Below are 115343 nucleotides of genomic sequence, written 5' to 3' on the forward strand. Positions count from 1 at the left end.
AGTTGCGCCAGCTTGTTATAAGCGCCGCGAATCTTGAACGAGAACACCGGCTGCAAGTCTTCGCGCTTGAGCAGCACCTGATTGCCGAGCCGTTCGGAGAGCTGACGCGCGCCATGCAGCGGCGTCTCGATGGCGACGTCGTAGACGCGGGAAGTGAGGATTTTGCGGGCGTAGTGATTGAGCAGATCGGGCTGGCCATGACTCATCGCGTCGTGTCCTTGCAGGTCGTTGTTTCGCAGGAGGCGTTGCAGGAAGAGGCAACGATCGAGTGCGCGGTTGCAATGAGGGCGATAGAGCGATGGATAGCGATCATGTCTGACTCCTGTTGAGCATTAGTGGCTCTGGAGGCAGAAAAAAACCCGCCTCCAGGGCGGGTTTTTTGCAAACGTCGGCTAACCCGCCATGACTGGAATGACGGTAATAATAATCTGGCCGAGGTTTTGCTGGATGAGGTTCATGTGGCCGAGGGTAGGGCGGCCGGGGCAATGAAGTCAAGGCTTGATTGCCAACATCCCGAGACGTCCGGCTTCTGAAGATCCTGTCAGGCTTTTTCGTTTATTGATGAGTATCAACATTTTTATTTCACATTGGCACTTTAATGTTGATCCAACGGTCAGTTATTCCAGCTTTACTGACCGTCGTAACTGACCTTGGTAAAACCACTGCATGACTCAATCAGCCGGAGGGCGAAGAAATGGATGAATATCAGGAAGAACTGCTCGAATATCGCGCATCGGAGCTGGACCCGGTAGAACCGGCCGATGACGCTACCGAACTGTGAAGGGCTTCAGGCACTTCGACGCTGGCTGCGGCGGAACTCCCCCGGAGTCTGTCCGTTCCAGCGTTTGAAGGCGCGTTGAAAGGCTTCGGCCGACGCAAAACCCAGCAGATAGGCAATCTCCCCGAACGCCAGTTCGGTGTCGCGAATATACGTCATCGCCAGATCACGTCGCGTGTCATTCAGGATCGCGCGAAAACGGGTGCCTTCTTCGGTCAGCTTGCGGCGCAGTGTCCAGGTCGGCAACTTAAGCCGCGCAGCCACTTCCTCCAGGTCCGGTTCCCTGCCTCCGCTCAATAAAGGTCCCAGCAACTGAGTGATGCGTTCACGCAGACTGCGTGTGCGGGTCAATTGATCCAGTTCCCTCTCGCACAACAGCAGCAGATGCCGCCAGGTGCTCGGACAGTGGTCGGGGTTTTTCAGCGCCAGGCTGTCCAGGTCCAGCCGAAGCTGGTTGGTGGTCGCACCGAACGCAATAGGGTTGTCGCTCAAGTGTGCGTATTGCGCGGCGTACTCAGGTGCTTCGAACTCGATTTCGACCCGTTGAGCGCGCAGTTGGCGACCGGCCAGCGCTGATAGTTGCGCGACCCAGCCGCTCAGGATCGAGTCCACGACAAAGCGGTTGTAACTGTTATAGGGGCTGATGGAATAGAAGCGTATCCACGCCCCGCCAGCCTCTTCATGAAAGCTCGACTGGCCTCGATAGTTTGCGCCGTACAGAGGCTCGAAGCGGATCATGGTGCGGGCTGCCTCGCGTACATTCGGTGCCTGGGCTGCGGTGACACCGGCAAGCCCCGCCTGACCGAGCCTGCTCAGCGCCCCCATGCGCAACCCCAGACCCGGTTGGTTGGTAAGCCGGATGGCGGCGTGGCCCAGTCGCATGTAGCGTGGAATCGACAGCCGTGCGCCGGCTTCGCTCAGGCGTCCTGCATCCAGACCGTATTGTTCGAGCAGCAGGTCGGGGTCGTGCCCGAAACTGCGTACCGCGTCGGTCAGGCTCTGTACGAAACCCACCGAGAGATCGCCCAAGCGCAGGGTCAGGTTCGGCATGTTCAGAGCCAGACGTTGATCAGGCGGGCACCACCGTCAGCAGCATTGTCCAACGGCTGCTCGGCGATGGTCTGACCGCTGCGGCTGACAAAGCTCTGCCCGGAAGTGCCGTGATTCCAGAATTGCCCGTGCATGAACACGCTGATACCGGCCCTGGCGGTGCTCTGTGGTTCGCGTGCGATGAGGGTCAGGCGGTGCCAGGCTTCGCGTTCGCTCAGGCTGCCGGGCTCAAGGTCCAGTGTCGGCGTGTCGTGCGTGCGGGTGCCATGCCACGCACCCGACCAGCTGTTTTTCCCGTTTACAAAGGCAGGTACGACGATCAACTCGACGTTTTGCTGATTCATCCGTGCGTAATTATCGGGGTACCAGCTGTCGGTGCCGATGAGGATCCCCAACCGGCCGGCCGGCGTGTTGATCACATTGATCCGGGAGTCGCCTGCCGCTTTGACGTAACGCTTATGGTAGCGGCTGGTAAACAGCTGGCGTTGGGGCTGGCCCAGCGGCTTGCCGTCACTGCCGAAGGTCACGCTGCTGTTGTACAAGGCGCCGCTGCCGACCTGCAACTGCCCGTCTTCCACGCGTGGGTCAGGCAGTACGATGGAGCCTGCCACCAGCGTTACCTCGAATTCCTTGGCCAGCCCGCCGAAAACGTTCTGATAATCGCGCACCATGGAGCGCGCCTTCATCCGCAGACGCGCATCGTCCACACGTTTTTCGCCCTCGGCAGTCATCATCGCCGTGACGAATTTCAGCGGATTGCTCCAGGCCAGCCAGTCCATGGACTCGTCCACGGTGGCAGCCTGATAGAACTGGTTCTTCTCACCACTGGCATACAACCAGGTGCCGATGTGCTCAGGCAGTACGACGATAGTCCGGGCATTGAGCAGTCCCTGGTCGCGCGCTTGCTGCAGGTAGGCTGCCAGTTTGCGATGCAGATGCGACAGGTCCTGATAATCGGTGGGAAACAGCTCGGGCTCGATGCCCAGCAGGTTGCCCCGTTCGCCGGGCTGCCCTTCATTGATGGCCAGGCGGATGCGCAGATCCGACAGGTAATGCCCCATCGGGCGCTGCTCGGTCCAGAGTGCGTAACTGACAAGGCTGGCCAGGCTCACCAGAATGAGGCACGTGGCAAAGAATTTACGCATAAGAGGGGCGCACGGCTGCCTGAGTGAAATAGTCGACTAGGGTAGGACTACACCCGGCGCTTGCCAAGGGGTGATGCGCGTTTGGATCAATAACTTGTCACTTTCGGTCATTGAGTGTGATCGGGCGGCTCTTTACTGTTGCGCCATAAAGGGTCTACAGGATCCTGATGAAGAGGGCACGCAGAGGTCCTCATCTACCCGTGATTGAAACGATGGAGCTCCGCCATGACTGCTGCTCATTACCCGCATCTGCTGTCCCCGCTGGATCTGGGCTTCACCACGCTGCGCAACCGCAGCCTGATGGGCTCGATGCACACCGGGCTTGAAGAGAAGCCAGGCGGTTTCGAGCGCATGGCGGCGTACTTTGCCGAGCGTGCACAGGGTGGTGTGGGCCTGATGGTGACGGGTGGCATCGCGCCGAACGAAGAGGGCGGCGTCTACGATGGTGCAGCCAAGCTCACGACCCCGGAAGAAGCCTTGCAGCATCGCGTCGTGACCCAGGCGGTTCACGAGGCAGGCGGCAAGATCTGTCTGCAGATCCTGCATGCCGGGCGCTATGCGTACAGCCGCAAGCAGGTCGCGCCCAGTGCGATTCAGGCACCGATCAACCCGTTCAAGCCGCGTGAACTGGACGAAGAGGGCATCGAAAAGCAGATCAGCGATTTTGTGACCTGCTCGACCCTCGCTCAGAGCGCAGGCTATGACGGCGTGGAGATCATGGGGTCGGAGGGTTACTTCATCAATCAGTTCCTGGCCGCGCATACCAACCACCGTACCGACCGCTGGGGCGGCAGTTACGAAAACCGTATGCGTCTGGCGGTAGAGATCGTGACGCGTGTGCGTGAGGCCGTTGGCCCGAATTTCATCATCATCTTCCGCTTGTCGATGCTGGATCTGGTCGAAGGCGGCAGCACCTGGCAGGAAATCGTGCAACTGGCAAAGGCCGTCGAGCAGGCGGGCGCGACGATCATCAACACCGGTATCGGCTGGCACGAAGCGCGGATTCCGACCATCGCCACCAAGGTCCCACGCGCCGCGTTCAGCAAGGTCACGGCCAAGCTGCGTGGTTCGGTGAACATTCCGTTGATCACCACCAACCGGATCAACACCCCGGAAGTCGCTGAACGGATTCTCAGTGAAGGCGATGCGGACATGGTCTCCATGGCGCGGCCTTTCCTGGCTGATCCGGAATTCGTCAACAAGGCTGCGGCCGGGCAGGCAGAACTGATCAACACCTGCATCGGCTGCAATCAGGCGTGTCTGGACCATACCTTCGGCGGCAAGCTGACCAGTTGTCTGGTCAACCCGCGCGCCTGTCACGAAACCGAACTGAATTATCTGCCCACCCGACAGATCAAGAAGATCGCCGTTGTTGGCGCAGGTCCTGCCGGGCTGGCGGCGGCCACCGTGGCTGCCGAGCGCGGACATCAGGTGACCCTGTTCGATTCCGCCAGCGAAATCGGCGGTCAGTTCAACATCGCCAAGCGCATTCCGGGCAAGGAGGAGTTTTCCGAAACCCTGCGCTATTTCACTCACAAGGTGCAGGACACCGGTATCGACCTGCGTCTGAATACCCGCGTGACTGCGCAGGATCTGTTGGGCGCGGGCTTTGACGACGTCATCCTGGCCACCGGCATCGCTCCGCGTACACCGGCCATTCCCGGTATCGACAACCCGAAGGTGCTCAGCTATCTGGACGTGATTCTGCAGCGCAAGCCGGTAGGGCGCAGCGTGGCGGTGATCGGCGCGGGTGGTATCGGTTTCGACGTGTCGGAGTATCTGGTCCATCAGGGTATCGCCACCAGTCTGGATCGTGAGGCGTTCTGGAAAGAGTGGGGCATCGACACCACGTTGGAAGCGCGCGGTGGCGTGGCGGGGATCAAGCCGGAAGTTCATGCGCCGGCGCGTCAGGTTTTCCTGTTGCAGCGCAAAAGCTCCAAGGTCGGCGACGGTCTGGGCAAGACCACCGGCTGGATTCATCGCACGGGCTTGAAGAACAAGCAGGTGCAGATGCTCAACAGCGTTCAGTACCTGAAAATCGACGATGCCGGTTTGCACATCCGCATCGGCGAAGAGGGTGAGGAAAAGCTGTTGCCGGTGGACAATATCGTGATCTGCGCCGGGCAGGACCCGTTGCGTGAACTGTATGACGATCTGGTCGCGGCGAAGCAGAGCGTGCATCTGATCGGTGGCGCGGACGTCGCAGCCGAACTGGACGCCAAGCGGGCGATCGATCAGGGCTCGCGGCTGGCCGCCGGGCTGTGACATCGCTCGCGGGCAGGTAAACTGCGGCTCGTTTCATAACCGGCCTTCACCATGATCCGCGATGCCCTCGACTGGCAACCCGTTGCAGCGCTTGAACCCCTCGACTTCGACTGGCTGCAACAGGCCGGGGTCGAGGTCAAGGTTTTGCGTCTGGACCTCATCGACCCGCTGATCAGCGGCAACAAATGGTTCAAGTTGATCGGGCACCTGACTCAGGCTGTCCGCGTCGGGGCAACGGGAGCGATCAGCCTGGGCGGTGCCCACTCCAACCATCTCCACGCGCTGGCCGCAGCGGGCAAGCGCTTTGGCTTCCCTACTGTCGGTCTGTTGCGCGGTCATCCGCAGGAAACCCCAACCGTGCTAGACCTACAAGCCTTCGGCATGCAGTTGCACTGGCTCGGTTACGCCGGTTATCGCGAGCGTCATGCGGCTGATTTCTGGCTTCCCTGGCAGGCGAGCCATCCGGCGTTCTACCCGATCCCTGAGGGTGGTGGCGGTTTGCCGGGCACCGTGGGCTGCGCCCGGCTGTTGTCGTTGGTTCGCAGCCAGCTTGGGCAATCGGGGTGGGACGATTATCACGGCTGGTGGCTGGCCGCAGGGACCGGCACGACGCTGGCGGGGCTGGTCATCGCCGAGCAGGGTCGCCATCCGGTGTATGGCGCGATGGCGGTGCCGGATGATCATGGCGTCGCGCAGAACGTTGTGACATTGGCCGGTGATGACAAGCCCGGCTGGCAGTTGCTCGATGCCAGCCGAGGCGCGTTCGCCAGAACCGACCCCCTGTTGCTGGAATTCATGACCCAATGTGAAACGCACAGTGGCGTGCCGCTTGAGCCGATCTATACGGGCAAAGCCTTGCTGGCACTGCATGACGAGGTGCTGGCTGGCCGCTTCAAGCCTGGCACCCGTCTGGTTTTTGTCCATACCGGTGGGTTGCAGGGCCGACGTGCGATGGGGCTAAAGCCCGCGCCAGAGCCATTGGCATGAAACCTGTACCGAATGCGCCGAGGCGTCGGCCCTGACTATGCGGATGACTGTTCTGGACTGAGGTGTCCGGGTCGCTGTCTCGATAATCGATCCATTCCAGATCAATACGCCGAGGTCAGCATGACAACTACCGCCGCAGAACACGTGGATCCTGCCACGCTGAGAAAAGTCATCGTGGCCGCTGCCATTGGCAACTTTGTCGAATGGTTCGACTTTGCCGTCTATGGCTTTCTGGCCACCACCATCGCCTTGCAGTTCTTCCCCAGCGGCGACACCAGCGCCGCGCTATTGAAAACCTTCGCCGTGTTTGCCGTGGCGTTTGCGTTCAGGCCGTTGGGCGGCATCTTTTTCGGCATGCTGGGTGACCGAATCGGCCGCAAGCGGACGTTGGCCATGACCATTCTGCTGATGGCGGCGGCAACAACACTGATCGGTTTGCTGCCCACGTACGCCGCCATCGGTGTGACCGCGCCGATTCTTCTGACCATCATCCGCTGTGCCCAGGGCTTTTCGGCCGGTGGTGAATACGCCGGTGCCTGCGCCTACCTGATGGAGCATGCTCCGCGCACGCAACGCGCCTGGTACGGCAGTTTCGTGCCGGTCTCGACGTTTTCCGCCTTCGCGGCGGCGGCCGTGGTGGCTTACGCGCTTGAGGCTTCGTTGTCCGCTGAAGCCATGGGCAGTTGGGGCTGGCGTCTGCCGTTCCTGATCGCCGCGCCGCTGGGGCTGGTAGGTTTGTACCTGCGCTGGAAACTGGACGAAACCCCGGCGTTCCAGGCGGTAACCAAGGAGCACGCGGTCGCTCATTCACCGCTCAAGGAAACGCTGCGTAACCACGCAGGCGCTATCTGTTGCCTGGGCGCGTTCGTGTCGCTGACGGCGTTGTCGTTCTATATGTTCACCACCTATTTTGCGACCTATCTGCAGGTGGCGGGCGGCTTGAGTCGGGCGTCGGCGTTGCTGGTGTCGTTGATTGCCCTTGCGTTTGCCGCCGCGATCTGCCCGCTGGCCGGGGCGTATTCTGACCGGGTAGGGCGTCGCGTCACCATGGCCACGGCTTGCATACTGTTGATGCTGGTGGTGTTCCCGTCGTTTTTGATGGCCAGTTCCGGCTCGTTCGCAGCGTCCGTGATCGGCGTGATGCTGCTGGCGGTCGGCGCGGTGCTGTGTGGTGTGGTTACGGCAGCGCTGCTGTCGGAGACGTTTCCGACCCGTACGCGGTACACCGCGTCGGCCATCACCTACAACATGGCTTACACGCTGTTTGGCGGCACGGCACCCTTGATGGCGACCTGGCTGATCAGCACGACCGGCAGCAACCTGTCCCCGGCGTTCTACCTGATTGCCGTGGCGGTGATGGCGATGGTGGGCGGTCTGGCCCTGCCCGAGACTTCCAGGGTTTCGTTGCATGATGTGGCGGTTGCGGATAACGGGGCTGCAGTGGGTTCGGCTCAGACGCATGCGTAACGTCTGCTAACGGATGTGACGCGGAGCGTCACGGGAGGCATGTCCACGCGGAGCGATGGGCACGATAAGCCAAGTCACTGATCACCGATCGTTACCACGCTCCGCGTGGTAATGCATCTCAGGACGCTCCGCGTCCCGGCGTGCACGCAGATATACCCCAGTGATCAGACTCTTTGGGACGCAGAGCGTCCCGAGCGGCATGCCAACGCAGAGCATTGGCACGATCACTGTCAAATACCTTGTGCTTGCCAGTGGCTGAACCGGTTTACAAAAACGCAACAAAACGTGGCACACCTGCTCCAAAAAATGGCACATTGGCGCGCCCTGGTACGCGTGACACATCTTGTAATCATCCGTCCGGGGACACCCGAAAATCTTTTATGGATGAATCCCATGGCGACCAGTGCTCAGCCAGGTGCGGCGACGGCCACGACAACCCCACAATCCAGCCCGCTGGTGATGCGCATCATCGGTGCGGTTGCCCTCGCGCACCTGATCAATGACTTGATCCAGGCGATCCTGCCGTCGATCTACCCGATGCTCAAGGCCAGTTATGACCTGAGCTTCACCCAGATCGGCCTGATCACCCTGACGTTTCAGATCACGGCGTCGCTGTTGCAGCCCTGGGTCGGCTATTACACGGATCGCCATCCCAACCCGCTGGTATTGCCAGTGGGTTCGATCTGCACCCTGATCGGCATCGTGATGATGTCGATGGTCGGCACATTTCCGCTGATTCTGCTCGCCGCCGCGCTCATCGGCATCGGTTCGTCCACCTTTCACCCGGAAGCCTCGCGTATCGCGAGACTGGCCTCGGGCGGGCGTTACGGGCTTGCGCAGTCGACGTTCCAAGTGGGTGGCAACACCGGCTCGGCGTTCGGCCCGTTGCTGGCGGCTGCGATCATCATCCCGTTCGGGCAGGGTAATGTGGCCTGGATCGGCCTGTTCGCGTTGTTTTCCCTGGGCCTGCTCTACGCGATCAGCCGCTGGTACCGCGCGCACCTGAACCTGTTCAAGCTCAAGGCCGGGCAGGCCGCCACGCACGGCCTGTCGAGAAAGCGGGTGATCGCCTCGTTGGCCGTGCTGGCGTTTCTGGTGTTCTCCAAGTTCTTCTACATGACCAGCCTGACCAGCTACTTCACGTTCTACCTGATCGAGAAGTTCGACCTGTCCGTAGCCAGTTCGCAGTTGCACCTGTTCCTGTTTCTGGGCGCGGTGGCGGCGGGTACGTTCTTCGGCGGTCCGATTGGCGACAGGATCGGCCGTAAGGCGGTCATCTGGTTCTCGATCCTCGGCGCCGCACCTTTCACCCTGGCGCTGCCTTACGCAGACCTGTTCTGGACCAGCGTGCTGAGTGTGATCATCGGTTTCGTGCTGGCGTCGGCGTTTTCCGCCATCGTGGTCTACGCCCAGGAACTGGTACCCGGCAATGTCGGCATGATCGCCGGGCTTTTCTTCGGTCTGATGTTCGGCTTCGGCGGTATCGGCGCAGCCTTGCTCGGCAGTCTGGCCGACAGCCACGGCATTCTCTTCGTTTACAACCTGTGTTCGTACCTGCCGCTGCTTGGCATTCTCGCGATCTTCCTGCCCCGGACTAAATGATGCTAATAGCAACGCTGATCTTCCTGTTCACCATCACGCTCGTCATCTGGCAGCCCAAAGGGCTCAGTGTCGGATGGAGCGCAGTGCTCGGGGCGGGTCTGGCGTTGCTGACCGGCGTGGTTCATCTCAGCGATATTGCAGTGGTATGGGGTATCATCTGGAATGCCACTGCCACTTTCATTTCGCTGATCATCATCACGTTGCTGCTGGATGAGGCGGGTTTCTTTTCCTGGGCGGCGCTGCACGTGGCGCGGTGGGGCAATGGCAAGGGGCGGCGTCTGTTCGCATTCTTCGTATTGTTCGGCGCACTGGTGTCGGCGCTGTTCGCCAACGATGGCGCGGTGTTGATCCTGACGCCGATCGTGATCGCGATGATGCTGGCGCTACGCTTTTCCCCGGCCTCGACCCTGGCGTTCGTCATGGCCGCCGGGTTCATTTCCGACACCGCGAGCCTGCCGCTGGTGGTGTCGAATCTGGTGAACATTGTCTCGGCGGACTATTTCAAGATCGGCTTCAACCGCTATGCGGCGGTGATGGTGCCCGTCAACCTGGTCAGCGTTGCGGCCACCCTGGCGGTATTGATGCTGTATTTCCGTCGTGACATCCCGCGTGACTTCGACCCCGAGCAGCTTGAGAAGCCGGAAACGACCATCAAGGACCGGGCAACCTTCATGGCCGGCTGGTGGGTGCTGTTGATCCTGCTGGTGGGTTGTTTCGCACTTGAACCGCTGGGGATTCCGATCAGCGCGATCTCGGCGACCTGCGCGGTGCTGTTGCTGGGCATCGCCGCCAAGGGCCATACGATTTCCACGCGCAAGGTCGTCAAGGAAGCACCGTGGCATATCGTGGTGTTCTCGCTGGGCATGTATCTGGTGGTCTACGGCCTGCGCAACGCCGGACTGACCGGTTATCTGGCCAGTCTGCTGGACTGGTTCGCCGGTTACGGTATCTGGGGCGCGGCGATGGGCACGGGCGTGATGACCGCATTCCTGTCGTCGATCATGAACAACATGCCGACAGTCCTGATCGGTCTGTTGTCCATCGAAGGCAGTCATGCGACCGGTGCCATTCAGGAAGCGATGATTTACGCCAACGTGATCGGCAGCGACCTGGGACCGAAAATCACCCCGATCGGCAGTCTGGCAACCCTGCTGTGGCTGCACGTGTTGCAACGCAAGGGCATCACCATCGGCTGGGGTTATTACTTCAAGGTCGGCATCGTGCTGACCTTGCCGGTGTTGCTGATCACACTGGCGGCGCTGGCAGTGCGATTGGGTTGAACGGATGGCTGGTGTCGGCCAGGTTCGGCCACAGGTCCGACACCAGAAACAATCGCTCGGCTTCTTCCCACTCGCCGTCGGCATTCTCGGTCAGGCGCACCAGCAGCTGCGCCGGTGCCAGCGGGTCGAGTTGGGTCAGCCAGTCCTGTAACTGTTCACTGCTCCACGCCTGTCGATAGTGCGCGGGTGCCAGCCAGGCGTGGCGGGGCAGCGGTTGCCAGCGACCTGTTTCGCTCTGGCTCATGAACCGCTCCCAGTCGCGCTGATGCAGCCAGCGGCCTTTCAAATGCTGATGATGCGCTCCCACAGGTGGATCGGCAGATCCGGGCCAAGGGTAGAGCAGATACCCACCCAGCCACAGCTCGGCGCTGAATGTCTCGATGCCCAGAGCTGCCAGGGTCGAGCGACTTTCCGGTCGTGAAGAAATCGGCAGTTGATGCTGGCTCAGGTGCGCCAGCTTGCGATCCAGCCGGTCGTGACAGCCAGGGCCCAGCCATTGCGTCGGGTCGCTGCCGTCGCCGTCCTGCGGGCCGAGATACAGCTTTATCGCCAGCTCTACGTGATGCACGCCGTCACGGTCGCGCAGCAGCATATCCAGTTCGCCCAGTGTCTGACCGTCCAGGCGGATCGGCAGGTTGGCGGCGATGATCTCCACGCCCGGCGCGTGCTGCACTGCGAATTGCCAGAGTCTTTCGTAATAACGCCCCAGACGGCGCGTGGAGGCCTGCGCGATCCAGTGCTCCAGCTCCCGGCTGTCCTGATCCAGTTCACGGAGGAAATCGGCCAGTCGTTGTGGCGCCTCGACCCAGTCGCTCCCGGCCAGTGGATGGCGTTGCGGCCAGGGCGTGGCATCGAGCATGGGCGGCGCCAGAATGACCCACGCAAGGTCGCGCACCTCAGGGTGTCGCAACTGACGCGGCAGGTCGATCAGATCGGGGAATAAAGTCATGTATCGAGAATAGCTTGAGTCGGGTATGGCAGGTCGAGTGTTTTATCAGACGCCAGGTCGATATTGTTCACATCACAGGCGATCAATCCACTATCACGCTGTCAGGCCTGCCAAAGCGATCATTGCCTCGTAACAATTGCTTCGTAGCAATTCCTTCGTAGCAATTCCTTCGCAGCAATTGATTCGTAACAATGACAGGCATATCTTGATGCTGGCATTTTAATGTGAGCTTGTGTTCAGGCATTGAATGACAGCGGGTTTTTAAACCTTTCGTTGTTGACAGTGTGGTACAGCGAACGGGGCAATATTTGTCGTGATCAGGGTTTGGAAGGCCTGGAGTTTTCAATGAATGCTGAAATGCAGGCCCGGATAAAGAATCTTCTCTCACCTGCCGTTGCACTTGCGCAATGCCTGGCGATCCTGTGCTGGGTCATTGTTCTGCTGGTGACACCGGGCGTCCAGTACGGCGTTCTGGAAATCGCGCTTACCCTGGGGCTTCTTTCTATCTGTGTGGTGCAATGCCGAGCAAGGAATTTCAAGGTCTGGCGGCTGGCGGGCGTTCTCTTCGTGATCATGGTCGCCTGCTGTTTTGCCAGAGCCAGTCAGTTGAACAGCGCCATGGGCATCAATTGGGCATTGCCCATTGCCGTAATGATTATTCTGGGGTCGACATTGTTGATGGTTTATACCCGGGATTATGTCGTCGTGACGATGCTCTCCTGGATCATTCTCTCTCCCGCGCGTGGTATTGAACCCGGCGCGGTGGCTTATATATTCATCGCGTTGCTGTTTATTGCATCGACCAGCCTCGGCATTCTTCTCAATCACACCTACACCCGGACGATTAGAAATGTACTGTCGCTGGAAAGCCGCTTTCGCGAACTGTCGTTGACTGATCACCTGACGGATATATTGAATCGTCGCGCCCTGATGGAGTCGCTTGAATATCATCTGGATGCCCGAAGTGCCGGTTATTTTCTGATGCTGGATATTGATGACTTCAAGCGGATCAATGACGAGTCCGGCCATGACGTCGGTGATGACGTGCTGCGATACATGGCCTCGTGCCTCAAACGAACGGATGGCAGCCTCGCGTATGGCCGTCTGGGTGGTGAGGAATTCGGTGTGATCCTGCCGGTCTGCGGCGAGCACCAGGCGCTGGACTATGTGAGCCGCCTGCTGGACACCATCAGGCAATCAGCGACCGGTTACCCCTTCACCTGCAGCGCCGGGCTGGCTGAAATCGACGCCGAATCGACCGCTTTTCAGGTGCTCAAGACGGCGGACGTCAACCTGTATCAGGCCAAGGGGGCAGGCAAGGACATGGCCTTCTGGAAAAATTCGCCGCTGGCTGACTCGACAGCAGGGCGCTTGTACCCCGAGCGTGATCAGGTGCAGGGGCTGGTGCCGTCTCCCGGCCTGGAGCCCTGAAACGGCGCCTGCTGCTGCACGTCCGTTTGCCGCTGCGCGGTGCTTTCGCCCATAATCCCTTTTTCCAAGCCGTCTCGAACCCGCAGCAGGAGTCTCATGGAGCAATTTCGCAATATCGGCATCATCGGCCGCCTGGGCAGTGTTCAGGTGCTCGATACCGTGCGCCGACTCAAGAAATTCCTGTTGGACCGGCATCTTCACGTCATCCTTGAAGAGACCATCGCCGAAGTGCTGCCGGGTCACGGCCTGCAGACCTCGTCGCGCAAGATGCTCGGTGAAGTCTGCGACATGGTGATCGTGGTCGGCGGTGACGGCAGTCTGCTGGGTGCTGCCCGGGCGTTGGCCAGGCACAACGTGCCGGTTCTGGGTATTAACCGGGGCAGCCTGGGGTTCCTGACTGACATCCGTCCCGACGAGCTGGAGGTCAAGTGCGCCGAAGTGCTGGACGGGCATTATCTGGTCGAGAACCGTTTTCTGCTGCAGGCCGAGGTTCGCCGTCATGGCGAGGCGATCGGGCAGGGCGATGCGCTTAACGACGTGGTGCTGCACCCCGGCAAATCCACCCGGATGATCGAGTTCGAGATCTACATCGACGGCCAGTTTGTGTGCAGCCAGAAGGCTGACGGCCTGATCGTTGCCACCCCGACCGGTTCGACAGCCTATGCGTTGTCGGCGGGCGGCCCGATCATGCACCCCAAGCTCGACGCTATCGTTATCGTGCCGATGTACCCGCACACCTTGTCCGGCCGGCCCATCGTGGTCGATGGCAACAGCGAGCTGAAAATCGTGGTCGCCAAGGACATGACGATCTATCCGCAAGTCTCCTGTGACGGGCAGAACCACTTCACCTGCGCGCCCGGTGACACCATCACGGTCAGCAAGAAACCGCAGAAGCTGCGTCTGATTCATCCTCTGGACCATAACTACTACGAAGTCTGCCGCACCAAGCTCGGCTGGGGCAGCCGGCTTGGTGCTGGAGGCGACTGATGATCGATCCGGCGCGTGGCTACGATCTGATCGGTGACGTGCATGGGTGTGCTCATACCCTGGAGCATCTGCTGGAGCTTCTCGGTTACCGCCTCCAGGCTGGCGTGTGGCGCCACCCTGAACGCATCGCGATCTTTCTCGGTGACATCATTGACCGCGGGCCTCGCATCCGTGAGTCGCTGCATATCGTTCATGACATGGTCCAGGCCGGTCAGGCGTACTGCATCATGGGCAACCATGAATTCAACGCACTGGGCTGGGTTACGCCGGCGTTGCCGGAAAGCGGCCACCGTTTCGTGCGTGAGCACACGCCGCGTCACGCCAAGCTGATCGGCGAGACGCTGGCGCAGTTCGAACAGCATCCCGATGAGTGGAAAGCCTTCGTCGAATGGTTCTATGAGCTGCCGCTGTATCTGGATGCAGGGCGCTTCAGGGTAGTGCATGCCTGTTGGGATGCGACCCTGATCGACCCGTTGCGCGGTCTGCACGGCACCGGTTGCATCGATAAACACTTCGTCCAGGCCTCGGCCGTGCCCGGCAGTTTTGCCAGCAATGTGTTCAATCGCCTGCTGCGCGGTACCGACATGCGCCTGCCGCACGGTCTGACCCTGACCGGTGGCGACGGCCTCACCCGTGCCTTCTTCCGCACCAAGTTCTGGGAAGACGATCCGCAGACCTACGGCGATATCGTGTTCCAGCCCGACGCGCTGCCCGAGGGCGTGGCCAAGACGCCGTTGTCCACTTCCGAAAAGAATGCGCTGCTGCGTTACGGCAGTGACGAGCCGATGCTGTTCGTCGGTCATTACTGGCGCAGTGGTATTCCTGCACCCATCCGGCCAAACCTGGCCTGTCTGGATTACAGTGCCGTGCTCTACGGCAAACTGGTCGCTTACCGACTGGATCAGGAAACACACATCGATCCGGACAAATTTGTCTGGGTCGACGTACAGCGTCCCGAGGTTTCACGATGAACCCTGTTGCAGCCCTGCGTCTGCCGTTGAACGCTGACCTGAGCGGTTTCGTGACCCTGTTGCAGCGTCTGCAGATTCCGCATCGGGTCAGTGAAGAAGTGGGCGAACAGGTACTGTGGGTGCCGGATGCGGGAGAGTTGGTGCAAGACGTCCGAGAGCTGTACGAGCGCTTCCCCCAAGGTGACGAAGCCTTTCAATTGCCCGGCAGCACTCAGGCTCCGGTCACCGGTGGTCCCGGTGTGATGCATCAGTTGCGACGTTGCCCGGTGACCGCGCTGGTGCTGCTGGTCACGTTGCTCGTCGCCGGTCTGACCTTGCTGGGCGACAATCTGGAAGCCATTCGCTGGCTGACGTTTCTGGACTTCCGTGTTCAGGGTGATTACGCCACCTTCCTGCCACTGGATGACATGCTTGCCAGTGGTCAGTGGTGGCGGATCGTATCGCCCATGCTGATTCACTTTGGCATCCTGCATCTGGCCATGAACGGCATGTGGTACTGGGAGCTGGGTCGGCGGATCGAGATTCGTCAGGGCAGCTGGCAGTTGCTGGGTCTGACGCTGCTGTTCTCGGCAGTGTCCAACTATGTTCAGTACCTGTCGTCCGGTCCAAGTCTGTTCGGTGGGCTGTCCGGTGTGCTTTATGGTCTGCTCGGCCACTGCTGGATTTTCCAGATGCTGGCGCCCAATCCTGTCTATCGCCTGCCGCGCGGCGTGCTGGCGATGATGCTGATCTGGCTGGTGCTGTGCCTGTCAGGTCTGGTGAGCATGCTCGGCTTTGGCGAAATCGCCAACGGTGCCCACGTCGGCGGCCTGATCATTGGTTGTATTACCGGCCTGCTGGGTGGTGCGCTCGCGCGCCGCAAGGCCTAAAATTGCCCGCTATTTTCTGGAGTGCGCCATGTCGTCTTTTGTAGAAATGATTGAAAACATCACCCCGGATATCTACGAGAGCCTGAAACTGGCCGTGGAAATCGGCAAATGGTCCGACGGTCGCAAGCTGACGCAGGAGCAGCGCGAGCTGTCGCTGCAGGCATTGATCGCCTGGGAAGCGCAGAATCTGCCTGAAGACCAGCGCACCGGTTACATGGGCCCGCAGGAATGTTCGTCCAAGTCGGCACCGGTGCCCAATATTCTGTTCAAGTCGGATGCCATCCATTGATCGAGATTGGACGCGGCGCCGTAAATAAGATGTCCGTGCGCCAGGACGACGATTCATCGCTGGTGCAGTACGCTTTTCGCCTGGGCGACACTGAAATCGCCGTCAACCCGCTGATCGGCAAGACGGTCCGTCTGGAATTTCTGGGCGCCATTCATTGCAGCCACTGCGGTCGCAAGACCAAGTCCAGCTACAGCCAGGGTTATTGCTACCCGTGCATGCTCAAGCTGGCGCAGTGCGACGTGTGCATCATGAGCCCGGAAAAATGCCATCACGACCAGGGCACCTGCCGTGATCCGTCGTGGGGCGAGCAGTTCTGCATGACTGACCACATTGTCTACCTGGCCAATTCGTCGGGCGTGAAGGTGGGCATCACGCGTTCCACCCAGCTGCCGACCCGCTGGCTGGACCAGGGCGCCAGCCAGGCGCTGCCGATTCTGCGTGTCGCTACGCGTCAGCAGTCGGGCTTTGTCGAAGACCTGTTGCGCAGTCAGGTGGCCGACCGTACCAACTGGCGCGCCTTGCTCAAGGGTGATGCCCAGCCGGTTGACCTCAAGGCCATCCGTCAGGAGCTGTTCGACACCTGCGGCGCGGGCCTGCTGGGATTGCAAGAACGATTCGGTCTGCAAGCCATCCAATTACTTCATGACGCCGAGCCCGTCGAGTTTCGCTATCCGGTCGAGGCTTATCCGACCAAGATCGTAAGCTTCAACCTGGACAAGAACCCGATTGCCGAGGGCACGCTGCTGGGGATCAAAGGCCAATACCTGATCTTCGATACAGGCGTGATCAATATTCGCAAATACACGGCCTACCAGCTGGCCGTGCATCAGTAAAAGGATTCCAGCATGCGCACCGAACAACCGACCATGATCTACCTGAAGGATTATCAGGCACCCGAGTACCTCATCGACGAGACGAACCTGACGTTCGAGCTGTTCGACGACCACTCGCTGGTCCACGCGCAACTGGTCATGCGCCGTAACCCCGCGCGTGGTGCCGGTCTGCCGCCGCTGGTGCTGGACGGTCAGCATCTGGAGCTGCTGTCGGTAAATCTGGACGACGTCGAGCTGACGGCGGCCGATTATCAACTGACCGAAGACCACCTGACCCTGCACCCCAAGGCAGAGCGCTTCACGGTCGACAGTACCGTGCGCATCCACCCGGAAACCAACACCGCACTGGAAGGGCTGTACAAGTCCAGCGGCATGTTCTGCACCCAGTGCGAAGCCGAAGGTTTTCGCAAGATCACCTATTACCTTGACCGCCCCGACGTGATGAGCAAGTTCACCACGACGGTCAGCGCCGAGAAACACAGCTTCCCGATCCTGCTGTCCAACGGCAACCCGATGGCCAGCGGCGAGGAAGAGGACGGTCGTCACTGGGCGACCTGGGAAGACCCGTTCATGAAACCGGCCTACCTGTTCGCGCTGGTAGCGGGCGATCTGTGGTGTGTCGAAGACACCTTCACCACCATGAGCCAACGGGTCGTGACCCTGCGCATCTATGTCGAGCCGGAAAACATCGACAAGTGCCAGCACGCCATGAACAGCCTCAAGAAGTCCATGCGCTGGGACGAGGAGACCTATGGTCGTGAGTACGACCTGGACATCTTCATGATCGTCGCCGTCAACGATTTCAACATGGGCGCGATGGAGAACAAGGGTCTCAACATCTTCAACTCCAGCGCCGTGCTGGCCCGTGCCGAGACCGCCACCGACGCCGCTCACCAGCGCGTCGAGGCCATCGTGGCCCACGAATACTTCCACAACTGGTCGGGCAACCGCGTGACCTGCCGTGACTGGTTCCAGCTGTCGCTCAAGGAAGGCTTCACGGTCTACCGCGACGCGGGCTTCTCCGCCGACATGAACTCGGCCACGGTCAAGCGCATCCAGGATGTCGCGTTCCTGCGCACTCACCAGTTCGCCGAAGATGCAGGTCCGATGGCCCATGCCGTGCGTCCTGACAGCTTCATCGAGATTTCCAACTTCTACACCCTGACCGTGTACGAGAAGGGCTCCGAAGTGGTCGGCATGCTGCATACCCTGCTGGGCGCCGACGGCTTCCGCAAGGGCAGCGATCTGTACTTCGAGCGGCATGACGGCCAGGCCGTGACCTGCGATGACTTCATCAAGGCGATGGAAGATGCCAACGGCGTCGACCTGACCCAGTTCAAGCGCTGGTACAGCCAGGCCGGTACGCCACGTCTGGCGGTCAGCGAGTCTTATGACAGCGCTGCGGGCACCTACAGCCTGACCTTCCGCCAGAGCTGCCCGACCACACCAGGTCAACCGGGCGATCAGAAGCAGCCGTTTGTGATTCCGGTCGAACTGGGCCTGCTGGACAGTCAGGGCAAAGATATTGCGCTGCGCCTGTCGGGCGAGGCGACAGCCACTGGCACCACGCGCGTGCTGTCGGTGACCGAGGCCGAGCAGACGTTCACGTTCGTCGACGTCACTGAAAAGCCGCTGCCTTCTCTATTGCGCGGCTTCTCGGCACCGGTGAAGCTGAGCTTCCCCTACGACCGCGACCAACTGATGTTCCTGATGCAGCACGACAGCGATGGCTTCAACCGCTGGGATGCCGGCCAGCAACTGTCGGTGCAGGTTCTGCAGGAAATGATTGCTCAACATCAACAAGGTCAGGCACTGGTCATGGATCAGCGTCTGGTGACAGCGCTGGGCACCGTGCTGGCTGACGAGCAGTTGGATCAGGCAATGGTCGCGGAAATGCTGTCGCTGCCGGGCGAGGCGTATCTGACTGAAATCAGCGAAGTGGCGGACGTCGAAGCCATTCATGCGGCGCGCGAATTCGCCCGTCAGCAATTGGCGGACAGCCTGTTCGACGGTTTGTGGGCGCGTTATCAAGCCAATCGTGACATCTCCAAAGTCACACCTTACGTCGCCGAGGCCGAGCATTTCGCCCGCCGTGCGTTGCAGAACATCGCGCTGTCGTACCTCATGCTCAGCGGCAAGCCGCAGGTGTTGACCGCGACCATCGACCAGTTCGATACCAGCGACAACATGACCGAGCGCCTGACTGCGCTGGCCGTACTGGTCAACTCGCCGTTCACCGAAGAGCGTGACAAGGCGCTGGCCGTGTTCGCCGAGAACTTCAAGGACAACGCGCTGGTCATGGATCAGTGGTTCAGCGTCCAGGCTGGCAGCACCCAGCCGGGTGGTCTGGAGCGGGTCAAAGAGCTGATGCAGCATCCTGCGTTCAACCTCAAGAACCCCAACAAGGTCCGCGCCCTGATTGGTGCCTTTGCCGCGCAGAACCTGATCAACTTCCATGCTGCGGACGGCTCTGGCTATCGCTTCCTGGCGGACCTGGTCATCGAGCTGAACGGCTTCAACCCTCAGATCGCCTCCCGCCAGTTGGCTCCACTGACTCGCTGGCGCAAATACGACAGCGCCCGTCAGGTCCTGATGAAAGCCGAGCTGGAGCGCATCCTTGCTTCCGGCAAGTTGTCGCCGGATGTGTATGAAGTGGTGAGCAAGAGCCTGGCCGAATAAGGGCTGATGTAATGAAGGGTGTGATGTCGGCACTCTGAACAGAAGGGCTGTCCGCTGCGGGGGACGGCCCTTTTTTATGCAGTGAGTGACCGGGCGTTTCAGACACCACAGATTGCGCGCGCAATGATCGCGTGAACATCGAGACAAATCCTACGAAAAATCTCACATGTGATATATATCCAGCCGTGAAAACTTCTGATACGTTGCTCATCAGTTTCATGGCCATACACAAGGGGAAGCGCCAATGCCTCGTAAAACCAAGGGCGATAACGCAACTGACCCGGCCAAGGCATCGAAGAGCTCCACCGACTACATGCGTGAAATGCGTCTGCGACTCAAGGACGCCGGGCTGGTCAAGCGGGAGTTCTGGATACGGCCCGAGAACGTCGATGCCCTGCGGGGGATCGAGAAAGCGTTAAGACAGCCCTTTCTGGGTGACAGGATCAAACTGGAGGATTTCATGACCGAGAACACCAACTGGACGATCAGCTCTCTGCAAAAGGCCCTTTCCGAACTGGATCTGGTCACTGAGGGCAGGATCGAGATGGGCGTTATCGAAGGCGACGCGGCAGGCATCAAGCTGACCATGGCCGACTTCGGTGATCTGCCTATCTACATCGCGGTCGAGGGCGATCAGATTCTGGCCGACGCCACGCTGATCGAAGTGAACAAGATCAAGGATGTCGCCGCCTTCAATGGCGAAGTGTTGCGCAGTCGCGACCTGTTTCCGCTGTCTTCGGTCGGTATCGAAAGTCTGGCTGATGGCCAGGAAGTCTATTGCCTGTTTGGCGCGCTGAGCGCTGCGTCTTCGCTCACAGTGATTGTTCAGGAAATTCTGACCCTCGCGGACAACGTGATCCGTGCGGCCGAAGCCTTCGAAGATCACTTCATTTACTGAACATCCCTGTCAGGAGCAAAGCATTCATGACAACAAGCATCTGGAAAAAACTGGTTACCGCTGTCCGTGGTGGTGCTTCCGAAGTGGGCGAGTCGATCGCCGACGCCAACGCGATCCGTATTCTGGATCAGGAAATCCGTGACGCAGACAGCGCGCTGGTCCGGGCGCGCGACGGCCTGATCACCATCAAGGCCAAGCACAAGCTTTCGGCGCAGCGTCTTGAAGAGCACGCCACCAGTATCGCCAACTGGGAAGGTCGCGCCATGCAGGCCCTGAACAAGGGTGAAGAAGCGCTGGCTGTGGAATGCGCCACCAAGATCGCCGAGATCGAAGCCCTGCGTGATCAGGAAAAGGAACTGGCTGATCAGTTCGGCAAGCAGGTCGGTCTGCTGCAGGAACAGGTCGTTAAAGCCGAGTCGCGCATCAAGAGCCTCAAGCAGCAGGTCGAAATGGCCAAGGCGCGCGAGACCGTACAGAAAGCCCGCGTTGCAACAGCCACTGCCACCGGTGGCGCGAGCGGCGCGGTCGAAACGGCCGTCGGTTCGCTGGCTCGCCTCAAGCAGCGTCAGGACGAACAGGACGCCAAGCTGGAAGCCGCTGAAGAGCTGGCGGGTCAGTCCAACGGCAGCGATCTGGAGCGTCGTCTTCAGGAAGCGGGTATTGGTGCCAAAAGCGGCGGCGCAAATGATGTGCTGGCGCGCCTGAAAGCCAAAAGCCAGACGCCTGCACAGTAATCGTTCATTGAAGGCAGGCGAGGCGACCGGATGAGCTTTTCGGCACGATTGAAGGTCATCCTCGCACTGTCGCTGGTGTTGGTCGCCGTGCAGTTCGTCAATGTGTTCTCCTCCGGCAATCTGGTCACGTACGGCATCATTCCGCGTACGGTTTCCGGTTTGCAGGGCATCGTTTTTGCACCTTTCATCCATGGCTCGTTCCGGCATCTGCTGGGTAATCTGCTCCCATTCATGGTGCTGAGCTGGCTGGTGGCGACCGAAGGTGTGAAACGTTATGCCTGGGTCGCAGGGCTGATCTGTCTACTGGGCGGCATTCTGGTATGGCTGTTTGGCCGTTCCAGCATTCATGTCGGTGCAAGCGGCTTGATATTCGGCCTGTGGACCTATTTACTGGCGCGGGCGTGGTATCAGCGCAGTCTGGTCAGCCTGCTGCTGGCGATGATCGCGCTGGCCGGTTACAGCGGACTGATCTATGGATTCGTTCCCATGCCGGGTATTTCATTCGAGTCGCACCTGGCCGGCGCGCTTGCGGGTGTCGTCGTCGCCCGGCTGATGCATTCGAAAACGTTACAGAGTGAAACCACCCGAGTGGTTTGAAGGGCATGCTGTGGATTGCGGGTCGTCGTTGCCGACCCGTCTGGAAGGGAACCTGAATCATGGATTTGCACGCATGACCCTGTTGCTGTTACTTCGGCGTCACGCCTCGGTGTTCTTCGAACGATTCGGCTGGGCCGGTATTGGCGTCCTGCTGCTGACGCACTACATCGTCTCCTGGCTGTTGCTGACGCTGGCGGGCGAGGAACACCTGGTTCAGGGTGTCGATTTCACCTACTTCTACCTCACGACGGCGACCACGGTCGGGTACGGCGATCTGTCGCCCAAGTCAGAGTGGGGAAAGCTCATTACCACCACCTGGATCATGCTGGGCGGTATCGCCTTGCTGACGACCGTCATTGGCAAGGCGTCGACTTCGGTCGGTGACATCTGGAGAAGAAACATGAAAGGACAGGGCGACTGCTCGGCTCTCACTGGCCACACCTTACTCGTCGGCTGGGACGGTGAAACCAGCGAACGCATCGTCGAGCTGCTCGGCCAGGACACGTCCACCAGCCGCACAGGACTGGTGATCTGTGACTCGATCATCACCGAAAACCCGATGCCGGGTCGTGCCTCGTTCATCAAGGGCGACTCGCTGGACTCGCCGGCCGTTCTGCTGCGTGCCGGAGCCATAGGCGCGCAACGGATTCTGGTGCACACCCAGTCCGACAGCCTGACCCTGGCAATCGTGCTGACCCTCAAGAGCCTCGGGCCGACCGGGCATGTCGTGGCGCATTTCAACAATTCCGAACGGGCGGCGCTGGCCAGAACCTACGCCCCTGAACTTGAGTGCACCTCGAACATGGCCATCGAAATGCTGGTGCGTTCGTCTCAGGATCCGGGCTCGAGTTCGGTGATCACCGAGTTGCTGTGCATCGGCGAGGGTGCCACGCAGTTCCGCCATGTGCTGCCAGACCATTACACCTCATCCTGCGGCGACCTTTACATGCGCCTGCGTCAGGATTTCAACGCCACGCTGATCGGCTATCGAGCCTCCGCCGTGGCGCAGTTTCAGATCAATCCCGCCAATGATGTACCTGTGCACGGTGGGGAAATTTTCTACATTGCCTCCAGTCGGCTTCAAGGAGATGCGCTATGAGTTGGTTCAAACGTGCCATGGGGCTGGAAGCGCCGAAGACGTCGGCCAGTGCCAACGGAACGACGGGTTTTTCCAGTCCGCTGGGCCTGGCCTCCGGGCGCATGCTGTGTCTGGATACATCCCTGAAAATGCTGCTCAACGGGCATTCCTATGTGGTCATTCCCGGCGACGAAAAGGTCTGGTCGGTCGGTCGTATCGACCTCGGTCAGTCCATGGCGCTTCAGCGTTTCTATCTGGATAACGAAGACTACTTTCTGCAGGTGGTCACCAATGGCCCGGCGCCTGAAGATATTCAGGACATCATCCTGTTCGGCTATTACAGTGCCTCGCCAATCACCAGCAAGGACGAGTTGCTGCGCCTGACCGGACCTGCGTCGAAGATCGGGCTGCCGACCTACGAGCACGAAGGCGAGGTATTCGAAAGGCAATGGGGAACCGAACCCGGACAGACCGAGCTGACGCCGCTGGACGAAGACGTCGTCAGCCCTGACGGCGCCTATCGCGTCAAACACCTGAGCATGCTGTACGCCCGTGAGACAGGCCTGATCAATCGTCGGGAGTTCCTGTTGTTCTCGGTCGAGGAAGACGAGGAGGGTGAAATCACCCTCACCACCGCAGTTGGCGTGACGCTGCAATCCACTGATATCAACGTTCTATGACAAGGAAATCCTCATGATCGACGCGCTTCGTATGTCGCTCAACGCCACTGCGGTGTTCGGTTTTGTGATGTACATCCTGGTGGCGGCCATCCTGTTCGCCCTGTTCCAGTTCATCTACAGCCGCATCACGCCGCACAAGGAATTCGCGCTGATCCGCGAGAACAACAGCGCCGCCGCACTGGCGCTGGGTGGTTCGCTGATCGGTTTCGCGCTGCCAGCCAGCAACATCATCACGTACAGCATCAGCATTCTGGACGTGATCGTCTGGGTGGTGATCGCAGCAGTGGTGCAACTGGCGGCATTCGGCGTGACCAGCGTGGTGCTCAAAGGGCTGTCGACGCGCATTGCCAAGGGCGAAACAGCAGCAGCCATCTACTCGGCCAGCGTCGCGATCAGCGTCGGTCTCCTCAACGCAGCCTGCATGACCCCCTCGGTCTGACAGCAGCGACGGTCAAGGAGACTATCGATGAGACGCAGTTCAGTAAAATGGGTGCTTGTCAGCACGCTGCCTCTGGCCATTTCAGGCTGTGGCGCTGCAGACGAGGAGCCCAACTTCACGGCGCGGGCCAGCTTCAAGTCGGTTCAGGAATGCACCGAATCCAAGGTTCCGGTCGATGTGTGCTCGGACGCATTCATGAAGGCTATGTCGGATCACCGGGCCATCGCTCCGGTCTACGATGACAAGGCTTCGTGTGATGCCGATTTCATCCCGGACTACTGCCAGGTCACGTCCGACGGCAAGTACATGCCCAAAATGGGCGGGTTCGAGCTGGGGTTTGAAGGCAATGTGCCCAAGGATGCTCTGGAACGGGCCCAGCAGGAAGTTGCACAGACTGCAGCACCCGGCATGAGCGGCACCACCGGACTGTTGACCGGCCTGCTGATCGGCAACCTGATGAGCAATGGCTTTGGTGGTGGCAGCCGCTACTACTCGCAGCCTATCTACCAGACTCGCGACGACCGCAGCTCGGGCTCGTTCGGTTATTACGGTTCGTCGTTGCCGAGCCAGATGGAGCGTGGCAAGACTTTCGGCAGTTCGACCCAGGCACGCTCAGGCTCCGGCAGCTATGACAGGAATACGCTGGGTCGAAGTCTCGGCAGTTCCGGCTCAGGTTCAGGTTCGGGGTCCAGCTTCGGGTCACGCTCCAGTTCCGGGTCATCGGTGTCTTCGACGGTTTCGCGCGGTGGCTTCGGCAGCCAGGCATCGGCGCGCAGCGGCTGGGGTGGCAAGAGCAGCAGTAGCAGTAGCAGTTTCGGAGGCTGACGGATCCGGCCCATGAAAAAGATCAGCATCGAAGAACGACCTGACTGGCAAGCCACCGTCGAGCGTGAGGGGTTCAACTTCCACACCATCGACGGCGAACGCTACTGGGATGAACGCGGGTATTACCTGTTCACCGAACAGCAGATCACCCGCGATCTGGAAGCGCCGACCCAGGAACTGCATCAGATGTGCATGGATGCCGTGGGACGGATCGTGGACAGCGAAGAGCTGCTGCGCCAGCTCGCCATTCCGGAAGCGTTCTTCGAACTGATCCGCACCTCATGGAAGCAGGGTCACCCGCACCTCTATGCACGTTTTGACTTCGCCTACGATGGCAGCGGTCCGGCGAAGATGTACGAAATCAATGCCGATACCCCGACCAGCCTGATGGAGGCCGGGGCGGTGCAACTGCTGTGGCTGGAAGAGCAGATGGCGCGCGGTGTTCTGCCTGCTCATGCCACCCAGTTCAACTCCATCGCCGAAGACCTTGTGCGAGCGTTCGCCGAGTTTCCCCGTCAGGGACCGTTTCATTTTTCGGCGATGTCGGGTTCAGTCGAGGATCGCGGCACCACTGATTTTCTGCGGCGGATGGCGGCTCATGTCGGCATCGACGCCCGACACATCGACATCGAAGACATCGGTCTGACCGCCGACGGACGCTTTGTCGACCTGGACGCACAGCCCATCGAACGTCTGTTCAAGCTGCATGCCTGGGAGCACATCTTTCACGAGTCGTTCGGCGAGTATGTCGCGGCCAGCGGCACACAGTTCGTCGAGCCGGCCTGGAAGGCCATTCTCAGCAACAAAGGCATTCTGCCGCTGCTGTGGCAATTCAACGAAGGCCATCCCAACCTGCTGGAGTCCCACGTGGATCGTGATCCCCGGCAGGCTGTGCCCAGAGGCTGGGTACGCAAGCCGTACTTCTCCCGCGAAGGCGCCAACATCGAGATGCGCACACCGGGTGATCAGGTCATTGCTGTCGATGGGCCGTATACCGATGCGCCTTACATCATGCAGGCGTACTCGCCACTGCCGCGATTCGACGACAGCTATACACTGATCGGTTCCTGGGTGATCGGTGATCTGGCCTCGGGTATCGGCATCCGGGAAGACGACAGCCTGATCACCAAGGACTCCAGCCGTTTCCTGCCTCACGTCGTCATCGACTGACTGCGATCGACACGTTCTGTATCAGGCTGGCTGATAGCGCATCAATCACAGTCAATGCGCTTAACAAAAGATAACGACATGTCGATTGTCAGCCATTTGCAAAACTGCCTAGGATGGCGAGGCTTGCAAAAGGTACGGCCAGAGCGCTCGCGAGCGTTTGACCCGTGCGAGCGGGCCGGTGTCAGAGCCTAATAACAATAAGAGGGGAACGTCCATGAGTGAGCCTGTCTATCGGCGCACCCGGTTACGCGCGGGCATGTCCCTGGCAATCCTGATGGCGTGCACGGTGTCTGCACCGCTCATGGCCGCGACCGATCCGGCGCCAGCCGCGACCACCAGCACGACCGGCATTTATGCCATTGAATCAGCGAAAGCCGCTCGCGGCCTGCTGCTGGACATCGCCCACGCAGGGGCTCGACTGGTCGCAGTCGGCGATCACGGCCATATTCTTTATTCCGATGATCAGGGCAAGAGCTGGGTCCAGGCCCGCGTGCCGACTCGCCAGTTGCTGACCGCCGTCTATTTTGTCGACGAACAGCACGGCTGGGCGGTGGGACACGACGCACAGATCCTCGCCAGCAGCGATGGCGGCAAGAGCTGGAACAAACAGTTCGAAGACCTTGCACGCGAGGCGCCGTTGCTGGATGTCTGGTTCAAGGACCTGCAGAACGGTCTGGCCGTCGGGGCCTACGGTGCCTTGTTGACCACCACTGACGGCGGACAGCACTGGGAAGATGTCAGTGATCGTCTGGACAACGAAGATCAATACCACCTCAACGGCATCACCCAGGTCAAGGACGCCGGGCTGTTTATCGTCGGCGAGGCTGGCAGCATGTTTCGCTCCCGTGACGAAGGGCAGACCTGGGAAAAGCTTGACGGTCCCTATCAGGGCTCGCTGTTCGGGGTGATCGGCACCGCCAGCCCGTCGACGCTGCTGGCCTATGGTTTGCGCGGCAATCTGTTCCGCTCCACTGACTTTGGTGACACTTGGCAGCCCATTGAGCTGCAGGGCGCACGCGGCCCGCTGGAATTCGGTCTGGCCAGCGCTTCGCTGCTGGCTGATGGCTCGCTGGTGCTGGTCGGCAATGGCGGCAGTGTGATGCGCAGCAGCGACGACGGCGAAACCTTTCAGGTCTTCAACCGCCCCGACCGGATCTCGCTGGCGGGTGTGACCTCCAATCTTCAAGGCAATCTGATTCTGGTAGGTCAAGGAGGCGTTCGCATCGCCTCGCCAACGGGCGCCGAGACGACCCAACAATAAGACCTTTCAGGGCGGGGACATTCAGGCATGACCAATCTTCAACACACCCAGCATTCCGGCGGAAAAGAGACCTTTCTCGAACGCCTGATCTTCAACAACCGCCCGGCCGTGATCATTCTGTGCCTGCTGGCCAGCATTTTTCTGTTCTGGCAGGCCACCCAGGTTCGCCCGTCCACCAGCTTCGAGAAGATGATTCCGCTGTCCCATCCGTTCATCCAGAACATGATGGCGCACCGCAACGATCTCGCGAACCTGGGTAACACCGTGCGTATCTCGGTGGAGGCCAAGGATGGCGACATCTTTTCCAAGCAGTACATGGAGACACTGCGCCAGATCAGCGACGAGGTGTTCTACATTCCCGGCGTCGACCGTTCCGGCCTGAAATCGCTGTGGAGCCCGAGCGTTCGCTGGACCGAAGTGACGGAGGAGGGCTTTGCCGGCGGCGAAGTGATTCCGCAGAGTTACAACGGTTCGGATGAGAGTCTGGACCTGTTGCGCAACAACATACTCAAGTCCGGGCAGGTCGGGCGGCTGGTGGCCAACGACTTCAAGTCCAGCATCATCGATGTGCCGTTGCAGGAGTCCTATCCGGACCCTGCTGACCAGGGCAAGTTGCTGGCGCTGGACTATCAGCAGTTCTCGCACCAGCTTGAAGAGAAGATTCGCGGCAAGTACGAAGCCCAGAACCCCAACATCAAGATTCACATCGTCGGTTTCGCCAAGAAGGTCGGCGATCTGATCGACGGCCTGTTTATGGTGGTGATGTTCTTCGGCATCGCCTTTCTGATCACGCTGGTTCTGCTGATCTGGTTCACCCGCTGCCTTCGCAGCACCATCGCCGTGCTGATCACCACGTTGATTGCGGTGATCTGGCAACTGGGTCTGATGCATGTCGTGGGTTTCGGTATCGACCCGTACTCGATGCTGGTGCCGTTCCTGATCTTTGCCATCGGCATTTCCCATGGCGTGCAGAAGATCAACGGTATCGCCTTGCAATCCAGCGACGCCGAAAACGCATTGATGGCGGCAAAGCGTACTTTCCGTCAGTTGTTCCTGCCGGGCATGATCGCGATTCTGGCCGACGCCGTGGGTTTCATCACGCTGCTGATCATTGATATCGGCGTGATTCGCGAGCTGGCCATCGGGGCGTCCATCGGTGTCGCGGTGATCGTGTTCACCAACCTGATCCTGCTGCCGGTGGCGATTTCCTACGCAGGCATCAGCAAGCGGGCGATCAATCGCAGCAAGCAGGATGCGGTGTCCGAGCATCCGTTCTGGCGACTGCTGTCCAACTTTGCCAGCGCAAAGGTCGCGCCGGTTTCCATTGTGCTGGCGCTGCTCGCCTTCGGTGGCGGCCTCTGGTACAGCCAGAATCTCAAGATCGGCGACCTGGACCAGGGCGCGCCGGAGCTGCGTCCCGATTCACGCTACAACAAGGACAACGCGTTCATCATCAGTCATTACTCCACCAGTTCGGACGTGCTGGTGGTGATGGTCAAGACGCCTCCAGAGGGCTGCTCGGCCTATCCGACGATGTCGGCGATCAACGAACTGGCCTGGAAGATGGAGAACACTCAGGGCGTGCAATCGGCCATCTCGCTGGTGACGGTTTCCAAGCAGGTCATCAAGGGCATGAACGAGGGCAACCTGAAATGGGAAACCCTGTCGCGTAACAAGGACGTGCTCAACAACTCCATTGCCCGTGCCGATGGCCTGTACAACAACACCTGTTCGCTGGCACCCCTGCTGGTGTTCCTCAACGACCACAAGGCCGAAACCCTTGACCGTGCTGTACATGCGGTGCAGGACTTCGCCAAAGAGAACGACCGCCCGGACATGCAGTTTCTGCTGGCTGCGGGCAACGCCGGTATCGAAGCGGCGACCAACGAGGTGATCAAGAAGTCCGAGCTGACCATCCTGATCCTGGTCTACATCTGCGTGGCCGCCATGTGCATGATCACCTTCCGCTCCTGGGCGGCCACGCTGTGCATCGTGCTGCCGCTGGTCCTGACTTCGGTGCTGGGTAACGCGCTGATGGCGTTCATGGGTATCGGCGTGAAAGTCGCGACCTTGCCGGTGGTGGCACTGGGCGTGGGGATCGGTGTCGATTACGGGATCTACATCTACAGCCGTCTGGAGAGTTTCCTGCGCGCCGGACTGCCGTTGCAGGAGGCCTATTACGAAACCCTCAAGTCCACGGGCAAGGCGGTGCTGTTTACCGGTCTGTGTCTGGCAATTGGCGTGTGCACCTGGATCTTCTCGGCGATCAAGTTCCAGGCCGACATGGGCCTGATGCTGACCTTCATGCTGCTGTGGAACATGTTCGGCGCACTGTGGCTGCTGCCAGCACTGGCGCGGTTCCTGATCAAGCCGGAGAAAATGGCGGGCAAGGTGGGGAATTCACTGTTTTCGCATTGACAGGGCGGTGGCACATGAGTGTGCCAACGCTATACAGTCGCGAGACATAAACGCAACCCCCCGTGGGAGGCGGCTTGCCGGCGATGCGGATTTTCAGTCGATACATCAGTGACTGGTCTTACGCTATCGCCGGCAAGCCGCCTCCCACGGGTTGTATGTTCAGCCAGTCATTAACGGTTTAGCCCTGTTCTGCGCTTTTCCGGGTTTGTGCATCGCACCTGCCAATCAAACCCCGCCCAGTACCACCGTCAGCGCATTGCGCGCATCGTCCAGTTGCACCAGCGAAGCATGGCGGGCGGCGAGGGCGTCGCGGTTCTGGATGGCGGTGAGGATGGCCTTGTGACGCGGCATGGCCAGCTCGTGCAGGTTGGGCCGCTTGTTGGAATACTTGAGCGCTTCGCGCAACGCCAGTGAGAGCATGTTGCACAAGTGAGCCAACAGGTCGTTGTGAGTCGCGTCGGCGATACGGCTGTGAAAATCCAGGTCAGGCTGCAGCAGGTCTTCCGGCGTCGGGGCCGCTTCCATGCGCTGGTACGCCTCATGAATCGACTCGATTTCCTCATCCGTCGCATGCTGCGCCGCCAGCGCCGCAACAGCGGGTTCGATCACCGCACGCACGCTGGTCAGCAGGTTGAAGAACTCATTCTGCGGCGAGCTCTGCATCACCCAGTGCAATACATCCGGATCCAGCAGGTGCCATTCGCGCCGTTCCTTGACCACCGTGCCGACGCGTGGCCTCGAGTAGACCAGACCCTTGGCCACCAATACCCGCGTGGCTTCACGCAGCACCGGACGGCTGACGGCGTACTCTTCGCAGAGCAGCGCCTCGGGAGGCAGTTTTTCGTCAGGTTTGAAACGACCGGATACGATCTGCATGCCCAGTTCCTGGACAATGCGCGCGTGCATGCTTTTACGGTCTGAAGGCTTTCGGTAGTCCATGGGAACGTGCGTCGATCCTGGCGGTGAGTGCCGCGCATCATAACACTGCGCATCGCCCAAGGCGGCCGCCCGTGGGAGGGGCAGCCGCTGCTCAGGACAGGGAACTGATGGCAGTCAGCGACTAGTGAGAATGCCTCGGCACTTCAGAGCCGCGGCTGCCGATCAGGAAGTCGAAATCGCAGCCCTGATCCGCTTGCATGACGTGATCGATATACAGCTGGCGATAGCCGCCCAGCAGCAATTGAGGTGGAGCCTGCCAGTCGGCCAGACGCGCCGCCAGTTCCGCTTCGGGAATGTCCAGGTGCAAACGGCCGCTGGCGCAGTCCAGTTCGATCCAGTCGCCTTCCTTGACCACCGCCAGCGGTCCGCCTGCCGCCGCTTCCGGTGCCACATGCAGCACCACGGTGCCGTAGGCCGTGCCGCTCATGCGGGCATCGGAAATCCGCACCATGTCGGTCACGCCCTGGGCCAGCAGTTTGGCCGGAAGGCCCATGTTGCCGACCTCGGCCATGCCGGGATAACCCTTGGGTCCGCAGTTCTTGAGGACCATAACGGAGGTTGCATCGATGTCCAGATCCGGATCGTTGATGCGGGCCTTGTACATCTCGAAATTCTCGAACACCACGGCGCGACCGCGATGTTGCATCAGCGCAGGTGTCGCAGCGGAAGGCTTGAGCACGGCGCCCAGCGGGGCGAGGTTGCCACGCAGCACGCAGATGCCGCCGTCGGCGCGGATCGGGTTGTCCAGCGCGCGGATCACCTGATCTTCGCCATAGATCGGCGAGTTGCAGGTGTTCTCGGCAATGCTTTTGCCGTTGACGGTCAGTGCGTCAGGGTTGGGCAGCAGACCGGCTTCGTTCATGCGTCGCAGCACGGCGGGCAGGCCACCGGCGTAGTAGAACTCTTCCATCAGGAAGCGCCCGGACGGTTGCAGGTCGACGATGGTTGGCATGCCGCGACCGACGCGGGTCCAGTCATCCAGCTCCAGATCGACACCGATGCGTCCGGCGATGGCTTTCAGGTGGATCACAGCGTTGGTCGAGCCACCGATGGCGGCGTTGACCCGGATTGCGTTCTCGAACGCGGCCTTGGTCAGGATCTTCGACAGACGCAGGTCTTCACGAACCATGTCTACAGCACGCATGCCGGACATGTGCGCGAGCACGTAGCGCCGTGAGTCCACTGCCGGAATCGCAGCGTTGTGCGGCAGCGAGGTGCCCAGTGCTTCGGCCATGCAGGCCATGGTGGATGCGGTACCCATGGTGTTGCAGGTGCCTGCCGAGCGGGACATGCCGGCTTCGGCGGACAGGAATTCATCCAGGCTGATCGTGCCGGCTTTGTAGGATTCGTGCATCTGCCAGACGATGGTGCCAGCGCCGATGTCTTTGCCTTCATGCTTGCCGTTGAGCATCGGCCCGCCAGTCACGACGATGGCCGGAATGTCGCAACTGGCCGCGCCCATCAGCAGGGCAGGAGTTGTCTTGTCACAGCCGGTCAGCAGCACCACGCCATCGATCGGGTTGCCGCGAATCGCTTCCTCGACATCCATGCTCGCCAGGTTGCGTGTGAACATCGCGGTAGGGCGCAGGTTGGATTCACCGTTGGAGAACACCGGGAATTCAACCGGCCAGCCACCGGCCTCGATCACGCCGCGTTTGACGTGTTCGGCAATCTGACGGAAGTGGGCGTTGCAAGGCGTCAGCTCGGACCAGGTGTTGCAAATGCCGATGATCGGCTTGCCTTGAAACTGATGGTCGGCGATGCCCTGATTCTTCATCCAGCTACGGTACATGAAGCCGTTCTTGTCGGCAGTGCCAAACCACTGGGCAGAACGAAGGGTCGGTTTTTTATCGGAGTCAGACATGATCGGCTCTCTTATTGTAAGACTTAATGTCGATGCTGCTGGCTAAGGTAAGCCTAAAAAACGCCGATTGGAAGAGTTGTCAGTTTAAATAGTATTACTATATAGTCGTTTTCAGTTGAGGGACGACCCTTGCCTCGGTGTTGCTGCATATCGGCACCCAGGTACTGAGGCGATCCCCGCAGGTTCCATAACAAAAACAATGGGAGACCGCCTTCATGAGCCAGGAACTGCGGCTTATACGTCGCATTACGTTCAAACTGATTCCCTTTCTGATCCTGCTTTACCTGATCGCCTACGTGGACCGCTCTGCCGTGGGCTTTGCCAAGCTGCACATGGGTGCCGACATCGGTATCGGCGACGCTGCCTACGGGCTGGGTGCCGGGCTGTTTTTCATCGGTTACTTCCTGCTGGAAATCCCCAGCAACCTGATGCTCGAACGCTTTGGCGCACGCCGCTGGTTTGCCCGGATCATGATCACCTGGGGCGCCATCACCATTGGTATGGCCTTCGTTCAGGGGCCGCACAGCTTCTACGTGATGCGCTTTCTGTTGGGCGCGGCCGAGGCGGGCTTCTTTCCTGGCGTGCTGTACTACATCACCCAGTGGTTTCCGGTCCGCCATCGCGGCAAGATCCTGGGCCTGTTCATCCTCTCGCAACCCATCGCCATGATGATCACCGGTCCCGTGTCCGGCGGTCTGCTGGGCATGGATGGCGTTTTGGGCCTGCATGGCTGGCAGTGGCTGTTCATTGTCATCGGTACCCCTGCGATTCTGCTGACCTGGCCGGTGTTGCGCTGGTTGCCTGACGGTCCGCAGCAGGTCAACTGGATGAGTCAGGACGAGAAGGACTGGCTGACCGGCGAGCTGAAGAAAGATCTGGAGGAGTACGGCCAGACCCGCCATGGCAATCCGCTGCATGCGCTCAAGGACAAGCGCGTGTTGTTGCTGGCGCTGTTCTACCTGCCCGTGACCTTGAGCATCTATGGACTTGGCCTGTGGCTGCCGACGCTGATCAAGCAGTTCGGCGGCAGTGATCTGACCACCGGTTTCGTGTCTTCAGTGCCTTACATTTTCGGGATCATCGGCCTGCTGATCGTGCCGCGCAGTTCCGACCGCCTCAACGACCGTTACGGCCATCTGGCGGTGCTGTATGTGCTGGGCGCCATCGGCCTGTTCTGCAGTGCCTGGCTGACGTTGCCGGTCGCGCAACTGGCAGCATTGTGTGTCGTGGCCTTCGCGCTGTTTTCCTGCACGGCCGTGTTCTGGACCCTGCCGGGTCGTTTCTTTGCGGGTGCCAGTGCCGCTGCCGGTATTGCGTTGATCAACTCGGTCGGCAACCTGGGCGGCTATATTGGACCGTTCGTGATCGGCGCCTTGAAAGAGGTGACCGGCAGTCTGGCGTCAGGTCTGTACTTCCTGTCCGGCGTCATGGTCTTCGGCCTGGTGCTGACCGGCATCGTTTATCACGTGCTGGAGCGCAAACATGTGCTGCCAGCCTCCGAGTTTGCCGCCAGCGCCAAGGCGCGCTAGGTCCGGCTTTTCACTGTCTGAAAGGAGATTTCCATGCGGTTGGTGCAATTTGAATTGAACAACGGTGAGCGTCGGGTCGGTCTGGTGGACGGCGATCAGGTGCGTGAAGTGCAGGGCGTAGAGAGCGTGCGCGAACTGGCACTGGCGGCGATCAAGGCCGGTTCCGGTCTGGCGCAGCAGGTCGAGCAGCGCGGTGTTGGCGAGGCGCATGATTACGCGCAACTGCTGGAAGAGCTGCGCATTCTGCCGCCACTGGATCACCCGGATCCGGCGCACTTGCTGGTCAGCGGTACGGGTCTGACGCATCTGGGTAGCGCTTCTGCCCGGGACAAAATGCATCAGCAGTCGGGCGACGAGTCAGCCATGACCGACACCATGCGCATCTTCAAGTGGGGCGTGGAAGGTGGCAAACCGCAAACCGGGCAGGTCGGTGTGCAGCCGGAATGGTTCTACAAGGGCGATGGCAGCATTGTCGTGCGTCCGGGCGAGTCGTTCTCGCTGCCGCCGTTCGCTGAAGATGGCGGGGAAGAGCCGGAGTTGAGCGGTCTGTACGTGATCGGCCACGACCACAAGCCTTACCGGCTGGGCTACGCGATCGGCAATGAATACTCCGACCACATCATGGAGCGCCGCAATTACCTGTACCTGGCCCACTCCAAGCTGCGCGCCTGCTCGTTCGGGCCGGAACTGCGCGTGGGTGATCTGCCGCAGAACCTGTCGGGCACCAGCAAGGTCTGGCGTGACGGTAAAGTGCTGTGGGAGAAAGAGTTCCTCAGCGGCGAGGCCAACATGTGCCACAGCCTGGAAAACCTTGAGTACCATCACTTCAAATACGCCCAGTTCCTGCGTCCTGGTGACGTGCACGTACACTTCTTCGGCACCGCGACGCTGTCCTTCGCCGACGGCATCCGGACCCAGCCGGGGGATAAGTTCGAAGTCAGCCAGGCTGAATTCGGCAAGCCGCTGGTCAACGGTCTGGCACCGAGCGAAGCGGTATTCCAGCCGGGTGGGATTGGCAAGCTGTGAGATAAGGGCACCCATGAAGTCTGCGCCATATCCTCGATATGACGCAGAGCGTCACAAATGGCACAGACTGAGGATTCAGTGAGCCGAGCGCATGACGTGGATAACGCTGGAGCTTGGGCACATATCTGCGCCACATTCGAGAGCGGACGCGGAGCGTCCTGGGAGGCATTCCCACGCGGAGCGTAGGAACGATCAGCGTGATCTCAAGCACGCCAATCATGCTTGTGCTCAGCGTTATGCCAAGGTCTTGCTGCAACCACGGGTTATGCATTCCGTCAGTCACTTTCGTTTTAGCCCCCGTTTTGCGCGTCTTGCGGACTTGTGTATAACGATGAGCGCGGAGCATGGGCATGATCGGTGTGCGTGAGACCACTGCTCGTTCCCACGCTCCAGCGTGGTAATGCCTCCCAGGACGCTCCGCGTCCGCTGGTGGCCGTGGCAGGGTTCGCGAAGATCATGGCAAGTCATCGCGCTATTGCCCTATCATTCGCGCTTTTGCAGCCGGATACCCTCATGACCACTACTTCAGACACCTTGCTCGCCGCCCTTGAAGCCTCTTCCATGCTGGAAATCGACGGTCTTCATGCCTGGGAATTTTCCCTGGGTGAAGAGCTGAACATCGAGTGCATGGACGGACGCGAGCGCAAGGTATGGCGTTTCACGCTGGATCAGGTCAAGGCTGCGGTCTTCGACGAGTCGCTGCAAAGCTGGGTCGTCAACGATGGCAACGCCGACCACCGCATCGTCTGCCTCGATGCGTTCACGCCTAGCGATGAAGACGACGCCGACGAAGCTTGATCCAGATCAAGTGCGCTTCACCGGTTAGCCGCTAGATTCGACGCTGTACACACTGGCTTCGCCAGTGTCGGCCCAATGGACTGGGCCGAAACCAAAAAGATAGGGAGATCCAATGTCTACTCAAGGTGCGTTGAGTCGTGCACGTCTGTTGCCGACGTTTCTGGGCGTCCTGCTGCTGGGGCTGGGCGTGATCATGGTCATTGGCGGCTTCAGGCTGTCGGGCCTGGGCGGTTCCTTCTACTACATGCTTTGTGGGTTCGGCTTCTCGGCCATCGGTATTTTGCTGGTGATCGGGCTGCGCTTCGCTGTTTGGCTGTTCACGCTGATGCTGTTGCTGAGCACAGTATGGGCGCTATGGGAAGTTGGCCTGGACCGTCAACGCCTGATGCCGCGTCTGTTCGTGTGGTTTCTGGTCGGGCTGGTGCTGGTGCTGCCGGTTGCGCGTCAGGCGCTCAAACCGTCCCGTCAGCGGGTATCCGTCAGCAGCCTCATCATCGCTTTGATCTTGGCGGGCATCACGCTCGACCCCATTGGTCAGCTCAAGTACTTCACTCACCATACGCAGGAAATCGTGGCCACGCTGGTTCCGGGCATGGAGCTGCCGTGGGTGTCATTTGCCGAGGCACAAGCCGGGTTCCGGCAGCCGGAAGGCTAGTCGGCGCAGATCCATTGCAGGCTCTGCAAAACTACACCCCGTTGTCAGTGTCATAGAGCTGATTGCCGCGTGACAGGCGTCATAACTTCAACAAAAGGGATGCCCCCATGCCCCACAAAATTCTGCCTTGGCTGGCAATGGCCAGTGCCATGAGCGCTTTCACCCTACAGGCTCAAACCATGACCGATTCCGAATTGCTGCTGGGTTCCTATACCCAGGGAACAAGCGAGGGGATCTACCGTTTTGGCTTCGACAGCAAGACCGGCATGATCAGCCCCAAGCCGCTTCAAGTGATCAAGACCGAGAACCCGTCCTGGCTGACGGTCTCCAGAGACCAGCGTTACCTGTTCGTCGTCAACGAGAACGGCCCTGGCCAGACCGACACGGTGGGTAAGGTCAGCAGTTTCTCCATCGAACCCAAGACCTTCAAGGTTGCGCCGATCAATCAGGTCGAAACCAAGGGCGAGGAGCCGACTCACTCGAGCCTGAGCAAGGACGGCCGCTACCTGTTCGTGGCGAACTACGCTGTAAACCCTGATCCGGGTGGCGCGTTGTCCGTGATGCCGGTCGGCAAGAATGGCCAGTTGAGTGATGCCGTTCAGGTCCTGCCATTGGGCCCTGGCAGCAAGGTCAATCCGGAACGGCAGGCCTCGTCCCATGTTCACCTCGCAGTGCCGACTCCGGATGGCAATTACGTGGTAACGGCCGACCTGGGTGCCGACAAGCTGTTCGTCTACCGCTACAACGCCGATCAGGCCAAACCGCTGCAACCTGCCAAGGTGCCGACCGTGCAGTTGCCTGCGGGCAGTGGTCCACGTCATGTGCTCTTCAGCAGCGATGGTAAACATGCCTGGCTGGTACTGGAAATGTCGGCTCAGGTAGTGGTGTTCGACTACCTGGACGGCGGCTTCAAGCAAACCCAGATCCTGGACATGAAAAACAAGGGCGTTGACCAGAAGAACGGCGGCGGCGCCTTGCACGCCTCACCCGACGGCAAGTTCCTGTACGTGACCAACCGTGGCGAGGCCAACCAGGTCGTGGTGTTCCGCATCGACCCTGCCAGCGGGAAGCTTGAGGAAATCCAGCGTCGCACTGTTGAAGGCAAGGAGCCTCGTGAGTTCAGCTTCGACCCCAGCGGCAGGTTCATGCTGTTTGCCAATCAGAAGAGTAACCAGATCGTGACGGTACGCCGTGATCCGCAAACCGGCATGGTTGGCGAAACGGTGCAGAAACTCGACGTGGATGCACCTTCTTATGTGCATTTTCTGAGCGACAAATAGGATACAAACGCTTCAGCCCACGCAAACCGTGGGCTGAAGCCGTTATCAATCCTGATGATATAAGTTAGTGCTACAAAAGATTTCTGCTGAATCACCCTCAGGCGTAAGTTTGAGTCACGGCCAAGACGGCCAGAACTCAAAGCAGCACAGAAGCAGCGTGCAGCGCCGACATAGAGAGGTGACCAACATGAACTTCAATCTTTTCTCCATCATTGCTGCATCGGCTATTTCCGCTTCCGTGGCACTTCCTGCCAGCGCCAGTGTTGAAGTCAGCGACAAGAAAGCCCACGCGACACAGACCTACACAACCAAGTATCTGCAACAAAGCGCCAACTTCTACGCCGCGCTGGATCACAAGTCCGCCCAGTGAAACGTGCGTGAATCCATTCCCCGTTAACGAAGGTTTCGATACCGGGGAATGGATTCGTGAACGGCAATGCTTTCGCGAGCATGTTCGCCCACACAGGTCCACGCGACCACTGCCCATTGCGTGGCAGACAAGGCATGGACTGTTACGTGAGCCTGCTCGCGAAAGCGTTGAATCCCCTTGACCCCGTTACCTCATCCGTAACGGGGCTTTTTTTGTGCCGGAAAAAGACAGTCATGGGCAATTGGTCTATTTGCGCATGACCGCTTCAAACAGATCGGAGTCCAGAAAGCGCTGCAGCCAGTTGCGCAAGGCAGGGTAGGGACTTTGCGCAAACCAGTCCGGATCGACAAAGCAGAACTGGCGAATGAACGGCGCGAGGGCGATGTCAGCCAGTGTCTGTCGTTCACCCAGCAGATAAGCCCCCGATTGCAGTCGATCTTCCAGCTTGTGCAGAAACATTTCGCCCAGCGCTCGGTAATGCTCGGGTGGATGCTCCGGGTGGCGCACGGCGTACTTGTAGCGGTCCAGATTCAGCTTGAAAACCTGATCGTTCTCTTCGATCAGGTCGGCGATCTGTCGTTGTCCCGAAGCGGCGTCCGCCAGCAGCCAGTCATCCGGGTCGTTCTGCGCCAGTGCCCAGTGCATGATGTCCAGACTCTGTTCCAGAACACGGTCTTCCAGAATCAGCACCGGTACTGTGCCCTTGGGCGAGCGCTCGAGCATTTCCGGCGGCTTGGCCTTGAGGCTGACTTCATGGATATCCACCTGGCAGCCCGCGTAATGCAGCGCCATGCGGGCGCGCATGGCGTATGGGCAGCGGCGGAACGAGTAAAGCATTGGCGTCATGAGCTGCCGACTTCGATGGTGCTCAGCCCGTTGCCCTGACGGCGGACCTTGATCTGTACCGGGATGCGCTCGTGCATTTCCTGAACGTGGGAAATGACGCCCACCTTGCGACCCTGAGCCTGCAGGCCGTCCAGTGCATCCATGGCCAGTTGCAGCGACTCCGGGTCGAGGCTGCCGAAGCCTTCGTCGATAAACAGCGATTCGATACGCAAGGTGCTGGACGCCATCGATGCCAGGCCCAGCGCCAAAGCCAGCGACACCAGAAAGGTTTCTCCGCCCGACAGTGAATGCACCGATCGGGTCTCGTCGCCCATCTCGGTGTCCAGCACCAGCAGGCCGAGCATGCTGCCGCCGCGCTTGAGGCGGTAGCGGCGCACCAGTTGTTTCAGTTGCGCGTTGGCGTGGTGCACCAGCAGATCGAGGTTGTAGGCCTGGGCGATCTTGCGGAATTTGTCGCCTTCGGCCGAGCCGATCAGCGCAGCCAGTCGTGCCCAGCGTTGGTATTCGCCGGTGGCGTCGTTGATGCGCGTCTGCAATTCACTGTTGGCGTTGCGGCGGCGCTGGTCTTCGCTCAGTTGCGCGCGCAGTTCGGCACAGTGCTGTTCGCTCAGGGCCGTCTGTTCCTGCGCCTGCAACAGGGCGACATTCAACGCGTCGCTGTCGGTCAGGCCGGCATGTTGCGCCTGATGCTGCTGCACGCGCTGTTCGCGTTCGTTGAGCAGGATTCGCGCCTGCTCCAGCGCTTTCTCGGCTGCCTGCGACTGCTGGCGCAACTGCTCGACCTGCTCGTCATCGTAGGTGAGGAGCGTGTCCAGCGCCGCGTCATCCAGTTCTGCGTGCTGAGTGCGCCAGTCTGTAAGGGTGGCGTCCAGCTCCGTCAGTTCCTGCTGCAAGGCCTGCTGCTGTTGCTCACCGGACTTGAGTTCGGCAGCCAGCTGTATCAGCTGACTCTGGATATCCTGCAGAGACTGGGCGGCCGAGCTTTCGGCCTGACGGGCCTGCTCGACGGCGTGTTCCAGCGTCTGCTGCCACTGCTCGGCGCTGGTGTGGTCGCCCAGCAGGTCCTGCAACCGTTGCTGGCTTGCCTGCTGCTGTTCGCTGAGGGCGGCCACGGCCTGCTGCTGTTCTGTAACACGCTGCAGACGGTTCTTCTGCTCGACCTGTTCGCTGTCGATGCGCTGCTGGCGTTCACGCTGTTCCTGCTGCTCTTCGCCTTGCTGCTCCAGTTGATCGAGGCGCTGCACCACTTGCTGCTCTAGCTGCATCACGGTGGTCGAGGCATCACTGCGCAGCCCATCCAGAGTCTGCGAAGACACCAGCGGCGCGAGTGCAGCCAGTTCTTCGTCCAGACGCTGCTGATTAGCGCTCAGTTGCTGGAGCTGTTCGGTCACGTGATGGGCTGCGGCCTGACTGGCTTCCTGCGCGGTCTGCACCGACTGCTGCAGGCGTGCGGCATCTTTCTGCAGATTGAGCAGGGCTTGCTGGCGCTGCTCGTCGCGCAGAATGATTTCGTTCAAGTGGCTGAGCTGCTGGCTCAGCCAGGCATCGCGTTTGGCAGGGTCACGGTCCAGCAACTGGGCGCCGAGCGGATGCGCTTCAAGGTCCGGAGCCAGTGTCTGATGGCGTTGCGTCAGTTGGTCGTGCTGGCGTAGCAGTTCTTTCTGCCGGGCGATGATTCCGCCGACCTGCTCGCGCAATTGGTTGCGCTGCTCGGTCAGGGTGTCGACGGCCTTTTGTGCGCTGGCCTGCTCATCTTCGTCGTGTTGGGTCAGGCTTTGCAGCAAGGCTTGCGGCTGATGCCACGGGTGCTCGGCACTGCCGCAGACCGGGCAGGGCTGGTCGTCCTGCAACTGGGTACGCAGTTCTTCGACGCTGGCGCTGCGGGCCAGACGCTGGCGCTCCAGCAACTGGCGGGTCACGTTAAGGGTCTGTTCGGCTACGGTCAGCTCGTCCTTGACCTTGATGCCCTGGGTAACCAGTGACTCGCGTTCCTGCTGGGCTTCCTGCTGCTGCCGAGTCAGCGCCTGCAATTGGTGTTCGATGTCCTGCTGGCTGGCCCACAGACGCGTCAGTTCCTCGAAAGCGCGCTGCTGCTTGCGGTTGTCCTGCAACAGGCTGCCGAGGATCTGCAGCTGTTCGGTGACGGCAGCGACTTCGCAATCGGCCTCGCGGTACAGCAATTCCAGCGCGTTGCGCTGTTCAGTCAGTTGTTGCTCGGCCTCGCTGGCGCGCTGTTGCAGCGCAGGCAGCTCACGATTGCCGTGCTTGAGGCGATTGGCAGTGAGCGTCAGGGTTTTCAGGCGGTCGCGCCACGCGTTCCAGCCTTGGGCCAGCGGTGCCAGATCGCTGCTGTCCGCCAGTTGTCCGGCGATGCGCTCAAGACGCTGGGCAACTTGTTGCTGCTGGTCGAGCAGAATGCCCAGGCCGGTCTGGCCCTGGGTGCAGAGGTGCTCGGCCTGCTGCTGGTGTTCCGAGGCCTTGGCCAATTCCTGAGCGAGGCGGTTCAGCGTGCTTTGCGCATCGAACGCCTGCTGCAACAGTGGTTTGGCGGTGTTGTGCGCCTGCTGGGCGTCCTGTAACCGAAGCTGCGCCTGGCTGCGTTGATTGTGCAACTGCTGCTGGCCGGTTTGCAGCGCGATCTGCTGCTCGTGGTGCTGGCGAATCTGCTCGGCCAGTGGCGCGAGCTGAGCGTTCAGGGTGATCCGGCGTGCGAAGCGGTGCCGTTGCGGACCGAGGCGTTCAAGCTGCCCCAGTGTCTGACGCTGGCTGCTCTGGTCGTCCCACACCTGCTGCGCGCCGGTCAGGCTTTCCTGAGCGGCGAGTTGTTCGTCGCGCAGCCGATGCAGTTCGGTCAGCCATTGCTGCTGCAGTTCCAGCTGGCGCTGTTGAGCCTGATGGAGCTTGAGCTGTTGCTGGGCATCGCTCATGCGCTGCTCGAGCTCGGCAAGCTGTTCGGGATCCAGCGGGCTGATATGACTGGCCTGGGCGGTCAGGGCCTTGAGGGCTTCTTCGGCTTCCTTGCTCTTACTGTAGGCGCGTCGCCCGAGCTGGCTGTAGATCGCCGTGTTGGTCAGCTTCTCCAGCAGTTCGCTGCGTTCCTTGTCGTCGGCCTTGAGAAAGGCGCTGAACTCGCTCTGGGCGAGCATCACGGCACGGGTGAACTGTTCGAAATTGAGGCCCAGACGGCTTTCGATCAGTTGCTCGAATTCGCGTTTGCTCTGATTGCTGAGGATCTGCTCGCTGTCCAGATCGGTCAGGGTCTGGCGGCTGGCCTGAAGTTTCTTCGCGGCGTTGTCCCGCGCGCGGTTGGTTTCCCAGCGTGCCCTATAGCGGCGTTGGTCGATGCCGATGAAGTCCACTTCGGCGTAACCGCTGCCGGTGCCACGGCGCAGCAGGGTGCGTGGATCGCTGGTGGTAATGTCGCCGTCGATGTCGGGGACCTTCGACTGGCCGATGTTGCTCAGCCGCGGAATGGCCCCGAACAGCGCCAGGCACAACGCATCGAGCAGCGTGCTCTTGCCTGCACCGGTCGGGCCGGTAATGGCGAACAGGCCGGCGCTGGCCAAGGGTTCTGCGGTGAAGTCCAGTTCGAACGGTCCGGCCAGCGAGGCCAGGTTTTTCAGGCGAATGGCAAGAATCTTCATGGCTGTTCGCTCTCCTGCTGCACTTCACGCAACAGTGTGGCGAAGTCGGTCAGGGTCTGTTCATCGACCTCGCTGCCGAAGTTGTCCTGCCAGGCGCGGCTGAACAGTTCCTGCGGGCTGAGCTGATCCAGTTCGATCAGCGCGGCATCGTCATCACTGCCGACGGCGCTGCCCTTGCCTGCGTATTCGGCACCGATGCGCACCAGTCGCACGGCCTTGCCCTGCAGGGCGGTTTCGATCTGGTTGCGCAGGTCCGGCTGCGGCTCGTCGAGGCGCACGCGCACCTCCAGCCACGGCTGTCGATCCGGGTCGGCCAACAGATCGACGTTGGGCAGTTCCTTGAGCTGCACCAGCAGTTCGGCCAGCGGTGCAGGGCCCAGGCGTTGCAGGTTGACGGCGCGTGGAATCAGGCAGGTGTCGACGCTGGTCAGGGTTTCACCGTCGCAGTTGATTTCCAGAATCTGGTGCTGATAGCCGATTTCCGAGAATGACAATGGGATCGGCGAGCCACTGTAGCGAATGCGCTCTTCACCGTTGACCCGTTGCGGCTTGTGCAGATGGCCGAGGGCGACGTAGGTGATGCTCGGCCCGAACAGGCTGGCGGGCAGGGCTTCGGCGTTGCCGATGATCAGGCTGCGCTCGGAGTCTTCGGACACCGAACCACCGGCCATGTGCGCATGACTCACGGCGATCAGCGCCTGACCTGGCTGGCGTTTGAGGTTGGCGGCTTCGATCAGGCGCTCGTGAACTCTGGCGATACCTTTCAGGTAATCGTCGCCCAGCGTCGGGCCGGTGACTTCGGCGGGGCGCAGGAATGGCAACGCCAGGCACCACGCTCGGACCTGACCTTCCGCATCGGGCAGTGGCAATAGCAGCCGCTCGGCGTCCAGCACGCCTTCATCCAGCCATAACACACGGCCGAGCGCGTGGGTGCGCAGACGACGCATCAGCGGCGCGGGCAGTTCGATGCGCGAGCCTGAGTCGTGGTTTCCGGCGATCATGACGATGGTTAGCAGCGGGTTCTGTTCGTGGGCATTGACGATGAAGTCGTACAGCCGCTCCTGGGCTTTGACCGGCGGGTTGACGGTGTCGAAGATGTCGCCCGCGATCAACAGCACATCAGGCTGGCGCTCGGCCAGACGCGCCAGCAGCCAGGTCAGAAAGCAGGCGTGTTCGAAATCGCGCTCCTGACCGTGAAGGTTCTGACCCAGATGCCAGTCGGAGGTGTGAAACAGACGCATTGAATTACCTTGTCATCAAAAGGGTGGCCGACTGCATCCTCACTTGGGATACAGCGGCGGCAACCCGGCATCGCCTGCCGGGTCCTGAATGTGTTCGGCGGCGGGCAGGGTGCGGATCGCACGCCACAGGTCCTCGCCCAGCCAGAGTTTACCGGTCTCACTGTAGAGTGCGCCGTTCAGGCCATCCAGTGCATCGGACAGCGGCACGAAACGGGCCGCCATGTCGGCCAGGGTTTCCGGTTGTTGGCGCGCCCAGGCATCCAGGGCCTGGCGCGTGGCCTGCGGGTCGTTGGCCAGACAGGCGCGCTTGAGGTCGTCCAGCACAGTACGCGGGCTGGGGCCTGCCTGCACGGTTTTGGCGATTGCCGGCTGGCCGCGCGCGCGCCACCAGAGCAGGCAGGCCAGCAAGGTCGTGAAGGCGAAGAACAGCGTGCTCATCTGCCACGGCCAGACCGGTGGGCCGATGACGGTCAGGCCACTCATGTCGTTGCTGACCGGTGTGTCAACGCCCAGTCCGGGGTTGCCGCTGATCTGCAAGGTGCGGGCGGGCAGGCTTGTGTGCTCCAGGTGGTCTTCGCGGGTGTTCCACCAGGTGACTTCCACCGCAGGCAGATCAATTGCGCCGGCACGGGTGGGCACCAGCGCTTCGCGTTCTTCACGGGTGCCGATCAGGCCTCGTTCGCTGGGCAGGTTGCGCAGTTGCGGCTGGTCCGGATAACGGCGCAGGCCGGGTACTTCGGTGGCAGGCAAGGGCGGTAATTGCGCACCGGCCAAACCTTCGGCCTTGAGAATGAGGGTGCGTGTCAGTGAATCGCCGACCTGAGTCTTGCCCGGTTCCGGGCTCCAGCTCTCTTCAAGGCTGACGGTGCGGGCCGGGAGCCATGGCACCTGAGTCGGGTAGTCCGCAGGTACCGCTCTGACGTTCAGCGGGATCTCGGCGGAACTGACGCGCATCACCTTGCCCGGTTGCGGGCCGAACGGGTTGGCGTCCTGATTCGCTGCACTGCTGGCCTGAGGCTGCACCTGCGTCGCGCTGAACACCTGAGGCGGAATGGTCAAGACTCCGCTGTGCTGGGGATAGAGCGCATAGCGCATCTCGATGACCCCGTGGCGCACGCTGTTGATCAGCTTTTCGTAGGTACGCGAATCGCCCAGCTTCTCGATGCGGGCGTCCGGCACCTGCAGCGGGCTGAGGCTGCTGTCGTCGAACAACTGCACGGAGTGGTAGATGCGCAGGGTCAGCACGACCTGAGCCTGAACGTAGACGCTGTCCTGATCCAGCGTCGCCTCGATGAACACCGGTGCCAGTTGCCGATCCTGTTCCCTGGCTTCGTTCTGAATCACTTGCAGAGTCAGTGGCTGGCTTTTCAGGTCGCCCAGTTGCAGGGAAGGAATCGTGACGCTGCCGGTTTGCCGTGGCAGCAGGGTGACGATCCAGCGCGTGGTTGCCTGATTGTTGGTGCCCAGGGTCGTCAGTCGGTTGACCTGACGGGTGTCGCGCACCTCGAAGTCGCTGTCCAGCACGGTCAGGTCGGGCTTGCCGAACTGCGTGACGTCGTCGGTTTCCAGCGTCAGCTCGAAGGTTTCCCCGGCGTTCAGCCGTGTGCGGTCGACGCTGGCCGTCAGTTCGGCCGCGTGTGACGACAGGACAGACAGGCTCAGCAGCAGGCCGGTCAATAAGGGGTACGCGCGACTCATCGGGTCTTTTCCTGATGTTGCTGTTCGTAGCGGAATTTGCGCCGCAGCAGTTCGCCCGGATCGTCCGGAATCTGTCTCAGCCACTGCTCCAGTTCCTGACGTCGTTCGCTGGTGACGGGACGGTCGGCAGGCTGCAGGGGCGGGCGAGTGGTCTGTTCATCGTCTGTCGATGGGCCGGAAGACTGCAGGCCGGACGTGTCCGGAGGCAGGCTTTCGCTGCTGTTGTCCTCACTTGGCCGGGCAGTGTCCTGTTCGGAGGGCGAATGGTTGCTGGTCTGGTCCTGCGTGCCATTCTGGCCTGCTTCATCCTGCTCGGGTTTTTCCGGTTTGTCCTGTTCGGGTTGAGCCGCATTGGCCTGATCCAGAAGATTCTGAACCAGTGCACGGTTGTTCACTGCTGCGGGGAAGTCCGGCTGCCGTTCGAGCGCCTGTTCATAGGCGTCCAGTGCCGCTTCCAGTTCGCCACTGCGGGCCAGCGCATTGCCACGGTTGTAATGATCGGCGGCTGTGTTTCCTTCAGCAAAGCGTTGCGCTGCGCTGGCGTAATCCCCGGCTTCGTAGAAGGCGATACCTTTCCACCGTGGGTCTTCAAAGCGTTGTGCGGCTTCTGCCGGTCGGCGCTGTTCCAGCAGGCGTTGACCCTGCTGATCCGGGCGCAGCCACAGGTCCTGAAATTCGAACGCCTGACTGGTCTGCGGAAACATGAACAGCAGCGGCAGGCAGAACAGCCAGCCGCGGCGACCCGCACAGGCGGCGATCAACAGCAGCGGCAGCAGAAACCAGTGACCCTGATCGGCCCAGGTGTCGAGCTGCACGATCTGCCCGTCGCTGCGCAGGCGTTGCGGGCTGGCGAGCAGGCCAAGGCTGCGCAGGTCCTCTTCATCAGCCCGCGCCTGACGGTAGCTGCCGCCGACCTGCTCGGCAAAGTCATTGAGGCTGGTGCTGTCCAGACGCGGCACCATGATCGCGCCCTGATCGTCCTTGAGCAGGCTGCCGTTTTCCTGAGTCACTGGAGCACCTTCGGCGGTTCCAATACCCAGTATCAACAAGGGCGGCGACTGACCGCGCAGGGCCTGACGGATGCCGTCGCGCTCCTGTTCACTCAAGGACGAGCCGATCAGCAGAATCCTGCCCTGGCCCAGCGCACCCTGCTTGAGCAGGTTCAGCGCCTTGACGACCGCCAGATCGGCACGCTGGCCCGGGACCGGCATGATCGACGGCCTGATCGCCTCCAGCAGGTTGTGGCTGGTCACCAGATCGTCGGACAGCGGCACCAGCGTGTGGGCGCTGCCCGCGTAGACCACGATGGCGGTCTGTGAGTCGCTGCGCAGTTGCAACAGATCGAGCAGTTTGCGTCGCGCCTGTTCCAGACGTGTCGGGGCAATGTCGGTGGCGAGCATCTGCGGGGTGAGTTCCAGCACCACCACCAGCGGATCGACCGGCTTCTGGCTGATCTGCTCGACACGCTGCCAGCTGGGACCAAGCAGCGCGGCCAGCGCCAGCAGCCAGGCCAGCGCCAGTACCACCCACGGCAGTTTGCTGTTGCTGCCGCGACTGCCGTTCAGCAACACGGCATGAAAGGCGGCGGGCAGGATGATCTGCCAGCGTCCGGCGCGTTTCTGCCGATGCCAGAGTTGCCAGATCAACAGCGCCAGCAAGGGCACGATCAGCAGCCACCATGGACGGAACCAGTGTGGCCAGAGGGAGGCGATCATCGCGACCTCCACAGACGTTCGACGCGCTCACGCCAGCCGAAAGCGCGCAGGCTGACGAGTGCCCGTTGCACGGCGTTGTTGGGCCACAGGCTGCGGATCACCAGCAACACGCTCAGCAGCAGCGCCAATGACAAGGGCCACTGATACAGCACTTGCGCCGGGCGGGCCTGGGTGGGTTGCTGGGCGACCGGTTCGAGCGAGTCGAGGGTGGCGCGGATCTTTTCCAGTTGCTCGCCATCGCGGGCGCGGAAGTATTGGCCGCCGCTAAGGCTGGCAATGTCCTTGAGGGTCGGCTCATCCAGGTCCAGGCTCGGGTTCAGGCCCAGCAGTCCCTGTATGCCGCTCTTGTCAGGGTCTGAGCCGATGCCGATGGTGTAGATCCGAACGCCTTCGTTTGCTGCCAGCCGTGCCGCCGTGATCGGGTCGATCTGCCCGCCGTTGTTGGCGCCATCGGTGACCAGCACCAGAACGCGGCTATTGGCCGGACGCAGGCGCAGGCGTTTGAGCGCAAGACCGATGGCGTCGCCGATGGCTGTGTTTTTGCCCGCGATGCCGATTTTCGCCTCGTCCAGCCAGATACGCACTGTGCGGCGGTCGAACGTCAGCGGGGCCTGAACGAAGGCCTGACTGCCGAACAGGATCAGGCCGACCCGATCACCCTGACGGCCCTCGAGAAAATCGCCCAACAGATGCTGAACCAACACCAGTCGGCTGACTTCGTCGCTCTGCCATTGCATGTCCGGGTAATCCATGGAGCCGGAAACATCCACGGCCACCAGCAGGTCGCGGCCGCTGGCAGCCACGGGAAGCGGCTCGCCAAGCCATTGCGGGCGGGCGGCGGCGATCAGCAGAAACAGCCAGATGAGCAGGAACGGCGAGCGCTGTCGCCACGCGGGCAGGTTGGCCTTGGCGCGCCGACCGCTCAAACCTTCGAGTTCGTTGAGGAAGCTGACCTTGAGCGCGGCTTCGCCGCTGTCGGCCATCGGCAACACGAAGCGCATCAGCCAGGGCAGCGGCAGCAGGGCGAAGACCCAGGGCCAGACGAACTCAAACATGTTTGCGAATCCAGATATCGACGGCCTGGGTCAGGCCGCTGATGGCCTTGTCATCGAGTTTGCATTCGGGTTTGTAAGCACCTTCAACAAGGATCATCCAGCGCGTCAGGCCTGCGGCCGGGCAGCGGTTATCGAGAAACGCCAGCCATTTACGACCGTTGAGGGTATGGCTCTGGCTGTGTGGATAGTGGTTGCGGCACAGGCGCTTGAGCAGGCCGTTGATCTGTTGCAGCCAGGCACCGGCGGGGGCGCCGTCATAGGGTTTGGGCAGGCTGGCCAGTTCAGCCAGCGCCGCGACCCGCACGGGATCAAGCGGCTGCTCGCTGCGGCTTTTGCTGACCTTGACCGGCAACAGCGTGCGCAGCCGCCAGATGCCCCAGCCCAGCGCGGGGATCAACAGCAACAGCAGCCACCAACCCGGCGCAGGAGGCCAGAAGCCGATGGCTTCAGGGGCGATCAGGGGTTGCAACTGATCCAGTGGATTCATTTGCGCTTCACCGGACGCTGGGCGTTGAGGTATTCACGCAATTGCTCGACCAGTTCGAACTGGGTGCTCAACGGCATCAGCAGCACGCGCAGTTTCTGCGCAAGCAGTTCCCAGCGCGCCGAGCGCTCCTCACCCTGAACGCGATAGGCGCGACGCAGTTCGGGATCAAGGGTGTCGAGTTCCAGTTGTGCACCGCGCTCGGCAAATCGCAACAGACCTGCCGCAGGCAGCGCGCGGTCCAGCGGGTCGGACAGCGGCAATAACAACAGGTCGCTGTGGCGCGCCAGCAGGGTGAGTTGCTGCTCAGCGGCATCGGACAGGGCACGCTCGTCACAAAGCACGATGACCAGACTGCCGGGACGCAGCACCTCACGGGCACGCCGCAGGGCGGTACCGAACGCATCACGGTCGGCGGGGATTTCGGTGTGCAACGACTGATTGACCCGCACCAGCCGGTTGAGCAGCTGTAAAAGGCTCTGTTTACTGCGCCGGGGTTTGATCTCGTAATGCTCGTTGTCGCCGAACACCAGCCCGCCCACTCGGTCATTGTGTTCCAGTGCGGCCCAGCCGATCAGCGCCGCGGCCTGTGCAGCCAGTACCGACTTGAACATCTGTCCGGAGCCGAAGAACAGGCGACGGCTCTGTTCCACCAGAATGAAAATCGGCCTCTCGCGTTCTTCGTGGAACAGTTTGGTGTGTGGCTCCTGCGTACGTGCGGTCACTCGCCAGTCGATGCTGCGCACATCGTCGCCTGCCTGATAGACCCGCACCTGATCGAAGTCCACCCCTCGGCCACGCAGCTTGGAGTGGTGCAGGCCGATCAGCGGGCTGCGCTGGCTCGGCGTCGAAAAAAGCTGCACTTCCCGCACGCGATGGCGCATCTCGATCAGCTCGCTGAGCGTGACGCGAATGCCCGGTTGTGGGATCAGGTAGGGTTGCATGGGGTCAGGCGACGGCCACGACGTCGAGGATCCGCTGAATCACGCGGTCCTGATCGATGCCCGCAGCTTCGGCCTCGAACGACAGGATGATGCGGTGGCGCAGCACGTCGAACAGCACCGCCTGAATGTCCTCGGGGCTGACGAAATCGCGTCCGGCCAGCCAGGCGTGGGCCCGTGCGCAGCGGTCCAGCGAGATAGAGCCACGCGGGCTGGCGCCATAGGCAATCCATTCGGCCAGTTCCTGATCGAACTTGGCCGGTGTGCGAGTGGCCATGACCAGTTGCACCAGGTATTCCTCAACCGCGTCGGCCATGTACAGACCGAGGATTTCCTTGCGGGCTGCAAAGATCGCCTGCTGGCTGACGCGCCGCTCCGGCTTGGTTTCGCCATTCAGCGCTTCGCCGCGGGCCTGCTGCAGGATCTTGCGTTCGACGGCGGCATCCGGGAAGCCGATCTTGACATGCATCAGGAAGCGGTCGAGCTGTGCTTCGGGCAGGGGATAAGTGCCTTCCTGCTCGATGGGGTTCTGGGTCGCCATGACCAGAAACAGCGGCGAAAGATCATAGGTGCTGCGCCCGACACTGACCTGACGCTCGGCCATGGCCTCGAGCAGAGCCGACTGGACCTTGGCTGGCGCGCGGTTGATTTCGTCCGCAAGCACCAGATTGTGAAAGATCGGACCCTGCTGGAACACGAAACTGCCGGTTTCCGGACGATAGATCTCGGTGCCGGTGATGTCGGCAGGCAACAGGTCGGGGGTGAATTGAATGCGATGAAACTGTGCTTCGATGCCTTCTGCCAGTTCCTTGATGGCCTTGGTCTTGGCAAGGCCCGGTGCGCCTTCGACGAGCATGTGGCCGTCGGCAAGCAGGGCGATGAGCAGGCGTTCGATCAGCTTTTCCTGGCCGAGGATTTGCGTTGAAAGAAATGTTCGCAGCGCAATCAGCGCCTCACGATGTTCCATCGGTGACTGTTCCTGGCAGGGTAATCAGCCGCGTCGGGCGACAGCAGGCTGGGGGCGTTACTTTAATTCATTCGGGCAGGTATCGACTAACGACTCTGGGGTTTTTTATGAAGTTTAGAGATAGTTCATACGTTTAGATGGGAATTGTCCTACATGTTTTGTCTGCTCTTTGTAGGAAGTTACAGGCGAGAGCTACTTTCAACAGTAATTGCCTCATGTCTGACCGGCCGCAGACTTGCAGCTGACAAATGACTTTGGGAGGCCTCACTGGTCCTTCGGCGTAGCGCTTTCGCGCAGCAAACACGCACCGTGGGAGGCGGCTTGCCGGCGATGCAGTCGATGCGGTATGTCAGGAAAATCGCGTCATCGTTCATCGCCGGCAAGCCGCCTCCCACGTAAACGTTTTCATTCAGCAGATTACGTATTGTTTGATGACACCCGATAAAACGCCGCAGCATTGCCCCACAACACGTTTTGCGCAGCCGCCTCACCCAGCGCCTCCACTACCAGATCGATATCACCCGGCTCGAACGGCCGGGGTGCGCGGGTCGAGGGCAGGTCGGTGCCGAACATCAGGGCGTCGGGGTTGGCTGCGTGGATGTCCTTCAAAATCGCTGGCACAGCAAAGTCGACCCGCCCGAAGCCGCAGGCCTTGATCCGTACGCCATGCTCGGCCAAACGTAGCAACACAGGCAGGCCTTCGGCACTCAGCCCCAGATGATCGATGCTCACGGCAGGCAGCCTGAGCAGGCGGGTTTCGATGTCGGCCAACTCGCGTGAGTCGATATACAGCTCCGAATGCCAGCCGACCAGATCGTGAACCCTTAGTGCCAGGGCTTCCAGTTGATCGAGCTGTTCAGACCCGCCCCGCTTCAGATTGAAACGCAGGGCCCGTACGCCAGACGCGTTGAGCATTTCCAGCTCTGCATCCGTGACACTGGACGGTAACTGAGTCACGCCTGCGAAATTCGGTCCCAGCCGTTTCAGTGCGGCCAGCAGGTAAGTCTGATCAAAGCCTTGAAACGAGCCCGAAACCACGGCACCACCCCTGACACCCAAGGGTTCGACCTGCGCCAGATAGTCGCTCACCCGGAACGGCTCCGGCAGGAAACCATTGTTGGCCTGAAGCGGATAACCGGGGTCGATGATGTGGCAGTGGGCGTCGAAAATGGCGGGCATGACGGGCTCCTTGTGGTCCGAACGGCAGTAGATGTGATCAGGCGAGTTCGCTTACATAGCTGCCCACGTCTTTCAGAATGATCTGCAGGGTTTCCTCGACTTCGTGCAGTTCGCCTGCCGAGGTGCTGTGCAGGATTTCGTAACGCTCATGGCCGTCCAGTTGCTTGCCGTCCGCGGGATCGATTTCCAGCAGCAGGCGTTCGGCACTAAAGGTCACTTTCAGCGTCGAGACCGTATGCGTCCTGTCGTCCCGAACGGTGATTTCCACTTCGTTTTCATCGGGAAAACGACTCAGCGAGAACAACTCGCCGTTCTCGCTGTGGCAGCAGAGCAGCGCCATGTTGTCGTATTCGTCATCGCAGGGATTGACGATAAGGCTGGCAGTCTTGATGAGCATGTCGGGTTCCGGTTTTTCGAAAGTGGGCGGGCAGGACGGATTTTGCCAGTCCCCGAGACATTTTGTCGGCCATTAATTGGCACTTTCGTGCCGGTTGACCGGCTTGGCGATGACCGAATATGTCGCAGCCTCGTAAGTAGTGTCCGGTCCGCTGTCGTTAAGCTGCACCAAAGACGTGCGCGCACGAAGCCCTCAGGTTTCCTGCTTCTTTTTTTCATGACATGCACTGCGACATTCAAATGTGACTACCCTGACACGACAGGCGTTAGTACTTTAGCTTTACACTCGATCAGGTGGTGTCCATACAACCGGACGCCGGTACACCCGGATCACAACACCTTCTTCAAGCCTCCCCAATAAAAGCCAAAGCGGAGTACCACAGATGGCGTTCTTCACCGCAGCCAGCAAGTCCGATTTCCAGCATCAACTGCAATCGGCACTGGCTCAGCACATCAGCGAGCAGGCACTGCCACAAGTGGCGCTGTTCGCTGAACAGTTCTTCGGCATCATTTCACTGGATGAACTCACACAGCGTCGACTGTCCGACCTCGCGGGCTGCACACTGTCCGCCTGGCGCCTGCTCGAGCGTTTCGAACACGCCCATCCTCAGGTCCGCGTCTACAACCCCGATTACGAGCGTCACGGATGGCAGTCGACTCACAGCGCCGTCGAAGTGCTGCATCATGACCTTCCGTTTCTCGTCGATTCCGTACGCACCGAGCTGAACCGTCGCGGTTACAGCATCCACACCCTGCAAACCACCGTCCTGAGCGTGCGACGCGGCCCGAATGGCCAGTTGCTCGAACTGCTGCCAAAAGGCACCACCGGCGACGACGTATTGCAGGAATCGCTGATGTACCTGGAGATCGACCGCTGCGCCAACGCCAGCGAGTTGAACGTGCTGGCCCGCGAACTGGAGCAGGTGCTCGGCGAAGTCCGCGCCGCTGTCGAAGATTTCGAGCCGATGAAAGCGCGCCTGCGTGACCTGCTTGTCAGCATCGACGCCAACGAATCCAACACCGACGTCGAAGAAAAGGCCGAGATCAAGGTTTTCCTTGAATGGCTGGTGGATAACCATTTCACCTTTCTGGGCTATGAAGAATTCCAGGTCAGCAACGACGCCGATGGCGGGCAACTGATCTACGACGAATCCTCGTTCCTGGGCCTGACCAAGCTGCTGCGTCCGGGCCTGAGCCGCGAAGAACTGCACATCGAAGACTACGCAGTGAAATACCTGCAAGAGCCGATGCTGCTGTCGTTCGCCAAGGCTGCCGTGCCAAGCCGCGTGCATCGTCCGGCCTATCCTGACTTCGTCTCGATCCGTCAGATCGACGCGTCGGGCAAGGTCATCAAGGAATGCCGCTTCATGGGCCTCTACACCTCGTCGGTGTACGGCGAGAGTGTCAGGCAAATTCCTTACATCCGTCACAAGGTCGCAGAAGTCGAACGTCGTTCAGGTTTCGATGCCAAGGCGCACCTGGGCAAGGAACTGGCGCAGGTGGTCGAAGTGTTGCCCCGCGACGATCTGTTCCAGACGCCGGTCGACGAGCTGTTCAGCACCGTCATGTCCATCGTGCAGATCCAGGAGCGCAACAAGATTCGCGTGTTCCTGCGCAAGGACCCGTACGGCCGTTTCTGCTACTGCCTGGCCTACGTGCCGCGTGACGTGTACTCCACCGAGGTAAGGCAGAAGATCCAGCAGGTGCTGATGGATCGTCTGAAAGCCAGCGATTGCGAATTCTGGACGTTCTTCTCCGAATCCGTGCTGGCCCGCGTACAGCTGATCCTGCGCGTGGACCCGAAGGTCAATCTGGAAATCGACGTCGCCCAGCTGGAAAACGAGGTCATTCAGGCCTGCCGTTCCTGGAAGGACGACTACGCAAGTCTGGTGGTCGAAAGCTTCGGCGAAGCCCACGGCACCAATGTGCTCGCCGACTTCCCGAAAGGCTTCCCGGCAGGCTACCGCGAGCGTTTCGCAGCGCATTCGGCCGTGGTCGACATGCAGCATGTGCTGAGCCTCAGCGAAAGCAATCCGTTGGTGATGAGCTTCTACCAGCCACTGGCCGGTGGTCGTCAGCAACTGCACTGCAAGCTGTACCACGCCGATACGCCGCTGGCGCTGTCCGACGTACTGCCGATTCTGGAGAACCTCGGCCTGCGTGTGCTGGGTGAATTCCCGTATCGCCTGCACCACGCCAACGGTCGCGAATTCTGGATTCACGACTTCGCCTTTACCTACGGCGAAGGCCTGAACCTCGATATTCAGCAGCTCAACGACACGTTGCAGGACGCTTTCGTGCACATCGTCAGCGGCGATGCCGAGAACGATGCGTTCAACCGTCTGGTGCTGACTGCCGGTCTGCCATGGCGCGACGTGGCGCTGCTGCGCGCCTATGCCCGTTACCTGAAGCAGATTCGTCTGGGCTTCGACCTGGGCTACATCGCCAGCACACTGAACAACCACACCGATATCGCCCGCGAGCTGACGCGTCTGTTCAAGACCCGTTTCTATCTGGCGCGCAAACTGGGTTCGGACGATCTGGACGACAAGCAACTGCGTCTGGAACAGGCCATCCTGACCGCGCTGGACGATGTTCAGGTGCTCAACGAAGACCGCATCCTGCGTCGTTACCTGGACCTGATCAAGGCGACCCTGCGGACCAACTTCTACCAGACCGATGCCAACGGCCAGAACAAGAGCTATTTCAGCTTCAAGTTCAACCCGCGTCTGATTCCCGAACTGCCGAAGCCGGTGCCCAAGTTCGAGATTTTCGTTTATTCGCCACGCGTCGAAGGCGTGCACCTGCGTTTCGGCAACGTAGCGCGCGGCGGCCTGCGCTGGTCGGATCGTGAAGAAGATTTCCGGACCGAAGTGCTGGGTCTGGTAAAAGCTCAGCAGGTGAAGAACTCGGTCATCGTGCCGGTCGGTGCCAAGGGCGGTTTCGTGCCGCGCCGTCTGCCGACCACCGGCAATCGCGACGAAGTGCAGGCTGAGGCAATCGCCTGCTATCGCATCTTCATTTCGGGTCTGCTGGACATCACCGACAACCTCAAGGAAGGCGTGCTGGTGCCACCGGTCAACGTGGTTCGCCACGATGACGACGACCCGTACCTGGTCGTTGCCGCCGACAAAGGCACCGCGACCTTCTCCGACATCGCCAACGGCATCGCCATCGACTACGGCTTCTGGCTGGGCGACGCGTTTGCGTCCGGCGGTTCGGCCGGTTACGACCACAAGAAGATGGGCATCACTGCCAAGGGCGCGTGGGTTGGCGTGCAGCGTCACTTCCGTGAGCGTGATATCAACGTTCAGCAGGACAGCATCAGCGTGATCGGCATCGGCGACATGGCCGGTGACGTATTCGGTAACGGCCTGTTGATGTCCGACAAGCTGCAACTGGTCGCAGCCTTCAACCACCTGCACATTTTCATCGACCCGAATCCGGACCCGGCCACCAGCTTCGTCGAGCGTCAGCGTCTGTTCGACCTGCCGCGTTCGGCCTGGACCGACTACGACACCAGCATCATGTCTGCGGGCGGCGGTATTTTCCCGCGCAGCGCCAAGAGCATCGCCATCACCGAACAGATGAAGGCACGCTTTGACATCAAAGCCGACAAGCTGACCCCGACCGAACTGCTGCATGCGCTGCTCAAGGCGCCTGTGGACCTGTTGTGGAACGGCGGCATCGGCACGTACGTGAAGTCCAGCGAAGAGTCCCATGCGGACGTGGGCGACAAGGCCAACGACGCACTGCGTGTCGACGGCAACGAGCTGCGCTGCAAGGTGGTGGGCGAGGGCGGCAACCTGGGCATGACCCAGCTGGGCCGTGTCGAGTTCGGCCTCAATGGCGGCGCGACCAACACCGACTTCATCGACAACGCCGGTGGCGTGGACTGCTCCGACCACGAAGTGAACATCAAGATCCTGCTCAACGAAGTGGTGCAGGCTGGCGACATGACCGAGAAGCAGCGCAACCAGCTGCTTGAAAGCATGACCGACGAAGTCGGCCACCTGGTGCTGGGCAACAACTACAAGCAGACGCAGGCACTGTCGCTGGCCGCTCGCCGTGCCTACGACCGCATCGCTGAATACAAGCGTCTGATGAACGACCTGGAAGCCCGTGGCAAGCTGGACCGTGCCATCGAGTTCCTGCCGGCCGAAGACCAGATCGTCGAGCGCGTATCGGCCGGTCATGGCCTGAGCCGTGCCGAACTGTCGGTGCTGATCTCCTACAGCAAGATCGACCTCAAGGAAGCGTTGCTGGAATCCCGTGTCCCGGATGACGACTACCTGGCACGTGACATGGAAACCGCGTTCCCGCCATCGCTGAGCGCCAAGTTCTCCGTGGCCATGCGCGGTCACCGTCTGAAGCGCGAAATCGTCAGCACCCAGATCGCCAACGATCTGGTCAACCACATGGGTATCACGTTCGTGCAGCGACTCAAAGAGTCGACCGGCATGAGCGCTGCCAACGTGGCCGGTGCCTACGTGATCGTGCGTGATATCTTCCACCTCCCGCACTGGTTCCGTCAGATCGAGGCGCTGGACTACAAGGTGTCGGCAGAAATCCAGCTGTCGCTGATGGATGAGCTGATGCGTCTGGGCCGTCGTGCCACACGCTGGTTCCTGCGCAGCCGTCGCAACGAACTGGATGCCGGTCGTGACGTGGCGCACTTCGGTCCGCACATCGCCGCACTGGGTCTCAAGCTCGACGAGCTGCTGGAAGGTCCGACCCGTGAAGTCTGGCAGGCGCGTTATCAGGCCTATGTCGAAGCCGGTGTGCCGGAATTGCTGGCGCGCATGGTGGCAGGCACCACGCACTTGTACACGCTGCTGCCGATCATCGAAGCCTCCGACGTCACCGGGCAGAACGCTGCCGACGTGGCCAAGGTGTACTTCGCCGTAGGCAGTGCGCTGGACGTGACCTGGTACCTGCAGCAGATCAGCAGCCTGCCGGTGGAAAACAACTGGCAGGCCCTGGCCCGCGAAGCGTTCCGCGACGACATCGACTGGCAACAGCGGGCGATCACCGTATCGGTCCTGCAGATGCCGGATGGTCCATCGGACGTGGAAGAGCGCCTGGCGCTTTGGCTCGAACAGCACGCCCTCATGGTCGAGCGCTGGCGCGCCATGCTGGTCGAACTGCGTGCCGCCAGCGGCACCGACTACGCCATGTACGCCGTCGCCAACCGCGAGTTGCTGGACCTGGCCATGAGCGGACAAGCCATCACGGTGTGATGGTTTGACCGGCCGTTAACAAAAAACCCGCCTTGAGAGAGGCGGGTTTTTTGTATGGGTCTGAAACACGTTGTCGCAGCCGGGCGTGTTGTTCGCCCGTTCAGTTGATCAAGCGGCGGACAAGTGTTCGTAGAGGATGGTCGCGCCGACGAGCATCAGCACCACACCACCGACGATTTCGGCGCGCTTGCCGACAACCGTTCCCAGCGCACGACCCAGCATCACGCCAATGGTGACCATCACGGTTGTTGCCAGGCCTATCGCGGCAGCAGCTACCAGAATATTGACGTCCACGAATGCCAGGCCCACGCCGACTGCCAAGGCATCGATACTGGTTGCGAAAGCGGTGACTGCCAGGATCAGAAACGAGTGCTGACCGGGTTTTTCCTCTTCTTCATCGTCGTGTTTGAGCCCGTTGTAGATCATGTGCAAGCCCAGCGCGAGCAGCAGGGCAAAGGCGATCCAGTGATCCCAGCTTTCCACGAACCGGGTTGCAACCTGTCCGATGCTCCAGCCGATGATTGGCGTAATGGCCTCGATAACGCCGAAGATCAATCCTGTTCGCACGGCTTCGATAAAACGAGGCTTGTGAAGGCTGGCACCTTTACCCAAGGCAGCCGCAAAAGCGTCCGTCGACATGGCAAGAGCGAGGAAAATGAGGGAGATGGGATTCACGGTCAACATCCAGTCGGGCTATGAGTCAACGACGCGTCCACACGCCCGACTTTAGGCATGGATGCATCGTTGGTCTCGCCAACCAGAAGGTGTTCGCACCACGGCATGTTGCCGAGAATGTTGACGCGAACGCTCCATGACCGAAGTCCAGAGCAGGCTACTCCCCAACAAGGGAGGCCACTATAGACACATGAATGTGAAAAAGATATTAAACGGCAACGCGCTATTCAAGTGCTGACAGGCAAGCTGTGCCAGTTCGTAACAGGTCTTGACGGAACTCATGGGCGCCACTGACGTTCAGTTGCAAAGGCTGCTGTTGGTCGTTCGTGATGTTGGCGCCTATCCCGACCGGCAGAGCATTGTTATGTCGGCCGCTCGGTCTTTAAAGCCATGACGCCTCGACAGTCATTCAAAAGAGAGCAACTCATCATGCAGGCAGACGCACTTACCTGGGGTCAAGGCCCTCGTATTCTTGAAGTATTCCTTGAGCCCACGTGCCCGTTTTCGGTCAAGGCTTTTCGCAAGCTCGACAAGCTGCTGGAACAGGCTGGCGAGGACCGCCTCACGATCAAAATTCGTCTCCAGTCCCAACCGTGGCACATGTTTTCCGGCGTCATCGTGCGCTGCATCCTGGCCGCTTCGACCCTTGAAGGCGGCAAGAATAAGGCCAAGGCCGTGATGGCAGCCGTTGCTGCGCATCGCGCCGAATTCGAATTCGAGCACCACGCCAGCGGACCCAATCTCGACGCCACACCGAACGACATCATTGCCCGTCTGGAAGGCTACAGCGGCGTGCAGTTGGCCGAAGCGTTCGCGCAGCCCGAGCTTGAGCACGTCATCAAATGGCACTGCAAATACGCCCGCCAGAACGGCATCCATGTGTCCCCGACCTTTATGGTCGACGGTCTGGTGCAGCCTGCCATGAGCAGTGGTGATGCGCTGGAACAGTGGCTTTCGCAGCTTCAGCTCGATTGAAAGGCGCTTCATCGGGGTTTATTGGAAAATCTCCTGGCCCCGGCGACGCAACCGATCACTGCAACCGTGACACCCAGCACGCCCAGGCTGACGGGTTCATCGAGCAATAGGGCGGCCAACGCCAGGCCGAAGAACGGTTGCAGCAGTTGAAGCTGACCGACCGCGGCAATGCCGCCCTGTGCCAGCCCTCGATACCAGAAAACGAAGCCGATCAGCATGCTGAACACCGAGACGTAGAACAGGCTGCTCCAGGCCCCGACAGTTATTCCTGACAGCGAAGAGGGCGCGCTGATCAACGTCAGTGGCAACATCACGGGAAGGGCGATCACCAGTGCCCAACAAATGACCTGCCAGCCGCCCAAGTCTCTCGACAGTCTGGCACCTTCTGCATAACCCAGCCCGCAGACGATAATAGCCAGCAGCATCAGGCCGTCTCCTGTTGCTGATGTGCTGATGCCTTGAGACAGCGCAAACCCCACCACCATGGCGCTGCCTAGAATCGAGAACAGCCAGAACGCACGACCGGGGCGGTCACCGCCGCGCAGCACGCCGAAGACGGCGGTCGCCAATGGCAACAGACCAATGAAGACGATGGAGTGCGCCGAGGTGACGTGCTTCAGCGCCAGTGCGGTCAGCAACGGAAAGCCCAGCACCACGCCAGTGGCGACGATGCACAGCGAAAACAACTGATGCTTTGCCGGGCGTTTTTCCCGGAATGCCACGAGCATGCCGATTGCCAGCGCTGCGGCAATGGTGGCGCGGGCAAAGGTCAGGAACAGCGGATCGAATTCCATGACGGCAACCCGTGTGGCAGGTAACGAGCCGCTGAAGATCAACACACCGATCAGGCCGTTCAGCCATCCGCTGCCTTTTGTATGAGCGGTCTTATGGAGTGGGTTCAAAGCCTGTTCCATGGGTTTTTCTCACGGCTGTTCAATCGGTGGGGATTGAGTCATCGTAGGGCTGCAATTCAATACAATCAAAAAATCGTCATGGATACATTTACGATGGCTGTCGCGCGTTACAAATCGGTAGTGGATCAGCTGGCAGCGGATATTCGTGGCGGAAAACTGCTGCCGGGCACGCGTCTGCCTACCCATCGCCAGTTGGCGGCAGACCATGGGTTGGCGTTGGCGACAGCCACGCGGGTTTATGCCGAGCTCGAAGCCATGGGGTTGGTCAGCGGTGAGGTCGGGCGTGGCACCTTCGTACGCGAAACTACGATTTCACCGGGGCTTGGCATTGATCAGAAGGCCGTGGCCATCGGCATGATCGACTTCAATTTCAATTATCCGTCACTGTCCGGCCAGGCCGACCTGTTGCGCATGGCATTACGGCAACTGGCTTTGTCAGGTGATCTGGATTCGTTGTTGCGTTATCAGCCCCATGCCGGACGTACGCATGAGCGTGCCGTGGTTGCGCGACATCTGAGCGTACGGGGGCTGACGGTAGAACCTGAGCAGGTACTGATCGTCAACGGCGCGCAACAGGGGCTCGCAGTTGCGTTGATGGCTTTGCTCAAGCCGGGTGATGTAATCGCTGCCGATGCGCTCACTTACTCCGGATTCAAGGTGCTGGCGCAGGCGCTGCATCTGGAGGTCGTGCCGATTCCTGCGGGTGCTGAGGGGCCTGATCTGGTGGCATTGGAGTATTTGTGTCGGAGTCGGCGGATAAAGGCGCTGTACATGATGCCGACGCTGCACAATCCGCTCGGCTGGGTGATGAGTCTCGAGGTACGTGAACAGTTGGTGGTCTTGGCGAGAAAACACGACCTGCTGATCGTTGAAGACGCGGCGTATGCGTTCCTGGCTGACAACCCTCCAGTACCGCTGGCACAGCTTGCTCCAGAGCGGACGGTCTATGTGTCGGGGCTTTCCAAGAGCGTCGCTACCGGGTTGCGGGTAGGGTTCGTCGCCGCGCCTCTCGACAAGGTGTCCGCGATGGAGCGAACCATTCGTGCGACCACCTGGAACACGCCAGGCGTACTGACAGCCATTGCGACCGGCTGGCTTGAAGACGGCATCGTCCTGAAACTCGAGGCAGAGAAACGACTCGATGCCGAGGCCCGACAAGCAGTGGCTCGCGAGGTGCTTGAAGGCATTGAGTTCGTCGGTCACCCCTCGTCCTATTTTTTATGGCTGCCGTTACCTGAGGATGCCCGCGCCGACCAGATCGCCTTGGCCTTGTTGCAGGAAAAGGTCGCTGTATCGACCGCCGAGCCTTTCTCGATATCCACCAGCACGCCGCATGCACTGCGACTGGCGCTGGGGTCGGTGAGCATGGATGAACTACGGGACGGGCTGGGTAGGGTGAAGCGAATTATCGAGGTTTATCTGTAGCCTTTATTATTTTGAGGATTCAGCCAATTCGTGTTTCGCGTCTGAGTCCCATGTGACGCGGAGCGTCACGGGCTGCATGCCCACGCGGAGCGTTGGCACGATCAGTCTTCGACCCCTCACCGATCGTTCCTCACGCTCCAGCGTGGGAATGCCTCTCTGGACGCTCTGCGTCCGCTTTTTCTGCTTTATCGAAGGTATAAAAAAACCCCGCACAAGGCGGGGTTCTTTCAACGCTGTGTTTCGCTATTACGCTTGAACAACCGGGATGTTGGCGTTCGCTGCGGCTTCACGGAATTCGGCGATCTGATCGAAGCTCAGGTAGCGGTACACGTCCGCTGCCATGGTGTCGATCTGTTGCGCGTAGCCCATGTACTCCTCGACGGTCGGCAGGCGACCCAGGATCGATGCGACGGACGCCAGCTCGGCCGAGGCCAGGTAGACGTTCGCGCCGTCACCCAGACGGTTCGGGAAGTTACGGGTCGACGTCGATACCACTGTCGAGTTCGGCTCTACGCGTGCCTGGTTACCCATGCACAGCGAGCAGCCCGGCATTTCCATGCGCGCGCCAGCCTTGCCGTAGATGCCGTAGTAGCCTTCTTCGGTCAGCTGATGCGCGTCCATCTTGGTCGGCGGCGAGAGCCACAGGCGTGTCGGCAGCTGGCCCTTGACCTGATCCAGCAACTTGCCCGCAGCGCGGAAGTGGCCGATGTTGGTCATGCAGGAACCGATGAACACTTCGTCGATCTTCTCGCCCTGTACCGAAGACAGCAGGCGGGCATCGTCCGGGTCGTTCGGCGCGCAGAGCACAGGCTCTTTGACGTCGGCCAGGTCGATCTCGATGATTTCAGCGTACTCGGCGTCCTTGTCGGCTTCCAGCAGCTCCGGGTTGGCAACCCAGGCTTCCATCGCCTGAGCACGACGCTCCAGGGTGCGCGGATCACCGTAACCCTGTTCGATCATCCAGCGCAGCAGCGTGATGTTCGAGTTCAGGTATTCGATGATCGGCTCTTTGGCCAGCTTGATGGTGCAACCGGCAGCCGAACGTTCGGCCGACGCGTCGGACAGCTCGAAAGCCTGCTCGATGCTCAGGTTGTCCAGGCCTTCGATTTCCAGGATACGACCGGAGAAAGCGTTCTTCTTGCCTTTCTTCTCTACGGTCAGCAGGCCAGCCTGAATTGCGTAGTAAGGAATGGCGTGAACCAGGTCGCGCAGGGTGATGCCAGGCTGCATCTTGCCCTTGAAGCGAACCAGGATCGACTCAGGCATGTCCAGCGGCATGACGCCAGTGGCGGCAGCAAACGCAACCAGACCGGAACCGGCCGGGAAGGAGATACCGATCGGGAAGCGGGTGTGAGAGTCACCACCGGTGCCGACGGTGTCCGGCAGCAGCATGCGGTTCAGCCAGCTGTGGATGATGCCGTCGCCCGGACGCAGGGAAACGCCGCCACGGGTCATGATGAAGTCAGGCAGCGTGTGGTGCGTCTTGACGTCGATCGGCTTCGGATAGGCCGCGGTATGGCAGAAGGACTGCATGACCAGATCGGTCGAGAAGCCCAGGCAGGCCAGGTCTTTCAGCTCGTCGCGGGTCATCGGGCCAGTGGTGTCCTGGGAGCCGACGGTGGTCATTTTCGGTTCGCAGTAGGTGCCCGGACGGATACCTTCCACGCCGCACGCCTTGCCGACCATCTTCTGCGCCAGGGTGAAACCCTTGGTGCTTTCGGCTGGCTGGTCAGGCGTCTTGAACAGGTCGAAGGCTGGAAGGCCCAGTTCGGCACGTGCCTTGCTGGTCAGGCCACGGCCGATGATCAGTGGGATACGGCCACCGGCGCGGACTTCGTCCAACAGCACCGGGGTCTTCATTTCGAAGGTGGTGATGACTTCGTCGCTGTCGTGCTTGCAGACTTTGCCAGCGTACGGGTAAACGTCGATCACATCGCCCATGTTGATGTTCGAGACATCGAATTCGATCGGCAGGGCGCCTGCGTCTTCCATGGTGTTGTAGAAGATTGGAGCGATCTTGCTGCCGAAGCAGAAACCACCGGCGCGCTTGTTCGGCACGTAAGGAACGTCGTCGCCAAAGAACCACAGTACCGAGTTGGTCGCCGATTTACGCGAGGAACCGGTACCGACCACGTCACCGACGTAGGCGATAGGGAAACCCTGGCCGCGCATTTCTTCGATCTGCTTCATCGGGCCGATGGAGCCCTGTACGTCCGGAACGATGCCTTCACGGGCCATTTTCAACATGGCCAGAGCGTGCAGCGGGATGTCTGGACGCGACCAGGCATCAGGCGCTGGCGACAGGTCGTCGGTGTTGGTTTCGCCGGTGACCTTGAAGACGCGCAGGCTGATCTTGTCGGCCAGCGTCGGGCGCTTCTTGAACCACTCGCCGTCGGCCCAGGACTGAACGACTGCCTTGGCGTGAGCGTTGCCGCTCTTGGCTTTTTCGGCCACGTCGTGGAAGGCGTCGAACATCAGCAGCGTGTGCTTGAGCTGTTCGGCAGCGACCGGCGCCAGAGTAGCGTCGTCGAGCAGGTCAACCAGCGTGACGATGTTGTAGCCGCCCTGCATGGTGCCCAGCAGTTCGGTTGCACGTTTTTTGTCGATCAGGGGAGAAGTGGCTTCGCCCTTGGCCAGGGCAGACAGGAAACCGGCCTTGACGTAGGCAGCCTCGTCAACGCCTGGTGGAACGCGATTGGTGATCAGATCGACAAGGAAAGCTTCTTCGCCAGCCGGGGGATTTTTCAGCAGCTCAATAAGGCCTGCGGTTTGTTCGGCGTTAAGCGGCTGGGGCACGATACCCTGGGCGGCACGCTCTTCGATGTGTTTACGGTAGGCTTCAAGCACAGTATTACCCTCATCAGTGGTCCCAAATGGGTGTCCGGGACGCTCATCCAGAAATTGTCCGTACCCACGCAAGACTTTGGAGCCTTGTTGGCAGGGTGTCGGCAATTCCTAACAGAAGCTGTTTTCAAAGTTTTACGCCTGCAGGACGGGGAGGAGAGGCGGTCGACACGGCCATCCGTGATGAGGGGATGGCCTGTCGACGCCGCACTGCGGGATTAACTTGACTGTGCTCGTGACGCTTTGAAAACAGCTTCCAACGGACATTGGCGCCTTAAAAGGCTCGCTGATTCTACGGCAAATCTGAACTAAAGGTAAGTTAGCCCCTACATGTTCGGGGGTGAAAGTGCTTAGACAAAGGACTAATATGGGCCCTTGTTTCGCCTGCCCAAGCCCCGCCAGCCATGCCTGATCACATCATCAAAACACCCTGCGTCGGCCTTTGCTCCACTGTTTACGGGGATTTGGTGTGCCGTGGCTGCAAACGCTTCCACCATGAAGTCATCCACTGGAACGGTTACAACGAAGACGAAAAAAGAGCCGTCTGGTTGCGTCTGGAACAGTTGCTGGTTCAGGTCATGACCGCCAAGCTCGAAATCTTCGATGCCGACAAACTGCGGCTGCAGCTTGTCCAGCGCAAGATTCGCTTCGTGCCGCACCAGTCCGAATATTGCTGGGCCTATCAATTGATCGCTCGCGGTGCGCGGGTCATCAGTCAGGTGGAAGCCTACGGTTTCGTGTTGTTACCCGAATTTCGTAATTGGTCGCTGCCTGAGTTACGTGATGCGATCGACCGCGAGTTCTTTTTGCTCTCCGAGGCGCATTACCAGCGTTATATAGCGCCGGGCTTTCTCAAGGATGCCTTCGGCGCCTGATCCGCCGCCGCGCTTTTGTCTCGCGGGACGTCGATAGCCCTCGTATAATGCCGCGCTTTGCCTTTGCGCCATGTGTGAGCCTATGTACCCGATCCCTGAAATCGAAGCCTTTCTGCTTTGCCGTACGCCCGACAGCTGGGTTCAGGCTGCATTGCGCAACCTCGACATCCTGCTGATCGACCACGCGAACAATGAGAAGAAGGCGGCAGGGGCGGCGTTCCAGTTCATGTTCCAGTACAACGACAAGTTCGACCTGCTGGCCAAGATGTCGCGCCTGGCCCGTGAAGAGCTGCGTCATTTCGAGCAGGTGATCAGCATCATCCGCAAGCGCCAGATTCCGATGGCCAACATAAGCTCGGCGCGTTATGCCGGGGCGTTGCGCAAGCTGGTGCGTAATCACAACCCCTACCGCCTGACCGATGCGCTGGTGGTGGGTGCCATCGTCGAAGCCCGTTCCTGTGAGCGTTTCGCCGCGCTGGTGCCGCACCTGGATGAGGACCTGGCCAAGTTCTACGGCAGTCTGCTCAAGTCCGAAGCGCGGCATTTTCAGGATTACCTGAAGCTGGCTTACACCTATGGCGACAAGGCAGACGTGGACGCCAAGATCGAAGAGATTCGTCTGGCCGAGCGCGAGCTGATCGAAAGCCCAGACGAGGAATTTCGTTTTCACAGTGGCGTACCTGTCGCCGCCTGATCCGGCGCGCCATTTCGGCCAGCGACAAAAAACGACCGTCTTACCAGCGGTCGTTTTTTTATGCTTTTTTAGTAAGCAAGCTAACAAATACTTTGACAATAGCTGTCTAGGCAGTAATATTTTGTAATCACTGCCTAGGCAGCTTTCCGGGTGATTCCTTGAAACATTTCAGTCCTGAAAATTTTGATTCCAGCCTGATCGGGCTGCTGGTCGGGCGTACCAACGCGCTGAAAGACCGCATGCTGGACAAGTACCTGCTGCCGTACGACGTCACGTTCGCGCAGTTCAAGGTGCTGATCATCATTGCCCAGTTTTCGACGGATACGCCGGTGGAATTGTGTCGGCACCTGTCGCTGGACAGCGGTTCGATGACTCGCATGCTGGACCGTCTGGAACAGAAGGGGTTGATCGTCCGCACCCGTTCGGAAACCGATCGTCGTCAGGTGCGTGTCGCCCTGACGTCTCAGGGACAAGCGCTATCCGACCTGCTGCCGCAGATCGGTGCCGATGCCATGAACGACACCTTCGCTGCCCTCGACGCTGAGGAAGTGGAAGTGCTGCGCCGGATTCTGACCAAGGTGCTGGTCGCCGCCGACGACCATATCGCCCTGACTCGCCTGAGCTTCAACGCCAAAGGCAAATAAATACGAATAGCCCGAAGTTGAGGGCGGCCGGTCTGGCCGGATCTCAGCCGTTCTGCCGACTTGAAGGTAATTGCCATGGCCACTGCCGCCGCTGAAAACACGTCTGCCCCTGAACAGAAACAGCCAAACGCCCCGAAATCCGGCAAGCGCAAATTCCTGCTGGCCGGTCTCGCCATCATCGTCGTTCTCTGTGGACTGGCGATATGGGGCTGGTATGAGTTTTACGGTCAATGGAGCGAAGAGACCGATGACGCCTACGTGAGTGGCAACGTGGTGGAAATCACGCCGCTGGTCACCGGCACGGTCATCAGTATTGCCGCAGACGACGGTGATCTGGTCCGCGAAGGACAGGTTCTGCTGCGTTTCGATCCAAGCGATGCCGAAGTCGGGCTGCAGAGCGCCGAAGCCAATCTGGGCAAGGTCGTGCGTCAGGTTCGCGGCCTGTACAGCAACGTCGATGGCATGAAGGCTCAACTGGCCGCCCAACGTGCGGCGGTGCAGACGGCTCAGGATAACTACAGCCGTCGCCGCAGTCTGGCGGCCGGTGGCGCAATCTCCCAGGAAGAGCTGTCCCATGCCCGGGATCAACTGACCAGCGCACAAAGTGCTTTGAACAACATCCAGCAACAGTTGAGCACCAGTGTGGCGCTGGTCGATGACACCGTAGTGTCTTCCCATCCAGACGTGAAGGCGGCGGCTGCGCAGTTGCGTCAGGCCTACCTCGCCAATGCGCGGACCACTCTGGTGGCACCGGTGACCGGTTACGTTGCCAAGCGCAGCGTGCAACTGGGCCAGCGCGTTCAGCCTGGTACCGCGACCATGGCGGTGATTCCGCTGGATCAGCTGTGGATCGATGCCAACTTCAAGGAAACCCAGCTGGGCAAGATGCGTATCGGTCAGCCGGTGGAAATCAGCTCCGACCTGTATGGCAGCGACGTGAAGTACAGCGGCACCATCGACAGCCTGGGCGCGGGGACCGGCAGCGCGTTCGCGCTGTTGCCAGCCCAGAACGCGACCGGCAACTGGATCAAGATCGTCCAGCGTGTGCCGGTCCGGGTCCACATCAACCCTGAAGAGCTGGCGCAACACCCGCTGCGCATTGGTCTGTCGACCACCGTTGAAGTCAATCTGCACGACCAGAGTGGTCCGATCCTGGCGCAGCAGCCTCCGAAGCAGGCTGCGTTCACTACCCAGGTCTACACCGAACAGCTGGCTGATGCCGATGCCTTGATCGCGCGCCTGATCCATGAAAACAGCGCGGCCAGCGACAAAAGCAAGACCGCCCAGCGCTGATCCGCCCATCCGCCTGCCCCGGTCTTTCGGCCGGGGTGTCGCCCACGTTTTCAGGGATTCGCGATGAGCACCAACGCCCCCGCTTCCTTTACGCCTCCCAGCCTGTTGCTCTGCACCATTGGCCTGTCGCTGGCGACCTTCATGCAAGTGCTCGACACCACCATTGCCAACGTGGCCCTGCCGACCATTGCAGGCAATCTGGGCGTCAGCTCGGAGCAGAGCACCTGGGTCATCACCTCGTTTGCCGTCAGCAACGCCATCGCGCTGCCCCTGACCGGCTGGCTGAGCCGCCGCTTCGGCGAGGTCAAACTGTTTCTGTGGGCGACCTTGCTGTTTGTGCTGGCTTCGTTTATGTGCGGGATTTCCACGTCGATGCCCGAGCTTGTAGGCTTTCGGGCCTTGCAAGGCATCGTCGCCGGGCCGCTTTATCCCATGAGCCAGACCCTGCTGCTGGCTGTCTACCCGCCTGCAAAACGGGGCATGGCGCTGGCCTTGCTGGCGATGGTCACGGTGGTCGCGCCCATTGTCGGGCCGATTCTGGGCGGCTGGATTACCGACAGTTACAGTTGGCCCTGGATCTTCTTCATCAATATTCCGATCGGCCTGTTCGCAGCATTGGTGGTGCGCACGCAGATGGCCAAGCGTCCGGTCAACACCCAGCAACAGCCGCTGGATTACGTCGGGCTGATCTCCCTGATCATCGGCGTCGGCGCGCTGCAGGTCGTGCTGGACAAAGGCAATAACCTGGACTGGTTCGAGTCGAATTTCATCGTCATCGGCGCATTGATTTCGCTGGTAGCGCTGTCGGTATTCGTGATCTGGGAAATGACCGATAAACATCCCATCGTCAATCTGCGGCTGTTCGCCTATCGAAATTTTCGGGTCGGTACACTGGCGATGATTGGCGGGTATTCAGGGTTTTTCGGCGTCAACCTGCTGTTGCCACAATGGTTGCAGACGCAGATGGGCTACACCGCGACCTGGGCCGGACTGGCGTTGGCGCCGATTGGTATCCTGCCGGTGTTGATGTCGCCCTTCGTTGGCAAGTACGCACACAAGTTCGACCTGCGCCTGCTGGCCAGCCTGGCGTTCCTGGCCATGGGCCTGAGCTGTTTCATGCGTGCAGACTTCACCAATCAGGTGGATTTCCAGCACATCGCCATGGTCCAGTTGTTCATGGGGATAGGCGTCGCGCTGTTCTTCATGCCGACCCTGAGCATTCTGTTATCGGACCTGCCACCCAACCAGATTGCCGATGGTTCAGGCCTCGCCACCTTCCTGCGTACGCTGGGCGGCAGCTTCGCGGCATCGCTGACGACCTGGATCTGGATTCGCCGTGCCGAGCAGCATCATGCGTACCTGAGCGAAAACATCAGCACCTATGACCCGGCCACACGCCATGCGCTCGACACCCTGGGCGGTGCCGGTCCGCAAGCCTATGCGCAGCTGGAACAGACGCTCAACGGGCAGGCATACATGATGTCGACGGTGGATTACTTCTACATGCTGGGCTGGTTGTTCGCGGGGTTGATCCTGCTGGTCTGGTTCGCCAAACCACCGTTCGCCGCGAAAGCAGGACCAGCGGCAGGGGGAGGGCATTGATAGCGGGTTTGGCTGGGTAAACATAGGCCGCGCTGCATGGTCGTGCTCATCGCTCTGCGTGGGTATGCCGCCCGTGACGCTCCGCGTCACAATTGGCACAGACTGCAGGTTCAGTAAGGGAGACAGCTGCTTTTATTTACAACGAAGGCGGCAATGCCAGCGTGCGATTCTCTTCCGGCACAAAATCGAACGAACCGAGGCTGAAACCCTGTTCGTCCACCTGCAGCGCCCAGCCCTGACGATCCCAGTCGCCCAGCACGATACGTCTGGCGGCAACGTCGCCGAGCTGCAGTTTATGAATGGCAGGGCGATGCGTGTGGCCGTGGATCAGCGTGTGCACACCGAATTGCTGCATGATTCGCGGCACTTCTTCAGGCGTCACATCGACAATGTCGTTGGCTTTCATGCGGGTCTTTGCGCGGCTTTCATTGCGCAGCTTGCGCGCCAGTTTGTGGCGGGTCTTCAAGGGCAGGTGACGCAGAATGAACAGCGTCAGCGGATGGCGCAGGTAGCGGCGCATCCTGATGTAGCCCACATCACGCGTGCACAGGCTGTCGCCGTGCATCAACAGCACCGGCTCACCGTTCAACTGCACCACGGTCGGGTCGGCCAGCAGCGTACAACCCGCTGCTTTGCAGAAACCCTTGCCGATCATGAAGTCGCGGTTGCCGTGCATCAGAAAAATTCGGGTACCACTGTCGCTCAGTTCGCGCAGGGCCTTGCAGATCGAAAGCTGGAAAGGTGACATGGCGTCGTCACCGATCCAGGCTTCGAAGAAATCCCCGAGGATATACAGCGACTCGGCTGTGCGAGCCCGGCCTGCGAGTAGATCCAGAAACGCCCGGGTAATGTCCGGGCGCTCTTGCTCAAGATGCAAATCGGAGATCAGCAGTATCACTCAACGATCTCTGCTTTTTCGATGATCACGTCTTCGACAGGAACGTCCTGGTGACCGGCCTTGCTGCTGGTGGCAACGCCCTTGATCTTGTCGACAACGTCAGTGCCTTCGATCACTTCACCGAATACGGCATAGCCCCAGCCCTGAACGGTCTTGGCGCTGTGGTTCAGGAAGGCGTTGTCAGCCACGTTGATGAAGAACTGCGCGGAAGCCGAATGCGGCTCCATGGTGCGAGCCATTGCAACTGTGTATTTCTTGTTTGGCAGGCCGTTGTCAGCTTCGTTCTGGATGCTCGGGCGCTTGTCTTTCTTTTCCTTCATGCCTGGCTCGAAACCACCGCCCTGGACCATGAAGTTGCCGATCACACGGTGGAAAACGGTATTTTCATAGTGGCCAGCGTTGACGTATTCGATGAAGTTGGCAACGGTCAGCGGCGCTTTTTCTGCGTTCAATTGCAGAACGATGTCACCGTGGTTGGTAGTCAGTTTTACTTTGGACATATCGAAGTCGCTCTCTTGGCGTTCATGAAGGGGCGCAATATCACCCTGACGTGCAGTTTACAGGCGAGGTTACATTTTTCGCGCTTTTTGCCGCTTTTCTGCCTGCAACCCTGCACTCTGTTGTCAGGGACTTGACAGCTTCGGCTATGATAAGCGCTTTGATTTAGTCGGCCTACCCTGGCCGCGCACAAGTATGTCCAAGGATCCTATGAGCAAGCCCACTCCAGAACCCGCTGCGAATACAAAGGCAGGCCCTGTCGTACCGACCAACTTCCTGCGTCCGATCGTGCAGGCTGACCTGGATTCGGGCAAACACACCCGGATCGTGACCCGCTTCCCGCCAGAGCCGAACGGCTATCTGCACATCGGTCACGCCAAGTCGATCTGCGTGAACTTCGGTCTGGCCAACGAGTTCGGTGGCGCGACACACCTGCGTTTCGACGACACCAACCCGGCCAAGGAAGACCAGGAATACATCGATGCCATCATGAGCGACGTGAAGTGGCTCGGCTTCGAGTGGGCGGGTGAAGTGCGTTACGCCTCGCAATACTTCGATCAACTGCACGACTGGGCCGTTGAACTGATCAAGTCCGGCAAGGCTTATGTGGATGATCTGACCCCCGAGCAGGCACGCGAATACCGTGGCACCCTGACCGAGCCGGGCAAGAACAGCCCGTTCCGTGAGCGCAGCGTCGAGGAAAACCTGGACCTGTTCGCCCGCATGAAAGCCGGTGAGTTCGAAGACGGTGCTCGCGTACTGCGCGCCAAGATCGACATGGCGTCGCCGAACATGAACCTGCGCGACCCGATCCTGTACCGCATTCGTCACGCGCACCATCACCAGACCGGTGACAAATGGTGCATCTACCCGATCTATGACTTCACCCACGGTCAGTCGGACGCCATCGAAGGCATTACCCATTCGATCTGCACGCTGGAGTTCGAAAGCCATCGTCCGTTGTACGACTGGTTCCTGGACAACCTGCCGGTGCCGTGCAAGCCGCGCCAGTACGAATTCTCGCGCCTGAATCTGAGCTACACCGTGACCAGCAAGCGCAAGCTCAAGCAACTGGTTGACGAGAAGCACGTCAATGGTTGGGATGATCCGCGCATGTCCACGCTGTCCGGCTTCCGTCGCCGTGGCTACACGCCGGCCTCGATCCGCAACTTCTGCGAAATGGTTGGCACCAACCGTTCCGACGGCGTGGTGGATTTCGGCATGCTCGAGTTCAGCATCCGTGATGACCTGGATCGCAATGCGCCACGCGCCATGTGCGTGCTGCGTCCGTTGAAGGTCGTGATCACCAATTACCCGGAAGGCCAGGTCGAGAAGCTCGAACTGCCGCGTCACCCCAAGGAAGACCTGGGCGTGCGCGAACTGCCGTTTGCTCGCGAGATCTACATCGATCGCGACGACTATATGGAAGAGCCGCCGAAAGGCTACAAGCGCCTTGAGCCGAACGGCGAAGTGCGTCTGCGTGGCAGCTACGTGATCCGTGCCGACGAGGCCATCAAGGACGCCGACGGCAACATCGTCGAGCTGCGCTGCTCCTATGACCCTGACACCCTGGGCAAGAACCCTGAAGGCCGCAAGGTCAAGGGCGTTATCCACTGGGTGCCGGCCGAGGCCAGCGTGGAATGCGAAGTGCGTCTCTACGACCGTCTGTTCCGTTCGCCTTCGCCCGACAAGGCCGAAGATGGTGCTACGTTCCTGGAAAACATCAACCCTGATTCCCTGCAGGTCCTGACAGGTTGTCGTGCTGAACCATCGCTGGCTAATGCACAGCCGGAAGACAGGTTCCAGTTCGAACGCGAAGGCTACTTCTGCGCCGACATCAAGGATACAAAACCTGGTCATCCGGTCTTCAACCGCACAGTGACACTGCGCGATTCCTGGAGCTGATGTACCACGGGGGTAGGAAAGTGCTTTCCATCTACAACACGCTCACCAAGAGCAAAGAAGTTTTCAAGCCGCTGGATGGCAACAAGGTGCGCATGTACGTCTGCGGGATGACCGTGTACGACTACTGCCACCTGGGCCACGGCCGCAGCATGGTCGCGTTCGATCTGGTGACGCGCTGGTTGCGGTTCAGCGGCTATGAACTGACGTATGTGCGCAACATCACCGACATTGACGACAAGATCATCAACCGTGCGCGTGACAACGGCGAGTCGTTCGACGCACTGACGGCGCGCATGATTGACGCCATGCACGAGGACGAGGCTCGCCTCAACATCCTCAAGCCGGACATGGAACCGCGTGCCACCGATCACATCGCCGGCATGCACGCCATGATCCAGACCCTGATCGACAAGGGTTACGCTTACGCGCCGGGCAATGGCGATGTGTACTACCGCGTCGGCAAGTTTGTCGGCTACGGCAAGCTGTCGCGCAAGAAAATCGAAGACCTGCGCATCGGTGCGCGAATCGAAGTGGACGAGTCCAAGGACGATCCGCTGGACTTCGTGCTCTGGAAGGGCGTCAAGCCGGGCGAGCCGAGCTGGGATTCGCCATGGGGTCCGGGTCGTCCGGGCTGGCATATCGAGTGCTCGGTGATGTCGACCTGCTGCCTGGGTGACACCTTCGACATTCATGGCGGCGGCAGTGACCTCGAGTTTCCGCACCATGAAAACGAGATCGCCCAGAGCGAAGCGGCGACCGGCAAGACGTACGCCAATGCGTGGTTGCACTGCGGCATGATCCGCATCAATGGCGAGAAGATGTCCAAGTCCTTGAACAACTTCTTCACCATTCGCGACGTGCTGGAGAAATACCACCCGGAAGTGGTGCGTTACCTGCTGGTATCGAGCCACTACCGGAGCGCGATCAATTATTCCGAGGACAGCCTGCGCGAGTCCAAGGCAGCGCTGGAGCGCTTCTATCACGCGCTCAAGGGCCTGCCGGTCTCCGAGCCTGTCGGCGGCGAAGCGTTCGTCGAGCGCTTTACTGCTGCAATGAACGACGACTTCGGCACGCCCGAAGCCTGTGCCGTGCTGTTTGAAATGGTGCGCGAGATCAACCGTCTGCGTGAGACCGATCCTGCAGCAGCAGCGGGTCTTGCGGCGCGTCTCAAGCAACTGGCCAGCGTGCTGGGTGTGTTGCAGCTGGAGGCTGACGACTTTCTACGCGCAGGTGCAGAAGGTCGTGTCGATGCCGCTGAAGTGGAAGCGCTGATTCAGGCGCGTCTGGCAGCGCGTGCTGCCAAGGACTGGGCCGAATCCGACCGCATCCGCGACCAGATCACCGCCATGGGCGTTGTGCTGGAAGACGGCAAGGGCGGAACGACCTGGCGTCTGGCGGACTGAAGTCGAAACGAGAGTGTCTGGCTGGATGCATAACGACTGGGAGGCGGCTTGCCGGCGATGGCGTCAGTTCATTCACTGATCTGATCGTTCCCACGCTCTGCGCTCATCGTTATACACAAGTCCGCCTCGACACTGATCGTGCCCACGCGATGGGCACGATCAGCGTCGAGGCGGGCACTGCCTGACGTCGATCAGGTTTCGCCGCCTTGCTGTTCCCGTAAGCGTTTGTACAAGGTGTTGCGGCTCACCCCGAGTCGCTTCGCCAGCTGCGAAATATTCCCTCCGGCTGCCTGAAGCAGATCATTCAGGTCGTCGGTGTTTTGCAGGCGATCCTGGACAACCCCGGCTGTCTGTCTGTCACTGCGCTGCTCATCCAGTCCTGCATCCAGAAAGAAATCTTCCGGCAAATGATCGGTGGTGATCGGCTGATCGTCGGCCAATGCCAGCGCCACCTGAATCACGCTGTTGAGCTGGCGGATATTGCCCGGCCATGGGTGATGCTCGAACAGCTCAAGCACTTCCCGTGAAAAACCGGCCCGCTGGTGCGGGTCCCGATGCCGTTCCCAAATGCGTTGCACCAGTGCGTGCTTGTCGGTTCTTTCGCGCAGCGGCGGCAGTTCGATGTTCAGGCCGCTGATCCGGTAGTACAGGTCCTGACGGAAATGCCCGGCCTGCACCTGATCGCGCAACGTGCGGTTGGTGGCTGATACCAGACGGATATCCACCGGATACAACTCGCCACCGCCCAACGGCTGAACGCAACGCTCCTGAAGGACCCGCAGCAGGCGTGCCTGCACCGACATCGGCATGTCACCGATCTCGTCCAGAAACAGTGTGCCCTTGTCGGCTTTGCGAATCAGCCCGATGCTGCCTTTCTGGCTGGCACCCGTGAACGCGCCCTTGGCGTAGCCGAACAGCTCAGCTTCCACCAGATCGGCCGGAATCGCCGCGCAATTCACCGCGATCAGCGGCTGACTGGCCCGCGAGCTGGCCTGATGCAGCGCCTTGACGAACACTTCCTTGCCGACCCCGGTCTCGCCATGGATCAACAACGGAATATCCTTTTCCAGCAGGCGCTGTGCCTGGATAACAGCCTTCTCGACGCGGGTATCGCCCAGGCTGATGGCTTGCAGATCCAGGCTTCGGGCGACCATCGGAGCAGGAGTGGCTGCCGTAACCGCATGCAGTTGCAATGGCTTGCGTCTCGGGCGCTTGATCAGGCACTGGAAGCGGTTGTTGCCGAACGCCTGCAGCGCAAAAGGCCGGGCTTCGGGCTCGCTGAGCAGTTGCAGGATCGGGCATTTGAACAGCGTCTCGATGCTGACGCCGGCGAGCCGGACGCCCAGCAGCGTGTCGGCGCGGCGATTGGCGCAGAGAATCTGGCCGCTCTCGTCGAAAATCAGCAGTCCGGCCCACTGGCTGTCGAGGTTGTTCAGGCCTGTATTAAAGATCAGCTGGAAATGCGTGTCGCGAAACTGGTCGAGGATCAGCCGGTTTTCCACCGACTGGCTCATCATCTTGACCATGCCCAGGGTGTGGGAGGGCGGCAGGAAGCTGTCACTTGAAACATCCAATACCGCAATGATGCGCCGGTCGGCGTCGAAGATCGGCGAGGCCGAGCCGGTCATGAAGCGGTTGGCTTTGAGGAAATGCTCGTCAGGCTCGATATGGATGGCTTGTTCACAGGCCAGTGCGGTGCCGATGGCGTTGGTGCCGGTGCCTCGTTCACTCCAACTGGCTCCCGCCAGAAATCCCTGATGCGATGAATCGCCGAACCGCTGAGTGCCCCAAGACTTGAGCAACTGGCCCTGGGGATCGGCCAGCAGGATCAGGCAGTTGGAATTGCTCAGGATGTTTTCATAGACCGGCAGGACTTCCTGATGGGTCGTCTGCACCAGCGCGTTGTGGCGTTCCAGCAGCTGTGAGACTTCCGACCCGGGCAACTGGCCGAACGACGGACGCGTCTGATGGCTGAGACCGAAGTCCCGGCAGCGTGTCCATGAATCGCGAATGATGATGTCGTGCGCAAGCGAAGTGCTGGATTGAGCCATGGCAAAACCTGCAAGGATGACGTGTTGTTTTTATTTTCAGGTTTCGTCGCGTGTCCATCCTGGCGTGCAACGTCCATCCAGTGTCGTTCAGATGTGTTCAAAGTCAACGTTCATTTTGCTCAGTTGTTCAGCGTTTACTGTTCATTTTTGTTCAGCTGCGAAGCGGCTTTCGCCCAATGAAACCGGGCGAATGCTCTGGGACGGGCCTTGGCGCGGTTTTGGCAGAACTGGCACGAATGTCGCTATCTGCACACCAGTCACGCATTACCCTTAAAAAAACAACAAAGGGCACGCCATGTCTCTCACGCTGGAGCACGTCAGTCGCGCAGTCGATGGCCAACTATGGATCGACGACGCGTCCCTGAGCTTTGAGCCAGGATCCTTCAACGTTCTGCTGGGGCGAACCCTGTCAGGCAAAACCAGCCTGATGCGCCTGATGGCCGGGCTGGACAAACCCGACAGCGGGCGAGTGCTGATGAACGGGGTCGATGTCACCCATCGTCCGGTTCGCCTGCGCAACGTCTCGATGGTTTACCAGCAGTTCATCAATTACCCGAGCATGACGGTATTCGAAAACATCGCCTCGCCGCTGCGTCAGGCGGGCATGTCCAAGGACGTTATCCACAGCCGCGTCCACGAAACCGCGAAAATGCTGCGCATCGAGAAGTTTCTGCAGCGCCATCCCCTTGAACTGTCCGGCGGCCAGCAGCAGCGCACCGCGATGGCCCGGGCGCTGGTCAAGGATGCCGAACTGATCCTGTTCGACGAGCCGCTGGTCAACCTCGACTACAAGCTGCGCGAAGAGCTGCGTCAGGAGATGCGCGAGCTTTTCGCCGCTCGCCATACCATCGCCATCTACGCCACCACCGAACCCAACGAAGCGCTGGCGCTGGGCGGTACGACCACCATCCTGCATGAAGGTCGGGTGGTGCAGAGCGGCAAGACCCCTGAGGTCTATCACAAGCCCGCCACCGTGCTGGCTGCCGAGCTGTTCTCGGAACCGCCGATCAACCTCATGCCGGGGCGCATCGATGGTAACGAGGTGAGCTTCGCCAACTTCGTGCATTTCCCGCTCAACGTCGACCTGCGCGCCATCGGTGATGGTGAGTACCGCTTTGGCGTGCGGCCCAGCCACCTCAGTCTGGTGCCGTCCAACGACGATGACCTCGAGCTGGCCGTGACCGTGGAGCTGGCCGAAATCAGCGGCTCGGAAACCTTCCTGCACGTGCGCAACGAGCTGTTCTCGCTGGTGCTGCATCTGCCGGGCGTTCACGCCTACGACGTCGATGCGCCGATCCGGGTGTACATCCCGACCCACAAACTTTTCGTGTTCGATCAGCAGGGCGGCCTTATCCAGGCGCCGGGCCTGCGCATGTCGAGGGTTGCCTGATGGCCGAGATCCGATTGCAGAACCTGGCGCACAGTTACAGCGCCAACCCTGGGCCTGATGATTACGCGATTCGCGAGATGAGCCATATCTGGGAGCAGGGCGGGGCGTATGCGCTGCTCGGGCCTTCCGGCTGCGGCAAGTCGACCTTGCTCAACATTATTTCCGGCCTGCTGAGCCCGTCGCAGGGGCAGGTGCTGTTCGACTCCAAAGTGGTCAACGAACTGCCGCCCGAACACCGCAACATCGCTCAGGTTTTCCAGTTTCCGGTGATCTACGACACCATGACCGTGTTCGATAACCTGGCCTTTCCATTGCGCAACCAGGGCATGGACAAGGCGCGCATTCTCGCCAAGGTCAATGAAATCGCCGAAGTGCTGGATCTGCAGCCATTGCTGAAAAAGAAGGCGCGCAACCTGACGGCGGATGAAAAACAGAAAGTGTCCATGGGGCGCGGGCTGGTACGTGATGACGTTTCGGCCATCCTGTTCGACGAGCCGCTGACGGTCATCGACCCGCACCTGAAATGGAAGCTGCGCCGCAAGCTCAAGCAGATTCACGAGCAGTTCAACATCACCATGGTCTACGTCACCCACGACCAGTTGGAGGCCTCGACCTTCGCCGACAAGATCGCGGTGATGTACGGCGGCCAGATCGTCCAGTTCGGCACCCCGCGTGAACTGTTCGAGAAGCCCCGGCACACCTTTGTCGGCTATTTCATCGGCAGTCCCGGCATGAACCTCATCGACGTGCAGCCACAGGGTGACGGCGTCGGTTTTGGCGACGTTCACGTGCCGCTGTCCGGCCTGTTGCAGCAGCAGATCGCACGTACCTCGTTTACCAGTCTGAAAATCGGCATTCGCCCCGAGTTCGTGCACGTCTGGGACGGCCCCTACGAGGAAGCGATGTGCGCCGAGGTGGTCTACGTCGAGGATCTGGGCACTTACAAGATTCTGACCCTGTCGCTGGCCGGGCAGAAGATCAAGGTGCGCATGCCCGAAGACAAGCCGGTGCCGCAAGGTCAGGCGTGGATCAGTTTTCCGGCGCAGTGGCTGATGGTGTACGCCGATGACTTCCTGCTTGAGCCCACTCCAGAGCGAGACCTGCCATGAATAACAAGGTCCAGAACAACAAGGCCTGGTGGCTGGTGCTGCCGGTGTTCCTGCTGGTGGCCTTCAGCGCCATCATTCCGATGATGACCGTGGTCAACTACTCGGTGCAGGACATCTTCGACCAGTCCAGCCGTTACTTTGTCGGCACCGACTGGTTCAGGCAGGTCCTGCAGGACCCGCGTCTGCACGACTCGCTGCTGCGTCAGTTCATTTACTCGGGCAGCGTGCTGCTGATCGAGATTCCGCTCGGCATCGCGGTCGCGCTGTGCATGCCGACCAAGGGGCGCTGGTCGACGGTCTGCCTGATCCTGATGACCATCCCGCTGCTGATTCCCTGGAACGTGGTCGGCACCATCTGGCAGATCTTCGGCCGTGGTGACATCGGGTTGCTGGGTTACACGCTGAACAACATTCTGCACATCAACTACAACTACGCGGCCAATGCGTCGGATGCCTGGGTCACGGTGCTGGTCATCGATGTCTGGCACTGGACCTCGCTGGTGGCATTGCTGAGCTACTCGGGGCTTCGGGCCATTCCGGACGTCTACTATCAGGCGGCGCGGATCGACCGGGCGTCGAGCTGGGCAATCTTCCGGCACATTCAATTGCCGAAGATGAAAAGCGTGCTGCTGATCGCCGTGATGCTGCGGTTCATGGACAGCTTCATGATCTACACCGAGCCGTTCGTGCTCACCGGCGGCGGTCCGGGCAACTCCACCACCTTCCTCAGCCAGACCCTGACGACCATGGCGCTCGGGCAGTTCGACCTGGGTCCGGCGGCTGCTTTCTCGCTGGTGTATTTCCTGATCATTCTGCTGGTGTCGTGGGTGTTCTACACCGCCATGACCCACAGTGAAAAGAATTGAGGGCCGGGTCATGAGTCTGCGCAAAGCCATACCGATGTTGATTTACCTGCTCTTTCTGCTGGTGCCGATCTACTGGCTGGTCAACATGTCGTTCAAGACCAACACCGAGATCCTCGGCGGTCTGACCCTGTGGCCTCAGGATTTCACCCTGGCCAACTACAAGGTGATCTTCACCGACGAGAGCTGGTACAGCGGCTACATCAACTCGCTGTACTACGTGTGCCTGAATACCGTGATATCGCTGAGTGTCGCGTTGCCAGCGGCCTACGCGTTTTCACGCTATCGTTTCCTCGGCGACAAGCACCTGTTCTTCTGGCTGCTGACCAACCGCATGGCGCCACCGGCTGTGTTTCTGCTGCCGTTTTTCCAGCTGTATTCGTCGATCGGTCTGTTTGACACGCACATCGCTGTGGCTCTGGCGCATTGCCTGTTCAACGTGCCGCTGGCGGTATGGATTCTGGAAGGCTTCATGTCGGGTGTCCCGAAGGAGATCGATGAGACTGCCTACATCGACGGTTACAGCTTTCCCAAGTTCTTCGGCAAGATTTTCATCCCGCTGATTGGCTCGGGGATTGGTGTCACGGCGTTCTTCTGCTTCATGTTTTCCTGGGTCGAGCTGCTGCTGGCGCGCACCCTGACCTCGGTCAATGCCAAGCCGATTGCCGCGGTCATGACACGTACGGTCTCGGCGTCCGGTATCGATTGGGGTGTGCTGGCTGCGGCCGGTGTGCTGACCATTCTGCCGGGCATGTTGGTGATCTGGTTTGTTCGCAACCACGTGGTCAAGGGCTTTGCCCTTGGCCGTGTCTGAGGAGACGAAAAATGGAGTGGATGTCCTGGACACTGCCCACCGCGGCCTTCTTCGGCAGTATCGCGTTGCTGTTGGTGGGAATGACGTTATGGGAGCTGCGCTCGGCCAGTATCGAGCGCCGCGGGTTTCTGCCGATTGCCACCACACGTGGCGACCGGCTGTTCATCGGGCTGTTGGGCAGTGCTTATCTGCATCTTATGGTGATCGGCGCGACCGACTGGAGTATCTGGGTCGCTTCGGGGGCCTCTCTGGTGTGGCTGTTGGTGGTGATGCGTTGGGGTTAGCAGGCGGGCGGGCGTGATTGTCCGCACGACGGCTGGCGGTATTCGAAAAGCGGGACTACATAAGAAGCAACTCTTGAGGTGTCTATGTTCAATAAGAAAAACAAGCTGCAACATAGCGTGACGTTGGCAACCATGATCATGCTCAGTGGGCTGAGCGTTTCAGCCTGGGCGGATCAGTACGAGGATGCGGCAAAGAAGTGGGCGGCCAGCGAATTCAAGCCGACCACGCTTTCCGATGCCGAGCAGTTGAAAGAGCTTGAGTGGTTCATCAAGGCTGCCGAGCCGTTCCGTGGCATGGACATCAAAGTGGTATCGGAAACCCTGACGACCCACGAATATGAATCCAAGACCCTGGCCAAGGCATTTACCGAAATTACCGGGATCAAGGTCACTCACGACCTGCTTCAGGAAGGCGACGTCATCGAGAAGCTGCAGACCGCCATGCAGTCTGACAAAAGCATCTATGACGGCTGGGTCAACGACTCTGACCTGATCGGTACGCACTTCCGTTACGGTAAAGCGCTGTCGCTGACCGACCTGATGGCCAGTGCCGAGGGTGCCAAAGTCACTTCTCCTACGCTGGACCTGAAGGACTTCATCGGCACTTCCTTCACCACTGCACCGGACGGCAAGCTGTATCAGCTGCCCGACCAGCAATTTGCCAACCTTTACTGGTTCCGCGCCGACTGGTTCGATCGCGCAGACCTGAAAAAGCAGTTCAAGGACAAATACGGCTACGAGCTGGGCGTTCCGGTGAACTGGTCGGCCTATGAAGATATCGCCAAGTTCTTCAGCGAAGACGTGAAAACCATCGACGGCAAGCGGGTCTATGGCCACATGGATTACGGCAAGAAAGATCCATCGCTGGGCTGGCGCTTCACCGATGCCTGGTTCTCCATGGCCGGCAGTGGCGACAAGGGTCTGCCCAACGGCTTGCCTGTGGATGAATGGGGTATTCGCGTTGAAGCCTGCCATCCGGTCGGCTCCAGCATCACCCGTGGTGGCGACACCAACGGTCCGGCAGCGGTCTTTGCTACCCAGAAATACATCGACTGGCTGAAAGCCTATGCACCGCCGCAAGCGGCAGGCATGACCTTCTCCGAGTCGGGGCCTGTTCCATCGCAGGGCGAGGTTGCGCAGCAGATCTTCTGGTACACCGCATTCACTGCCGACATGACCAAGCCTGGCCTGCCGGTAATGAACGCCGATGGCACTCCGAAATGGCGCATGGCGCCTTCGCCCAAGGGCCCGTACTGGAAAGAAGGCATGAAGCTGGGCTACCAGGACGTGGGTTCATGGACTTTCCTCAAGTCCACCGAAGAGAAAAAGCGTAACGCAGCCTGGCTCTATGCGCAGTTCGTGACCTCCAAGTCGGTGTCGCTGAAGAAAACCATCGTCGGCCTGACGCCGATTCGTGAATCGGACATCAACTCCAAGGAAATGACTGCGCTGGCACCCAAGCTGGGTGGTCTGGTCGAGTTCTACCGCAGCCCGGCCCGCGTGCAGTGGTCGCCAACCGGCACCAACGTTCCGGACTATCCGAAGCTGGCCCAGTTGTGGTGGAGCCATGTGGCTGAAGCTGTGACGGGTGAGAAGACCGCTCAGGCAGCGCTGGACGGACTGGCCAAGGATCAGGATGCGATCATGACGCGCATCGAACGCTCCAAGGTTCAGGATGCCAGCGGTTGTGCGCCGAAGATGAACCCGGAAACCACGGCTGAAGAGTGGTACAGCAAGGCCGAGAACAGCGGCGGCAAGTTCCTCGCACCTCAGCGCAAGCTGGCCAACGAGAAACCGAAAGGCGAAACCATTGCCTACTCCGACCTGCTGAAAAGCTGGGAAGCCGGGAAAAAATAAGCGTTCTTGAAGTACAAAAAACGGCACCCTCGGGTGCCGTTTTTTTTTGCTGCTGAAAAGCGGTATCAGCTGTGCAGCGTCTCGGCGGCGTACAGGGTGTTTTCCAGCAGGCAGGCGCGGGTCATGGGGCCGACGCCGCCCGGCACAGGCGTGATCCAGCCGGCGCGGGGCAGGGCGGTTTCATAGACCACGTCGCCGACCAGCTTGCCATCGGCCTGACGGTTGATACCGACATCGATCACGATGGCGCCAGGTTTGATCCACTCGCCTTTCACAAGGCCTGGCTTGCCAGCGGCAACCACGACCAGATCGGCGCGGCCGACATGGCCAGCCAGATCCTTGGTGAAACGGTGAGTCACAGTGACGGTGCAGCCACCCAGCAGCAACTCCATTGCCATCGGACGACCGACAATGTTGGAGGCACCCACGACGACCGCGTCCATCCCGTACAGATCGACGCCGGTACTTTCCAGCAGGGTCATGATGCCTTTCGGCGTGCACGGGCGCAGCAGGGGAATGCGCTGAGCCAGACGGCCGACGTTATAAGGATGGAAACCATCCACGTCCTTGTCGGGGCGGATGCGCTCCAGCAACAGCGAAGCGTCCAGATGCTCGGGCAGGGGCAGTTGCAGCAGGATGCCGTCGACGGCAGCGTCTTCATTGAGGCGATCGATCAGCTCGGTCAGTGCAACCTGAGTGGTGGCTGCGGGCAGGTCGTAGGCCTGGGAGATGAAGCCGACTTCTTCACAGTCCTTGCGCTTGTGGGAGACATACACCTGGGAGGCGGGGTCGCTGCCCACCAGAATCACCGCGAGGCCCGGCGTACGCAGGCCTTGCTGGCTACGTTCGGCGACACGTTTGGCGATCTGCTGGCGCAGGCTGGCGGCGATCGCTTTGCCGTCGATTAGTTTTGCAGTCATGACGCGTGATTAACCATCGAGAGGAAATAAAATGAGCGCGCATTCTCGCATGACATGGCGCGAGGGCAAAGACGCTTGGTCAGCATATTCCGCTAACCCCTTTATCTAACTGAATTTTTTTCAAAAAAGAGTTGACGACCTCAGGGGGCGTCTATAAGATTCGTCGCACTTGCCGGGCAGAGCCCAGCACTGGTTAAGCTAGCACTGGTTGATTAGGTCAGGCAGAGTTGCAAATCAGCTCGGTGTGATTGAAAGCCTTTTAATTTGTGATCGTAAAAGAATACAGATTATATAAGTGCCCGTAGCTCAGCTGGATAGAGCATCCGCCTTCTAAGCGGATGGTCGCAGGTTCGAGTCCTGCCGGGTGCGCCATTCAAGGCAGCTTTGGCACAGCAAGTAAAGATGTACTGGTCACATGCAATATGGTGGGCGTAGCTCAGTTGGTAGAGCACAGGATTGTGACTCCTGTTGTCGAGGGTTCGATCCCCTTCGTCCACCCCATATTAAGAAAGGCGCCAGATTTATAATCTGGCGCCTTTGCTTTAAAAGCTTGTAGCGCGGATGTGGTGGAATTGGTAGACACACTGGATTTAGGTTCCAGCGCCGAAAGGTGTGAGAGTTCGAGTCTCTCCGTCCGCACCAAGATACAAACAGCCTGAGTGGAAACGCTTCGGTTGCAACAAAAAAGCCGCCTAGTGCGGCTTTTTTTGTTTCAACGTATTGGTTTTACCGTTTCGCTGGTCCGAAGGCCTGCTGCCGTCGGTCGAGCGAGGCGCGCTACGCGGATGGAGTCGGTAGTGATCCGGTACACAGGCTTCCTTATATAGAAGGCCGTGCCAGACGCATCGCCTGCAGTGCGAGGCCTTTGTGGTCCGTGCTCGTCGGCGGTCCGATTCCTTCCTCTTAAACCGCCCTTTTTCAGTAGGGTGACTTCTTGAGTTTGACCCACTAGAATGCATGCCCTTGATTCTGGGGTCGGAAACGGCCGGCTAACGTCTGTGCAACGAGGAATATCCATGCAAGTTTCTGTTGAAAATACTTCCGCTCTTGAGCGCCGCATGACCATTGGCGTGCCTGCCGAACGCATCGAGACTGAAGTCAACAAGCGTCTGCAGCAGACCGCACGTAAAGCCAAGATCCCGGGCTTCCGCCCTGGCAAAGTGCCTATGAGCGTGATCCGCCAGCGTTACGAAGACGGCGCGCGTCAGGAAGCGCTGGGCGATCTGATTCAGGCTACTTTCTACGAAGCTGTCGTTGAGCAGAAGCTCAACCCGGCTGGCGCACCTGCTGTAGAGCCAAAATCCTTCGAAAAAGGCAAGGATCTGGAATACGTGGCGACTTTCGAAGTCTTCCCGGAATTCACCGTTGCCGGCTTCGACAGCATCGCTGTAGAGCGTCTGTCTGCCGACGTGGCCGACAGCGATCTGGACAACATGCTGGAAGTGCTGCGCAAGCAGAACGTTCGTTTTGAAGAGACCGATCGTGCCGCTCAGAACGAAGATCAGCTGAACATCGATTTCGTGGGCAAGGTCGACGGCGAAGCATTCGCTGGCGGTTCTGCCACTGGCACCCAGCTGGTTCTGGGTTCCGGCCGCATGATCCCTGGCTTCGAAGACGGTCTGGTTGGCGCCAAGGCCGGTGAAGAGCGCGTTCTGAACGTGACCTTCCCTGAGGATTACCAGAACCTGGAGTTGGCTGGTAAGGCTGCCGAGTTCACTGTCACCGTCAACACCGTTTCCGAGCCAAAGCTGCCTGAGCTGAACGAAGAGTTCTTCAAGCAGTTCGGTATCAAGGAAACCGGCATCGACGGTTTCCGCGCCGAAGTTCGCAAGAACATGGAGCGTGAGCTGCGTCAGGCCATCAAATCCAAGGTCAAGAATCAGGTAATGGACGGTCTGCTGGCCTCCAACCCGATCGAAGTGCCTAAGGCGCTGCTGGAAAATGAAGTCAACCGTCTGCGCGTTCAAGCGGTTCAGCAGTTTGGTGGCAACATCAAGCCTGACCAGCTGCCGGCCGAGCTGTTCGAAGAGCAGGCCAAGCGCCGCGTCGAGCTGGGTCTGATCGTTGCTGAAGTGGTCAAGCAGTTCGACCTCAAGCCTGACGATGCCCGCGTTCGTGATCTGATCCAGGAAATGGCCTCGGCCTACCAGGAGCCGGAGCAGGTTGTGGCCTGGTACTACAAGAACGAGCAGCAAATGAACGAAGTACGTTCTGTTGTGCTTGAAGAGCAAGTTGTAGATACTGTTTTGCAGAAAGCTAGCGTGACCGACAAATCGGTCTCCTACGAAGAAGCTGTCAAGCCGGTGGAAGCTCCAAAAGCCGACTGATTTCTCTTTTCGTTCGAAAACACCCACAAGCCAGCCTTCGCGCTGGCTTGTGCGTATTCAAGACTCGACTATTTGGGAGTGAATGCAGGACATGTCCCGCAATTCTTATATTCAGCAGAACTCTGACATCCAGGCCGCTGGCGGCCTGGTCCCGATGGTTATCGAGCAGTCCGCCCGTGGCGAACGCGCCTATGACATCTATTCGCGCCTTCTCAAGGAGCGGGTGATCTTTATGGTTGGTCCGGTAGAGGACTACATGGCCAACCTTATCGCGGCGCAACTGCTCTTCCTTGAAGCGGAAAACCCGGACAAGGATATCCATCTCTACATCAACTCACCGGGCGGTTCGGTGACTGCGGGCATGTCGATCTACGACACCATGCAGTTCATCAAGCCTGACGTGTCGACCATCTGTATCGGTCAGGCGTGCAGCATGGGTGCGTTCCTGCTGGCTGGCGGTGCCGAGGGCAAGCGTCACTGCCTGCCGAACTCGCGCATGATGATTCACCAGCCATTGGGCGGTTTCCAGGGTCAGGCGTCGGACATCGACATCCATGCCAAGGAAATCCTGCACATTCGTCACCGCCTGAACTCGTTGCTGGCGCATCACACCGGCCAGAGCCTCGAGACCATCGAGCGCGATACCGAGCGTGACAACTTCATGAGCGCAGAGCGTGCGGCCGAATACGGCCTGATCGACTCGGTGATCAACAAGCGTCAAATGCCTGCCTAAGCACCTCAAAATGTAGGGGGTCGGTGCAACCGACCGCCTGCGGACTTGAAAAAGCCCGCAATAGCCTTCATCTTGTGTTGCAAGCCTATCGGATTTGGATCGATCGAATGACTGACACCCGCAACGGCGAGGACAACGGCAAACTGCTCTATTGCTCCTTCTGTGGCAAAAGCCAGCATGAAGTGCGCAAATTGATTGCCGGCCCCTCGGTCTTTATCTGCGACGAGTGCGTCGACCTGTGCAATGACATCATCCGCGAGGAGGTGCAGGAAGCACAGGCCGAAAGCAGCGCGCATAAATTGCCTTCGCCCAAAGAAATCAGCGGCATCCTTGACCAGTACGTGATTGGTCAGGAACGTGCCAAAAAGGTTCTCGCGGTAGCGGTTTACAACCACTACAAGCGTCTGAACCAGCGCGACAAGAAAAATGACGATGTGGAACTGGGCAAGAGCAACATCCTGCTGATCGGCCCTACGGGTTCCGGCAAGACGCTGCTGGCTGAAACACTGGCCCGTCTGCTCAATGTACCGTTCACCATCGCCGACGCCACCACCCTGACCGAAGCCGGTTATGTGGGTGAGGACGTGGAAAACATTATTCAGAAGCTGTTGCAGAAATGTGATTACGACGTAGAGAAGGCCCAGATGGGTATCGTCTACATCGATGAAATCGACAAGATTTCGCGCAAATCCGACAACCCTTCGATTACGCGTGACGTTTCGGGCGAAGGCGTGCAGCAAGCCTTGCTGAAACTGATCGAAGGCACGGTGGCTTCGGTTCCGCCTCAGGGTGGCCGCAAGCATCCACAGCAGGAATTCCTGCAGGTGGACACGCGCAACATTCTGTTTATCTGTGGTGGCGCCTTCTCGGGCCTGGAAAAGGTCATTCAGAACCGCTCCACGCGCGGCGGCATCGGTTTCAACGCCGAAGTCCGCAGCAAGGAAGAGGGCAAGAAGGTTGGCGAATCCCTGCGTGAAGTCGAGCCTGACGATCTGGTCAAGTTCGGTCTGATCCCTGAATTCGTGGGCCGTCTGCCGGTTCTGGCAACGCTGGACGAGCTGGACGAGGCTGCGTTGATGCAGATTCTCACCGAGCCGAAGAACGCGCTGACCAAGCAGTACGCCAAGCTGTTCGAGATGGAAGGTGTGGACCTCGAATTCCGCACCGATGCGCTGAAATCGGTTGCCCGTCGTGCGCTGGAGCGCAAGACCGGTGCCCGTGGCCTGCGCTCTATTCTGGAAGGCGTGTTGCTCGACACCATGTACGAGATCCCGTCGCAGAGCGACGTTAGCAAGGTGGTGATCGACGAAAGCGTGATCGATGGCTCGTCCAAGCCGCTGCTGATCTACGAAAACAGCGAGCCGCCTGCAAAGGTCGCTCCTGACGCGTAACGGCACTGTCGTCACACGTGAAGAGACACGAAAGGGGGCCCTCAGGGTCCCCTTTTGCATTTCCGGCACTCCCGTTCGTCTTGTAGAAGAGGGCGAACCTGAGAGGGCCGCAGCCCATGGGGCTTGTTTTTTTCGAACGCTACCCCCATCTTGGCTTCAAGCTAATTCCATCTGTCCCGGCCGTTTGGCCGCTGTAGAGGCGAAATCATGAAGACCACCATCGAATTGCCTCTTTTGCCATTGCGTGATGTCGTGGTTTATCCGCACATGGTTATCCCGCTGTTCGTGGGGCGCGAGAAGTCTATCGAAGCCCTTGAGGCAGCGATGACGGGTGATAAACAGATCCTGTTGCTCGCGCAAAGAAACCCTGCTGACGATGATCCTGATGAGCAGGCTCTTTATAGCGTCGGCACCATTGCAACCGTATTGCAGTTGCTCAAATTGCCCGATGGCACCGTCAAGGTGCTGGTCGAGGGTGAGCAACGTGGTTCTGTCGAGCGTTTCATCGAGGTCGACGGTCATTACCGCGCCGAAGTCGCGCTGATCGACGAAGTAGACGCCCCGGATCGTGAATCCGAAGTCTTTGTCCGCAGCCTGCTGGCTCAGTTCGAGCAGTACGTGCAACTGGGCAAGAAAGTCCCTGCAGAAGTCCTGTCGTCGCTCAACAGCATCGATGAGCCTGGCCGTCTGGTAGACACCATGGCAGCCCATATGGCGCTCAAGATCGAGCAGAAGCAGGACATCCTCGAGATTATCGACCTGTCGGCCCGTGTCGAACACGTGCTGGCGCTGCTGGACGCTGAAATCGACCTGTTGCAGGTCGAGAAGCGCATCCGCGGTCGCGTCAAGAAACAAATGGAGCGCAGCCAGCGCGAGTACTACCTGAATGAGCAGATGAAGGCCATTCAGAAAGAACTGGGTGATGGCGATGAAGGCCACAACGAAATCGAAGAGCTGAAAAAGCGTATCGATGCCGCGGGCCTGCCAAAGGATGCGCTGACCAAGGCCACTGCCGAGCTGAACAAGCTGAAGCAGATGTCGCCGATGTCTGCCGAGGCCACCGTCGTACGTTCCTACATCGACTGGCTGGTTCAGGTGCCGTGGAAGGCCCAGAGCAAGGTGCGTCTGGATCTGGCCCGTGCCGAAGCCATTCTGGATGCCGACCACTACGGTCTGGATGAGGTCAAGGAGCGCATCCTTGAGTACCTCGCCGTGCAGAAGCGCGTGAAGAAGATTCGCGGTCCTGTGTTGTGCCTGGTAGGTCCACCGGGTGTGGGTAAAACCTCGCTCGCCGAGTCGATTGCCAACGCAACCAATCGCAAGTTCGTGCGTATGGCCCTGGGTGGCGTGCGTGACGAGGCTGAAATTCGTGGTCATCGCCGGACTTATATCGGTTCGATGCCAGGAAGATTGATACAAAAGATGACGAAGGTTGGCGTGCGCAACCCACTGTTCCTGCTCGATGAAATCGACAAGATGGGCAGTGACATGCGTGGCGATCCGGCGTCGGCTTTGCTGGAGGTCCTGGACCCCGAGCAGAACCACAACTTCAACGACCACTACCTTGAGGTCGACTACGACCTGTCGGACGTGATGTTCCTGTGCACCTCGAACTCGATGAACATCCCGCCAGCGCTGCTGGACCGGATGGAAGTCATTCGTTTGCCGGGCTACACCGAAGACGAGAAGATCAACATCGCCGTCAAATACCTTTCGCCGAAGCAGATTCAGGCAAACGGTCTGAAGAAGGGCGAGATCGAATTCGACGAGGAAGCGATCCGCGACATCATCCGTTACTACACCCGTGAAGCGGGCGTGCGCGGGCTGGAACGCCAGATTGCCAAGGTCTGCCGCAAGGCGGTCAAAGAGCATGCACTGGAAAAACGCTTTGCCGTTCACGTCACTGCCGACATGCTCGAGCACTTCCTGGGCGTGCGCAAGTTCCGTTATGGCCTTGCCGAGCAGCAGGATCAGATCGGTCAGGTAACGGGCCTTGCCTGGACTCAGGTAGGCGGTGAGCTGTTGACCATTGAGGCGGCTGTCGTACCCGGCAAGGGTCAGTTGATCAAGACCGGTTCGCTGGGTGATGTGATGGTCGAATCCATCACGGCAGCCCAGACCGTCGTGCGCAGCCGTGCTCGCAGCCTGGGCATTTCTGCGGACTTCCACGAGAAGCACGACACGCATATCCACATGCCTGAGGGTGCTACGCCTAAAGACGGCCCAAGCGCGGGTGTAGGCATGTGCACGGCGCTAGTGTCGGCATTGACCCAGATTCCGGTGCGTGCCGATGTGGCAATGACGGGTGAAATTACCCTGCGGGGTCAGGTGCTTGCCATCGGTGGTCTGAAGGAAAAACTTCTGGCTGCGCACCGTGGTGGAATCAAGACCGTGATCATTCCTGAAGAAAATGTACGCGATTTGAAGGAAATTCCTGACAATATCAAACAGGATCTTCAGATAAAGCCGGTTAAATGGATTGACGAAGTCCTGCAAATTGCGCTGCAATACGCCCCGGAGCCCTTGCCGGATGTGGCTCCTGATCTCGTTGCAAAGGATGAAAAACGCGAGTCTGACTCTAAGGAAAGAATTAGCACGCATTAAGTCTGGCAGGCTTCCTTGACAGCTTTTTAGAGCCCTTGTTATAAAGCGGCTCTTTGAAGCAAGTCCGGCAGGCCTTCCAGCGCTCGTTTTGCTTAACACCTAAAACTTAGAAACATACTCAAAATAGAGATAAGGGGACTTAGAGTGAACAAGTCGGAACTGATTGATGCTATCGCTGCATCTGCTGATATCCCGAAAGCTGCTGCTGGCCGTGCGCTGGACGCAGTGATCGAATCCGTCACTGGCGCTCTGAAGGCTGGCGACTCGGTTGTTTTGGTTGGCTTTGGTACGTTCTCCGTTACAGATCGTCCTGCGCGCACCGGTCGTAATCCTCAGACTGGCAAGACGCTGGAAATCGCTGCTGCTAAAAAACCAGGTTTCAAAGCCGGTAAAGCCCTGAAAGAAGCTGTCAACTAAGCCTCTTTATGCCTTTGCCCGCTGGATCGGTGCTGTTCTGATCCAGTAGCGGAGCGGTGGTGCAGTCGGTTGCAACGCCGAAGGGTTCGAGCCCTTCCGCTCCGTCAGTTACGAGAAGGCGCATCCTCGGATGCGCCTTTCTTCTATCCGCTTTCTACCCACGCTCCGCGGTTGGTTAGTCAGTTCAACCGTTTTGGGGGACGCAATGCTGCAGAACATCAGGGACAATTCACAGGGCTGGATTGCCAAGACAATCATCGGAATCATCGTCGCATTGATGGCCTTCACCGGCATCGAGGCAATGTTTACCGCTACCAGCAACAAGCAGAACGCTGCCGAGGTCAATGGCGAGGACATCTCTCAGAACGAGCTGAGCCAGGCCGTGGACATGCAACGCCGTCAGTTGGCCCAGCAACTCTCTCAACAGCTGGGCAAGGATTTCGATCCTGCAATGCTGGACGAGAAGCTGCTGCGCGAGTCCGCTCTCAAAGGGCTGATCGACCGCAAGCTGCTGCTGCAGGGCGCAGCCGACTCCAAATTCTCCTTTTCCGATGCGGCACTGGATCAGCAGCTTTTGCAGACGCCTGAATTTCAGGTTGATGGCAAATTCAGCGCAGACCGTTTCGATCAGGTGATTCGTCAGCTGGGCTACAGCCGCATGCAATTCCGCCAGATGCTGGGTCAGGAAATGCTCATCGGTCAGGTCCGTGCCGGTGTCGCAGGCAGTGCGTTCGTGACCGACGCTCAGGTCGATGCCTTTGCCCGTCTGGAAAAACAGACCCGTGATTTCGCTTCGTTGACCCTGCCGGCCGATCCTTCGGCAGTCAAAGTCACCGACGACGAGGTCAAGGCTCACTACGACGAGCACGCCAAAGAGTTCATGAGTCCCGAGCAGGTCGTGCTCGACTACATCGAGTTGAAGAAGTCTGCCTTCTTCGACAAGGTGCAGGTCAAGGATGAAGACTTGCAGGCGGCCTATCAGAAAGAGATCGCCAACCTCGCCGAGCAGCGTCGCGCTGCGCACATCCTGATCGAAGTGAACGACAAGCTCAGCGATGAGCAGGCCAAGGCGAAGATTGAAGAAATTCAGCAGCGTCTGGCCAAGGGTGAGGACTTTGCCGCGCTGGCCAAGGAGTTCTCGCAGGACCCGGGTTCGTCAAGCAAGGGTGGTGATCTGGGCTATGCAGGCAAGGGTGTTTACGACCCTGCATTCGAAGACGCATTGTACGGCTTGAACAAGGACCAGGTTTCGCAACCTGTGCGCACCGACTTCGGCTGGCATCTGATCAAGCTGCTGGGTGTTGAAGCCCCTTCGGTGCCGACCTTCGCAAGCCTGAAAGACAAGCTGACCAACGACCTCAAGTCGCAGCAGGTCGAGCAGAAGTTCGTCGAAGTGACCAAGCAACTGGAAGATTCGGCGTTCGAATCGTCTGATCTGACCCAGCCGGCTCAGGATCTGGGCCTCAAGGTTCAGACTACCGCGCCATTCGGTCGTGAAGGCGGCGAAGGTCTGACGGCCAACCGTGCGGTCATCCAGGCTGCGTTCAGCCCGGAAGTTCTGGAAGAAGGTTCCAACAGCAACACGCTGGAGCTGGATCCGGAGACCGTAGTGGTGGTGCGTGCCAAAGAGCATCTGCAGCCACAGCAGCTGCCGCTTGAAAGCGTTGCCAGTGCCATTCGTGCCCAGTTGGTCAAGGAGCACGCAAGTGCTGCGGCCAAGGCCAAGGGTGAGGCTCTGCTGGCCGGCCTGCGTGACGGCAAGATCCCGCTGGCGGCGAAGCAGGAAGGCCATGAGTGGAAAGTCGTGGAGGCGGTCACCCGCAGTCAGGAAGGTGTCGATCCTGCCGTGCTGCAGGCGCTGTTCCGCATGCCCAAGCCGACTGGCAAGGACAAGCCGGAATACACCAGCCAGACTGCAGCCGATGGCAGCTTTGTGATCGTGCGTCTCAATGGTGTGAATCAGGCGGCTGCACCGACTGACGCGGAAAAGGCGCAATACCGCCGCTTCCTCGCGTCGCGTGCTGGTCAGCAGGATTTCGCAGCGTTCCGTGCGCAGCTGGAAAGCAAGGCGAAGATCGAGAAGTTCTAAGCCCGGTGTCATGCAGGGTCAGGTCGGAAACGACCTGACCCTTTGCAGAAGCCAAAAAAGAAGGCCGCTCACTGAGCGGCCTTCTTTTTGTACCCCGGAAAGTGCCGCTCGCAATGAGCGGCACCCGCCTGTCACTCTTCGATGTTGCCCATCGCGGTGGTGTTGAAGCCGCCGTCGACGTACATGATCTCACCGCTGATGCCCGAGGCCAGATCGGAGCACAGGAACGCGCCTGCGTTGCCGACTTCGTCGATGGTCACGTTGCGACGCAGAGGGGTCTGCGCTTCGTTGGCGGCCAGCATCTTGCGGAAGTTCTTGATGCCCGACGCTGCCAGCGTACGGATCGGACCTGCCGAAACCGCGTTGACGCGCGTGCCTTCAGGACCGAGGCTGCCAGCCAGGTAACGAACACCGGCTTCCAGACTCGCCTTGGCCATGCCCATCACGTTGTAGTTAGGCATGGTGCGCTCTGCGCCCAGGTACGACAGGGTCAGCAGGCTGCCATTGCGGCCTTTCATCATTTCGCGGCCGGCCTTGGCCAGTGCCACGAAGCTGTAGGCGCTGATGTCGTGAGCGATGCGGAAGCCCTCACGGGTGGTGGCTTCGGTGAAGTCGCCATCGAGCTGGTCGCCCGGCGCGAAACCTACCGAGTGGACGATCACGTCCAGGCCGTCCCACTTCTTGCTCAGCTCTTCGAAGACCTTGTTGATCTCTTCGTCGCTGGCCACGTCGCAAGGGAAGCACAGTTCAGGGCCCGAGCCCCAGCCTGCGGCGAACTCTTCGACACGACCCTTGAGTTTGTCGTTCTGGTAGGTGAAAGCAAGCTCTGCACCTTCACGATGCATGGCGGCAGCGATGCCGGATGCGATGGACAGTTTACTGGCGACACCGACGATCAGGACGCGCTTACCGGCGAGAAAACCCATGTGTTGTTCCTCTTCAGGTTAATCGACAGCGACTGGTGCCAAAAAGGCGGCTTCCAGAAGCTGCTGTGTATAAGGATGTTGCGGTGCGGCAAAAATAGCCTGCGCCGCACCCTGTTCGACCACTTGGCCTTGCTTGACCACCATCAGTTGGTGGCTCAGCGCTTTGACGACAGCCAGGTCATGGCTGATGAACAAATAAGTCAGGTTGTACTTGGTTTGCAGCGAGCGAAGCAGCTCGACCACCTGGCGCTGCACTGTCCGGTCGAGCGCCGAAGTCGGCTCATCCAGCAGTATCAGTGCCGGCTTGAGCACCAGGGCCCGGGCAATGGCGATCCTCTGTCGCTGACCACCAGAGAACTCGTGAGGGTAGCGGTGCCGGGTTTCCGGATCCAGACCTACTTCCCTGAGTGCTTCGATGATCGCCGTTTCCTGCTCGGCGGCCGTCCCCATGTTGTGAATGCGCAGGCCTTCGCCAACGATATCACTCACCGACATGCGTGGGCTCAGGCTGCCAAACGGGTCTTGGAACACCACCTGCATCTGTCTGCGCAACGGACGGACCTGTTGCTGCGACAGGGAGTCTAGCGGTTTGCCCCTGAAACGTATGGTGCCTTCGCTACCGATGAGCCTGAGAATCGCCAGGCCCAGCGTCGATTTGCCCGATCCGCTTTCACCCACGATCCCCAGTGTTTGCCCTTCCGGCAGGCTGAAACGGATACCGTCGACCGCCTTGACGTGATCGACGGTGCGCTTGAGCAGGCCTTTCTTGATCGGAAACCAGACTTTCAGGTCTTCGACCTCGAGCAGCGGAGCACCTGCGGGGTTGGTTGAAGGACCGCCGCTGGGCTCTGCGCTGAGCAACACTTTGGTGTACGGGTGCTGTGGTGAACGGAACAGCTCTTCGCACGATGCCTGTTCGACGATGCAACCGCGCTGCATGACACATACTCGGTTGGCTATTTGCCTCACAACGTTCAAATCGTGGCTGATCAGCAGCAGCGCCATGCCCAGCCGCGCCTGCAAATGCTTGAGCAATTCGAGGATTTTCAGCTGCACGGTCACATCGAGCGCGGTCGTCGGCTCGTCGGCAATCAATAGCTCAGGTTCGTTGGCCAGGGCCATGGCGATCATGACACGCTGGCGCTGGCCGCCTGACAGCTCGTGTGGTAGCGCTTTGAGGCGCTTGCGCGGCTCTGGTATGCCAACCAGATCCAGCAGCTCCAACGTGCGCTCAGTGGCCGCCTTGCCGGTCAGGCCCTTGTGCAGGCCCAAGACTTCGTTGATCTGCTTTTCCACTGAATGCAGCGGGTTCAGCGAGGTCATCGGCTCCTGGAAAATCATGGCGATGCGGTTGCCACGGATCGAGCGCAACTTTTTCTCTTCGACCTTCAGCAGGTCGTCGCCCGCATAACGGATGGTGCCGCTGGGATGGCTGGCGATGGGGTAGGTCAGCAGACGCAGGATCGAGTGCGCAGTCACGGATTTGCCCGAGCCACTTTCACCGACCAGCGCCAGGGTTTCGCCACGCCGGATATCGAAACTGATGTTCTCGACCACCCGTTGCCGCGAGTCGCCCGTCACGAACTCGACCGCCAGATCGCGGATTTCGATCAGATTGTCATTGTTCATCTTATTTCCTTGGGTCGAAAGCATCGCGGGCGGATTCGCCGATGAACACCAGCAGGCTCAGCATCAGGGCCAGCACCGCAAAGGCGCTGATCCCCAGCCAGGGGGCCTGCAGGTTGGATTTGCCCTGCGCGACCAGTTCGCCCAGCGAAGGCGATCCGGCAGGCAGGCCGAAGCCCAGGAAGTCCAGTGCTGTCAGGGTGCCGATCGCACCCGTGAGAATGAACGGCATGAAGGTCATGGTCGATACCATGGCGTTGGGCAGGATGTGACGGAACATGATCGCGCCGTTCTCCATGCCCAGTGCGCGGGCGGCACGCACGTATTCCAGGTTGCGGCCCCGCAGGAACTCTGCACGCACCACGTCCACCAGACCCATCCAGGAGAACAGCAGCATGATGCCCAGCAGCCACCAGAAGTTGGGCTGCACGAAACTGGCCAGAATGATCAGCAGGTAGAGCACCGGCAGCCCGGACCAGACTTCCAGAAACCGCTGGCCCAGCAGATCGACCCAGCCACCGTAGAAGCCCTGCAGCGCACCGGCCACCACCCCAATGATCGAGCTGAGTATGGTCAGGGTCAGGGCGAACAACACCGAGATTCTGAAACCGTAGATCACCCGTGCCAGCACATCACGGCCCTGGTCGTCAGTGCCCAGCAGGTTCTCCCGCGACGGCGGGGCGGGAGCGGGGACTTTCAGGTCATAGTTGATGCTCTGGTAGCTGAACGGGATCGGCGCCCACAGGGTCCAGCCGCCCTTGGCCGCCAGCAGCTCCTTGATATAGGGGCTCTTGTAGTTGGCTTCCAGCGGGAATTCACCACCGAAGGTGGTTTCCGGATAACGCTCCAGCACCGGGAAATACCATTGGCCGTCGTAACGCACGGCCAGCGGCTTGTCGTTGGCGATCAGTTCGGCGCCCAGGCTCAGGCCGAATAGCAGCAGGAACAGCCACAGTGACCACCAGCCGCGTTTGTTGGCCTTGAAACGTTCGAAGCGGCGGCGATTGAGAGGAGACAGCTTCATATCAATGCTTCCTGCTTTCAAAGTCGATGCGCGGGTCTACCAGCGTATAAGTGATGTCGCCAATCAGCTTCACCACCAGACCCAGCAGGGTGAAAATGAACAGCGTGCCAAACACCACGGGGTAATCGCGGTTGATGGCCGCTTCAAAACTCATCAGGCCCAGACCGTCCAGGGAGAAGATCACTTCCACCAGCAGCGAGCCGGTGAAGAAGATGCCCATGAAGGCGGCCGGGAAGCCGGCAATCACCAGCAGCATCGCGTTGCGGAACACATGGCCGTAAAGCACTTTGTGATTGCTCAGGCCCTTGGCCTTGGCGGTGGTGACGTACTGTTTGCTGATCTCGTCGAGAAAGCTGTTCTTGGTCAGCAGGGTCATGGTCGCGAAGTTGCCGATCACCAGCGCAGTGACCGGCAGCACCAGATGCCAGAAGTAATCGAGAATCTTGCCCGCCGTGCTCAGCTCCTCGAAGTTGTTCGAGGTCAGCCCGCGCAAGGGGAACCAGTTGAAGTAACTGCCGCCGGAAAACACCACGATCAACAGAATCGCGAACAGGAAGGCCGGTATCGCGTAGCCGACGATGATTGCCGAACTGGTCCAGACGTCGAAGTGGCTGCCGTGGCGGGTTGCCTTGGCGATACCCAGCGGGATCGACACCAGATACATGATCAGGGTGCTCCATAGCCCGAGGGAAATGGACACCGGCATCTTCTCGACGATCAGGTCGATCACCTTGGCGTCCCTGAAGAAGCTGTCACCGAAATCCAGCGTGGTGTAGTTCTTGATCATGATCCACAGGCGTTCCGGTGCAGACTTGTCGAAGCCGTACATGCGCTCGATTTCCTTGACCAGCGCCGGATCCAGACCCTGCGCGCCCCGGTAGTTCGAACCCGCTACCGAAACCTCCGCGCCACCGCCGGCAATGCGGCTGGTGGCACCGTCGAAGCCTTCGATCTTGGCGATCATCTGCTCGACAGGTCCGCCGGGCGCGGCCTGAATGATGATGAAGTTGATGATCAGGATCCCGAACAGGGTCGGAATGATCAGCAGCAGCCTTCGCAGAATATAGGCCAGCATGTTATTGCTCCGTGCTCGCGGGGGCGGTCTGGTCAGGGGGGGATGAGGCTGGAACTGCCGGTTGTGCATCCGGCTTGGCCCACCACGTCATCAGGCCGATATCCGACAAGGCTTTGGCTTTCGGGTGGTCAAGGTGATTCCAGTAGGCGACGCGCCAGGTCTTGATGTGCCAGTTGGGCACAACGTAGAACCCCCACAGCAATACTCTGTCCAGCGCCTTGGTGTAAGTGATCAGGCTTTGTCTGGAATCGGCGTTGATCAGACCGCTTACCAGAGTGTCGATTGCCGGATCCTTGAGGCCTATGACATTTCGGCTGCCAGGGTTGTCAGCGCTGGACGAGTCGAAGTACACCCGCTGCTCGTTACCGGGTGAACTGGACTGCGGAAAGCTGCTGACGATCATGTCGTAGTCACGTGAACGCAGGCGGTTGATGTATTGCGACACGTCGGCGCGGCGGATCACCAGTTCGATACCCAGATCGCTCAGGTTGCGTTTGTAGGGCAGCAGAATGCGTTCGAACTCGGTCTGTGCGATCAGGAACTCCAGTTTGACCGGGTTACCCTGAGTGTCGACCATCTTGTCATCAACGATTTTCCAGCCAGCTTCCTGCAGCAGTTGAAAGGCGCGACGCTGCTGCGGACGGATCATGCCGCTGCCGTCGGTGACCGGCAGCGTGAACGCTTCGGTGAACACCCGGTCCGGAATCTTGCCGCGCAGGGGCTCCAGAATTTTCAACTCTTCGGGGGAGGGTAGCCCGCTGGAGGCCATTTCCGAATTGTCGAAATAGCTCTTCGTGCGGCTGTAGGAGCCGTTGAACAATTGCTTGTTGGTCCATTCGAAATCCAGCAACAGCGTCAATGCCTCGCGCACGCGAGCGTCCTGAAACACCGGTTTGCGCAGGTTGAGCACGAAGCCCTGCATGCCGGTCGGGTTGCCGTTCGGAAGTTCTTCCTGGATGAGTCGTCCAGCCTTGACCGCAGGTGTGTTGTACGCCGTGGCCCAGTTCTTGGCGCTGGTTTCTATCCAGTAATCGAATTGGCCGGCTTTACCCGCTTCCAGCGCCACGGTGTTGTCGCGATAGTAATCGGTGGTCAACACGTCGAAGTTGTAAAAGCCCTTGTTTATCGGCAGGTCCTTGGCCCAGTAGTCCTTGACTCGCTCGTAGCGCACTGAACGCCCGGCTTTTACATCGACGACCTTATAGGGCCCGCTGCCCAGCGGGAAATCCAGATTGCCCTTGCTGAAATCCCGTGTGGCCCAGAAATGCTTGGGCAATACCGGCAGTTGTCCAAGGATCAGTGGCATCTCGCGGCTGCCCTTGTGCTTGAACTTGAACAGTACGCGCAGCGGGTCTTCAACGACGACCTGGTCGACATCGGCGTAGTAGCCTTTGTACATGGGCGAGCCATGCTCCATCAGTGTCTTGAAGCTGAACTCCACGTCTTCGGCACGGACAGGGTGACCGTCGTGGAAGCGTGCCTCGGGACGCAGATAGAAACGCACCCAGCTGTTGTCGGGAGCCTTCTCGATCTTGCCAGCGATCAGTCCGTATTCACTGAACGGCTCGTCAAGGCTGGCGCGGGCCAGAGTGTCGTAGATCAGACCGATATCATCTGCAGGCACCCCCTTGTTGATGAACGGGTTCAGGCTGTCAAACCCGCCGAAACCGGCTTGGCGGAGCGTGCCACCTTTCGGGGCATCCGGGTTCACATAGTCGAAGTGCTTGAAGTCGGCCGGATATTTGGGCGCTTCGTCGTACAGCGTCACGGCGTGCTGAGGTGCAGCCTGTACCGAGCAGGCCAGGCTTGCCAACAGCAGCGCGGCTGTTCGCAGGCGCAGGGAATGCAAAGGGTTCATCGGGGCTTCTCCAGAGACTTGAGCCACCACGCACGCAGCCCCAGGGTGTAGGGCGGGGTGGTGACCATGGCGAATCGATTGCGATACGCAAGACGATGATTGTTCAGGTACCAGTTCGGAATGCTGTAGTGCTGGGACAGCAGGACGCGATCCAGCGCGCGGGCGGTGGCCACCTGCTCATCGCGGGTCTGGGCAGCCAGCAGTTTGTTCAGAAGGCCGTCTACCACCGGGTTGGCGACACCTGCGTAGTTCTTGCTGCCGTGGATGGACGCCTGGCTCGAATGAAAGTACTGCCACTGCTCCAGGCCTGGGCTGAGCGTCTGCTGCAGGGTCATGAGGATCATGTCGAAGTCGAAACGATCCAGGCGCTGCTTGTACTGTGCGCGGTCCACGGTGCGCAGGCCCGCATTGATGCCCAGGCGGCGCAGGTCTTCGATATAGGGCAATAGAATGCGTTCCAGACTGGGATTGACCAGCAGGATCTCGAAACGCAGCGGCTGGTTGTCGGCGTTGACCAGGCCCCTGTCGGTGAGCTTCCAGCCTGCGCTGCCCAGCAGGCTCAATGCCTTGCGAAGGGCTTCACGCGGGATGCCGCCGCCATCGGTTTTCGAGGGCATGAATGGTTGAGTAAAGAGGCTGGGCGGCAGTTGGTCCCGATAGGGCGCCAGCGCAAGCCACTCACCACCTGTTGGCAGCCCGGTCGCGGAAAACTCACTGTTCGGGTAGTAGCTGGTCGAACGGGCGTAGGCATCGCTGAATAGGGTACGGTTGGTCCATTCGAAGTTGAACAGCAGCCCCAGCGCTTCCCGAACCCGGACATCGGCGAACGCCGCGCGGCGAGTGTTCATGAACAACCCCTGGGTCTGGGTCGGGATCCGGTGCGGTATCTGCGCCTTGATCACGTCCCCGTTGGCAACCGCCGGAAAGTTGTAGCCGTTGGCCCAGTTTTTCGCCTGATGCTCGATATAGATATCGAACTCGCCGCCCTTGAACGCCTCGAAGGCCACATCGTTGTCGCGGTAGAACTCCACTTCAACGCGGTCGAAATTGTACTTGCCGCGGTTGACCGGCAGGTCCTTGCCCCAGTAATCCTTGACCCGTTCGAAGATCAACTGGCGCCCCGGTTGCACACGAGTGATGCGATAGGGGCCGCTGCCCAGTGGCGGCTCGAAGGTGGTGGCCTTGAAGTCCCGGTCCTTCCAGTAATGCTGTGGCAGTACCGGCAGTTCACCCAGACGCAGGATCAGCAGCGGATTACCGGCCCGTTTGAACACGAAGCGGATGCGGTGCCGGTCGAGAATGTCGACGCGCTGCACTTCCTGCAGGGCGGTGCGGTATTGAGGGTGACCGTCCTTGAGCAGCGTGCGGTACGAGAACGCCACGTCGTAGGCAGTGATCGGCTTGCCGTCGTGAAAGCGTGCCTGAGGGCGGATATTGAATACCACCCAACTGCGGTCTTCGCTGTATTCGACAGACTGGGCGATCAGGCCGTAGCTGGAGGTCGGCTCATCGCCGGAAGGATCGTACTGCCCGGTGCCGACCATCAGCGTCTCGTTCAGCTCGTTGACGCCGTATTGCAGGAAATTGCCGGTCGATACCGGGCTGGTGCCTTTGAAGGTGTAGGGGTTGAGCGTGTCGAACGTGCCGAAGGCCATCATTCTCAGGGTGCCACCCTTCGGCGCCTCGGGATTGACCCAGTCGAAGTGAGTGAAGCTGGCCGGGTACTTGAGGACGCCAAACTGCGCATAACCGTGACTTTCGGTAATGGCTGCATTGGCGCAGAAGCTCAAGGCCAGACTGACGATTAGCAGGAAGGGACGTATCACGATCCAGGCGACTTGGGCTTTCGGGTCGCTAACAGTAACAGCTTGTCCCGACAGGAAAAAGACTGGAGAAGGGCGCATGACTGGAGAACAACAGAGTGCAGGTGTTCAGGTCAATCTCGGGCGGTAATACGGAGGCTTTCCTGGATCATGCCAATGCAGGGCATCGGCATGATCCGGAGCAGTTCATCAGTGTGGCAGATAGACCGTGAGGGTCTGGCCGGGCTTGAGAGCCTGGCCGGTACGCGGGTTCCAGCGCTTGAGATGTTGCATCTCGACGTTGAAGCGCTTGGCGACCAGGTACATCGAGTCACCTTTCTGGATCTTGTACTGCATGGATTTCTTTTCGCCATCCTTGCTGCTGGCGCTGGCAACGGCCTTACTGCTGGTTTTGCTGGTTTTGCTGGTTTTGCTGTTGTCCTGCATCACCAGAGTCTGACCGATCTTGAGCTTGTGACCGGACAACTTGTTCCAGCGCTGCAAATCCTCCACATCGACCTTGTTGGCCTGTGCGATGGTGGTCAGGTTGTCGCCGTTCCTCACTTTGTAGGTGCGGCTGCGAGCCGGCTTCTCATTGCTGGCCAGTGCCTCGAACACCGGCTGCGAGGTGTTCAGGCCCGGCTTGACCGGAATGCTCAACGACTGGCCGGCTTTCAGGCGATTGCCCGCCAGCTTGTTGTTGCTCTTGATCGAGCTGACGGTGACCTGATAACGGCTTGCGAGGCTTTCAAGCGTGTCGCCACGGCGAACGCGGTAAGGCTGCCAGGCGACCAGTTCTTCCTGCTTCATGGTCGACAGGCTGGCGGTCAACAGCTGCGCCTTGGACGTTGGCACCAGCAGATGCTGGGGGCCGTCGATGGTCAGGCGCTTCTTGAAAGCAGGGTTGAGCTGGATAAGCTCGTCTTCGTCGATGTCGGCGGCGCTCGCCACTTTGGACAGATCGACGCGCTTGTTGAGCTCGACGACTTCGAAGTAGGGTTCGTTGGCAATCGGGTTCAGATTGACGCCATAGGCTTCCGGCGACAGCACCACCTGTGACAGCGCCAGCAGTTTGGGCACGTAGTCACGGGTTTCCTGCGGCAGCGGCAGGTTCCAGTAGTCAGTCGGCAGGTTGAGCTTGTCGTTACGTTCGATGGCGCGGCTGACCGTGCCTTCTCCGGCGTTATAGGCCGCAAGCGCCAGCAGCCAGTCACCGTTGAACATGTCGTGCAGACGTGTCAGGTAATCCAGTGCGGCAACGGTCGACGCCTGAATGTCGCGGCGTCCGTCGTAGAAATTGGTCTGACGCAGATTGAAGTAGCGCCCCGTCGACGGGATGAACTGCCAGAGGCCTACGGCCTGGCTGCGCGAGACGGCCATCGGGTTGTAGGCGCTTTCGATAACAGGAAGTAGGGCCAGTTCGAGCGGCATGTTGCGCTCTTCCAGACGCTCGACGATGTAATGCATATAAAGACTGCCGCGCTCGCCAGCGTTTTCCAGAAAGGAAGGGTTGTTGGCGAACCAGAGGCGCTGCTGATCGATGCGAGGGTTCTGATCGTTGCCCTGCTGCAACTGGAAACCCTGACGCATACGCTCCCAGACATCCTGAGGCGGTGCCTGCGGGGTGGCGGTCTTGTTGGTCAGAAAGATGGGTTTTTGCTTGATGCCGGTGGCCAGATTCGGCGCGCGGTATGAGCTGGAAGAATCGACGTGGGCTGTGCTCTGACAGCCGACCAGAAGCGCACTCGCTGCTACAGCCACGGCCTGGGCCAACCGAGTCAATGCGTCCGAATTTACAGGCTTGCTAATAGATGACGACATTGTTCGGGGGGTACATCCAGACGAAAATGTCGGGCGATTCTAGAAAGCGTGCTGCCGCTGGTCAACCTTTCAGAATTTTATTGCGATTTGACGGTCGTTTCAGAACTTGTCTTTCCATGCCCTCAAGCGGGCAAAGACCGCACTCTGCGAGGTGTTTTCCACGCCGGCCCGTTCGTCCGCTTTTTCTTTAACGGATGTTTCATGGGTGCGCAGGAAGGGGTTGGTGCGTCGTTCAAGCGCCAGATTGGAAGGCAGGGTGATACGATTTTCCTCTCGCAACTGAATGACCTCGGCAAGACGCTCGGCGATATCCTTGTTGTCGGGCTCGACGGCCTGAGCGAACTTGAGGTTGCTCAGTGTGTACTCGTGGGCGCAGTAGATCAGAGTACTGTCCGGCAGGGCGGCCAGTCGGCCGAGCGATGTATGCATCTGCTCCGGTGTGCCTTCGAACAGCCTGCCGCAGCCTGCTGCAAACAGGGTGTCGCCGCAGAACAGCAGCGGCCGGGTGGCGTCATCGTGGTAGAAGGCTATATGGCCGAGGGTGTGCCCCGGAACCGCGTGAACGGTGAAGTCCAGACCCAGCACTGTAATGACGTCATGGTCGACAAGCGCAACGTCGCGCGCAGGGATGGTTTCCGCCTGCGGCCCCAGCACTCTGGCGTTCGTCATTTGCTTGATCTGCGCGACACCGCCTACGTGATCGTTGTGATGATGCGTGATCAGGATATCGGTGAGCTGATGATCCGGGTGATCGTTCAGCCAGGCCAGCACCGGGGCTGCGTCTCCCGGATCGACCACGGCGCAGCGTTTGGCCGAAAGGTCTTGTAACAACCAGATGTAGTTGTCATTGAAAGCGGGAAGGGCATGGATCTGTATCATGGCGCAGTTCGCATCGCAGGGAACAATCGTGCATCTTAGAGTCTGTTGCCGTTGTATGCGAGCACCTCTGGAGGAGAACTCATGACCGATGAAGCGTTCGCTCAGGCTGATCCTGAGTGGCTTGCCCTGATCAGCGCCGCTCGCCAATGGCTGTCCGGCCCGCTGGGCCAGCTTCTGCTCGAAGAGGAGCGCCGGGTTCTGGAAGAGGAACTCGGCCGCTACTTTGGCGGCTACCTTGTGCATTACGGGCCGTCGGCCGAAACCCCGCCGGTGGCCCATCAGGTGCAGCGCAATGTGCGGCTCGGCGCGCCATTGCCGGGGGTCGAAATCGTCTGTGAAGAACAGGCCTGGCCGTTGAGCGAGCACGCCGCCGATGTGGTGGTGCTGCAACATGGTCTGGATTTCTGCCTGTCGCCCCATGGCCTGCTGCGTGAAGCTGCCAGCAGCGTGCGGCCGGGCGGGCACTTGCTGATCATTGGCATCAATCCCTGGAGCGCCTGGGGCGTACGCCATGTTTTTGCCCGCGATGCGCTGCGCAAGGCCCGTTGCATCTCGCCTTCACGCGTTGCCGACTGGCTCAACCTGCTGGGCTTCGCGCTGGAGAAACGCCGCTTCGGATGCTATCGTCCGCCTCTTGCTTCGGCGGCGTGGCAGGCACGGCTTCTAGGGCTGGAAAACCTTGGCGAAGGGCGACAGAGCCCCGGCGGCGGCTTCTATCTTCTGGTCGCACGCAAGCTGGTGGTGGGTCTCAGGCCGTTGCGCCAGGTGCGTCGCGAACCGATGGGCAAGCTGATTCCGCTGCCCATGGCCAAGGTCAGCCGCACCACCCAGGACTCCTGAGTCCAGACCTGCCCACGCCCGCCATGAAGCCCATCATTCTGGAAAGGTTGTAATGAGCGATAGCGTAGAACTCTTCACTGACGGCGCCTGCAAAGGCAACCCCGGCCCCGGCGGCTGGGGCGCACTGCTGGTCTGCAAGGGCGTCGAGAAGGAGCTGTGGGGCGGCGAAGCCAACACCACCAACAACCGCATGGAACTGACCGGCGCCATCCGCGGCCTCGAAGAGCTCAAGCGTCCCTGCGAAGTCACGCTGGTCACCGACTCGCAATACGTGATGAAAGGCATCACCGAGTGGATGGTCAACTGGAAGAAACGCGGCTGGAAAACCGCAGCCAAGGAACCGGTCAAGAATGCCGATCTCTGGCAGCAACTGGACGAACAGGTCAGCCGACACACCGTGAAATGGCAATGGGTACGCGGTCATATCGGCCATCCCGGCAACGAACGTGCCGACCAGTTGGCCAACCGTGGCGTCGACGAAGTGCGTGGCATCAAGCACGGCTAGACAGTAGAAGGCTGGCGGGTTGAATAAGCGTCAGCCATTAACCTTCTACATTCTTCAGGTTTCAACGCCAGCGTTTTGAAGGCATAGAGCGAAAGCGCTACGTTGTTGACGCCCAATGAAAAACCATACAAAGCCACGCCTGTCAGCAGCGTTCGAATCGACGCTTGCCCCCGTGAGAATCGCAAACCGTCCAGAAAACCAGTCCACAATGCCGGTTGTTGCTGCTCGACCAGCAAGCGCTTGCGAAGGCCTTTGGTCGAAAAGATGCACAGCGCAGAACAGATGAACGCCAGCACATTGGTCAAAACCGCCCAGACAGGCCCTGCCCAGACAAATAGTGCAGGTCCCAGAGACGCCGACAGTACCGAAACGCCCGTCAGGGAAAACATCGCCTTGGCGGATGCTTCCACCCGGCGCTCGGGCGGGATGACGATTTGCATGATGGCTTGACGGGACGGGTTGAAGAACTGCGCAGCCACACTGTTAGCAAACAGTAATATGAGTATCCCCGTCAGTACCTGCATCTGGTCAAGTTCAGACTGCGAATAAATCGCTGCAAATGCCAGAAAATTGAGCACCCTGATGACGTCGGCACTGATCATCACGTTCAGCGGCGTCATGCGATCTACCCATGCCCCCGCAATTGGAGCCACCAGCACGCGAGGAATCGCAGATGCGGCCACCGCCAGTCCCAGGGCGGTTGGCAAGAAGGCGCTGTCATGGAAAAGATCGGTTGCCAGCCAAACGATGACAGTCGCTTCAAAAACAAACTCCCCAAAGGAAGAAAGCGCTTGCCCCAGCCACAAGAGCGAGAAGTTTCTGCCGATGAAAAATTTTGTAAGTCGGTTTCCCATACTCAAAATCCCCTGTGCTTTTTAGTCTGGCTTGGTTATAGAATTTGCCTGGATTATTTTATGTATTAAGTACTTTTGAAGTGGGTTGAGTGCGGTGTGTTTGGTTATCGATTTACAGCGGGTTTCTTGAAAAGTCGAGCTTTAACGTCTTTAACTTCAAGATGGCTGCTGGCTGGTGCAGGTGCCGTTAGTTAAATTGTGTAAATATTTTCCTTGAGCAGCATGGATTTATAGCTGGCCATGCTCGTGTTGTCTAATCATTCATCCTGTGGGTTAGCTTTCTGTTTCTGTGAAATATCAATATCAGTCTGGAGAAGGGTCTGCTTCTTGATTGTAGAACGTGAAGCCATTGGCATGGCTAAATGCTTGTCTGCTGTAAAGAACGGAGCTGTGTACGGTATTTTGCGCGTCATCAAAGGCCTGCGGGAAGTGGAGTCACTGCACAGTTCCCTCAGTAGCGTCTTTAAGCGAAAGCAAGATATAGGCGAAGGCTGTGATCAATGCCTTTCTTAAAATAAGTTGTAGGATGTTTCTTCAAAGTACTACTGAAGTTTCTCTGTTTTCATTTCGGGCTGGTAAATATTATTTGGAATGGTTCACTAAAGAAGGTACACGGTCTGTGCAAAAAAAGAATGTCAGGTAAGGAAGAGTTTATGACGTTAAACCGTTTCCAGAATGCAGTACTCAGGCCACCCGGGCCGGACTGATCCTCACGCCCCAGCGCGAAGCCCACACCCTTGAACGGTTGCGCCATTACCTCGCAACCCATTGCGACGAACACAGGAAGTGAATGTTATGACCCTAACCAGGAGCGGCCGCTATAGCGTCGCCCGGCTCGGCGTATGTGTGGGCGTATTGCTCGCACAGGGCGCGCAGGCCAGCACCCTTGAAGCCATCAACCACACCCACTGGGCGATCAACCGCTTCAGCGTCGATGGCCGTTCGGGTATCGACATCATCGGTCCGTATCAGGGCGGTGGGGGCGGTTGCTGTTATGTCGCGCCGTCGCGCTGGGAGCCGGGGATGACGGTGCGTGTTGATTGGGAGACTGGTGTGGCTTATCCCGATGGTTTCCCGGGTTTTGTTGACGAAGCCAAGTATGACGCTTGGGCAGTAAAAATAATTGCCCAAAAACGCCGACACACCAAAACAGTGCCTGTTCCCGACTACACCGGCCAGAACGTCTGCGGTCTCACCGTGCATTTCCTGCCATGCGATGAGCTTCAGGTCACGACGTCCTGCTACGCCTATGGCAGCCCCGAATACCCGATCAAGACCGCGCTGTACCTGCCGGAGCCTCAGTCATGTTCACAGTAATGCGCGATTTCGATCAGGAGGTGTGGCGATGAAGCCGATGATCCGTCAGGGCGATACGTTGCTGGAGTTTGGTGGGCAGGTGCTTGAAGGACATTATGCGTGTCACTGCAAGCCCATGGCCTGTCACTCATCTTTATACACAAGTCCGCCCCAACACTGATCGTGCCCATCGCTCCGCGTGGGCATGCCTCTCGTGACGCTCCGCGTCACAGATGGCACAGATGGCACAGATTGCGGATTCAGTGATCCGAGCGCATGACGTGTTTAACAATGAGCGCTGGAGCTTTGGCATGCAGCCCACGATGCTGTGCACCACATTCCAGAGCGGACGCGGAGCGTCCTGAGAGGCATTACCACGCTGGAGCGTGGGAACGATCAGCGTTATCTCAAGCACGCCGATCATGCCCATCCTTAAGCTCAGCGTCATACCCAGGTCTTGCTGCAACCACAGGGTATGTACTCAGCCAGATGCTTACGTTCTGGCCCCGTTTTGCGCGTCTTCCAGACTTGTGTATGACGATGAGTGGCCTGTCAGGGGGATGCCGTGCAGTTTAATCGGCATGGTCTGGCCAAGTCTGGTGGCTGATCCGTCTTCTGGTAAAAGCCCGTACTGCGCCCTTCGAAGACGGCGACAGTTGTTACCGTAGGTTGCTCAAGACACCTAACGGCTTGAACCTGACCTAAGTACCTTCGCACTAATTTGGACGCCGGTCCGTTGGTACGCCTCAGGTTGAGGCGCTTCAGGTTGCCGCAGCAGATATTTCTCAAGAGCATGGCAGGGGGCGTACCAGCCGTGCAGCATGCGAAACAAATCGAGATATCCTGCAAACAGAACGCCCTAGACAATCAGGCACACATCGACACGACATTCAGCCATCCGCCACAGCATGCTAATATCGCGGCCTGCAAACGAGGCATCAGTTCATGGCATTGCAAAACACAGACAACAGATCGATCGTACTCGACACCGAAACCACCGGTATGCCGGTGACCGACGGGCACCGCATCATCGAGATCGGTTGCGTCGAGCTGATCGGCCGTCGCCTGACCGGGCGGCATTTTCACGTTTACCTGCAACCTGATCGCGAGAGTGATGAAGGCGCCATCGGCGTGCACGGTATCACCAACGAATTTCTGGTCGGCAAGCCGCGCTTTGCCGAAGTCGCCGATGAATTCTTCGAGTTCATCAAGGGCGCTCAGCTGATCATCCACAACGCGGCGTTCGACGTTGGTTTTATCAACAACGAATTTGCGTTGATGGGCGCTCACGACAAGACCGACATCACCCAGCACTGTACGGTGCTCGACACCCTGATGATGGCCCGCGAGCGGCATCCTGGGCAGCGCAACAGCCTCGATGCACTCTGCAAGCGTTACGGCGTCGACAACTCGGGTCGTGAACTGCACGGCGCCTTGCTCGACTCCGAGATTCTGGCTGACGTTTATCTGGCAATGACCGGCGGACAGACTAGTCTGTCGCTGGCGGGCAATGCGTCCGATGGCAATGGTTCGGATGGTGGGTCGAGCAATCGTGGCAGTGAGATCCGCCGCCTGCCTGCCGATCGCACCCCGTGCCGAATCATTCATGCCAGCGAAAGTGAACTGGCCGAGCATGAAGTGCGTATGTCTACGATCGCCAAGGCATCCGGCGCGCCTGCGCTGTGGGTGCAACTGCTGGAGGCCCAGGCGCAGGCTTCATCCTGACAGCAACCGGCAAAGTGGTGACATGACTGTGGCAAACCCTGCTCTGAGTATCCGCGTCGCGGACGAGTGCTTCGAGGATTACATCCTCAACAGCGAATTCACGTTTACCGTTCGCGGTTACGCAACGCCGAAGGTCGGGGAAAGTGTCGAGTCCTGGCAGGTGGAGCCTGTAGAGCCTTATCGCAAGAATTACGGCATCGATTCACAGGAGTTCTGTGATTACCGGGATTCTGCCGGCAGCTCGGTGCTGGTCGCGTGGCTGGATGGGCGGGCAGTCGGGCACATGGTGCTCAGTACCCACTGGAGCGGGTATGCCTATGTCGATGAGTTGGCCGTCGACGAGTCGGCGCGACGTCATGGCGTAGCGCGGTCACTGCTGGACGTCGCCCAGTTCTGGAGTCGCAAGCGCAACCTTCCCGGCATCATGCTGGAAACCCAGAACAACAATCTGGCGGCCTGCAAACTGTATGAGCAGTGTGGATTCGTGGTCGGCGGTGTGGACCACATGCGCTACAGGGGCATTGATCCGCAGACCCGCGAATCGGCGATCTTCTGGTATCTGATCTTTCCCCAGCCCTGATTCGCGCATGAACAGGGCCTGATGGTCGGGGTTTACTTCGGCAGGCGGGTCATCTTCACGCCGGACTGCACCAGTTCGAAATCGTCCCCACCCAGATGCTTGACCCGGTCGCCGATAGCCAGGCGATAAGTGATCACAGGCTGACCCTGAGCCTCATCGGGCTGCGATTCATGAAATTCATGCACCGGATAAACGCGACCTTCCGCATCTCTGGCATGAAATTGTCCGACGAGAACTGAAGCCATTTGCTTTGAAACCTCTGAAACTGAATATAACTGCTGGTTTACGAATTCATCGAGGGGTGTAGACCACTGATTTATAGGGGAGTTTGCCGCCTGCAAAAAAATAGTCGGCGCTTGTGTCTGCCGGGGGCAGGGAATGAAAGCGCCTTCGGTTCGTCTAAACCCCTTGCGTGATCTATACCTTACCCTTTCATGAATCAGATGACGGATATTTCCATGAGCCAGATTCATTCCATCGCCGTATTGGTCGGCAGTCTACGCAAAGCGTCCATCAACCGTAAGATCGCCCTTGCTCTGGCGGAGCTGGCCCCTGCGAATTTAAAGCTGAATATCGTCGAAATTGGCGATCTGCCGCTGTACAACGAAGACATCGATGGCGAATCTGTTCCGCCTGCCTACACCGCGTTTCGCGAGCAACTCGCGGCCGCTGACGGGTTTCTTTTCGTGACGCCCGAGTACAACCGCTCGGTGCCAGGTGCTCTGAAAAACGCTATCGATGTAGGCTCGCGCCCTTACGGAAAAAGTGCGTTCAGCGGTAAGCCGGGTGCGGTCATCAGTGCGTCCCCCGGCGCGATCGGCGGCTTTGCTGCAAACCATCACCTGCGCCAGTCACTGGTATTTCTGGATGTGCCTTGTCTGCAGCAGCCGGAAGCCTATCTGGGCAATGCCGGCACATTTTTCGATGAGGCCGGTACGCTGTCCGAAAAGGCACGACCCTTCCTGCAGAGCTTCATCAACGCGTTCGCCGCCTGGGTCGAAAAGAACCACAAGGCTTGAGTGCCGTGCGCTGATTGGTCCCCGCTCAGGCGGGCTGACGAATTGCCTTATGTAACGCAGCCCTTCGGCTGCAATCAATAAGCTGTTTCCTTTTGTCCCTGTGCACGCTGTCGAGCAGCGTGTACAGGGCACGATTTCAAGGAAACAGTACATGCCCGCGTCACCTCCCTATTTTTTCAGTGAATCACTCAGGTCGCAGTTCGCACGCGATGTACAGGAAGCGGCTGACGCTTTCCGAATCACCGTGGCTCAACGCGACTGGCTAACGAGACTGGCAGACACCGAAGGCCCGACAGCGCCTGTACCGGCGTTGCCCAGGGTCGATAGACTGGTCTTGAGCGACAACAGGCTTCAGGTGGCCGAATTGGCCGGTGCGCTGTTGATCAGTGATCCTGCCGATTCCGATGCTCCGGTTTTCCTGAGCACGCTGCTGTTGGGTATCGAGTCGTTCGACAATCGCGTGTCACTCCTTATGGCGTTGAAGAAGCGATTCCCGGAGGTCGATTTCGAGTCGGTTGAAATCGACGCCGAGCATGTGCAGACCCCACTGTTCGAGACGCAATCGCGCCTGATCATGATTCAGCAGGCCGCACACCTCGAGAGCCTGTTCGGACAATTGCATGCGCTGCCCGACTTGCAGAGCGTGTTGGGGCAGGGGCTCAGTGCAAGGTTGCAGGCGCTGAGTCCCGAATTCCATGTCGATGTCTTCTCCCATCCTGTGCAACTGGTCGACACGACCCAGTCTATGAGCATCGTTGGTGTCCAGCGTCTGGATGACGTCGTGCTGGATGAATATGTTTCCCGCACGCTGCCGACCGGCCTGAAACGCCAGTATCTGGATGCGCGTGGGCGGATGTTGTCCGACGGGCAAGTGCAACTCTGCACGAATGCCATTTCGCAGACGATCAAAAATGTCGTTGGAACGTATGAGCAATCGCTGACGGATTTCTGGGCATCCACGCGAAGCGATGGCCAGGCCGTTCGTGACGTTTGCGTTCAGGCGCTGACGGAATCCTTTCGTCAGCATCTGCTGTCGAGTCGCAGCAACGGCTCATTGAGCACGGCCGAATTTCGCCGTTTGCGCTGCCTGATACCGTCGTGCGGTACCTCGCCGCAGTCCGAATCGATCAGGCTTCGACGGCTGTCGGTCGTCGTTGGCAGCAACGAGCCGGTCAAGCTGACCGGACTGTTCATGATCGATTTCGAGCAGGGGGAGCCGAGTGGCGTTTACCTTTACTCCTTTCTGAGAGGTTTCAGGCATTTTGCCGATTCGAATCAGGTCGAGGCGTATCTGTCCCATGGCCAGGGTCGTTCCGACCTGCTGCTCTTTTCGTCCTTGAACGACCAGCCGTTGATCGAGGCGCCCGGTCAGGTCGAGTTGCATACGGAGACACTGACGGCGTCGCTCTTTCCCCATTGTCTGGACCTGATCATTGCCCTGCAAAAGCGCAGTCTCCGGTACACCCTGGGGTTGGCGACGCTCGGACATTCGAGAACACCGGTCCGGGTCGATGATGCTCTGGATATCAGAGTTCTGCTGGACGCCCGTTTGATGGGGCTGCACGGCCCGGGTCGCTGGCGCTCGGGTGAGAGTGCGTTCGAGCGTATCTGGCAAACGAGTACTGCTGTTGTGCACGATGTCAGTTTCGAATCTGTGGGTACCTGGGCCGGCAAACTGGAAAAAATGGAGCTGCTGTTCCGAGAGGTGTCACTGCTGCACCCCGGCGTGGATGGCTGCATGCGCAGTGCACTCAATTTTTATCTGGCCCTTGTGGGTGACGCCAATCTGGATTCACGCGAACTCCGCGTGGCATCCCTTTCCGGTGGTGATGACTCGATGCCCTTGCTTTCATGGGCGCTCGGAAGGGTTTGCGGGCATTCAGGCGGGGCATTGACCGGTGCGCTCGTTGTGGGTGGCGAGCTTCCTCCATCGCCCCGTTCGCTGGCGCAGAGCCTGCCTGTGACGATAATCGAGGAGATGGTCAATTGCGTGCTGGCCGATTTTGCCTCGCGTTATGAATGTCAGATTGACGAGTTCTATACGCATCAGACGCGCTATCTGAATACGTATGTAAAACCCGGTGCAGTAATGAGGCTTGTCCGGGAGTACGGCCTGCGCCTGGAGCTGACCATGCAGAGGCGTCTTGGCAAGGTCTCTGAACCGGTGCTGGACAGTCTGGAGCAGGTCCTCAACAGGCCACTGCCTGCGTTGAGGCAGGAACTGGGTCAGGCTCGAGTCGAGGCTTATACCGTGTCTGCCCGGTACGGCAGTCCCGAGCGTCGCATCACGCTTCCCAATGTGTTCGTGCTGTGCAAACCGCTGCAAAGCGAGCATTCGGTCATCTGGTCGCCGATTCATGGGCTCAGGAGCTTCGAATCACTGACGGCGTTGAAGGCACAGATCACGCTGGAGATGACATCCTTACCCGCCACCGAATTGAGAGGGCTGTTGTCGGAGCCGGACAGGCAGGCCATGCTGGAGTACCTGAGTGGTACGCGTGCGCCTGATGTCAGGATTGATCTGCATCTCATCAGCGGGCATTTTATCGAGGCGCTGCAGGGGCAGGAGATCGAACGGCAGCGCCACACGATCACCAGCCTTTACCAGCAGGCCGTCGAGCGACAATTGGCCCCGACTGTGTTCAGCCACCTCCTGGATTCGGTAGAGCGTGACGATACCAATCGCCATGCCCTGAACCATCTGGGTGTCATCATTCAGTCGGTTGTTTACCAGACCATCGTGCCCCAGTGGATCAGCGACGCCTCGACGCAGGAACAAGTCGTTCTTATCGATATCCTTCAGCGTTTCTATGTGACCTGCGTCGCGCAGAAGGATTTTCTGTTCGGTATCCCCAGCCTCTATGAGTATTCCCGCCGACAACTGATTCTCAGGTTGATGCATGATTTTCCAGAGCAGGCCATTGACCCTGACGACATTACGGTCACCCTGACACATTACATTCCATCGCCGGTGCCGCCCGGCCAGATCAACGCACTGCCAGCCGCGACCGAGCGGGTCAGCGAAAGTCTTGGTGAGTACGCCGTGAACCGATTCATGTCCCGACAGGATGGGGTTCTTACGCTTGCGGCAAACAAGGGTAAGACGCTCGATCCTTCCCTTACGGTGGCCTATGTCCGTGACATGGCAGACTCGCTCGATATTGCGAAAGGTTATCGGCGTTTGCTGGGGTCGAAGCTGGTCGAGAGTAACCCCGATTACCTCGCCCGGAAAAAACTGTTCTCCGAACAGATGCCGGCGACAGGGCTGCTCAGTGCTTTTACATCAACCTTGAAGAAGGAGATGTCTGAAGACGCATTCGTCTTTATCAACCACGTTCTGAACATGCCTGACGGTCTTGCCCGTCTGTCTGCCAAGGGGCGCGAGGTGATGATCAGTCCGCTCTATCTGCTGCCGTCCAGTGAGGGGTGGGCGCCCACCACGGTCATCAATACATACATCATCGGGCCTTCCGAGTCCTCGGATACCGGCTCTGGCCCCTGGATACTTTACGCCCCTTTGAACGGAGATTTTGTATTTCGCGAATATGCCGATCTTGATGGGCTTGTGCATGATATCCGTACTTCCGCGAGCCTTCAGGCATTCATCCTTGATCGCATCGAGCCGGACCAACGCAAGATTTTTGACAACGGCGGTTTTATGGAGCCGCATCTGCCGTTCAGTGTCGAGTCTTCCTTTGATCTGCCTCTGGAGCGTCCGCAACCGGTGACGCTGCAGGTGCGACCCTACAAAGGTAATGCGCTTGACCTGCTGTTCGAGGGCACGCTGCAATCTCTGACGCTTCAAGTGCAGCAACAGACAGTGACCAGCGATGAGTTGCGAAGCACAGCAACGCGATACCTCTTCGGACTGGCTGCCGAACAGGCCATGGCGCTGTTGCCGGGTCGGCTGGGGGCGCTGGTCGGGGTGTTGCAGGGGCAGAGCCTGTTGAGCAGATCGGCCGCTTCGGCCGGGGAGCAACACTGGGGCCAGGCCGTGGCGGAATTCATGGCAGCCCTGTGCATGCTGATCTCGTCGGGGTTGAACGTGCAGATGGACGGTACATCGAATTTGGATGATGACGCAGGCGATCAGTCTGCGCAGGTAGAACCCGAGGCTGAGGAGGAAGAACCTGGAGAAGTGCCACCTTTTCCCGAGTTTTCCTGGTCGAATAATTCCCTGACCCAGCAGATCCGCACCCGGCTGCGTCAGTTCGAGGTTCATGACGTCGCGCTTGAATCCCTGCATAAGGATGAGCTGTTCAACACCTACAACGATCCGGTCAGCGGGAAGAAGTATGCCGCTATCGACGGCAACGCCTATGAGTTGCGCTCCGACCGGGATGGCTGGTTCATTGCCTCGAAAGACATGGCTGGCCCGCCAGTGGTACTGGACAAGGATCAGCGCTGGAAGCTGGATCTGCAGATGGGCCTCAAGGGCGGCGGCGGTATCGTCACGCGTCTCAAGAACAG

General features: G+C 59.5%; 91 protein-coding genes, 3 tRNA genes and 1 riboswitch (1 of these 95 running past the window's edge). Of the genes, 60 read left to right on the forward strand and 34 right to left on the reverse strand.

Going from position 1 to position 115343, the window contains the following annotated elements:
- From QRN20_RS22555 to QRN20_RS22565, 3 genes are all read right to left on the reverse strand, one after another.
- Positions 1–206 (reverse strand): pyridoxal-phosphate dependent enzyme (locus QRN20_RS22555; protein ID WP_122679719.1); only part of this gene is annotated, 206 nt, incomplete at its 3' end.
- A gap of 581 nt (positions 207–787) precedes the next feature.
- Positions 788–1828, reverse strand: a complete 1041-nt coding sequence (locus QRN20_RS22560; RefSeq protein ID WP_122429116.1) for an AraC family transcriptional regulator — start codon at positions 1826–1828, stop codon at positions 788–790.
- Positions 1829–1830: 2 nt separating this feature from the next.
- The gene (locus QRN20_RS22565) at positions 1831–2973 is read right to left on the reverse strand and encodes a carbon-nitrogen hydrolase family protein (protein ID WP_088235720.1); all 1143 of its coding nucleotides are present in this window, start codon (positions 2971–2973) and stop codon (positions 1831–1833) included.
- A gap of 225 nt (positions 2974–3198) precedes the next feature.
- Here QRN20_RS22565 and QRN20_RS22570 point away from each other — a divergent pair, with 225 nt between their 5' ends.
- From QRN20_RS22570 to QRN20_RS22590, 5 genes are all read left to right on the forward strand, one after another.
- On the forward strand, positions 3199–5238 hold the full coding sequence (locus tag QRN20_RS22570; RefSeq protein WP_088235719.1) for an NADPH-dependent 2,4-dienoyl-CoA reductase: 2040 nt from the start codon (positions 3199–3201) through the stop codon (positions 5236–5238).
- Between the two features lie 51 nt (positions 5239–5289).
- Positions 5290–6225 (forward strand): 1-aminocyclopropane-1-carboxylate deaminase/D-cysteine desulfhydrase, encoded by a 936-nt coding sequence (locus QRN20_RS22575; RefSeq protein WP_088235718.1) that lies wholly within the window; start codon positions 5290–5292, stop codon positions 6223–6225.
- Between the two features lie 120 nt (positions 6226–6345).
- The gene (locus tag QRN20_RS22580) at positions 6346–7692 is read left to right on the forward strand and encodes an MFS transporter (protein ID WP_029243574.1); all 1347 of its coding nucleotides are present in this window, start codon (positions 6346–6348) and stop codon (positions 7690–7692) included.
- A gap of 393 nt (positions 7693–8085) precedes the next feature.
- Entirely contained in the window at positions 8086–9294 is a 1209-nt protein-coding gene (locus tag QRN20_RS22585; protein WP_029243575.1) for an MFS transporter, read from the forward strand.
- Positions 9294–10574, forward strand: coding sequence for an arsenic transporter (locus tag QRN20_RS22590; RefSeq protein WP_004884528.1), 1281 nt, complete (start codon positions 9294–9296; stop codon positions 10572–10574). The genes QRN20_RS22585 and QRN20_RS22590 overlap by 1 nt, the downstream gene beginning before the upstream one ends.
- On the opposite strand, the gene QRN20_RS22595 is transcribed toward QRN20_RS22590, so the two are convergent.
- Positions 10540–11523 (reverse strand): DUF1853 family protein, encoded by a 984-nt coding sequence (locus QRN20_RS22595; protein ID WP_122417985.1) that lies wholly within the window; start codon positions 11521–11523, stop codon positions 10540–10542. The two genes, QRN20_RS22590 and QRN20_RS22595, sit on opposite strands and share 35 nt — an antisense overlap.
- 345 nt (positions 11524–11868) lie before the next feature.
- Here QRN20_RS22595 and QRN20_RS22600 point away from each other — a divergent pair, with 345 nt between their 5' ends.
- The 17 genes from QRN20_RS22600 (at position 11869) to QRN20_RS22680 (ending at position 29682) form a co-directional block, all read left to right on the forward strand.
- Positions 11869–12954 (forward strand): GGDEF domain-containing protein, encoded by a 1086-nt coding sequence (locus QRN20_RS22600; RefSeq protein WP_122415107.1) that lies wholly within the window; start codon positions 11869–11871, stop codon positions 12952–12954.
- 96 nt (positions 12955–13050) lie between these two features.
- The gene (locus QRN20_RS22605; protein WP_004884525.1) at positions 13051–13941 is read left to right on the forward strand and encodes an NAD(+) kinase; all 891 of its coding nucleotides are present in this window, start codon (positions 13051–13053) and stop codon (positions 13939–13941) included.
- Positions 13941–14912, forward strand: a complete 972-nt coding sequence (locus tag QRN20_RS22610) for a metallophosphoesterase (protein WP_004884524.1) — start codon at positions 13941–13943, stop codon at positions 14910–14912. Before QRN20_RS22605 ends, QRN20_RS22610 begins: the two co-directional genes overlap by 1 nt.
- A complete protein-coding gene (locus tag QRN20_RS22615) occupies positions 14909–15781 on the forward strand; it encodes a rhomboid family intramembrane serine protease (RefSeq protein WP_025994377.1) in 873 nt (290 codons plus the stop codon). The genes QRN20_RS22610 and QRN20_RS22615 overlap by 4 nt, the downstream gene beginning before the upstream one ends.
- 28 nt (positions 15782–15809) lie before the next feature.
- Complete coding sequence (locus QRN20_RS22620) at positions 15810–16070, forward strand: YeaC family protein (protein ID WP_004884522.1); 261 nt, start codon at positions 15810–15812, stop codon at positions 16068–16070.
- Positions 16067–16903, forward strand: a complete 837-nt coding sequence (locus tag QRN20_RS22625) for a DUF2797 domain-containing protein (protein WP_004884521.1) — start codon at positions 16067–16069, stop codon at positions 16901–16903. The genes QRN20_RS22620 and QRN20_RS22625 overlap by 4 nt, the downstream gene beginning before the upstream one ends.
- A 12-nt stretch (positions 16904–16915) precedes the next feature.
- Complete coding sequence (gene pepN, locus QRN20_RS22630; RefSeq protein WP_122415108.1) at positions 16916–19582, forward strand: aminopeptidase N; 2667 nt, start codon at positions 16916–16918, stop codon at positions 19580–19582.
- A gap of 244 nt (positions 19583–19826) precedes the next feature.
- A complete protein-coding gene (locus QRN20_RS22635; protein WP_057410525.1) occupies positions 19827–20480 on the forward strand; it encodes a YjfI family protein in 654 nt (217 codons plus the stop codon).
- Positions 20481–20506: 26 nt separating this feature from the next.
- Positions 20507–21214 (forward strand): PspA/IM30 family protein, encoded by a 708-nt coding sequence (locus tag QRN20_RS22640; protein WP_004884518.1) that lies wholly within the window; start codon positions 20507–20509, stop codon positions 21212–21214.
- Positions 21215–21244: 30 nt separating this feature from the next.
- Complete coding sequence (locus QRN20_RS22645; protein WP_029243580.1) at positions 21245–21811, forward strand: rhomboid family intramembrane serine protease; 567 nt, start codon at positions 21245–21247, stop codon at positions 21809–21811.
- 73 nt (positions 21812–21884) lie between these two features.
- Positions 21885–22910, forward strand: coding sequence for an ion channel (locus QRN20_RS22650; protein WP_043306483.1), 1026 nt, complete (start codon positions 21885–21887; stop codon positions 22908–22910).
- Positions 22907–23569 carry a YjfK family protein gene (locus tag QRN20_RS22655; protein ID WP_122412725.1) on the forward strand — a complete coding sequence of 221 codons (663 nt, stop codon included), beginning with the start codon at positions 22907–22909 and terminating at the stop codon, positions 23567–23569. Before QRN20_RS22650 ends, QRN20_RS22655 begins: the two co-directional genes overlap by 4 nt.
- A 13-nt stretch (positions 23570–23582) precedes the next feature.
- Positions 23583–24008, forward strand: a complete 426-nt coding sequence (locus QRN20_RS22660) for a DUF350 domain-containing protein (protein ID WP_004884514.1) — start codon at positions 23583–23585, stop codon at positions 24006–24008.
- A gap of 27 nt (positions 24009–24035) precedes the next feature.
- Positions 24036–24833, forward strand: coding sequence for a DUF1190 domain-containing protein (locus tag QRN20_RS22665; RefSeq protein ID WP_122422425.1), 798 nt, complete (start codon positions 24036–24038; stop codon positions 24831–24833).
- Positions 24834–24845: 12 nt separating this feature from the next.
- Positions 24846–26003 carry a glutathionylspermidine synthase family protein gene (locus QRN20_RS22670; RefSeq protein WP_122417982.1) on the forward strand — a complete coding sequence of 386 codons (1158 nt, stop codon included), beginning with the start codon at positions 24846–24848 and terminating at the stop codon, positions 26001–26003.
- Positions 26004–26217: 214 nt separating this feature from the next.
- Entirely contained in the window at positions 26218–27264 is a 1047-nt protein-coding gene (locus QRN20_RS22675) for a WD40/YVTN/BNR-like repeat-containing protein (RefSeq protein ID WP_088235707.1), read from the forward strand.
- Positions 27265–27291: 27 nt separating this feature from the next.
- The gene (locus tag QRN20_RS22680) at positions 27292–29682 is read left to right on the forward strand and encodes an efflux RND transporter permease subunit (RefSeq protein ID WP_122575111.1); all 2391 of its coding nucleotides are present in this window, start codon (positions 27292–27294) and stop codon (positions 29680–29682) included.
- 225 nt (positions 29683–29907) lie between these two features.
- On the opposite strand, the gene QRN20_RS22685 is transcribed toward QRN20_RS22680, so the two are convergent.
- Positions 29908–30621 (reverse strand): FadR/GntR family transcriptional regulator, encoded by a 714-nt coding sequence (locus tag QRN20_RS22685; RefSeq protein WP_004884509.1) that lies wholly within the window; start codon positions 30619–30621, stop codon positions 29908–29910.
- Between the two features lie 121 nt (positions 30622–30742).
- A complete protein-coding gene (locus QRN20_RS22690; protein ID WP_025994363.1) occupies positions 30743–32485 on the reverse strand; it encodes an IlvD/Edd family dehydratase in 1743 nt (580 codons plus the stop codon).
- A 215-nt stretch (positions 32486–32700) separates the two neighbouring features.
- Here QRN20_RS22690 and QRN20_RS22695 point away from each other — a divergent pair, with 215 nt between their 5' ends.
- The 6 genes from QRN20_RS22695 to QRN20_RS22720 all read left to right on the forward strand — a co-directional run bounded on the left by QRN20_RS22695 (position 32701) and on the right by QRN20_RS22720 (position 38143).
- Positions 32701–34014: an MFS transporter gene (locus tag QRN20_RS22695; protein WP_004884507.1), complete on the forward strand. Its 1314-nt coding sequence runs from the start codon at positions 32701–32703 to the stop codon at positions 34012–34014.
- Between the two features lie 33 nt (positions 34015–34047).
- Entirely contained in the window at positions 34048–35040 is a 993-nt protein-coding gene (araD1, locus tag QRN20_RS22700) for an AraD1 family protein (RefSeq protein ID WP_122575112.1), read from the forward strand.
- A gap of 513 nt (positions 35041–35553) precedes the next feature.
- The gene (locus tag QRN20_RS22705; RefSeq protein WP_096767730.1) at positions 35554–35838 is read left to right on the forward strand and encodes a DUF5629 family protein; all 285 of its coding nucleotides are present in this window, start codon (positions 35554–35556) and stop codon (positions 35836–35838) included.
- A gap of 112 nt (positions 35839–35950) precedes the next feature.
- Positions 35951–36493 carry a hypothetical protein gene (locus QRN20_RS22710; RefSeq protein ID WP_029243402.1) on the forward strand — a complete coding sequence of 181 codons (543 nt, stop codon included), beginning with the start codon at positions 35951–35953 and terminating at the stop codon, positions 36491–36493.
- 107 nt (positions 36494–36600) lie between these two features.
- Positions 36601–37773 (forward strand): lactonase family protein, encoded by a 1173-nt coding sequence (locus tag QRN20_RS22715; RefSeq protein ID WP_122428969.1) that lies wholly within the window; start codon positions 36601–36603, stop codon positions 37771–37773.
- Between the two features lie 187 nt (positions 37774–37960).
- Positions 37961–38143: a hypothetical protein gene (locus QRN20_RS22720; RefSeq protein WP_004883855.1), complete on the forward strand. Its 183-nt coding sequence runs from the start codon at positions 37961–37963 to the stop codon at positions 38141–38143.
- Positions 38144–38389: 246 nt separating this feature from the next.
- Here the strand turns inward: QRN20_RS22720 and QRN20_RS22725 are convergent, their stop codons facing one another.
- From QRN20_RS22725 to QRN20_RS22775, 11 genes are all read right to left on the reverse strand, one after another.
- A complete protein-coding gene (locus QRN20_RS22725) occupies positions 38390–38989 on the reverse strand; it encodes a glutathione S-transferase (protein WP_122575113.1) in 600 nt (199 codons plus the stop codon).
- The gene (locus tag QRN20_RS22730) at positions 38986–42633 is read right to left on the reverse strand and encodes an AAA family ATPase (protein WP_285361277.1); all 3648 of its coding nucleotides are present in this window, start codon (positions 42631–42633) and stop codon (positions 38986–38988) included. Before QRN20_RS22730 ends, QRN20_RS22725 begins: the two co-directional genes overlap by 4 nt.
- Positions 42630–43874 carry an exonuclease SbcCD subunit D C-terminal domain-containing protein gene (locus QRN20_RS22735; RefSeq protein WP_058430589.1) on the reverse strand — a complete coding sequence of 415 codons (1245 nt, stop codon included), beginning with the start codon at positions 43872–43874 and terminating at the stop codon, positions 42630–42632. Before QRN20_RS22735 ends, QRN20_RS22730 begins: the two co-directional genes overlap by 4 nt.
- Before the next feature lie 39 nt (positions 43875–43913).
- Positions 43914–45572, reverse strand: a complete 1659-nt coding sequence (locus QRN20_RS22740) for a BatD family protein (protein ID WP_029243397.1) — start codon at positions 45570–45572, stop codon at positions 43914–43916.
- Positions 45569–47287 carry a VWA domain-containing protein gene (locus tag QRN20_RS22745; RefSeq protein ID WP_029243396.1) on the reverse strand — a complete coding sequence of 573 codons (1719 nt, stop codon included), beginning with the start codon at positions 47285–47287 and terminating at the stop codon, positions 45569–45571. Before QRN20_RS22745 ends, QRN20_RS22740 begins: the two co-directional genes overlap by 4 nt.
- Entirely contained in the window at positions 47284–48342 is a 1059-nt protein-coding gene (locus QRN20_RS22750; RefSeq protein ID WP_029243395.1) for a vWA domain-containing protein, read from the reverse strand. Before QRN20_RS22750 ends, QRN20_RS22745 begins: the two co-directional genes overlap by 4 nt.
- Positions 48335–48829, reverse strand: coding sequence for a DUF4381 domain-containing protein (locus QRN20_RS22755; RefSeq protein ID WP_025994351.1), 495 nt, complete (start codon positions 48827–48829; stop codon positions 48335–48337). The genes QRN20_RS22750 and QRN20_RS22755 overlap by 8 nt, the downstream gene beginning before the upstream one ends.
- Positions 48826–49770 carry a DUF58 domain-containing protein gene (locus QRN20_RS22760; protein ID WP_004883863.1) on the reverse strand — a complete coding sequence of 315 codons (945 nt, stop codon included), beginning with the start codon at positions 49768–49770 and terminating at the stop codon, positions 48826–48828. The genes QRN20_RS22755 and QRN20_RS22760 overlap by 4 nt, the downstream gene beginning before the upstream one ends.
- Positions 49771–49774: 4 nt before the next feature.
- The gene (locus tag QRN20_RS22765; protein ID WP_004883864.1) at positions 49775–50734 is read right to left on the reverse strand and encodes an AAA family ATPase; all 960 of its coding nucleotides are present in this window, start codon (positions 50732–50734) and stop codon (positions 49775–49777) included.
- A 417-nt stretch (positions 50735–51151) separates the two neighbouring features.
- Complete coding sequence (locus QRN20_RS22770; protein WP_029243394.1) at positions 51152–51913, reverse strand: amidohydrolase family protein; 762 nt, start codon at positions 51911–51913, stop codon at positions 51152–51154.
- Between the two features lie 37 nt (positions 51914–51950).
- Positions 51951–52310 carry a hypothetical protein gene (locus QRN20_RS22775; RefSeq protein WP_004883866.1) on the reverse strand — a complete coding sequence of 120 codons (360 nt, stop codon included), beginning with the start codon at positions 52308–52310 and terminating at the stop codon, positions 51951–51953.
- Between the two features lie 382 nt (positions 52311–52692).
- On the opposite strand from QRN20_RS22775, the gene QRN20_RS22780 reads away from it, so the two are divergent.
- On the forward strand, positions 52693–57549 hold the full coding sequence (locus QRN20_RS22780) for an NAD-glutamate dehydrogenase (protein ID WP_122606345.1): 4857 nt from the start codon (positions 52693–52695) through the stop codon (positions 57547–57549).
- Between the two features lie 108 nt (positions 57550–57657).
- On the opposite strand, the gene mntP is transcribed toward QRN20_RS22780, so the two are convergent.
- Positions 57658–58224 carry a manganese efflux pump MntP gene (gene mntP / locus QRN20_RS22785; protein ID WP_088235700.1) on the reverse strand — a complete coding sequence of 189 codons (567 nt, stop codon included), beginning with the start codon at positions 58222–58224 and terminating at the stop codon, positions 57658–57660.
- A 4-nt stretch (positions 58225–58228) separates the two neighbouring features.
- A riboswitch (yybP-ykoY riboswitch) is annotated at positions 58229–58397 on the reverse strand.
- 256 nt (positions 58398–58653) lie between these two features.
- Between mntP and QRN20_RS22790 the strand changes: the two genes are divergently transcribed.
- A complete protein-coding gene (locus tag QRN20_RS22790; RefSeq protein WP_122544202.1) occupies positions 58654–59199 on the forward strand; it encodes a DsbA family protein in 546 nt (181 codons plus the stop codon).
- An 8-nt stretch (positions 59200–59207) separates the two neighbouring features.
- On the opposite strand, the gene QRN20_RS22795 is transcribed toward QRN20_RS22790, so the two are convergent.
- Positions 59208–60113 (reverse strand): DMT family transporter, encoded by a 906-nt coding sequence (locus tag QRN20_RS22795; protein WP_122544203.1) that lies wholly within the window; start codon positions 60111–60113, stop codon positions 59208–59210.
- Positions 60114–60206: 93 nt separating this feature from the next.
- Between QRN20_RS22795 and QRN20_RS22800 the strand changes: the two genes are divergently transcribed.
- Positions 60207–61538 carry an aminotransferase-like domain-containing protein gene (locus QRN20_RS22800; RefSeq protein WP_122544204.1) on the forward strand — a complete coding sequence of 444 codons (1332 nt, stop codon included), beginning with the start codon at positions 60207–60209 and terminating at the stop codon, positions 61536–61538.
- A gap of 246 nt (positions 61539–61784) precedes the next feature.
- Here the strand turns inward: QRN20_RS22800 and acnB are convergent, their stop codons facing one another.
- A complete protein-coding gene (gene acnB / locus QRN20_RS22805) occupies positions 61785–64385 on the reverse strand; it encodes a bifunctional aconitate hydratase 2/2-methylisocitrate dehydratase (protein WP_004883871.1) in 2601 nt (866 codons plus the stop codon).
- A 401-nt stretch (positions 64386–64786) separates the two neighbouring features.
- Here acnB and QRN20_RS22810 point away from each other — a divergent pair, with 401 nt between their 5' ends.
- The 5 genes from QRN20_RS22810 (at position 64787) to QRN20_RS22830 (ending at position 69490) form a co-directional block, all read left to right on the forward strand.
- On the forward strand, positions 64787–65257 hold the full coding sequence (locus tag QRN20_RS22810; RefSeq protein ID WP_004883872.1) for a DUF1289 domain-containing protein: 471 nt from the start codon (positions 64787–64789) through the stop codon (positions 65255–65257).
- Positions 65258–65339: 82 nt separating this feature from the next.
- The gene (locus QRN20_RS22815; RefSeq protein WP_004883873.1) at positions 65340–65951 is read left to right on the forward strand and encodes a MiaE family protein; all 612 of its coding nucleotides are present in this window, start codon (positions 65340–65342) and stop codon (positions 65949–65951) included.
- 158 nt (positions 65952–66109) lie between these two features.
- The gene (locus QRN20_RS22820) at positions 66110–66595 is read left to right on the forward strand and encodes a MarR family winged helix-turn-helix transcriptional regulator (RefSeq protein ID WP_057408000.1); all 486 of its coding nucleotides are present in this window, start codon (positions 66110–66112) and stop codon (positions 66593–66595) included.
- A gap of 75 nt (positions 66596–66670) precedes the next feature.
- Complete coding sequence (locus QRN20_RS22825) at positions 66671–67888, forward strand: HlyD family secretion protein (RefSeq protein ID WP_088235696.1); 1218 nt, start codon at positions 66671–66673, stop codon at positions 67886–67888.
- A gap of 63 nt (positions 67889–67951) precedes the next feature.
- A complete protein-coding gene (locus tag QRN20_RS22830; RefSeq protein WP_096767743.1) occupies positions 67952–69490 on the forward strand; it encodes a DHA2 family efflux MFS transporter permease subunit in 1539 nt (512 codons plus the stop codon).
- Between the two features lie 136 nt (positions 69491–69626).
- On the opposite strand, the gene lpxH is transcribed toward QRN20_RS22830, so the two are convergent.
- Together lpxH and QRN20_RS22840 are read right to left on the reverse strand one after the other, a co-directional pair.
- Positions 69627–70388: a UDP-2,3-diacylglucosamine diphosphatase gene (lpxH, locus tag QRN20_RS22835; RefSeq protein ID WP_043302822.1), complete on the reverse strand. Its 762-nt coding sequence runs from the start codon at positions 70386–70388 to the stop codon at positions 69627–69629.
- Positions 70385–70888 (reverse strand): peptidylprolyl isomerase, encoded by a 504-nt coding sequence (locus QRN20_RS22840; RefSeq protein ID WP_025996875.1) that lies wholly within the window; start codon positions 70886–70888, stop codon positions 70385–70387. The genes lpxH and QRN20_RS22840 overlap by 4 nt, the downstream gene beginning before the upstream one ends.
- Before the next feature lie 208 nt (positions 70889–71096).
- Between QRN20_RS22840 and QRN20_RS22845 the strand changes: the two genes are divergently transcribed.
- Both QRN20_RS22845 and cysS read left to right on the forward strand, forming a co-directional pair.
- A complete protein-coding gene (locus QRN20_RS22845; RefSeq protein ID WP_122415119.1) occupies positions 71097–72791 on the forward strand; it encodes a glutamine--tRNA ligase/YqeY domain fusion protein in 1695 nt (564 codons plus the stop codon).
- 20 nt (positions 72792–72811) lie between these two features.
- On the forward strand, positions 72812–74194 hold the full coding sequence (gene cysS, locus QRN20_RS22850; protein WP_029243385.1) for a cysteine--tRNA ligase: 1383 nt from the start codon (positions 72812–72814) through the stop codon (positions 74192–74194).
- A 191-nt stretch (positions 74195–74385) separates the two neighbouring features.
- On the opposite strand, the gene QRN20_RS22855 is transcribed toward cysS, so the two are convergent.
- Positions 74386–76245, reverse strand: a complete 1860-nt coding sequence (locus QRN20_RS22855) for a sigma-54-dependent Fis family transcriptional regulator (protein ID WP_122428977.1) — start codon at positions 76243–76245, stop codon at positions 74386–74388.
- Positions 76246–76540: 295 nt separating this feature from the next.
- Here QRN20_RS22855 and QRN20_RS22860 point away from each other — a divergent pair, with 295 nt between their 5' ends.
- The 6 genes from QRN20_RS22860 to QRN20_RS22885 all read left to right on the forward strand — a co-directional run bounded on the left by QRN20_RS22860 (position 76541) and on the right by QRN20_RS22885 (position 82562).
- The gene (locus tag QRN20_RS22860) at positions 76541–77635 is read left to right on the forward strand and encodes an ABC transporter ATP-binding protein (protein ID WP_069144555.1); all 1095 of its coding nucleotides are present in this window, start codon (positions 76541–76543) and stop codon (positions 77633–77635) included.
- The gene (locus tag QRN20_RS22865; protein WP_029241484.1) at positions 77635–78744 is read left to right on the forward strand and encodes an ABC transporter ATP-binding protein; all 1110 of its coding nucleotides are present in this window, start codon (positions 77635–77637) and stop codon (positions 78742–78744) included. The genes QRN20_RS22860 and QRN20_RS22865 overlap by 1 nt, the downstream gene beginning before the upstream one ends.
- The gene (locus QRN20_RS22870) at positions 78741–79610 is read left to right on the forward strand and encodes a carbohydrate ABC transporter permease (RefSeq protein ID WP_004883896.1); all 870 of its coding nucleotides are present in this window, start codon (positions 78741–78743) and stop codon (positions 79608–79610) included. The genes QRN20_RS22865 and QRN20_RS22870 overlap by 4 nt, the downstream gene beginning before the upstream one ends.
- Positions 79611–79620: 10 nt before the next feature.
- Positions 79621–80421, forward strand: coding sequence for a carbohydrate ABC transporter permease (locus QRN20_RS22875; RefSeq protein WP_004883897.1), 801 nt, complete (start codon positions 79621–79623; stop codon positions 80419–80421).
- Between the two features lie 11 nt (positions 80422–80432).
- Positions 80433–80705 carry a DUF2160 domain-containing protein gene (locus QRN20_RS22880; protein ID WP_122606349.1) on the forward strand — a complete coding sequence of 91 codons (273 nt, stop codon included), beginning with the start codon at positions 80433–80435 and terminating at the stop codon, positions 80703–80705.
- Positions 80706–80789: 84 nt separating this feature from the next.
- Positions 80790–82562 (forward strand): ABC transporter substrate-binding protein, encoded by a 1773-nt coding sequence (locus tag QRN20_RS22885; RefSeq protein ID WP_004883899.1) that lies wholly within the window; start codon positions 80790–80792, stop codon positions 82560–82562.
- A gap of 65 nt (positions 82563–82627) precedes the next feature.
- Here the strand turns inward: QRN20_RS22885 and folD are convergent, their stop codons facing one another.
- Positions 82628–83482 (reverse strand): bifunctional methylenetetrahydrofolate dehydrogenase/methenyltetrahydrofolate cyclohydrolase FolD, encoded by an 855-nt coding sequence (gene folD / locus QRN20_RS22890; protein WP_004883900.1) that lies wholly within the window; start codon positions 83480–83482, stop codon positions 82628–82630.
- A gap of 295 nt (positions 83483–83777) precedes the next feature.
- Here folD and QRN20_RS22895 point away from each other — a divergent pair.
- The 9 genes from QRN20_RS22895 to QRN20_RS22935 all read left to right on the forward strand — a co-directional run bounded on the left by QRN20_RS22895 (position 83778) and on the right by QRN20_RS22935 (position 93043).
- Positions 83778–83854, forward strand: a tRNA-Arg gene (locus tag QRN20_RS22895).
- 53 nt (positions 83855–83907) lie between these two features.
- Positions 83908–83983: transfer RNA gene (locus QRN20_RS22900), tRNA-His, on the forward strand.
- 56 nt (positions 83984–84039) lie between these two features.
- Positions 84040–84124 (forward strand) — tRNA-Leu (locus QRN20_RS22905).
- Between the two features lie 374 nt (positions 84125–84498).
- Positions 84499–85809, forward strand: a complete 1311-nt coding sequence (gene tig / locus QRN20_RS22910) for a trigger factor (protein WP_004883903.1) — start codon at positions 84499–84501, stop codon at positions 85807–85809.
- 91 nt (positions 85810–85900) lie between these two features.
- Positions 85901–86542, forward strand: a complete 642-nt coding sequence (clpP, locus tag QRN20_RS22915; protein WP_002552734.1) for an ATP-dependent Clp endopeptidase proteolytic subunit ClpP — start codon at positions 85901–85903, stop codon at positions 86540–86542.
- 107 nt (positions 86543–86649) lie between these two features.
- Positions 86650–87933 carry an ATP-dependent Clp protease ATP-binding subunit ClpX gene (gene clpX / locus QRN20_RS22920; RefSeq protein WP_024687896.1) on the forward strand — a complete coding sequence of 428 codons (1284 nt, stop codon included), beginning with the start codon at positions 86650–86652 and terminating at the stop codon, positions 87931–87933.
- A 207-nt stretch (positions 87934–88140) separates the two neighbouring features.
- Positions 88141–90537: an endopeptidase La gene (gene lon / locus QRN20_RS22925; RefSeq protein ID WP_025995947.1), complete on the forward strand. Its 2397-nt coding sequence runs from the start codon at positions 88141–88143 to the stop codon at positions 90535–90537.
- Between the two features lie 144 nt (positions 90538–90681).
- On the forward strand, positions 90682–90954 hold the full coding sequence (locus QRN20_RS22930) for an HU family DNA-binding protein (protein WP_004883906.1): 273 nt from the start codon (positions 90682–90684) through the stop codon (positions 90952–90954).
- A 205-nt stretch (positions 90955–91159) separates the two neighbouring features.
- Positions 91160–93043, forward strand: a complete 1884-nt coding sequence (locus QRN20_RS22935; RefSeq protein WP_029241487.1) for a SurA N-terminal domain-containing protein — start codon at positions 91160–91162, stop codon at positions 93041–93043.
- A gap of 131 nt (positions 93044–93174) precedes the next feature.
- Here QRN20_RS22935 and fabI read toward each other — a convergent pair whose 3' ends face one another.
- From fabI to gloB, 8 genes are all read right to left on the reverse strand, one after another.
- Complete coding sequence (gene fabI, locus QRN20_RS22940) at positions 93175–93969, reverse strand: enoyl-ACP reductase FabI (RefSeq protein WP_024687900.1); 795 nt, start codon at positions 93967–93969, stop codon at positions 93175–93177.
- An 18-nt stretch (positions 93970–93987) separates the two neighbouring features.
- Positions 93988–95598, reverse strand: a complete 1611-nt coding sequence (locus QRN20_RS22945; RefSeq protein WP_122606351.1) for an ABC transporter ATP-binding protein — start codon at positions 95596–95598, stop codon at positions 93988–93990.
- 1 nt (position 95599) lies between these two features.
- A complete protein-coding gene (locus QRN20_RS22950; protein WP_069144549.1) occupies positions 95600–96619 on the reverse strand; it encodes an ABC transporter permease in 1020 nt (339 codons plus the stop codon).
- 1 nt (position 96620) lies between these two features.
- Positions 96621–97694, reverse strand: a complete 1074-nt coding sequence (locus QRN20_RS22955) for a microcin C ABC transporter permease YejB (RefSeq protein ID WP_004883916.1) — start codon at positions 97692–97694, stop codon at positions 96621–96623.
- Between the two features lies 1 nt (position 97695).
- Positions 97696–99552, reverse strand: coding sequence for an extracellular solute-binding protein (locus QRN20_RS22960; protein ID WP_004883917.1), 1857 nt, complete (start codon positions 99550–99552; stop codon positions 97696–97698).
- Positions 99549–101378 (reverse strand): extracellular solute-binding protein, encoded by a 1830-nt coding sequence (locus tag QRN20_RS22965; protein ID WP_029241490.1) that lies wholly within the window; start codon positions 101376–101378, stop codon positions 99549–99551. The genes QRN20_RS22960 and QRN20_RS22965 overlap by 4 nt, the downstream gene beginning before the upstream one ends.
- A 186-nt stretch (positions 101379–101564) precedes the next feature.
- Positions 101565–103175: a LysM peptidoglycan-binding domain-containing protein gene (locus QRN20_RS22970; RefSeq protein ID WP_122423934.1), complete on the reverse strand. Its 1611-nt coding sequence runs from the start codon at positions 103173–103175 to the stop codon at positions 101565–101567.
- Positions 103176–103274: 99 nt separating this feature from the next.
- Complete coding sequence (gene gloB, locus QRN20_RS22975) at positions 103275–104054, reverse strand: hydroxyacylglutathione hydrolase (protein WP_058430608.1); 780 nt, start codon at positions 104052–104054, stop codon at positions 103275–103277.
- An 81-nt stretch (positions 104055–104135) separates the two neighbouring features.
- Here gloB and QRN20_RS22980 point away from each other — a divergent pair, with 81 nt between their 5' ends.
- Both QRN20_RS22980 and rnhA read left to right on the forward strand, forming a co-directional pair.
- Positions 104136–104894 carry a methyltransferase domain-containing protein gene (locus QRN20_RS22980; protein WP_004883925.1) on the forward strand — a complete coding sequence of 253 codons (759 nt, stop codon included), beginning with the start codon at positions 104136–104138 and terminating at the stop codon, positions 104892–104894.
- Positions 104895–104946: 52 nt separating this feature from the next.
- Entirely contained in the window at positions 104947–105399 is a 453-nt protein-coding gene (rnhA, locus tag QRN20_RS22985; protein ID WP_004883928.1) for a ribonuclease HI, read from the forward strand.
- Here rnhA and QRN20_RS22990 read toward each other — a convergent pair.
- The gene (locus tag QRN20_RS22990; protein WP_122606355.1) at positions 105396–106253 is read right to left on the reverse strand and encodes an MFS transporter; all 858 of its coding nucleotides are present in this window, start codon (positions 106251–106253) and stop codon (positions 105396–105398) included. The genes rnhA and QRN20_RS22990 overlap by 4 nt on opposite strands.
- Before the next feature lie 795 nt (positions 106254–107048).
- Between QRN20_RS22990 and tli1a the strand changes: the two genes are divergently transcribed.
- From tli1a to QRN20_RS23005, 3 genes are all read left to right on the forward strand, one after another.
- Positions 107049–107570 (forward strand): Tli1a family immunity protein, encoded by a 522-nt coding sequence (gene tli1a / locus QRN20_RS22995; protein WP_122588581.1) that lies wholly within the window; start codon positions 107049–107051, stop codon positions 107568–107570.
- 924 nt (positions 107571–108494) lie between these two features.
- The gene (gene dnaQ / locus QRN20_RS23000; protein ID WP_025994328.1) at positions 108495–109274 is read left to right on the forward strand and encodes a DNA polymerase III subunit epsilon; all 780 of its coding nucleotides are present in this window, start codon (positions 108495–108497) and stop codon (positions 109272–109274) included.
- 22 nt (positions 109275–109296) lie between these two features.
- Positions 109297–109854, forward strand: coding sequence for a GNAT family N-acetyltransferase (locus QRN20_RS23005; RefSeq protein WP_043302834.1), 558 nt, complete (start codon positions 109297–109299; stop codon positions 109852–109854).
- Between the two features lie 32 nt (positions 109855–109886).
- Here QRN20_RS23005 and QRN20_RS23010 read toward each other — a convergent pair whose 3' ends face one another.
- Positions 109887–110099, reverse strand: a complete 213-nt coding sequence (locus QRN20_RS23010) for a hypothetical protein (protein ID WP_004883932.1) — start codon at positions 110097–110099, stop codon at positions 109887–109889.
- 213 nt (positions 110100–110312) lie between these two features.
- On the opposite strand from QRN20_RS23010, the gene QRN20_RS23015 reads away from it, so the two are divergent.
- Together QRN20_RS23015 and QRN20_RS23020 are read left to right on the forward strand one after the other, a co-directional pair.
- On the forward strand, positions 110313–110873 hold the full coding sequence (locus QRN20_RS23015; RefSeq protein WP_122501101.1) for an NADPH-dependent FMN reductase: 561 nt from the start codon (positions 110313–110315) through the stop codon (positions 110871–110873).
- 151 nt (positions 110874–111024) lie between these two features.
- A protein-coding gene (locus QRN20_RS23020) for a dermonecrotic toxin domain-containing protein (protein ID WP_285361293.1) crosses the window boundary here: on the forward strand, positions 111025–115343 show its 5' portion. 892 nt of this gene lie beyond the right edge of the window; the window shows 4319 of its 5211 coding nt (coding positions 1–4319); its start codon is at positions 111025–111027; its stop codon lies beyond the right edge, outside the window.

Origin of the sequence: Pseudomonas sp. fls2-241-TYG-175, assembly GCF_030209155.1 — a bacterium.
GTDB classification, from domain to species: Bacteria; Pseudomonadota; Gammaproteobacteria; order Pseudomonadales; family Pseudomonadaceae; genus Aquipseudomonas; species Aquipseudomonas viridiflava.

Coding starts and splice junctions, on each gene's coding strand:
- QRN20_RS22560 (WP_122429116.1), bottom strand. CDS start 1,828: ATGCCGAACCTGACCCTGCGCTTGGGCGATCTCTCGGTGGGTTTCGTA.
- QRN20_RS22565 (WP_088235720.1), bottom strand. CDS start 2,973: ATGCGTAAATTCTTTGCCACGTGCCTCATTCTGGTGAGCCTGGCCAGC.
- QRN20_RS22570 (WP_088235719.1), top strand. CDS start 3,199: ATGACTGCTGCTCATTACCCGCATCTGCTGTCCCCGCTGGATCTGGGC.
- QRN20_RS22575 (WP_088235718.1), top strand. CDS start 5,290: ATGATCCGCGATGCCCTCGACTGGCAACCCGTTGCAGCGCTTGAACCC.
- QRN20_RS22580 (WP_029243574.1), top strand. CDS start 6,346: ATGACAACTACCGCCGCAGAACACGTGGATCCTGCCACGCTGAGAAAA.
- QRN20_RS22585 (WP_029243575.1), top strand. CDS start 8,086: ATGGCGACCAGTGCTCAGCCAGGTGCGGCGACGGCCACGACAACCCCA.
- QRN20_RS22590 (WP_004884528.1), top strand. CDS start 9,294: ATGCTAATAGCAACGCTGATCTTCCTGTTCACCATCACGCTCGTCATC.
- QRN20_RS22595 (WP_122417985.1), bottom strand. CDS start 11,523: ATGACTTTATTCCCCGATCTGATCGACCTGCCGCGTCAGTTGCGACAC.
- QRN20_RS22600 (WP_122415107.1), top strand. CDS start 11,869: ATGAATGCTGAAATGCAGGCCCGGATAAAGAATCTTCTCTCACCTGCC.
- QRN20_RS22605 (WP_004884525.1), top strand. CDS start 13,051: ATGGAGCAATTTCGCAATATCGGCATCATCGGCCGCCTGGGCAGTGTT.
- QRN20_RS22610 (WP_004884524.1), top strand. CDS start 13,941: ATGATCGATCCGGCGCGTGGCTACGATCTGATCGGTGACGTGCATGGG.
- QRN20_RS22615 (WP_025994377.1), top strand. CDS start 14,909: ATGAACCCTGTTGCAGCCCTGCGTCTGCCGTTGAACGCTGACCTGAGC.
- QRN20_RS22620 (WP_004884522.1), top strand. CDS start 15,810: ATGTCGTCTTTTGTAGAAATGATTGAAAACATCACCCCGGATATCTAC.
- pepN (WP_122415108.1), top strand. CDS start 16,916: ATGCGCACCGAACAACCGACCATGATCTACCTGAAGGATTATCAGGCA.
- QRN20_RS22635 (WP_057410525.1), top strand. CDS start 19,827: ATGCCTCGTAAAACCAAGGGCGATAACGCAACTGACCCGGCCAAGGCA.
- QRN20_RS22640 (WP_004884518.1), top strand. CDS start 20,507: ATGACAACAAGCATCTGGAAAAAACTGGTTACCGCTGTCCGTGGTGGT.
- QRN20_RS22645 (WP_029243580.1), top strand. CDS start 21,245: ATGAGCTTTTCGGCACGATTGAAGGTCATCCTCGCACTGTCGCTGGTG.
- QRN20_RS22650 (WP_043306483.1), top strand. CDS start 21,885: ATGACCCTGTTGCTGTTACTTCGGCGTCACGCCTCGGTGTTCTTCGAA.
- QRN20_RS22655 (WP_122412725.1), top strand. CDS start 22,907: ATGAGTTGGTTCAAACGTGCCATGGGGCTGGAAGCGCCGAAGACGTCG.
- QRN20_RS22660 (WP_004884514.1), top strand. CDS start 23,583: ATGATCGACGCGCTTCGTATGTCGCTCAACGCCACTGCGGTGTTCGGT.
- QRN20_RS22665 (WP_122422425.1), top strand. CDS start 24,036: ATGAGACGCAGTTCAGTAAAATGGGTGCTTGTCAGCACGCTGCCTCTG.
- QRN20_RS22670 (WP_122417982.1), top strand. CDS start 24,846: ATGAAAAAGATCAGCATCGAAGAACGACCTGACTGGCAAGCCACCGTC.
- QRN20_RS22675 (WP_088235707.1), top strand. CDS start 26,218: ATGAGTGAGCCTGTCTATCGGCGCACCCGGTTACGCGCGGGCATGTCC.
- QRN20_RS22680 (WP_122575111.1), top strand. CDS start 27,292: ATGACCAATCTTCAACACACCCAGCATTCCGGCGGAAAAGAGACCTTT.
- QRN20_RS22685 (WP_004884509.1), bottom strand. CDS start 30,621: ATGGACTACCGAAAGCCTTCAGACCGTAAAAGCATGCACGCGCGCATT.
- QRN20_RS22690 (WP_025994363.1), bottom strand. CDS start 32,485: ATGTCTGACTCCGATAAAAAACCGACCCTTCGTTCTGCCCAGTGGTTT.
- QRN20_RS22695 (WP_004884507.1), top strand. CDS start 32,701: ATGAGCCAGGAACTGCGGCTTATACGTCGCATTACGTTCAAACTGATT.
- araD1 (WP_122575112.1), top strand. CDS start 34,048: ATGCGGTTGGTGCAATTTGAATTGAACAACGGTGAGCGTCGGGTCGGT.
- QRN20_RS22705 (WP_096767730.1), top strand. CDS start 35,554: ATGACCACTACTTCAGACACCTTGCTCGCCGCCCTTGAAGCCTCTTCC.
- QRN20_RS22710 (WP_029243402.1), top strand. CDS start 35,951: ATGTCTACTCAAGGTGCGTTGAGTCGTGCACGTCTGTTGCCGACGTTT.
- QRN20_RS22715 (WP_122428969.1), top strand. CDS start 36,601: ATGCCCCACAAAATTCTGCCTTGGCTGGCAATGGCCAGTGCCATGAGC.
- QRN20_RS22720 (WP_004883855.1), top strand. CDS start 37,961: ATGAACTTCAATCTTTTCTCCATCATTGCTGCATCGGCTATTTCCGCT.
- QRN20_RS22725 (WP_122575113.1), bottom strand. CDS start 38,989: ATGACGCCAATGCTTTACTCGTTCCGCCGCTGCCCATACGCCATGCGC.
- QRN20_RS22730 (WP_285361277.1), bottom strand. CDS start 42,633: ATGAAGATTCTTGCCATTCGCCTGAAAAACCTGGCCTCGCTGGCCGGA.
- QRN20_RS22735 (WP_058430589.1), bottom strand. CDS start 43,874: ATGCGTCTGTTTCACACCTCCGACTGGCATCTGGGTCAGAACCTTCAC.
- QRN20_RS22740 (WP_029243397.1), bottom strand. CDS start 45,572: ATGAGTCGCGCGTACCCCTTATTGACCGGCCTGCTGCTGAGCCTGTCT.
- QRN20_RS22745 (WP_029243396.1), bottom strand. CDS start 47,287: ATGATCGCCTCCCTCTGGCCACACTGGTTCCGTCCATGGTGGCTGCTG.
- QRN20_RS22750 (WP_029243395.1), bottom strand. CDS start 48,342: ATGTTTGAGTTCGTCTGGCCCTGGGTCTTCGCCCTGCTGCCGCTGCCC.
- QRN20_RS22755 (WP_025994351.1), bottom strand. CDS start 48,829: ATGAATCCACTGGATCAGTTGCAACCCCTGATCGCCCCTGAAGCCATC.
- QRN20_RS22760 (WP_004883863.1), bottom strand. CDS start 49,770: ATGCAACCCTACCTGATCCCACAACCGGGCATTCGCGTCACGCTCAGC.
- QRN20_RS22765 (WP_004883864.1), bottom strand. CDS start 50,734: ATGGAACATCGTGAGGCGCTGATTGCGCTGCGAACATTTCTTTCAACG.
- QRN20_RS22770 (WP_029243394.1), bottom strand. CDS start 51,913: ATGCCCGCCATTTTCGACGCCCACTGCCACATCATCGACCCCGGTTAT.
- QRN20_RS22775 (WP_004883866.1), bottom strand. CDS start 52,310: ATGCTCATCAAGACTGCCAGCCTTATCGTCAATCCCTGCGATGACGAA.
- QRN20_RS22780 (WP_122606345.1), top strand. CDS start 52,693: ATGGCGTTCTTCACCGCAGCCAGCAAGTCCGATTTCCAGCATCAACTG.
- QRN20_RS22790 (WP_122544202.1), top strand. CDS start 58,654: ATGCAGGCAGACGCACTTACCTGGGGTCAAGGCCCTCGTATTCTTGAA.
- QRN20_RS22795 (WP_122544203.1), bottom strand. CDS start 60,113: ATGGAACAGGCTTTGAACCCACTCCATAAGACCGCTCATACAAAAGGC.
- QRN20_RS22800 (WP_122544204.1), top strand. CDS start 60,207: ATGGCTGTCGCGCGTTACAAATCGGTAGTGGATCAGCTGGCAGCGGAT.
- QRN20_RS22810 (WP_004883872.1), top strand. CDS start 64,787: ATGCCTGATCACATCATCAAAACACCCTGCGTCGGCCTTTGCTCCACT.
- QRN20_RS22815 (WP_004883873.1), top strand. CDS start 65,340: ATGTACCCGATCCCTGAAATCGAAGCCTTTCTGCTTTGCCGTACGCCC.
- QRN20_RS22825 (WP_088235696.1), top strand. CDS start 66,671: ATGGCCACTGCCGCCGCTGAAAACACGTCTGCCCCTGAACAGAAACAG.
- QRN20_RS22830 (WP_096767743.1), top strand. CDS start 67,952: ATGAGCACCAACGCCCCCGCTTCCTTTACGCCTCCCAGCCTGTTGCTC.
- QRN20_RS22840 (WP_025996875.1), bottom strand. CDS start 70,888: ATGTCCAAAGTAAAACTGACTACCAACCACGGTGACATCGTTCTGCAA.
- QRN20_RS22845 (WP_122415119.1), top strand. CDS start 71,097: ATGAGCAAGCCCACTCCAGAACCCGCTGCGAATACAAAGGCAGGCCCT.
- QRN20_RS22855 (WP_122428977.1), bottom strand. CDS start 76,245: ATGGCTCAATCCAGCACTTCGCTTGCGCACGACATCATCATTCGCGAT.
- QRN20_RS22860 (WP_069144555.1), top strand. CDS start 76,541: ATGTCTCTCACGCTGGAGCACGTCAGTCGCGCAGTCGATGGCCAACTA.
- QRN20_RS22865 (WP_029241484.1), top strand. CDS start 77,635: ATGGCCGAGATCCGATTGCAGAACCTGGCGCACAGTTACAGCGCCAAC.
- QRN20_RS22870 (WP_004883896.1), top strand. CDS start 78,741: ATGAATAACAAGGTCCAGAACAACAAGGCCTGGTGGCTGGTGCTGCCG.
- QRN20_RS22875 (WP_004883897.1), top strand. CDS start 79,621: ATGAGTCTGCGCAAAGCCATACCGATGTTGATTTACCTGCTCTTTCTG.
- QRN20_RS22880 (WP_122606349.1), top strand. CDS start 80,433: ATGGAGTGGATGTCCTGGACACTGCCCACCGCGGCCTTCTTCGGCAGT.
- QRN20_RS22885 (WP_004883899.1), top strand. CDS start 80,790: ATGTTCAATAAGAAAAACAAGCTGCAACATAGCGTGACGTTGGCAACC.
- folD (WP_004883900.1), bottom strand. CDS start 83,482: ATGACTGCAAAACTAATCGACGGCAAAGCGATCGCCGCCAGCCTGCGC.
- tig (WP_004883903.1), top strand. CDS start 84,499: ATGCAAGTTTCTGTTGAAAATACTTCCGCTCTTGAGCGCCGCATGACC.
- clpP (WP_002552734.1), top strand. CDS start 85,901: ATGTCCCGCAATTCTTATATTCAGCAGAACTCTGACATCCAGGCCGCT.
- clpX (WP_024687896.1), top strand. CDS start 86,650: ATGACTGACACCCGCAACGGCGAGGACAACGGCAAACTGCTCTATTGC.
- lon (WP_025995947.1), top strand. CDS start 88,141: ATGAAGACCACCATCGAATTGCCTCTTTTGCCATTGCGTGATGTCGTG.
- QRN20_RS22935 (WP_029241487.1), top strand. CDS start 91,160: ATGCTGCAGAACATCAGGGACAATTCACAGGGCTGGATTGCCAAGACA.
- fabI (WP_024687900.1), bottom strand. CDS start 93,969: ATGGGTTTTCTCGCCGGTAAGCGCGTCCTGATCGTCGGTGTCGCCAGT.
- QRN20_RS22945 (WP_122606351.1), bottom strand. CDS start 95,598: ATGAACAATGACAATCTGATCGAAATCCGCGATCTGGCGGTCGAGTTC.
- QRN20_RS22950 (WP_069144549.1), bottom strand. CDS start 96,619: ATGAAGCTGTCTCCTCTCAATCGCCGCCGCTTCGAACGTTTCAAGGCC.
- QRN20_RS22955 (WP_004883916.1), bottom strand. CDS start 97,694: ATGCTGGCCTATATTCTGCGAAGGCTGCTGCTGATCATTCCGACCCTG.
- QRN20_RS22960 (WP_004883917.1), bottom strand. CDS start 99,552: ATGAACCCTTTGCATTCCCTGCGCCTGCGAACAGCCGCGCTGCTGTTG.
- QRN20_RS22970 (WP_122423934.1), bottom strand. CDS start 103,175: ATGTCGTCATCTATTAGCAAGCCTGTAAATTCGGACGCATTGACTCGG.
- gloB (WP_058430608.1), bottom strand. CDS start 104,054: ATGATACAGATCCATGCCCTTCCCGCTTTCAATGACAACTACATCTGG.
- QRN20_RS22980 (WP_004883925.1), top strand. CDS start 104,136: ATGACCGATGAAGCGTTCGCTCAGGCTGATCCTGAGTGGCTTGCCCTG.
- rnhA (WP_004883928.1), top strand. CDS start 104,947: ATGAGCGATAGCGTAGAACTCTTCACTGACGGCGCCTGCAAAGGCAAC.
- QRN20_RS22990 (WP_122606355.1), bottom strand. CDS start 106,253: ATGGGAAACCGACTTACAAAATTTTTCATCGGCAGAAACTTCTCGCTC.
- tli1a (WP_122588581.1), top strand. CDS start 107,049: ATGACCCTAACCAGGAGCGGCCGCTATAGCGTCGCCCGGCTCGGCGTA.
- dnaQ (WP_025994328.1), top strand. CDS start 108,495: ATGGCATTGCAAAACACAGACAACAGATCGATCGTACTCGACACCGAA.
- QRN20_RS23005 (WP_043302834.1), top strand. CDS start 109,297: ATGACTGTGGCAAACCCTGCTCTGAGTATCCGCGTCGCGGACGAGTGC.
- QRN20_RS23010 (WP_004883932.1), bottom strand. CDS start 110,099: ATGGCTTCAGTTCTCGTCGGACAATTTCATGCCAGAGATGCGGAAGGT.
- QRN20_RS23015 (WP_122501101.1), top strand. CDS start 110,313: ATGAGCCAGATTCATTCCATCGCCGTATTGGTCGGCAGTCTACGCAAA.